A 115343-nucleotide genomic window follows, 5' to 3' on the forward strand; every position below is an offset into this window, starting at 1 on the left:
CTCGACCGTGACCTGCACGCTCTCACCCACCTTGCTCAGGCGAACCTGGTAGCGCTCGGCACGGGCTTCACGCTCTTCCTTGGTCGGTTCGCTGCCGAACATGCGGCCGAAGAAGCCAGGCTGGTTCTGCTTGTCTTCAGGCTTTTCAGACAGGTTGATGTAGTACAGGCCAAGGCTGCGGTTGATGTCCTCGACACGCCACTCGCCACCCTGCTCCAGGGCACGACCCACGCTGGACCAGGCGCGGTCCAGGTCGGCGCCCAGGTACAGCACCGGGTTGCCACTGCCGTCTTCGCTCAGGCTGACGCGGCTTGGCGCGTCGAAATCGCGCGCGGCCAGCAGCGATACCGAACCGCCCTTCTCGGCGCTGCGATTCATGCTGGCAAGCATTTCGTCGACCAGCAGGGCATCGGCACCGGTGTTGCTGGAGGTGGACGGGAAATCGGGCTCGGCAGTGCTGCCAGCCGGGCGCTCGACGCTGACCACATACACCTCGGAGGTGTTGCGCTGCACGCCAGGCTCCATGCGTACACGCACGCGCACTTCGCTGTCAGCGCTGCTGGCAGTGCTGGCCAGGCGCTGGCCGAGCGAAGCCGACAGTTCGTCGAAACGCTGCCAGGTGGTGTTGAATTCACCGGTCTGCGGGCGCTCTTCGGCGATGCGGAAGCCATTGTCCTCGAAGAACTGGCGAGCCACCGGCCATACCTCGGCCGGCGAATGCTGGGCCAGCACCCAACGGCTGCTGCCGCTGCGCTGCAGGCTGTAGTCGGTAACCTGGGCGGCGCCACCGGTCATCGGTTGCGGGCGAGGCACCTCGAATTCGCCGGTGGCGCTGTCGTCGGCGACGTTGCGTGGGATCGGCAGCAGCGGGTCAAGGCGCTTGACGTTGCTGGCGTCCGGCGGCAGCTGCATCGGCGCAGTCGGGCGCGCCTGCAGGTAATCGCTGCCGCGGTCGCGGAAATAGCCATCCTCGCCCCACAGCCAGCCACACCCACTGGTGCTGGAAATGATCAGGGCAAGGGCGGAAAGACCAGCCAGTCGCTTCATGCGGTGTACTTCCTCTTAAACCAGTACGCCGGACTGGCGCAAGGCAGTACGGACTTTTTCGTGGCAGCCTTCGCTCAGCCAGGTCAGCGGCAGGCGAATGCCTTTGTGCATCAGGCCCATTTCGACGAGCGCCCATTTCACCGGGATCGGGTTGGACTCGCAGAACAGGTCTTTGTGCAGCGGCATGAGTTTTTCGTTGATTGCGCGGGCCTTCTCGGCATTGCCCTCAAGGGCGGCCTCGCACAGGTCGGCCATTTCGCGCGGGGCGACGTTGGCGGTGACGGAGATGTTGCCCTTGCCGCCCATCAGGATCAGCTCGACGGCGGTCGGGTCGTCGCCGGACATGACGATGAAGTCTTTGTCGACGCCATCGAGGATGGCCTTGGCGCGTACCAGGTCGCCGGTGGCTTCCTTGATGCCGATGATGTTCTTGACCTTCGACAGGCGGATCACGGTATCGGCCTGCATGTCGCAGGAGGTGCGGCCGGGTACGTTGTAGAGAATCTGCGGGATGTCGACGGCTTCGGCGATGTGCTTGAAGTGCTGGTACAGGCCTTCTTGCGTCGGCTTGTTGTAGTACGGAACCACCAGCAGGCAGGCGTCGGCACCAGCGCTCTTGGCGTTCTGGGTCAGGTGCACGGCTTCGGCAGTGGAGTTGGCACCGGTGCCGGCGATGACCGGGATGCGGCGGCTGCTGCGCTTGACGCGCTCAACCACGTGCTTGATGACCAGGATATGTTCTTCGACATCCAGCGTGGCGGACTCACCGGTGGTGCCGACAGCGACGATCGCATGGGTGCCGTTTTCCAGGTGGAAGTCTACAAGTTTGTCGAGGCTGTCCCAGTCAAGACGCCCTTGTGCATCCATGGGAGTGACCAATGCCACCATACTGCCCGCAATCATGTAACTGCTCCTGCCGGAAAAAGAGAGCGGTAATGGTACTGGGGGCATCGGCCTTGCACAAGCGAAGCAGGCGGGCGGAGCATTCCCCTCGGCGCCTTATTTCGCTACCCTTGATGCTTTGATCGGTGCAGCGCGGCCCGCCGGGCCGTCGACCTTGCTCCCCGCCAGCGTCCACGACCTCGCATGCGAGCCCCGGGCCCTGCCGACAGGAGGCTTTCGCCCGTCCTGTGCCGACCGCTCATCGCTTTAGGAATGCTGCATGTCCACCCCCACCGTCCGCGAACAATTCCTTGTCATCAGTGCCCTGGGCCCGAACCCCATGGAACTGGCCAACGTCCTCAGCCGCGCTGCGTTCGAGAACCGCTGCGCGGTGGTCACCTCGCGCCTGAGCCGCCACGGCGAGACCAGCGCCCTGGTACTGCAGGTTGGTGGCAGCTGGGACGCCCTGGCACGCCTCGAAGCCATGCTGCCGGGCCTGGGCAAGAAGCACGGCCTGACCCTGGACGTGGTGCGCAGCGCCGACCAGGAAGTGCGCCCGCAGGCCCTGCCCTACGTCGCCTACGTCAGCGCCGCCTACCGGCCGGACATCATCAACGAGCTGTGCCAGTTCTTCCTCGACCACCGCGTCGAGCTGGAAGCCATGACCTGCGATACCTACCTGGCACCGCAGACCGGCAGCAGCATGCTCAACGCCCAGTTCACCGTGATTCTGCCGGCCGGCACCCAGATCAGCTGGCTGCGTGACCAGTTCCTGGACTTTGCCGATGCCCTGAACCTCGATGCGCTGATCGAGCCATGGCGTCCACAGAACCCAATGTAAGGAAACCGACCATGGCCGTAGCACTCGACCAACCCGTTGCCGACTTCCAGGCCCAGGCCACCAGCGGGCAAACCGTCAGCCTGGCCGAGCTCAAGGGCCGGCAGGTGGTGGTGTACTTCTACCCGAAGGACAGTACCCCGGGCTGCACCACCGAGGGCCAGGGTTTTCGTGACCAGCACGATGCCTTTGCCGCAGCCAACACCGTGGTGTTCGGCGTGTCGCGCGATGGCATCAAGTCGCACGAGAACTTCAAGGCCAAGCAAGGCTTCCCGTTCGAGCTGATCAGCGACAAGGACGAAGCCCTGTGCCAGCTGTTCGATGTGATCAAGCTGAAGAAGCTGTATGGCAAGGAATATATGGGCGTTGACCGCAGCACCTTCCTGATCGACAAGGACGGTGTGCTGCGCCACGAATGGCGCGGGGTGAAGGTGCCCGGGCATGTGGATGCAGTACTGGCTGCTGCCCAGGCCCTGAACAAGGCTTGAGATCGTTGGGGGCGCTTTGCGCCCCTTTCGCGACACAAGGCCGATCCTACAGGAAATCGCGTATCCCTGTAGGAGCGGCCTTGTGTCGCGATGGGCTGCAAAGCAGCCCCAAAATTACAGCATCGGTGACACACTAGGCTCCTGCCGCGGCCAGGCATCCAGCACGGCCTTGATCAAGGTCGCCAGCGGGATGGCAAAGAAAATCCCCCAGAACCCCCACAACCCGCCAAACAGCAACACCGCGCAGATGATCGCCACCGGGTGCAGGCTCACCGCCTCGGAGAACAGCAGCGGCACCAGCACGTTGCCGTCCAGCGCCTGGATGATCGCGTACACCGTCATCAGGTAGATGAACTGGTCACCCCAGCCCCACTGGAACAATGCGATCAACGTCACCGGCACGGTCACCACAACCGCGCCCACGTAAGGCACCACCACCGACAGCCCCACCAGCAGCGCCAGCAACGCGGCGTAGTTGAGCCCCAGGCTGATGAAGGCGATGTAGGTGGCAATGCCGCAGATCAGGATCTCGATGCCCTTGCCGCGGATGTAGTTGGCGATCTGCCGGTTCATCTCGCTGCCCACCCGGTTCAGCAGGCTGCGCTGACGCGGCAGGTAGCCGCTGACCCAACGGCCGATCAGTTCGCGGTCCTTGAGAAAGAAAAACACCAGGATCGGCACCAGCACCAGGTAGATCATGGCGTTGACCAGTAGCGGCAGACTCGATAGCGAGAAGGTCAGCGCCCACTGGCCGAACTTGCCGATTTCCCCGCGCACCGACTCGATGGCATGCAGCACCTGCTCGTCCGACACCAGGTGCGGGTAGCGCTCGGGCAACAGCAACAACAGCGACTGCCACTTGCCGAGCATGCCCGGCAGTTCGTTGAACAGGGTGATCAACTGGTGCCACAGCAGCGGCACCAGCACCAGCATGAACACCGCCAACGCGCCCATGAACAGGGCGAACACCAGCATCACCGCCAACCGGGTGGGTACCCGCAAGCGCTCCAGGGCATTGACCAGCCCCTGCATCAGAAACGCCAGCACCATGCCCGCCAGCACCGGCGCAAGCATGCCACCGAGGGTGAGTACCGCAGTAAAAGCCAGGAACAACAGGACCGCCAGCACCACCGCTTCCTCATCGGAGAAGTAGCGCTGCATCCAGTCGCGAAGCACTTTGAACATTGACGATCCTTGGAAAGACTCAGGCCTTGCGTAGCCAGTAAGTGTAGGTACCGGCCTCGGCCGTTTCCCGCAGCAGGGTATGACCGGCCAACTGGGCAAAAGTGCGGAAGTCGCGCTGGGAGCCGGCGTCGGTGGCGATTACCTTGAGCACCGCGCCGCTGGCCAGGCGGTTGAGTTCCATCTTGGCCTTCAGCAGCGGCAAAGGGCAATTCAGCCCGCTGGCGTCCAGTTCGGCGTCACAGGTCAGGGTTTCACTCATTGCGGGGCTCTCCAAAGGCATTGCCAGGCTGTATCTGGATTTGGCCGGCTAGGATAGCGCCACTGGTCGCCAACGTGTGAGCCCGCTACAGTAGGTATCTTTGACCGACGCGAGCTTCATGCATGAATCTACTGCGCCCTACCCTGCTGACGCTGGCCTGCCTGTTGGCCCTTCCTGGCCATGCTGACGACCTGCCATCACTGGGTGATGCCAGTTCCGCGATCGTCTCGCCGCAACAGGAGCACCAGCTCGGCCGTGCCTGGCTGAGCCTGCTGCGCGGCCAGGTCAACCAGCTCAACGACCCGCAGCTGAAGGACTACGTCGAGACCAGCGTGTATCGCCTGGCCGAAACCAGCCAGCTGCAGGACCGCCGCCTGGAATTCATCCTCATCGATAGCCGCGAGCTCAACGCCTTTGCCGCCCCGGGCGGCATCGTCGGGGTAAACGGCGGGCTGTTCCTCAACGCCCAGACGGAAGGCGAGTACGCCTCGGTACTGGCCCACGAACTGGCGCACTTGTCGCAGCGCCACTTCGCCCGCGGCGTCGAGGCCCAGCAGCGCATGCAACTGCCGATGATGGCGGCGCTGCTGGCCGGTATCGTGCTGGCGGCCGGTGGCGGCGGTGATGCCGGTATCGGTGTGATCGCCGGCACCCAGGCGGCGGCGATCCAGGAACAGCGGCGCTTCTCGCGGCAGAACGAACAGGAAGCCGACCGTATCGGCATCCAGAACTTGGAAAAGGCCGGCTACGACCCACGCAACATGCCGACCATGTTCGAGCGCCTGGCCCGGCAGTACCGCTACGACGCCAAGCCGCCGGAATTCCTGCTGACTCACCCGGTAACCGAGTCGCGTATCGCCGACACCCGCAACCGTGCCGAGCAGGCCCCCAAGGGCGGCGTCGAGGACAGCATGCGCTACCAGTTGATCCGTGCCCGGGTGGCGCTTACCTACGAAGGCACCCCGGGGCTGGCGGCCAAACGCTTCCGCGCCCAGCTGGACGAAGACCCCAAGCTGGACGCCGCGCGTTACGGCCTGGCCCTGGCGCAGATCAAAGGTGGCCAGCTGAACGAGGCGCGCGAGCTGCTAAAGCCGCTGCTGGCCAAGGCGCCCAACGACATTACCTACAACCTGGCGCAGATCGACCTGGACATCACCAACAACCGCCTGGCGGATGCGCAGCAGCGTGCTGAACGCATGCAGGGGCTGTACCCGGGCAACTACCCGCTGAAGCAGGTGCGTGCCGATCTGCTGGTGAAACTGAACAAGCCCGCCGAGGCGGAAAAGGTGCTGAACGAACTGGTGAAGAGCCGGCCGGATGACCCGGACGTGTGGTACGACATGGCCGAAGTGCGGGGCCTTTCGGGAAATACCATTGGCTTGCACCGGGCGCGGGCAGAGTACTTCACCCTGGTGGGCGATTTCGACCAGGCGATCCAGCAGCTGGATTACGCCAAGCGCAGGTCGGGCGCAAACTTCCCGCTGGCAGCACAGATTGACCAGCGCCAGCGCGAGATCATGGAGCAGCAGCGCATGGTTCAGGAAATGATGGGGCGCTGAATATTGAGGGAGCGCTTCGCGCTCCATTCGCAGCACAAGGCTGCTCCTACAAGGGAATGTGATCTCTTGTAGGAGCAGCCTTGTGCTGCGAATGGGCCGCAGAGCGGCCCCAGCAATCTCAGGCGTTACCGGACAACTTCAGGCGCGCTGCCTGGGTAAAGTCCAGCATCCGGTTCAACGGCTTGATCGCCTTCGGCACCAGCGCCGGGTCGACAAAGATCTCGTTCGTGCCATTACGCAGGCAATCCAGCACACGCTCCAGGGTGTTCATCGCCATCCACGGGCAGTGCGCGCAACTGCGGCATGCCGCGCCGTTACCGGCGGTGGGGGCTTCGACGAACTCCTTGTCCGGGCACAGCTGCTGCATCTTGTAGAAGATGCCGCGGTCGGTGGCGACGATGAAGGTCTTGTTCGGCAGGGTCTGGGCAGCCTTGATCAGCTGGCTGGTGGAGCCCACCGCGTCGGCCAGCTCGATCACCGCTTCAGGCGACTCGGGGTGCACCAGAATCGCCGCATCCGGATACAGCGCCTTCATGTCGGCCAACTGGCGCGACTTGAACTCTTCGTGAACGATGCAGGCACCGTCCCACAGCAGCATGTCGGCACCGGTTTGCTTCTGGATGTAGCGCCCCAGGTGCTGGTCCGGGCCCCAGATGATGGTTTCGCCGTTGTCCATCAGGCTTTCGACGATTTCCAGCGCGCAGCTCGAGGTCACCACCCAGTCGGCACGGGCCTTCACGGCTGCGGAAGTGTTGGCGTAAACCACCACGGTGCGCTCGGGGTGCTGGTCACAGAAGGCCGAGAACTCTTCCACCGGGCAGCCCAGATCGAGCGAACAGGTGGCCTCCAGGGTGGGCATCAGCACGCGCTTTTCCGGGGTTAGGATTTTCGCCGTCTCGCCCATGAAGCGCACACCGGCAACGATCACGGTTTCGGCCGGGTGGTTCTTGCCGAAACGGGCCATTTCCAGCGAGTCGGACACGCAGCCGCCGGTTTCTTCGGCCAGCGCCTGGATGACCGGGTCGCAGTAATAGTGGGCGACCAGCACGGCGTTCTGGGCCTTGAGCTCGGCAGCGATGGCCGCACGGTATTCGGCCTCCTGCTCGGCTGTCAGCGGGTTTGGCTGCTTGGCGTCGAGGTGGGCCTGAACCAACAGGCGTTCGGAAATCTGGGTCATGATCGCTGGACCTGCAGGCGCGTGCGCGCGTCAAATCGAGTGTATCACCCGGCCCTGACAGATCGGCTAAGGGTGCCGGACGGCACAAAGGCCGCCACGGCCCTCTGCGGGCGCGGATTATTATCGGAGGCCGAAGGCTACAGACAATCCAGCGAATTCTAAAGTGGTTTTTGTGTTGCCTGTGCTGGCCCTATCGCCGGCAAGCCAGCTCCCACAGGATCACTACTGCCAGCAACATTTGTGCAATCCCTGTGGGAGCCGGCTTGCCGGCGATAGGGCCGGTACAGGCCTAGCCGATCAGCCCTGCGGCGACAGGGCCGCCAGCTGCGCCGCCATGAGCATGGCAAACTCTTCCACGGTCATCTTCTTGCCGTTGAAGTCGACCATGCCGTCGGCATAGTGCAGGCTGCTCACCACATCATTGCCCTGCACGGTGGCCATGCCGCTCTGCAGCGCCATCATGCCGACCATTTCCCCGGCCTGGCTCGATTGCATGGCGATGGCCTGGGCGTCGGTCTGGCCATCCAGCAGTGCCTGCAAGGTTGCCAGGTCACCGATCATCGGCTTGGACAACGACAGCTTGCTCTTCACCTCGGTGATCAGTTGCTTGCTCAACTGGTCAGGCGGCAGGTCGAAGCTGGCCGGGGCGGCGAAGCCCATCGACAGGTCGAAGCGGCTTTCACCATTGGCAGTCCTGAACGACAGGTTTTCCACCGCCACCCGGGGCTTGGCAGCCAGCAGTTTCTGCAGCTCGCCCTGGAACCTTGCCTTCTCCTCATCGTCCATCTGGATTTCCGGCACCGGCTGGCCAGCGGCAGCTGCGGCCTCGAATTCCGGCAGATGCGCCTGGTACCACGTCGACAACGCCTGTAGCGCCGGCGCGTTGACCGACGTGATGCTCACCGCCATCTGCGCCTTGCCCACCGCACGGCCATCCCAGGTGATATCCCCGACCTTGTACTCCACGCGGCCACCCACGGTATCCGGGCCCTCAAGGGTTTGCAGGGCGTTCTGCTCCAGCCCCTTGACCACCAGCACCTGCTGTTTCGGCCCCAGGGTGACCTTGGTTTCCGCCAGTGCCAGGTCGACGTTGCCAACGTAGATGGCCTCGTGCGCGGTGGCCGCCAGTTGGCCGCCGACCTTCAGCCCATTGAGCTCGAAGGTGGCAGGCGGCTGGTCATCGCGTACCAGTTTCATCACGAACCGATCGGCCTGGCCGTGGAAGCTCGAAGCCTTGCCTTCCTGATCACCACTGACTTGCAGTTGCATGCCCGAGAAGTCGAGGCTGTTGCCATCCGCTTCGTCGAGCTTGACCGGAGCCAGGTGCACCTGGCTGACCACATTGCCGTCGTAGCCCAGGCTGGTCTGTGCGCTGACCGGGGCCTGCTCGCCCGCTGCGGCGAACCACGGCGCGGTGGCGTCGTCCTTCTGCAGCGTGCTGTTGCTGACTGCCAGCACCGGCATCAGCTTCAGTGCCTTTACCCGCGACCAGGGGAACGGGCCGTGCTCGATCTGGTCGGTCACGCCAACGTCGAAACTCACCACTTCGCCTTCGCCCAGGTTGATATCGCGGGCCTTGAGCCGGTACTGGGCGGTACTGCTGAAGAAATGCTGCTCCAGCGATACCCGTTCGATGCTCATGCTGCCACCGGTACTCACCAGGGCCTTCTTGAGTTCCGCGTTGCTGCGGACCAGGGCGTTGTCCAGCTCCGCAGGCAGCTGCTTGCCGGTGTACCAGGCGCCAGCGGTGGTTGCGACGGCGATGGCGATAGCCAGGCCGGAAAGGATGCCAACTGATTTCTTCATGAATAGAACCGATTGCTGTCCATATGGGCTTCGTAGGCGGCCAAGGGCCACACAGGACGCCAAGAGTACCACTGCCGCCCAGCCCTGGCGCTGGCCAGGCTCGAGAAATCCGGTTTTTGGGAAACGCCTGACAGACCTGCCAAGGGAGACGGGCATTCGTTAATTTTTGCGAACACCAAAATTGATCACAACCGCAAAAAAACGCGCAAAAACCGAACAAAACCCCACTTTAATCGATAAATATTTCAATCCAGCAACATCTTGTCATGTTTAACTTGACACTAAGCTACCCATCGTTTTTTATTTTCACCACTTTGCGCGCTCCCCCGCGCCCCCGCTGCTCCAACAATAAAGGTGAACAACATGGAGCCCACCCGCTCGCCCTTGCCGCATGCGCAGTACACCGTGCCCGCCGTTTACGCCCAGCCGCAGGAGCCATGCCAGCATGCAGCCTGACCACAGCGCTTCCGGCAACGGCCAACTCCGTAAAACCCTGCGTCTCTGGCACGTTATCATCATCGGTCTGGCCTACCTGACCCCGATGACCGTGTTCGACACCTTCGGCATCGTTTCCGGTATAACTGCCGGCCACGTACCCAGCGCCTACATCCTGGCACTGGCGGGGATCCTGTTCACCGCCGTGAGCTACGGCACCCTGGTAAGGCGCTTCCCGCAGTCGGGCTCGGCCTACACCTACACCCAGCGCGCGATCAACCCGCACGTCGGCTTTCTGGTCGGCTGGTCGTCGTTGCTGGACTACCTGCTGCTGCCAATGGTCAATGCGTTGCTGGCCAAGCTGTACCTTTCGGCCATGTTCCCGGAAGTACCGGAGTGGATGTGGGTGGCCGGCTTCGTAACCCTGATCAGCCTGATCAACATGCGCAGCGTTAACCTGGTGGCGCACTTCAACCTGCTGTTCGTGGCCGTGCAGGTGGCGATCATCGCCGTGTTCATCTACCTGTGCGTGCGCGGCCTGGACCAGGGTGAAGGGCTAGGTACCGCCTGGAGCCTGCTGCCGTTCGCCGACAATCAGACCCAGCTCAGCGCCCTGGCCGCCGGTGCGACCATCCTGTGCTTCTCGTTCCTCGGCTTCGACGCGGTGACCTGCCTGTCCGAAGAAACCCGCGACCCGGGCAAGACCATCCCTCGCGCGATCTTCCTCACCGCCCTGATTGGCGGCCTGGTGTTCATCACCGTGTCGTACTTCATCCAGGCCTACTTCCCGACCATGTCCCGTTTCCACGACCAGGAAGCAGCACTGCCGGAAATCGCCCTGTACGTCGGCGGCAAGCTGTTCCAGTCGATCTTCATCGCCTGCACCGTGATCAACACCATCGCCTCGGGCCTGGCCTCGCAGACCAGCGTGTCGCGCCTGCTGTACGTGATGGGCCGCGACAATGTGATCCCGGCCAGCCTGTTCGCCCGCCTGCACTCGCGTTACAAGACGCCAGTGCTGAATATTGCGGTGGTGGGGCTGATTTCACTGTCGGCGATCTTCTTCGACCTGGTTACCGCCACCTCGATCATCAACTTCGGTGCGCTGGTCGCGTTCAGCTTCGTCAACCTGTCGGTGATCAACCACTGCTACCTGCGCGAAGGCAAGCGCCAGGGCCTGGCCAACCAGCTGACATACCTGGTGGCACCCACCATCGGCTTCTGCATCATCGTCTCGCTGTGGCTGGACCTGAACGCACACTCGCTGCTGTTCGGTGGCGTCTGGGCACTGCTCGGCCTGCTGTACCTGGCCTGGCTGACCAAAGCCTTCAGGGACTCCCCACCCAACTACATCGCTGAATGACCCATGCTGCCGACAACGCCCGCGCCTGATCGCGGGCGTTGCATTTGCTCGAAAAGGAAAGCCCTCATGCCGCTGCGTCGCCTCTCCATCCAGTGGAAGATCACCCTGCTCGCCGGCCTCTGCCTGCTGGCCATCGTCGCCCTGCTGGTAACCACATCGCTGGCCCAGGCGCGGCGCAGCGCGGCTTTGGTCAACCAGGCCAATACCGAAATGCTCGACAGCAGCGCACGCCTGCGCCTGCAGGCCCATGCCGAAACCCAGGCCCTGCGCATCCAGCGCTATTTCATGGACGCCTACCAGTACGGCAATGGCTTTGCCCGCCTGGTGCAGGTGCTCAAGGCCCGTGGCGGCAACGACCTGCGCGCCGAACTGACGCGCCAGGCCCGTGCCAGCCTGGCGGGCAACCCGGATGTGATCGGCCTGTACCTGGTGTTCCAGCCCAACGCCCTGGACCCGGACAGCCAGTACCTCGGCCAGGATGCATTGGGCAGCAATGAGAGCGGGCGCTTCTCGCTGTACTGGTCACAACCCCGCCCCGGCACCCTGGAGCTTGAAGCCATGCCGGAGTCGATGCTCGGAGACGCCAGCATCGGCAGCAACGGCGTGGCGAAGAACCGCTGGCTGACCTGCCCGCAGGACACCGCCAGAACCTGCATGCTCGAGCCATATCTCGACGAGGTGAATGGCCGCCAGGTACTGATGACCAGCATCGCCCTGCCGCTGCAGGAGCACGGCAAGGTGGTCGGCGTGGTCGGTCTGGACATCGGCCTGGCCAACCTGCAGCAGTTGAGCGTGGATGGCCGCCGGGAGCTGTTCGACGGCCAGGGCCAGGTCAGTATCGCCAGCGCGGCCGGTTTGCTGGCCGGCAACAGCCGCGACGACAGCAAGCTCGGCGAGCCGATGGACAAGGCGGTAGCCGACGGCCTGCTGCGTGTTGCCCACCCGTTCACGCCAATCCCTGATGCAGCCCCTTGGCAGGTATTGCTGGAACTGCCGGAAAGCGTGCTGCAGGCGCCTGCCGTCGCCCTCAACCAGCGCCTGGATGCGCACAACCACAGCGCCAACCTCACCAGCCTGCTGGTTGGTCTGGGCGCTGCGGTAGTCGGTTTGCTGCTGGTGTGGCTGACCGCACGCGGGGTGACCCGGCCAATCCTGGCCGTGGCCGCGCGCCTGGAAGACATCGCCAGCGGCGAAGGCGACCTTACCCGCCGCCTGGAGTATGCCCGCCAGGACGAACTGGGCCAGCTTACCGGTTGGTTCAACCGCTTTCTCGACAAGCTGCAGCCAGTCATAGCCCAGGTCAAAGGCTCACTGCAGGAAGCCCGCGGAACCGCCGACCAGTCGGCAGCCATCGCCAGCCAGACCAGCACCGGCATGCAGCAACAGCACCGCGAAATCGAACAGGTGGCCACCGCCGCCAATGAAATGAGCGCCACCGCCCTGGATGTCGCCCATAACGCCTCGCAGGCGGCCCAGGCCGCACGCGCTGCCGACCAAGCCAGCCGCGAGGGCCTGCAGCTGATCGACAGCACCCGGCAGGGCATCGACCGCCTGGCCGCTGGCATGAACACCGCCATGGACGAGGCGCGCGCGCTGGAAGGCCGCAGCGGGCAGATCGGATCGGTGCTGGAAGTGATCCGCACCATTGCCGAGCAGACCAACCTGCTGGCGCTCAACGCCGCCATCGAAGCCGCCCGTGCAGGCGAAGCCGGGCGTGGTTTTGCCGTGGTGGCAGATGAAGTGCGTGGTCTGGCCCAGCGTACCCAGTTGTCGGTGGAGGAAATTCGCCAGGTCATCGAAGGCTTGCAGCAAGGCACCCAGGATGTGGTGGGCGCCATGCACGAAGGCCAGCGCCAGGCCCAGGACAGCGCCGCGCGGATGGAACAGGCGCTGCCGGCGCTACAACGTATTGGCGAGGCAGTGGCAGTGATCAGCGACATGAACCTGCAGATTGCCTCGGCGGCTGAAGAGCAGAGCGCAGTAGCCGAAGAGGTGAACCGCAATGTGGCTGGCATTCGCGATGTGACCGAATCGCTGGCAGGCCAGGCCGATGAGTCAGCGCGGATCAGCCAGGCCCTGAACCGGCTGGCCAACCAGCAGCAGGCGCTGATGGAGCAGTTCCGCGTCTAACCTGTCAGGGCCAGTGCGCCTTCTTCGCGGGCATGCCCGCTCCCACAGGAAATGCCCAGCCCTTCGGGGTGGCGCCATACCCTGTGGGATCGGGCGAGCCCGCGAAGAGGCCCCAACAGGCAATACAGCATTATTGATTTTATCGAGCACAACCTATGCAAAACCCGACTCGCCCCACCTTCTTCGACATCAGCAGCGAACAGGGCCTGTTACGCACCTCGATCGCCGTCACCCTGTTCATCGCCGTGATCGGCATCGCCTTCGGCCTGGCCTCCGGCTCGTTCTCCATCGTGTTCGACGGCGTCTATTCGCTGGTCGATGCCAGCATGAGCGGGCTGTCGCTGGTGGTGGTCAGGCTGATTACCGCGCATACCACCAGCGTGCAGATGTCACGCAAGTTGCGCGAGCGCTTCACCATGGGCTTCTGGCACCTGGAGCCGATGGTGCTGGCGCTCAACGGCATCCTGCTCAGCGGCGTGGCCATCTATGCGCTGATCAACGCCGTCAGCAGCCTGCTGCAAGGCGGGCGCCACCTGGAGTTCGGCATCGCCATGGTCTACGCGGTGCTGACCGTGATCGCCTGCGTGACCATCGCTGTTGTCGAGGCCCGCGCCAACCGCAAGCTGGGCTCGGACTTCGTGCGCATGGACGTCAAGGGCTGGGTGATGTCGGCCAGCATCACCGCCGCGCTGCTGATCGCCTTCTGCTTTGGCTATGCGGTGCAAGGCACATCGCTGGAGTGGGTGTCGCCGTATATCGACCCGGCGGTGCTGGCGCTGGTCTGCCTGGTGATCGTGCCGTTGCCGATGTCGGTGGTGCGCCAGGCCCTGTCGGAAATTTTCCTGGTGACCCCTGGCGACCTCAAGCTGCACGTGGATGAAGTCGCCAAGGCCTTCGTCGCACGCCATGGGTTGCAGTCGTACCGCGCCTATGTGGCCAAGGTCGGGCGCTCGCGGGAGATCGAACTGTATTTCATCGTGCCGAAGGCCATGGCCGCGAAAACCATCGATGAATGGGATGCGTGGCGCAACGAGATCGGTGATGCCGTGGGTGGTGAAGGGCCGGACCGCTGGCTGACGGTGGTGTTTACCGGGGATCCGGAGTGGGCAGAGTAAGACATCTGGAGTCTTCACAGCCCCCTGTAGGAGCGGCCTTGCGCCGCGATCGGGCTGCGCAGCAGCCCCAGGGCTTCAGCAAAAACGCACAAATTGCTGGGGCTGCTACGCAGCCCGATCGCGACGCAAGGCCGCTCCTACAAGCAATCGCGTAAACCGAGCAATAAAACTCGGCCAACGGAAAACGAAAAAGCCCGCCACCGTTGCCGGTAGCGGGCTTTGACGTACTGCATATGGTGGGTCGTGTAGGATTCGAACCTACGACCAATTGGTTAAAAGCCAACTGCTCTACCAACTGAGCTAACGACCCGTTGGATGGCGCGTATAATACTGATTTCTAACGGGAAATCAACACCCCATCAAACTTTTTTCAAAAGTACCGCGTCGGGTCTTCGACACCAGCTGCCTTGAAGCCGTCGGCACGCAGGCGGCAGCTGTCGCATTTGCCGCAGGCACGGCCGTCATCATCAGCCTGGTAGCAGGAAACGGTCAGGCTGTAATCCACACCGCGAGCAATGCCGGCCTGCACGATCTGCGCCTTGCTCAGGTTCTGCAGGGGCGCCTGGATACGGAAGCCCTGCCCTTCGACGCCGGCTTTGGTCGCCAGGTTGGCCATGCGTTCGAAGGCTTCGACGAACTCGGGGCGGCAATCGGGGTAGCCGGAGTAATCCACGGCGTTCACACCAATGAAGATGTCGCGGGCTTCCAGCACCTCTGCCCAGCCCAGGGCCAGGGACAGGAACACAGTGTTGCGCGCCGGCACGTAGGTGACCGGGATGCCTTCACCCGGGGTTTCCGGTACGTCGATGCTGCTGTCGGTCAATGCCGAGCCACCGATGCCGTCAAGGTTCAGGCCAATCACCTTGTGCTCGACCACGCCCAAGTCACGGGCAACGCGGGCGGCGGCGTTCAGTTCGGCGCGGTGGCGCTGGCCGTAGTCGAAACTCATGGTGTAGCAGCTGTAGCCTTCGGCCTTGGCCATGGCGACCACGGTGGCCGAGTCCAGGCCGCCGGACAGCAGGATTACTGCGCGTTTGTCGGTCATGTGTACTTGCTCCTCAATCAACGTCCGGGTTCGTCGTTCCACAGCAGCTTGTGCAGCTGCAGCTGGAAGCGTACGGGCAGGTTGTCGGCGACGATCCAGTCCGCCAGCTCGCTGGCGTTCACCTGGTGGTGGCTGGGCGAGAACAACACCTCGCCGGCACGCTCGGCCAGGTTGTACTGGATCAGCTTGGAGACCGCCCAGTCATAGTCCTCACGGGAACAGATGACGAACTTGACCTGGTCGTTGCGGGTCAGCTGCTCGATGTTCTCGTAGCGGTTACGGTGCGACTCTTCGGAGCCTGGGGTCTTCAGGTCGACCACGCGGCTGACGCGGGTGTCGGTGCCGGCAATATCCAGCGCGCCGCTGGTTTCCAGCGACACTTCGTAACCGGCGTCACACAGGCGCTGCAACAGCGGCAAGGCGTTGGGCTGGGCCAATGGCTCGCCGCCGGTGACGCAAACGTAGCGCGGCTTGAAGCCGGCGACCTGCTCAAGGATCGAATCGAGGGTGCGAACGGTGCCGCCACTGAAGGCATAGGCACTGTCACAGTACTGGCAGCGCAGGGGGCAACCGGTGAGGCGCACGAATACCGTGGGCAACCCAGCCGTTCGCGTTTCACCCTGCAAGGAGTAAAAGACTTCGGTGATGCGTAATGTGTCTTGCATGCTCGCCACGGGCGTGACAGCTAAACAGGCTGCCCGCCTCCGTCAGGCACTGTCGCGGACTCGACATAGCGTTATCCGCAGCAGCGTGTTTACGAAAAAAGGGCATTGATTCTAACGAAAAAACCCGCGACAAGCGCGGGTTTCTTTCAAACGTAACTGCCTAGAGCTTTTGCAGGTCACGCTGGGCCAGTTGCGCGGCCGAGGTGCCAGGGTACTGGGTAATGACCTGCTGCAGGATACCCTTGACCTTGTCGGTGTGGCCCATGCGGCGCTCGACGTCGGCCAGCTTGTACAGCGAATCCGGCACCTTGCTGTGCTTCGGATACTTCTGGCTGACTTGGGCGAAGGCCTGGCTGGCAGCCGGCAGGTCGCCCTTGGCCAGGTTCACTTCCCCCAACCAGTACTGGGCATTGCCGGCGTACTGGCTGTTGGGGTACTTGCGCAGGAAGGCGTTGAACGCCTGGCTGGCCTTGTCGAAGTCTTTCTGCTTGATCAGGTCGAAAGCGGCATCGTAGTAGAGCTTTTCTTTCGCCGGATCACCGGGCTCGCTACTGGCGGCCGGTTGTTGAGCAGCAGCACCTGCTGCTGCATCGGGGGAGGTACTGGATGCACCACCACCGGAGGAATTGTCAGGGGTCGCGGCAGGTGCGGCGCCACTGTTGATGCGACGGTCCAGGTCCTGGTAACGCTCCAGGTTTTCCTGCTTCATGCGCGACACATCGTTCTGCAGCTCTTCGATGATGCCTTGCTGGCGGGAAAGCTGATCCTGCATCTGTTGCAGCTGCATGAACAGCTGGCCCTGTGCAGAGGCAGGGGCCGAAGCCCCTGACCCGGCATAGGCGCCGCTCGTGCCATAACCCGCAGGCGGATAGCTGCCTGCGTTGTCATCAACTACAGGAACCTCAGCCCAGGCCGCGAGCGGCAGGCTGAGTGCGAGGACGGTTACTACACGACGGCACATACGCATGAGAACTTACTTACGCAGTTCTACGCGACGGTTCTGAGCCCAGGACTGCTCGTCGTTGCCAGTGGCAACCGGACGCTCTTCACCGTAGGAGACCAGTTCCAGCTGAGCAGGGGAAACGCCCTGCAGAACCAGGTAACGCTGAACGGCCTTGGCACGACGCTCACCCAGAGCCATGTTGTACTCGCGGGTGCCGCGCTCGTCGGTGTTGCCTTCCAGGACAACGCGGTTGCCGTTGGCTTTCAGGTCCTTGGCGTGAACGTCCAGGGCGCGCATGGCTTCTGGCTTCAGGTCCGAGCTGTCGTATTCGAAGTAGAAGGTGGTGATTGCGCGCAGGGCAGCTTCTTCGCTCAGGGAGCCGTCAACAGCGCCAGTGTTGGCACCGTAGCCAGCATTCGGATCTACAGCAGCGCCTTCGCCTGCGTTGTCACCGCCCTTCGAGGAGCAACCTACAGCTACGGCCATGGCCAGAGCCAGCGCAGCAAATTTACCAAACTTCAGCATTTCCATCGTGAAACTCCTAATGAAACCCCAGTGTGTTAAGCAAAAAATTATTACGCCGCAATCAGTTCAGGTAAGGGGACCAGGACGGTTCTCTGACTTCGCCTTGAGCGGTAGGAAGTGGGAGCCTCACGCGGCCATTAAGCGACACGAGCATCAAGACTCCCCGGCCCTGCTGGCGGGTGGCGTAGATTAGCATGGTGCCGTTTGGCGCAACAGTGGGAGACTCATCAAGACTCGTTTCCGAGAGAATCTTTACACTTCCGCGTTGCAAATCCTGGGCCGCAACTTTGAAGTTGGTGAAGCCCTGCTGGCGATGGATCATCACCAGGGTCTTTTCGTCCGCCGACAGTTTCGGGTTGGCGTTGTAGTTACCCACGAAAGTTACACGCTCGGCACCACCGCCACCGATCGACTGCTTGTAGATTTGCGGCTTGCCGCCACGGTCGGAGGTGAAGTAAAGGGTGTTGCCATCCTTGCCCCAGAACGGCTCGGTGTTGATGCCCGGGCCAGCGGTGACGCGGGTGATCTGGCGCGAAGCCACGTTCATCACGTAGATGTCCGGGTTGCCGTCCTTCGACAGCACGAACGCCAGGCGCGAGCCGTCCGGCGACCAGGCTGGCGCGCCGTTCAGGCCTTCGAAGTTGGTGACCTGCTCACGGCGACCGGTATCGATGTGCTGGACAAAGATGCGTGGGCGCTTCTGCTCGAAGGAGACATAGGCGATACGCTTGCCATCCGGCGCAAAGCGTGGCGACAGGATCGGTTCACGCGATTGCAGCAGGGTGACCGCACGTGCACCGTCGTAGTCCGAGCGCTGCAGGGTATAGCGGGTGTTGTTGGTAGAGAAGCGCTCGGCCGTCACGTACAGCATGCGGGTGGAGAACGCCCCCTTGATGCCGGTGAGCTTCTCGAACGACTGGTCGGAAATGTAGTGCGCCATGTCGCGCAGCTGATCGACGCTGCCCGCCACGCTGCCGGTCAGCACTTGCTGCTCGGTGGCGACGTTGAACAGTGCGTACTGCACCTGCAGGCGACCGCCCGACGGCACGATGCTGCCGACCATCACGTACTGCGCGCCCAGCGCTTTCCAGTCACGGAAGATCACTTCGCTGGCCTGCGACGGCTGGCTGATCATGTTCTGCCGCGGAATCGGCGAGTAGTAGCCGGAGTTGCGCAGGTCGTTGCCGATGATGTCGGCCATGTCTTCCGGCAGCACGCTGCCGCCCTGCAGACCGAACGGCACTACCGCGATGGGCGTGGCCCGGTCGCTGCCGCTGGTGACCAGGATGTTCTTTTCCTCTGCAACGGCCATGCCTGCCACGCAGCACAGCATGACCAGCAGTCCTCTCAGACGTTTAATCACAACGCTAGATCCTCAGGTGTAAATGTCATCTTGAACGAACGATATTGGTTGAAATCGCTCGGCTTCATACCCTGCATCTCGGTCAGACGACCGATGTTCTTCACTGCTGCCACCGCCGAGCTGTCGTACGGGCCGTCACCACTGGACCGGGCCACGCTGACGCTGGTGATGGTACCGTCCGGCAACATGTTGATCTGCAGGACCACCGTCATGCCCTTGCGCGCGGAAGGCGGACGAGCCCAGCCCTCGGCCGCGCGCATGCGGATCAGGTCGTCGAAGTCGCCGGCCACCTGGTCACCCTGCTCGTCGGCCAGCGCCTGCTGCCGTTCGGTGGTGTCGGACAACAGCTCGGCCAGGGCCTGGGCTTTCTTGTCTTCCGCCGCCTTGCGGGCCGCTTCCTGTGCCTTTTTCTTCTGGGCATCTGCAGCGGCCTTTTTCTTGGCCTCTTCAGCTGCCTTCTTCTTCGCTTCCTCGGCTACCGCTTTCTTCTTGGCGTCCTCGGCTGCTTTCTTCTTGGCCTCTTCGGCCGCCTTTTTCTTGGCGTCCTCGGCGGCTTGTTTCTTCGCCTCTTCAGCGGCCTCTTTCTTGGCCTCTTCTTCGGCTTTTTTCTTTTCTTCCTCGGCCTTCTTCTTGGCGATGTCGGCCTGCTGCTTCTCGGCAGCCTTCTTCGCCTCTTCGGCCTTCTTGGCTTCGGCGGCCTTCTTGGCCTCGGCGGCCTTGGCGGCCTCGGCAGCTGCCTCGGCTTTCTTGGCTTCGGCGGCCTCGCGGGCCTCCTCGGCCTTTTGAGCAGCGTCGGCTTTCTTTTGTTCCGCGGCCTTCACGGCCTCCTGCTCGACCTTCTTCTGTTCCAGCTGCTCGACTTCGGTCTGGCGCGAAGCGGTTTTCTTCGCTTCCCCGGCAATCTTCTGATTGGTCTGGGTGGTCGCCTGGCTCTTGGACTTGAGCTGGTACAGGGTAGCCTGGACGATCGGCTTGGATGGCGGCAGCTCAGGCGTCATGGCAAAACTGACGAACAGCAGGGCGAACACCAGCACATGCAGGCCGATGGCCCAGATACTGGGCCAGAAGTAGCTTTCCGAGGCGGATGGCTCTCGCTGTTGCATCAGGGCGCCTCGGTAATCAGGCCAACGTTACCGACACCGGCCTTCTGCAACCCGCCCATGGCACCCATGACCGCGCCATAGTCGACAGCCTTGTCGCCACGAATGAACACCTGGGTCTGCTTGCCCTGGTCACGGCCGGCGGCAATGATCTTGGTCACCGCGTCGGTCATGGCTGGCAAGGTCATGGCCTTGTCCATCTGCTTGTCGGTATCGACTTCGCTGCCGAGGTTCCAGTAGTAGGTCTTGTCGGCCTTGATGGAGATGGTGAGGATCTGGACGTTGTTGTCCTGCGGCAAGGCTTCACTGGAAACCTTGGGCAGGTCTACCTTGACGCCCTGGTTGAGCATGGGCGCCGTCACCATGAAGATGACCAGCAGTACCAGCATCACGTCGATGTAGGGCACCACGTTCATCTCGGCGACGGGCTTGCGTTTGTGGCGAACTCGGGCCATGGGCTTCTACCTGATTACTCTTCGCTGGTGTGCACTTTGCGGTGCAGGATCGCCTGGAACTCGTCGGCGAAGGTGTAGTAACGGCCGATCAGCACTTCGCTGCGCGCCGAGAAGCGGTTGTAGGCGATGACCGCCGGAATTGCCGCGAACAGGCCGATGGCGGTGGCGATCAGCGCTTCGGCAATACCCGGGGCGACCGTGGCCAGGGTGGCCTGCTGGGCGCTGGCCAGGCCGCGGAAGGAGTTCATGATGCCCCATACGGTACCGAACAGGCCGATGTACGGGCTGGTCGAACCGACGGTGGCCAGGAACGGCAGGCTCTGCTCGAGCTTTTCTTCCTCGCGCGAGATGGCTACGCGCATGGCACGGGCAACGCCCTCCATGACCGCGTCCGGGTCAACACCTGGCTGCTGGCGCAGGCGCGAGAATTCCTTGAAGCCGGCACGAAATACCTGCTCGACACCAGAATCCGGGTCTGGGTTACTGCCTGCCTGGCGGTACAGCTTGGACAGGTCGATGCCCGACCAGAAGCGCTCCTCGAAGGCATCCAGCGCACGACGACCGGCGCGCAGCATGGTGCTGCGCTGGAAGATCATGACCCATGAGGTGACCGAGGCGGCCACCAGGGTCAGCATTACCAGCTGTACCAACACGCTGGCATTGCTGACCAGACTCCACATGGAGGTATGGTCGACGACGTTAGCTTCCACGCTTATTCTCCTGCATTCGATTGAGTACCCGAGCCGTCCGCCGCAAAGGCGTCACGCAGCTCCGGGGGTATGGCTCGGGGTTTGAAAGTGTCGGCGCGCACGGCGGCCACCAGGAACTGCCCTTCACAGAGCAGCGTTTCATCCTTTTCCCGCCAGACCTGCTGCACGAAGCGCAGGCTGGCGCGATTGAGTTCAAGTACTTGCGCGGTGACCCGCAGCTCGTCGTCCAGCCGCGCCGGCGCGTGATAGCGCGCTTCGCTGGAGTGGACTACGAACAGCAGGTTGTCTTCGGCCAACTGCGCCTGGGAAAAGCCCAGGTGCCGCAGCCGCTCGGTACGCGCGCGCTCCATGAATTTCAGGTAATTGACGTAATACACCACGCCACCGGCATCGGTATCTTCGTAATAGACACGACAACGGTGTGCGAACGGTTCCAGGCCATTTTGCGCGCGCATACTCTAGTGCTTACTCCTCAGCTTGCCAATCCGCTATGGCAACTGTTTTTTCTTCATTAATGTCTTATTGCCAGCGCACCCTCGGCATGCCAGCGGTAGGACCACGAAAAGCCGTTTTCGATCTGTCACTCATCGCCCGTTTCGGAAAAATCACCACCCTCCCCCAGGCGCCCGGGCACGTTCAGGCCAAAGTGCAGGTAGGCATGCCGGGTGACCACGCGGCCGCGCGGCGTGCGCATGATGTAGCCTTGCTGGATGAGGTACGGCTCGAGCACGTCCTCGATGGTGTGGCGCTCTTCACTGATGGCTGCCGCCAGGTTGTCCACGCCGACCGGGCCACCGTCGAACTTCTCGATCATGGTCAGCAGCAGGCGGCGGTCGGAGTGGTCAAAGCCGCGCTCGTCCACGTCCAGCAGGTTGAGCGCCATGTCGGCCACGGCCTTGGTGATCTGGCCCTTGCCGCGCACTTCGGCGTAGTCGCGCACGCGGCGCAGCAGGCGGTTGGCAATACGTGGCGTGCCGCGGGCCCGGCGGGCGATCTCGTAGGCACCCTGGTCTTCGATGGCCAGGCCGAGGATGCCGGCCGAACGGCTGACGATGGTGGCCAGGTCCTTGTCGCTGTAGAACTCCAGGCGCTGGACGATACCGAAGCGGTCCCGCAGCGGGTTGGTGAGCATGCCGGCACGGGTGGTGGCACCGACCAGGGTAAACGGCGGCAGGTCCAGCTTGATCGAGCGGGCCGCAGGCCCTTCGCCGATCATGATGTCGAGCTGGAAATCCTCCATCGCCGGGTACAGCACCTCTTCGACGACCGGTGACAACCGGTGGATCTCGTCGATGAACAGCACGTCGTGCGGTTCGAGGTTGGTCAGCATGGCCGCGAGGTCGCCCGGGCGCTCGAGGATAGGCCCCGAAGTGCTCTTGACCGACACGCCCATTTCCTGGGCGATGATGTTGGCCAGGGTGGTCTTGCCCAGGCCGGGCGGGCCGAAGATCAGCGTGTGGTCGAGCGACTCGCTGCGGCCACGGGCGGCCTGGATGAACAGCGCCATCTGCTCGCGCACCACCGGCTGGCCGATGTACTCGTCCAGCCGCAGCGGGCGAATCGCACGGTCCTGGACTTCTTCACGGTCGCGGCCACTGGCGGCGATCAGGCGGTCGGCTTCGATCACTTGGTAATCATCCCTTTCAGGCTGCGACGAATCAGTTCCTCACTGCTCAGGCCGGCCTTGTCCTTGATCGCGGCGATTGCCTTGCTGGCTTCCTGCGGCTTGTAGCCCAGCGAAACCAGGGCGCTGACGGCATCGGCTTCGGCTGTGGATGCGCTGGCGACCGGCAGCGGCCCGTCGGAGACCAGGGTAAACATGGCCGGGGAGGTTTCCCAAGCCTTGAAGCGGTCCTTGAGCTCGACCAGCAGGCGTTCGGCGGTCTTCTTGCCGACACCGGGCACGCGCACCAGGGCCGAAGTATCCTGGGCCTGCACGCAGCGCACCAGCTCGTCCACTTCCAGCCCGGACATGAGCGCCAGGGCCAGCTTCGGCCCTACGCCGTTCAGGCGGATGAGCTCGCGGAACAGCTCGCGCTCACGCTTTTCGGCAAAACCGTAGAGCAGGTGAGCATCCTCGCGCACCACCAGGTGGGTGTGCACGGTTACGGGTTCGCCCACCTTGGGCAGACGGTACAGCGTGGTCATGGGAACTTCCAGTTCGTAACCTACGCCGTTGACGTCGATAATCAGGTGCGGCGGCTGTTTTTCCGCCAGGGTGCCGCGCAAACGTCCAATCACGTTCCGATCCTTCCTCTCGGGGAGCCGGTCAAAGACCGCTCAACCCTATCAGCAAATGCAGCGGGTGAACGCATCACCCGAACAAAATGTGTATCAGCGCATGAAGCGCCTACAGACGCAAGCGCCCGCCGCGCCGCCGTGCCGTGGCCAGGCCATGCGGCACCAGGCTGGAACGGGTGTGGGCGTGGCACAGGGCGATAGCCAGGGCGTCGGAAGCGTCGATCTGCGGCTTCTGCGTCAGTTTCAGCAGGTGCATGACCATCATCATCACCTGCTCCTTGTTCGCCCCACCGGTACCGGCTACCGCCTGCTTGACCTGGGTGGCGCTGTACTCGGCGATTTCCAGGCCGGCTTCGGCGGCTGCGACGATGGCCGCGCCACGGGCCTGGCCGAGTTTGAGCGCCGAGTCGGCGTTACGGGCCATGAACACCCGCTCGATGCCCATGGTTACCGGGCCGTGCTGGGCGATGATTTCACCCACGCCACGAAAAACGATCTGCAACCGTTCGTGCAGCTCGCCGCTGCCGGTGCGAATGCAGCCCGACGCCACGTACTCGCAACCACGGGCGGTCTGGCGTACCACGCCATAGCCGGTGATGCGCGAGCCGGGGTCGATACCAAGAATCAGAGTCATAGTGCCTGTCGAAAAATTGATGCATCTCTGCAAACTGTACCGGCCCTTTCGCGGGTAAACCCGCTCCCACAGGTACTGCACCGACTCTGAATGTGGTGCAGTACCTGTGGGAGCGGGTTTACCCGCGAAAGGGCCGGTACAGGCGCTGACAAACTTGAAGAACTGGCATGGATAGCCAGGACACCTTAGCCGAGGTTTTCCATGATCTCGTCGGAAATCTGGGCATTGGAGTAGACGTTCTGCACGTCATCCAGGTCTTCGAGCATGTCGATCAGCTTGAGTACTTTCTCGGCACCGTCCTGGTCGAGTTCGGCGCTGGTGGTCGGCTGCATGACGATTTCCGCGTCAGCGGCCTTGAAGCCAGCCTCTTCCAGGGCATTGCGCACGGCGTAGAAGCTGTTGAACGAGGTGAACACGTCGAACGAGCCGTCGTCGTTGGCCACCACGTCATCGGCATCGGCTTCCATCGCCGCTTCCATCAACGCGTCTTCTTCCACGCCCGGGGCAAAGCTGATCTGCCCCTTGCGCTCGAACAGGTAGGCCACCGAACCGTCGGTACCCAGGTTGCCACCACACTTGGTGAAGGCGTGACGCACCGCAGCGGCGGTACGGTTGCGATTGTCGGTCATGGCCTCGACCATGATCGCCACGCCACCCGGACCGTAACCTTCGTAGCTGAGCTCTTCGACGTTATCGCTTTCGTTGGTGCCGGCACCACGGGCCACGGCACGATCGATGATGTCGCGGCTCATGTTGGCGCCCAAGGCCTTGTCCAGCGCCAGGCGCAGGCGCGGGTTGGATGCCGGGTCAGCACCGCCCTGCTTGGCGGCGACCGTCAGCTCACGGATCCACTTGGTGAAGATCTTGCCTCTTTTGGCATCCTGGCGCTCTTTGCGGTGCTTGATGTTCGCCCACTTGGAATGACCAGCCATAACGACTCCGAATCCTTTGAATCACAAACAGCCCCGCCCCTGTACGGGGCGGGACGGGAAATTGCCTGCGCCGAAACGCAAAGGCGCATCCATGTGGATGCGCCCGGGGACTGCTTACTCGACCTTGGTCTGTTCGCGCAGTCGGATGTGCAGCTCGCGCAGGGCCTTGGCGTCGACCATGCCAGGAGCCTGGGTCATGACGCACGCGGCGCTCTGGGTTTTCGGGAAGGCGATCACTTCACGGATCGACTGGGCGCCGGTCATCAGCATGACCAGACGGTCCAGGCCGAAGGCCAGACCACCGTGAGGCGGTGCACCGAACTTCAGGGCGTCGAGCAGGAAGCCGAACTTCTCTTCCTGTTCTGCCGCTTCGATGCCCAGCAGGCGGAACACGGCCTGCTGCATCTCTTTACGGTGGATACGGATCGAACCGCCACCCAGCTCGGTACCGTTCAGAACCATGTCGTAGGCACGGGACAGGGCCGCGGCCGGGTTGGCCTCGAGCTCTTCCGGGGTGCACTTCGGCGCGGTGAACGGGTGGTGCAGCGCGGTGAAGCTGCCGTCCTCGTTCTCTTCGAACATCGGGAAGTCGACCACCCACATCGGTGCCCACTCGCAGGTCAGCAACTCGAAGTCATGGCCCAGGCGGATACGCAGCGCGCCCAAGGCTTCGCTGACCACCTTGAACTTGTCGGCACCGAAGAACACGATGTCACCGTCAACGGCGCCAACGCGGTCGAGGATGGTGTTGAGGTTGGCCTCGGGGATGTTCTTGACGATCGGCGACTGCAGGCCTTCGACGCCCTTGGCACGCTCGTTGACCTTGATGTAGGCCAGGCCCTTGGCACCGTAGATACCGACGAACTTGGTGTACTCGTCGATCTTGCTGCGCGGCATGCTGGCGCCGCCAGGCAGGCGCAGGGCGGTAACGCGGCACTTCGGATCGTTGGCCGGGCCGGCGAACACCTTGAAGTCGACATCCTTGAGCTGGTCGGCAACGTCGACCAGTTCCAGCGGGATACGCAGGTCCGGTTTGTCAGAGCCGTAGCGGCGCATGGCTTCTTCGAAGGTCATGTGCGGGAATTCGCCGAATTCCAGGTCCAGCACTTCCTTGAACAGCTTGCGGATCATGCTTTCGGTCAGGCCCATGATCTCGCTTTCATCGAGGAAGCTGGTCTCGATGTCGATCTGGGTGAATTCCGGCTGGCGGTCGGCACGCAGGTCTTCGTCACGGAAGCACTTGGCGATCTGGTAGTAGCGATCGAAGCCAGCGACCATCAGCAACTGCTTGAACAGCTGCGGCGACTGCGGCAGGGCAAAGAAGCTGCCGGCATGAGTACGGCTAGGCACCAGGTAGTCACGCGCGCCTTCCGGGGTGGCACGGGTCAGGATCGGCGTCTCGACGTCAAGGAAGCCGTTTTCGTCGAGGAAGCGACGGATGCTGCTGGTGATACGCGAACGCAGGCGCAGCTTGTCGGCCATTTCCGGGCGACGCAGGTCGATGAAACGGTAGCGCAGGCGGGTTTCTTCGCCGACGTCGGAGTATTCGTTCAGCGGGAACGGTGGGGTTTCCGCTTCGTTGAGCACGTTCAGCTGGTAGCCGAGGATCTCGATGGCACCGGAAGCCATGTTGGCATTCACCGCACCTTCAGGGCGCTTGCGGACCTTGCCGGTGATCTGCACGACGTATTCGCTGCGCACGCGGTCGGCAGCGGCGAAGGTTTCGGCGCGATCCGGGTCGAACACGACCTGGGCCATGCCTTCGCGGTCACGGATGTCGAGGAAGATCACCCCGCCGTGGTCGCGGCGACGATGGACCCAGCCGCAAAGGGTGACTTCCTGGCCGTCCAGGCTCTCGTTCAGTTGGCCGCAATAATGGCTGCGCATCATGATGGTGGTTTCGCTTCTCGTGATTCGTGTATTCGGTGGAGGCCTTGGCCGCCCGGAGAGGGCTAATACTGCAAGACCCGGTCACAGCATTCAACTCAGTCGGCCTTGTCGCCGCCTGCCAGATTCTTTTTCGCCCCGGTCTTGAAGTCGGTTTCGTACCAACCGTTACCGCTCAGGCGGAAGCCTGGCACCGACAGCAGCTTCTTCAGCGCCGGCGCCTGGCAGGCCGGGCAATCGGTCAGCGGCGCGGCGCTGATCTTCTGCAGCACTTCCATGCGGTGCTCGCAGGATGCACATTGATAGTCATAAAGGGGCATGGGTGTCTCTCGTCAACCACAACGCTGGCTGCCGGGGCAGCAAAAAGCGGGATTATATATGGTTAACAAGCACTGCGCAGCCCGCCAGGCGATCAGCGCACACTTGGCGGGTCCAGCAGCCAGGCGACGCAGATCACCCGGATCAGCCCGCTGAAGTTGCGCACCCCGCCTTGTCGCAGGTGCACCTCACGGTCCACATAGGACAGGACCGCACTGACCGAGCAGCGGTTGGCCGCGGCGATGCGCTCCAGGATACCCCAGTAGACGGCCTCCAGCCGCAGGCAGGTGGAAAAACCGTTGAGCCGCACCGAGCGTGACACGGGCTGGGTCTGCAACATGTCGAAATCCGCCTTGAACGGGTCGATGCACTGTTTACCCGGCCAACGCCCCTGGCCAGCCACACGCTTGCTTGCTTGCGTCATGCGCCACACTTCCTCGTCACAGGTACCAGGTGGCCTATGAAGCGCTGTTGGGCGAGCTTAAAGCAGCGGCAAAATCTTCCTGCACAAAATTGCGCAGGACCTGCAGGAGCGGCCTTGTGTCGCGATGGGCTGCGAAGCAGCCCCGGAAATTTGTGCAATGCGCTCAAACCGTGGGGCTGCTTCGCAGCCCATCGCGACACAAGGCCGCTCCTACAAGGGCCGGTACAGCGCTGGGTATCTACTTGCCGTCGAGCAGTACCCGCAGCATCCAGGCGGTCTTCTCGTGCACCTGCATGCGCTGGGTCAGCAGGTCGGCGGTCGGCTCGTCACTGACCTTGTCCACCACCGGGAAGATGCTGCGCGCGGTACGCACCACGGCTTCCTGGCCCTGCACCAGCTGGCGGATCATCTCGTCGGCATGCGGCACCCCTTCCTCCTCCTTGATCGAGGAGTGCCGCGCATAAAATGCATAGGACCCCGGTGCCGGGAAGCCCAGGGCGCGGATGCGCTCGGCAATCGAGTCGACCGCCAGCGCCAGTTCGTTGTACTGCTCTTCGAACATCAGGTGCAGGGTGCGGAACGACGGACCGGTGACGTTCCAGTGGAAGTTATGGGTTTTCAGATACAACACATAGGTATCCGACAACAGGCGGGACAGCCCATCGACGATGGACTTGCGATCTTCTTCACTGATACCGATATCAATTGCCATGAAGTTCCCCTTTCCATAAGGCGTGAGACCCAAGCGGGTGCCGACCACTGTAGCAACACTTGGTTTGCACCGCATGTGACATGGCGCAACACATCGCCCCTCGGGGACAGCGGTTTGAGTAGCCTGCGGCTTTACTGTTAAATAGGCATGGTGCCACCCGTGCGGATTGCCATTTGCCGGGTGCATAGGCTGGCCTGCCGCGTGTTCGCGCTCTACACCTCATGCGCACCGTGCTACCAGCTCTTCCTGTGATCGGCCTTATCAACTGTGAGCCAACCCCATGTTCAAAATCGTCCATCTGGTGACGGGCGTGGCAGCCTTGCTGCTATCGCTCATGCCCAGCCTGAAAACCGATGCGTTACCCTTCCTGCAACAACCCGACGCGGTCTACCTCGCCCTGCTCGGCCTGCTCAACCTCGTACTGGCCCCCGTCGTGCCACTGTACTACCGCGGCGCGCGGCAGCAACTGCAGCATCTGGCCTGCGCCCTGCTGGTGGTGGCTGTGGTGCTGCAGACCCTGACACTGCTGGCCCGCCCGGAAATGGGCAACCTGGCCGCACTGGTCTGCGCAGCGCTGGCCGTGGCCGTGCACCTGGCCGTGGGCTTTGCCCGCAGCCCCCGCAAGGCACGCACCAGCCAGCACGCGGCGCAGGATGCCGGCAATCGTGATACCGGCACCGTGAAATGGTTCAACACGTCCAAAGGCTTCGGCTTCATCTCCCGCGACTCGGGCGATGATATCTTCGTGCACTTTCGCGCCATTCGTGGCGAAGGCCACCGCATCCTGGTGGAAGGCCAGCGCGTGGAGTTTTCCGTGATGCACCGCGACAAGGGCCTGCAGGCCGAGGATGTGGTCGCGGTAACCCGCCGCTGATCCTGTTTGCAGAAACCATCCCTTGTGGGAGCGAGCATGCCGCGCCCACAAGGTTTGTGTGCATCCAGCGGAATATGTGTAGCAGGTTCAGGTATCAATAATGAGGCGGCGGCGCCTCGTCCCCTTCGCTGCCATACTGGCCAACCATCTCTTCGTAGCGTTTGATCAGCTCGGCCATCTGCAACTGCAGCCGCTCGATCACCCGGCCCTGCTCGACCACCACGTCATTCAATGCCTGGATGGTGTCATCCTGAAACGCCAGGCGGGTTTCCAGTTCGACCACTCGTGATTCAAGCGGCATATCAGGCCTCCTGGTAACCGGCGAGATGCAGCCCGCGCAGGCGCTGGCGGATGGCTTGCACCTGGTCGTCGGTGTAGGCCGCCACCGGGCACTTGCCCCACACCGGTGCCGGCCAGGCGGCGTCGTCGCGCTGGCGCACGATCACGTGCATGTGCAACTGGCTGACCACATTACCCAAGGTAGCCACGTTCATCTTGTCGGCGCTGTAGCTGGCTTTCAGCGCTTCGGCCAGGCCGATGGTTTCCTGCCACAACTGCTGCTGCTCTGCAGCATCGAGCTCGAACACTTCGCTGATGCCAGCGCGCTTGGGCACCAGGATGAACCATGGATAGTTGGCATCCTTGCTCAGCAGCAACTGGCACAGCGCAAACTCCCCCAGCACCAGCGAATCCTGCTGCAAACGCGAATCGAGGACGAACACGGCAAATCTCCTTCAGGCAGAACCAACCCGCTTCACGCGGAAAACAGGCCTGCAAGGATACCCTGCACGTTCCCGGTAACACAGCGCTACTTTTCGCACCAAAATGAGGCTACCGATACCCCTCGCACCACACTTGTCACCCCGCGGGTGACGCGGCATGAACAAGTTGCGGTAACACATTGACTTTCATGACAGCTTTTCAAATTTTAACGATTCTTGACTGCGCTACCGCATCAGGCGGCTCCCGCCCCGTGTTTACGGCACTTTCCGACCCCCGGTAGCAGGTTTTGTGAAAATTTCATGAAGCGTTGTGAATTTTGAGCACGCTTGTTGCATTCCTTTCACGCCAAGTCGGCACGACATCTGCATCGGCGGGTGAACGCGACAAATAACAACAGCGACAGTGGTTACCAGGGAGTTTCCCAACCGGAATCGGTAGTTACAGGTTCTTTACGGTGAAAGAAGCAGCGCTGGTGTTGACGACCCTTAAACCGGGGCGTGATTTGCGACATGGAACTACCTAAAAGCGACATGGAGAAAAAGTTCCGAAAAGGATGCTTATACCCATATCGCCAAGAACAGTCAGCGTGCTATACATTTTCGCCGACATAACAAGAAAGAGCTGCCCCATATAACTAGAACACTTGGACGCAGCGGTACTCTTCCTAAAAACCAAAGGAGCAAATCACGATGCGCGTGATGAAGTGGAGCATGATCGCCCTGGCCGTTGCGGCAGGGACCTCGCAGTTGGCATTGGCCTCTTCCCAGGACGAGTCCAAAGGTTTCATCGAAGACAGCAAGCTGAACGTCAAGACCCGCATGCTGTACTTCAGCCGTGACTTCCGTAACAACCCAGCCGGCACCCAGAGCCGTCGTGAAGAAACCGGCCTGGGCTTCCTCGGCACCTTCGAGTCCGGCTTCACCCAGGGCACCGTGGGTGTGGGTGTCGATGCCATCGGCATGCTCGGCCTGAAACTGGACAGCGGCAAGGGCCGCGCCGGTACCGGCCTGTTCCCTACCGGCTCTGACGGCCGTTCGCAAGATGACTACTCCAAGGCCGGCGGCGCGGTTAAATTCCGCATCTCCGACACCGTGCTGAAAGTGGGTGACCAGTTCACCGCTCTGCCGGTCTTCGCCACCGACGACAGCCGCCTGCTGCCTGAAATCGCCCAGGGCACCCTGATCACCAGCAACGAGATCGAGGGCCTGACCCTGCACGCTGGTCATTTCACCAGCCTGACCGCCCAGGAGCAGACCAACCGCGACAGCTTCGGCCTGAAGGAAGCCAACGTGGTAGGTGGTACCTACGCCTTCACCGACAACCTCAGCACCAGCCTGTACTACTCGAAGGTTGAAGACTACTGGCGCAAATACTACGCCAACGTCAACTGGGCTCTGCCGATCTCGGACAAACAAGGCCTGGTGTTCGACTTCAACATCTATGACACCAAGAGCGAAGGCTCGGCCGAGTACCGCGCATTCGATGGCGACAAGCTGGACAACCGCGCGTTCAGCCTGTCGGGCGCCTACAACATTGGCGCTCACACCTTCACACTGGCCTACCAGAAAGTCACCGGCGACGGCGACTACGGCTATGGCATCGACGGTGGCGGCACCATCTTCCTGGCCAACTCCGTGGCCCGTTCCGACTTCAACGCCGAAGACGAGAAGTCCTGGCAGGCTCGCTACGACCTGAACTTCGCCGAATACGGCATCCCGGGCCTGACCTTCATGACCCGTTATGTACGCGGTACCGACGCCAACGTCGCCGGCACCAGCAACGGCAAGGAATGGGAACGCGACGTCGACATCAAGTACGTGCTGCAGAGCGGCCCGGCAAAAGACCTGAGCTTCCGCGTGCGTCAAGCCACCTATCGCTCTTCCGATGGCGTCTACTACGATTCCCCATCGATCGACGAACTGCGCCTGATCGTAGAGTACCCGCTGAGCATCCTGTAAGCCTGGCTTGCAGTGCCCCGCACTTGAAAAAGCCCGGCGATCACGCCGGGCTTTTTCTTGGCTGACAAGCGTCACGCCCTGGGGCATCCTGTACGCCTTCGTTTCGCCCCCGTACAATGCGGGGTCATTTCAATGTCTTAGGCAATCGACACGGCTCACCATGCGCACCAGTCAATATTTGCTCGCCACCCAGAAAGAAACCCCTGCCGACGCAGTGGTCATCAGCCATCAGCTCATGCTGCGTGCCGGCATGATTCGCAAACTGGCCTCTGGCCTGTACACCTGGCTGCCGATGGGCTTGCGGGTTATGCGCAAGGTCGAGGCCGTGGTGCGTGAGGAAATGAACGCCGCCGGCGCCCTGGAAGTGCTGATGCCCAGCATCCAGCCCGCCGAACTGTGGCAGGAATCCGGCCGCTGGGAACAGTATGGCCCCGAGCTGCTGCGCCTGAAGGACCGGCACCAGCGCGACTTCTGCGTCGGCCCGACCCACGAGGAAGTGATCACCGACCTGGCCCGCAACGAGCTGTCCAGCTATAAACAGCTGCCGCTCAACATGTACCAGATCCAGACCAAGTTCCGTGACGAGATCCGCCCGCGCTTCGGCCTGATGCGCGGTCGCGAGTTCATCATGAAGGACGCCTACTCGTTCCATGCCGACCAGGCTTCCCTGCAGGAAACCTACGACCGCATGCACCAGGCGTATAGCAACGTGTTCACCCGCCTGGGCCTGGACTTCCGCCCGGTGCAGGCCGACACCGGCTCCATCGGTGGCAGCTATTCGCACGAGTTCCACGTACTGGCCGAGTCCGGCGAAGACGACGTGATCTTCAGCGACAGCTCCGACTACGCCGCCAACATCGAGAAGGCAGAGGCCATCCCGCGTGAAACCGTGCGCCCAGCCCCTACCGAGGAGCTGCGCCTGGTCGACACGCCAAACGCCAAGACCATCGCCCAGCTGGTGGAAAACTTCGGCCTGCCGATCGAGAAGACCGTCAAGACCCTGATCGTGCGCGGTGCCGAAGAAGGCAAGCTGGTAGCACTGATCGTGCGTGGCGACCATGAGCTCAACGAAATCAAGGCGGCCAAGCTGGAACAGGTTGCCGACCCGCTGGTCATGGCCACCGACGCCGAACTGCGCGAGGCCATTGGTGCCGGCGCCGGCTCGCTCGGCCCGCTGAACCTGCCGCTGGAAATCGTCATTGACCGCTCGGTTGCCCTGATGAGCGACTTCGGCATTGGCGCCAACATCGACGACAAGCACTACTTCGGCGTGAACTGGGAGCGTGACCTGCCGGTTCCACAGGTCGCCGACCTGCGTAACGTGGTCGAAGGCGACCCGAGCCCGGACGGCCAGGGTACCCTGGTGATCAAGCGCGGCATCGAAGTGGGCCACATCTTCCAGCTCGGCACCAAGTACAGCGAGGCGCTGAAGTGCCAGGTACTGGGCGAGAACGGCAAGCCGGTAACCCTGTCCATGGGCTGCTACGGCATCGGTGTGTCCCGCGTGGTCGCAGCTGCCATCGAGCAGAGCTACGACGAAAAGGGCATCATCTGGAACGACGCCCTGGCCCCGTTCCAGATCGCCCTGGTACCGCTGCGCTACGAAACCGAGGTGGTTCGCGAGGCGACCGACAAGCTGTACGCCGAGCTGACTGCTGCCGGTTACGAAGTGCTGCTGGACGACCGTGACAAGAAGACCAGCCCAGGCATCAAGTTTGCCGACATGGAGCTGATCGGCATCCCGCACCGCATCGTCGTCAGCGATCGCGGCCTGGCCGAAGGCAACCTGGAGTACAAGCACCGCACCGAGCAGGACGCCCAGGCGTTGCCGCTCAATGAAGTGCTGACCTTCCTGCAGGCCCGCGTTCGCCGCTGATAACCAATGCACGAGTGATCATGTTCAAGCGAAGTACCTTTCCCCTGGGGGGCGCCGCACTGTGCGGCGCTCTGCTCGTCAGCGGCTGCGCCAACCAGATGTCCCAGCGCAGCGACCATGAGGAGCGCGTCGAGCGCAAACTGCTCGAGCACACCCTGCAGATCGATGTCGGCGAGCCGAAGGTGATGGAGCTTCCGCAACGACGTGTGCGCGTGCATGAGCAGAAGCGCTTCGAAGTCACCGAATTCGAAGTCACCCGCAGCTATGACCGCTACACGCCTTACCAACCCTGGCGGGAGATCTACGAGATCCCGCTGGGTGCGGTGGCCGTGGTGGCAGGCGTGGGTGCCAACGTGGTCAATGTCTTCGCCCTGGGCAACCTCCCGGAAAGCATCACCCACGACTGGCTCAGCTACGGCGTGGACGGGCTCAACCCGTTCATGAACGTGCCGTCCAACGGCCGTGCCCAGCAGAACCTGGCCGGAATCAGCGAAGTGCAGAAAGGCAAGCGCGAGGAATCTACCAGCGTGCCCTGGAGCGAACGCCTGGTCGAGGTCAAAGCCGGCAAGATGACCCACGAGCTGACCACCGACAGGAACGGCGTGCTGCGCCTGAACCTGCTCGACAGCCCGTTCTCCGAGCAGAACCTCAACCACATCGGTACCCTGCACCTGCAGGTGCTGGATGAGGACAACGCGGTACGTGGCGATGCCAGCCTGCTGGTCAGCGCCACCCTGCGCAACAAACTGCTCGAAGCCCATGAACTGATCTTCGATGACCTCGAAGATGACGATGTCGGCCAATGGGTTCACCGGGTCAAGCGCTTGTCCGAACTCGGCCTGGAAGAAGAAGCCAGTGAAATGGAACAGAGCCTGATCGAACTGACCCGCAACGATCCGGAGTTGCAGCAGGAGTTTCTGCAGTCGCTGACCAAGGCCACTGGCCGGTTGGTGGCCGACCCGGGCGCGAAGTAACCCGCATCACGCAATACCTTGTAGGAGCGGCCTTGTGTCGCGATGGGCTGCGAAGCAGCCCCATGATTTCAGCCTTGATGCATGAATTGCCGGGGCTGCTTCGCAGCCCATCGCGACACAAGGCCGCTCCTACAGGGACCGCGTTAAATTGGCGGGCCATTTACTGAGGCGGGAACAGCTCCAGCTGCTCATGCGCCCCGCGCAAGTCGCGCAACCTCACGCCTACCCCAAGCAAGCGCACCGGCTTGCCACCACGGGCAAACGCCTGACCCAGCAACTGGCGATAACTCTCCAGGTCCCTGCCCGCCCCCGCCTGCTCCATGGTGGTCTGGCTGAAGTCATGGAACTTGACCTTGACGAAGGGTTTTTCCGGCCGGTAACTGCTGTCCATGCGGGCGATACGCTCGTTCAGGCTCTCCAGAAGTTCGGGCAGCCGTGCCAGGCAACTGGCCAGGTCCGGCAGGTCGGTGTCGTAGGTGTTTTCCACGCTGACCGACTGCCGGCGACTGTCATTGTGCACGGCACGCTCATCGACACCCCGTGCCAGCCCCCACAAACGCTCGCCAAAGCTGCCGAACTCGCGCACCAGCGCCAGACGCGACCATTCGCGCAGCTCCAGGCAGGTTTCGATACCCAACCGCGCCAGCTTGTCTGCCGTTACCTTGCCCACCCCGTGCAACCTGGCCACCGGCAGGGCGGCGACGAATGCCTCCACTTCGCCCGGGGTAATCACGAACAGGCCATTGGGCTTGCGCCAGTCACTGGCGATCTTGGCCAGGAACTTGTTTGGCGCCACACCGGCCGAGACAGTGATATGCAGGGTGCGGGCGACACGGCGGCGGATATCCTCGGCAATGCGCGTGGCGCTGCCCGAGTACCACTGGCTGTCACTTACATCCAGGTAGGCCTCGTCCAGCGACAGCGGCTCGATCAGTTCGGTGTAGTCACGGAAGATCGTGTGGATTTCCCGCGAGGCTTCACGGTAGGCCTCGAAGCGCGGCTTGACGATCAGCAGGTCCGGGCACAGCTTCAGCGCGTGCCGCGACGACATGGCCGAACGCACGCCGTAGGCACGCGCTTCATAGTTGCAGGTGGCGATCACCCCACGGCGGTCGGCCGAGCCCCCCACCGCCATGGGCCGCCCGGCCAGGCGCGGGTCGTCACGCATTTCGATCGCGGCATAGAAGCAATCGCAGTCGACGTGGATGATCTTGCGCAAGGACATGGATGACCGTCAGCACTGTAAATTCATACAGATAGTATCGCATGCGCCCTCGGGTATGCAGCCTGTGCGCGACATTGCTCGATAATCGGCCTGAAAGCCCCGTCGCGCCTGAGCTGCGGGCCATATACAGACGCTAAGAGTTTGAACAGGAAAGGTTTTTTCAGAAAAAAGCTTGACACCCACGGGTAAATCCGTAGAATTCGATCTCACAGGCGCGGGATGGAGCAGCCTGGTAGCTCGTCGGGCTCATAACCCGAAGGTCGTCGGTTCAAATCCGGCTCCCGCAACCAGATTCGAGAAAAGGCCACTGTTCACGCAGTGGCCTTTTTCTTTGCGTCAAATAATGCGCTGATAGAAATTTCAAAAAAATCAACGACTAGCGCTTGACACCCATTCTGAAAACTGTAGAATGCGCCCCACTGACGCGGGATGGAGCAGCCTGGTAGCTCGTCGGGCTCATAACCCGAAGGTCGTCGGTTCAAATCCGGCTCCCGCAACCATATTCGTCAGAACAAACCCCGCCTGTGTAACAGCAGCGCGGGGTTTGTTGTTTCTCCCCTCCTGCTTTTCGTCGCCCCCGATTCTCCCGTCCTCCAGCCAACCCGCAGGCTTGAGAGGTCGTGCCCAGGATGAACTATCTTTAACCCTGCAAGGCCGCTGAAAGCGCTCGAGGCCGGAGTAACATTGGATACGTTTTTCCTAAGGGACTTTCACTTGGCCACACTTTTCCCTCACCTCGCGCTGCATGCCCGGGGCAATCCATGACTTCGCACAACCCCGAATCCCCGGTGCCGCTTGCCACAACGCTGCCTGGCGCCGCGCAACGTTTGCCCTTGCTGGAGCGCATGAGCCGTTACCGCCAGCCCATCGGCCTGGTAGTGACACTGGTGTTGTTCACCATGGCCTTGGTCGCCTGTCGCCACCTGTTGAGCGAGTTGGACATCTATGCCTTGCACGATGCCATGCTCAGCGTGCCTACCCAGTCGTTACTTGGCGCCTTGCTGGCAACTGTGCTCGGTTTCGTGATCCTGCTTGGTTACGAGTGGTCGGCCAGCCGCTATGCCGGCGTGAAACTGCCCGCGAGCAGCCTGGTGCTGGGCGGCTTCAGCGCTTTTGCCATAGGTAACGCCATCGGCCTGTCGATGCTTTCGGGCGGTTCGGTGCGCTATCGCCTGTATGCGCGCCAAGGGGTTGGCGCAGGTGAAGTTGCACGGATGACCGTTTTTGCCAGCCTGTCACTGGGCTGCGCGCTACCGCCCCTGGCCGCCTTGGCGACCTTGAGCGACCTGCCGGCGGCCTCGGCCGCACTGGGTTTGGCGCCAGGCTTGCTGGCGGGTATCGCCATAGCGGTGTTGCTGGTGTGCAGCGTGCTGATGTTCGGCCTGTACCGCCGACGCCTGGCTGAACAACCACTGGCCAACAACCTGCTGGTACAACTGGGCCGCCGCACGCTGCGCCTGCCGGGCGCACGCCTGGCTGCCCTGCAATTGCTGATCACCGCACTGGATGTCGCCGCTGCCGCCACCGTGCTGTATCTGCTGCTGCCCGAAGCACCGCCGTTCGGTGCCTTTGTCCTGGTGTACCTGCTGGCCTTGGCCGCAGGTGTGCTCAGCCACGTCCCGGGCGGCGTCGGGGTATTCGAAGCCATACTACTGGCGGCTTTTGCCGACCAACTTGGCGCGGCGCCGCTGGCAGCGGCACTGCTGCTGTATCGGCTGATCTACGTGGTGCTGCCGCTGCTGCTGGCCTGCGCGCTGCTACTGGCCAACGAGGCCCGGCGCCTGCTGTTCGCGCAACAGGCTATCAAGGCCGCTTCCGGGCTGGCTGCACCGATCCTTTCGATCCTGGTATTCCTGTCCGGGGTGGTGCTGCTGTTCTCCGGTGCCACGCCCGAAATCGACACCCGCCTGGAGCACATGGGTTTCCTGGTTCCGCACCGCCTGATCGATGCTTCGCATTTTGGCGCCAGCCTGATCGGCGTGCTGTGCCTGCTGCTGGCCCAAGGCCTGCGCCGGCGCCTGTCCGCCGCCTGGCTGCTGACCACCGTGCTGTTGCTGGTCGGTGCCCTGCTGTCGCTGCTCAAGGGCTTCGATTGGGAAGAGGCCTGCTTGCTGACCCTCACTGCCGCCCTGCTCGCTCTGTTCCGCCGTTCCTTCTACCGTCCCAGCCGCCTGCTCGAGTTGCCGTTCTCGCCGGTGTTTCTGGTAGCCAGCGCCTGTGTGGTCGGCGCATCGGTTTGGTTGTTGCTGTTCGCCTACCAGGATGTTCCCTACAGCCATCAGTTGTGGTGGCAGTTCACCCTCGATGCCGATGCCCCGCGTGGCCTGCGCGCCGCCATGGGCAGCGCCTTGCTGCTGGCGGCCGTGGCCCTGACCTGGCTGCTGCGTACCGCACCACCGGTGATCCACTTGCCTGACGAAGAAGAGCTGCTGCGTGCCAACCGCATTCTGCTGGCATCCGACCAGCCAGATGGCGGCCTGGCGCTGACCGGTGACAAGGCGCTGCTGTTCCACCCTGGCAACAACGCCTTCCTCATGTACGCCCGTCGCGGTCGCAGCTTGGTGGCCCTGTACGACCCGATCGGCCCGGCCCAGGAGCGCGCCGAGATGATCTGGCAGTTCCGCGACCTGTGCGACCTGCACCATGCCCGTCCGGTGTTCTATCAGGTGCGCGCCGAGAACCTGCCGTTCTACATGGACATCGGCCTGACCGCGCTGAAGCTGGGTGAAGAAGCCCGGGTCGACTTGCGCCGCTTCGACCTCGAAGCCAAGGGCAAGGAGATGAAGGACCTGCGCTACACCTGGAACCGTGGCGGCCGTGACGGCCTGAGCCTGGAAATCCATGAACCCGGGCATGCCCCGCTGGCAGAGCTGAAGGAAATTTCCGACGCCTGGCTTGGCGGCAAGAACGTGCGCGAGAAAGGCTTCTCGCTGGGGCGCTTCAGCCCTGAATACCTGCAGCATTTTCGCATTGCCCTGATCCGCTTCCAAGGCCGCCCGGTGGCTTTCGCCAACCTGCTGGAAACCCATGGCAAGGAACTGGCCAGCCTCGACCTTATGCGTGCGCACCCCGAGGCCCCGAAGCTGACCATGGAATTCATGATGATCGGGCTGATCTTGCACTACAAAAGCCATGACTACGCTCGCTTCAGCCTGGGCATGGTGCCGCTTTCCGGCCTGCAGCCACGGCGTGGGGCGCCCTTGACCCAGCGCCTGGGCTCGATGGTGTTCCGCCGTGGCGAGCAGTTGTACAACTTCCAGGGGCTTCGACGCTTCAAGGACAAGTTCCAACCGGACTGGGAACCCCGTTACATGGCCGTGCCGGCCGGGCTCGACCCGCTGGTGGCACTGGCCGACACCGCCGCCCTGATCGCAGGCGGCCTGACTGGATTGGTGAAACGTTGATGACCCGACGCTTTTGGCTGTACCTGCTGGTTCCCCTGCTGTTGGCTGCCCTGGGAGGCGCGCTGGCATTCTGGTTATGGACGCGCCCGGCTCCCGAGGCACGCCTGGAACAACTGAGCATCAATGACACCCGCATCACCCGTGTGACCCCAGCCGTGCACCCCAAGGCCCGGGTGGCCATCGGCGTACCCCAGGACCAGGCGCTGACCGACAGGCAGCTGCTGGACCTGGCCCAGGCTGGCGAAGCGCAACTGGTGCAGGTGATCCTGCCGCCCAATGACTGCAGCAAACAACAACAGGCCCTGGACCAGGCCTTGGGCCAGTTACCGGAGAAGCCGACCCTGGTTGCCGGTATCGGCCCTGGCGCCGCCCAGGCCTGGCGCTGGCTGGCCAGCCAGAACAACGACAAGGCGCGGGCGATTTCCGTGGGCTTCAGCCTGGAACAGCCGGGCTGCCAGACAGCGCTGCCGAAGTCGGCCGCCCACGGCCACTGGAACGTCGCCTGGAACGACAACCCGGATGACGCCAGCGCCGCCTTCGTGCGCGACCAGGCCAATGCCGAAACCAGCATCAGTGACTACGACATCCACCTGCCACAAGTGCTCAAGGCCCAACTGACCCAGGCCCTGGTCGGCCACGACGGCAACGCCCTGGCCATTCCGGTAGTCGAGGTGCCAGCCGGGCAGACCACCGACACGGTCACCCTGTTCCTTTCCGGTGATGGCGGCTGGCGAGACCTGGACCGCGACGTGGCCGGGGAAATGGCCAAGCTTGGTTACCCGGTGGTCGGCATCGACACGCTGCGCTACTACTGGCAACACAAGACCCCGGAACAAAGCGCCGCCGACCTGTCCGAGCTGATGCAGCACTACAGACAGAAGTGGGGCACCAAGCGCTTCGTGCTGACCGGTTATTCGTTCGGTGCCGACGTCCTGCCGGCGATCTACAACCGCCTGCCGGCCGAGGACCAGCAGCGTATCGACGCGGTGATGCTGCTGGCCTTTGCCCGCAGCGGCAGCTTCGAGATCGAAGTCGAGGGCTGGCTGGGCAAGGAAGGCCAGGAAGCGCCAACCGGGCCGGAAATGGCCAAACTGCCGGCGTCCAAGGTGGTGTGTGTGTATGGCGTGGAAGAAACCGACGAGAGCGGTTGCACCGACAAGACTGCGGTGGGTGAACGCCTGAAGCTGCCGGGGGGGCACCACTTCGACGAAAACTACCCGGCACTGGCCAAGCGCCTGATCGGTGAGATCGAGACGCGCCAGGGCAAGTCGAGTGTGGCTGAGCAGAACTGATAAGGTTGCGGCCCATTCGCGGGTAAACCCGCTTCCACAGGTACAGCGCAAGCTTTGAAAGCTATGCGCATATGGGAGCGGGTACTGCCTTGAAATCTGTGTTGCCCCTCAGATCTCGACCTGGGTCCCCAGCTCGATCACCCGGTTCAGCGGCAGGTTGAAGAAGCGCAAGTTGCCGTTGGCATTCTTCAGCAGGAACGCGAACAGGTTGCCCCGCCAGCGCGACATCCCCTCCAGCCGTGAGGCGATCACGGTCTCGCGGCTGAGGAAGAAGGTGGTGCGCATCGGGCTGAAGTCCAGGTCTTCCAGGTGGCACAGCTTCAACGCCGCAGGCACGTCCGGTTCGTCCATGAAGCCGAAGTGCAGCAACACGCGGAAGAACCCATCGCCATAGGCCTCCACTTCAAAGCGCTCCTGTTCCGGCACGCGTGGCCGGTCCTCGCTGACCACCGTCAACAGCACCACCTGGCTGTGCAGCACCTGGTTATGCAGCATGTTGTGCAACAGCGCATGGGGCACCGCATCGGAGCGTGCCGTGAGGAACACCGCCGTGCCTTCGACCCGGTGCGGTGGCTGAATGCGGATACTGCTGATGAACAGCTGCAGCGGCAGCGCGCCTTCGTCGATGCGCTCCATCAGGATCTGCTTGCCACGCTTCCAGGTGCTCATCAACAGGAACAGCACAGCGCCGGCCAAGACCGGGAAGGCCCCGCCCTGGATGATCTTCGGCACGTTGGCGGCAAAGAACAGCCCATCCACCAACAGGAAACCCATCAGGATCGGCACCGCCAGCACCGGTGGCCACTTCCAAAGCAGCAGCATCACCGCCGAAACCAGGATGGTGGTCATCAGCATGGTACCAGTCACAGCCACGCCGTATGCCGCCGCCAGGGCACCGGATGACTCGAAACCGAGCACCAGCAGTACCACGCCGACCATCAGTGTCCAGTTGATCGCACCGATATAGATCTGCCCCTGTTCATCGCTGGAAGTGTGCTGGATCTGCATGCGTGGGATGTAGCCCAGCTGGATGGCCTGGCGGGTCAGGGAGAACGCCCCCGAGATCACCGCCTGCGAAGCGATCACCGTGGCCATGGTAGCCAGGCCGACCATCGGCAGCAGTGCCCAGCCCGGCGCCAGCAGGTAGAACGGGTTACGTGCAGCATCCGGGTCCTGCAGCAGCAACGCGCCCTGGCCAAAGTAGTTGAGCACCAGCGCCGGCAGCACCAGGGCAAACCAAGCCCGAGCGATCGGCTTGCGGCCAAAGTGGCCCATGTCGGCGTACAGCGCCTCGGCACCGGTCAGCGCCAGGACCACCGCACCGAGAATGGCAACGCCCATGCCGGGGTGAACCACGAAGAAGTTGACCGCCCAGGCCGGGTTGAAGGCCTTGAGCACTTCCGGGCTCTGCGATATGCCGTACACGCCCAGCGAGCCCAGCGCCAGGAACCAGGTGACCATGATCGGGCCGAACAGCTTGCCGATCTTCTCGGTGCCGTGCTTCTGCACCAGGAACAGCGCCACCAGGATCACCAGCGAAATCGGTACAACCCAGTGATCGATACCATCAAACGCCAGGCCCATGCCTTCCACCGCCGACAGCACCGACACCGCCGGCGTGATCATGCTGTCGCCATAGAACAGCGAAGCGCCGATCAACCCGCACACCACCATCAACGTACGCAACCTCGGGTAGGCCGCCGTGGCCCGCCGCGCCAGCGCGGTCAGCGCCATGGTGCCGCCCTCGCCCTGGTTGTCGGCGCGCAGGATGAACATCACGTACTTGAACGACACTACCCATAGCAGCGACCACAGGATCAGCGACAGGATCCCCAGCACGCCGTCATGGTTGACCGGCACTCCGTACCCGCCGCTGAAGACCTCCTTGAGGGTATACAACGGGCTGGTGCCGATATCGCCATAAACCACCCCGACCGCCGCCACGAGCAGGCTCAACGACCGCGTCGCCCCATGCTTCCCCTCGTGCCCGCCCTCGGCGTGACTGCTTGCCTGAACCATCGACCACTCCCGCAGACGGCCTTGCAAGGCCAGTAAAATTCCCGATGCGCCAGGTGATACTGATACCCCCGGCGCAATGGCGCGAAGCATAGCGCAGCGTTCGTCGCATTTCTGCTGGTCAAGCGACCCTGCGCTCGCTAGAATTGCGCACTTTTTGATCAGAGGCGCCAAAAGCGCCCGTCAAGATCGCCCCCGATTCCGGCCGGGCGACCTGCATTCAATACCGAGGTTAGTCATGTCCACCACGCCCGCCACCCCCAAGGTAGGTTTCGTAAGCCTGGGTTGCCCAAAAGCCCTGGTCGATTCCGAGCGCATCCTGACCCAGCTGCGCATGGAAGGCTATGAAGTCGTGCCCACCTACGAGGACGCCGACGTAGTGGTGGTCAACACCTGCGGCTTCATCGACAGCGCCAAGGCCGAGTCGTTGGAAGTGATCGGCGAAGCGATCAAGGAAAACGGCAAGGTCATCGTCACCGGCTGCATGGGTGTCGAGGAAGGCAGCATCCGTGACGTGCACCCCAGCGTGCTGTCGGTCACCGGCCCGCAGCAGTACGAGCAGGTGGTCAACGCCGTGCACGAAGTGGTGCCGCCACGCCAGGATCACAACCCGCTGATCGACCTGGTGCCGCCGCAGGGCGTCAAGCTGACCCCGCGCCATTATGCGTACCTGAAGATTTCCGAAGGCTGCAACCACAGCTGCAGTTTCTGCATCATCCCGTCGATGCGCGGCAAACTGGTCAGCCGCCCGGTCGGCGAAGTGCTGAGCGAGGCCGAGCGCCTGGTCAAGGCCGGGGTCAAGGAGATCCTGGTGATTTCCCAGGACACCAGCGCCTACGGCGTCGACGTCAAGTACAAGACCGACTTCTGGAACGGCCGCCCGGTCAAGACCCGCATGCTCGAGCTGTGCGAAGCCCTGAGCAGCCTGGGTGCCTGGGTACGTCTGCACTACGTGTACCCGTACCCGAACGTCGACGACGTGATCCCGCTGATGGCCGCCGGCAAGATCCTGCCGTACCTGGATATCCCGTTCCAGCACGCCAGCCCGAAAGTGCTCAAGGCCATGAAGCGCCCGGCCTTTGAAGACCGCACCCTGGCACGTATCAAGAACTGGCGCGAGCAGTGCCCGGAGCTGGTGATTCGCTCCACCTTCATCGTCGGCTTCCCGGGCGAGACCGAGGAAGACTTCCAGTACCTGCTGGACTGGCTGACCGAAGCCCAGCTGGACCGCGTGGGCTGCTTCCAGTACTCGCCGGTGGAAGGCGCCCCGGCCAACGACCTGGGCCTTGAAGAAGTGCCGGACGACGTCAAGCAGGACCGCTGGGACCGCTTCATGGCCCACCAGCAGGCCATCAGCGCCGCCCGCCTGCAACTGCGTATCGGCAAGGAAATCGACGTGTTGATCGATGAAGTGGAAGAGCAAGGTTCGGTTGGCCGCAGCTTCTTCGATGCCCCGGAAATCGACGGCAGCGTGTTCATCGATGGCGACCACGGCTTCAAGCCGGGTGACAAGGTACGTTGCCGCGTGGTGGATGCCGACGAATACGACATGTGGGCTGAACCCATCTAACGCAGCAGCAAACTGAAAAGCCCCTGCCCCGCCATTCCCCACAAGGAACTCCCGGGCCAGGGGCTTTTTCGTCAGAACGCGTGAAAAAGCATCAGGCCGCCCTCTGCATCCGGGCTGGCATCCGAGAAGCCTTTGACTGCATAGAGTTGCACTTTCCACTGCTGGTTGAGCTTGTGTGTCAGGAACAGGGTAAGTTCCTTGATCTGCGCCCCCGTCGAAACGACTTTCTGCCGCCAGTCGTAGGAGGCACCCGCCGAAGTACCTGCAGCCACGGGCATGGCAAAGCCGAGACTGGCAAATATCGGGTCGTCGAAATCACTGTCGGGCGGGTCGCCGAACTTCTTCCAGCCCAAGGTCGCGAAACCGGTCACCGGGCCAAAGGCCTTGGCGATGTCGACCTGGCCGGTGTAGTCGTATTCACCGGTGCCCAGGCACTGGTCTTCATCGGCAGTGGGGAATTTGACCTTGCCGATCAGGTCCAGCATCAGGCCACCGTCACTGCCGTCGAGCAGGGCGTAACCGGCGCTGGCAACCGTGTCTCCCAGCCCGCTTTCCACATCCCGGCAGCCACCGGGCAAGGGGTCACCATTCGGGCCCACTTCAGGGTTGGTGATGCGCAGCCAGGGCACAGTGACCTTGTAGGTCATTGGGCCGGTTTCATACTTGCCGACCACGGGGATGTACCAGATTTCCGAGGTTGTACCCGTGCCATAGTCGCCACTTGAATAGTCCATACCTATGGCGGCGCTGAAGGTATCGCCCAGGACCGACGCGCTGGCGCATGACAGCAAGCAGGCGAAAAGAGGGAGCGTGGGTCTCATCTGCACCTCGGTATCCCGGACGGGAAGGGTGATCGCACTTACCCAGCCTAGTTGCCTAATGCCTGGATCGCTCTGGATGCTCCACTTTTTCGGCTTTCTCTACTGTCTCGGGTCTTTCGACCTTTTCGACCTTCTCTACTTTCTCGACCTTCTCGACTTTCTCAGGCTTTTCGATCTTCTCGACCTTTTCGGGCTTCTCGGCTTTCTCGATCTTCTCTACTTTTTCTACTTTCTCTACCTTTTCAACCTTCTCTGCTTTTTCAATTTTTTCCACCTTTTCGAGCTCGACCTTCTCTACCCGGTCAGAGCTTCCGCTATTGCTGCTCTCGGGTCGCTCCATGGTGTCGACATGTTCCGACTTTCCGGACTTGTCCACGCGTTCAGTACCGTCCCGACCACTGGAATCGTCAACACCGCCGTGCCCGCTGTGGTCATCACTGCTTTCAATGCGATCACTGGTCGCATCTCGTCCGCCGTGCCCGCTATTGCTGGAACCTTCAGCGTCACGGGTGCCGTGCCCGCTGCCACGCCCCGAATGCCCCCTGTCCGAGTTGTCGGCACGGCCGTCATCGAACTCCACGCGGGTTGCCCGCAGCTCGTGCTTGCCATTGAAGACCCCGCTCACCCGCACACGTTGATCGAGCGCCAATGCCGCGGGCTGCTTGCCGACGATCACGGTACCCTGCCCCAGCGTCACCTTGATGCCTGCCACCACCAGTTGTTGAGCGTGGCTGCGCTGTACCAGCCCCTCGATCACCGCCGTCTGCACACGGCCAGCAAAAGGCAGGCTCGGGTCTGGGCGGGTTTGCGCCACTTCCAGCTGGCGTCCGGTCCACTGCCCACGTACCAGCACTTCCCTCGCAGGTGCCACACGGGTTCCCAGCTTCAGCCCCTGGAGGCTGCCGGCACGGTCTACCGCACCGATGGCACTGGCTTCCCTGAGCCCCGGCGCCCGTTCGATACGGCTGGCTACCACTTCGCCCCTAGCATCGCGCAGGCCACTGACCCTGACCGGATCGCCCGGGCGCAACCCTTCAGCCACCCGCGCCCCTGCAGCTAGCCGCACAGGTTGGCCCATGACCCGCAGGGGGGCCGATGCATTGGGCAGTGCCGTCAGCGGCCCTTCGTAAACGTTGAGGATCGAGATGCGCCCTGCTTGCAGGCCGCGTTTGCCGGCAAATGCCTCAACCGCGACAACCTGGCCGATTGCCAGGTGAGCGGTACTGGCAGGCGCACCGTTTTCACTCACCGGTACGTCCTTGCCAAAGTGCACTTCCAGGCCATTGACGCAGATCGAGGCGAACCCGGTAATGGTGCCGACGATGCCCGTGCCACCGGTACCACCCGGGCGCAGGATCGGTGCGCCGGTACCACCTGCCCCACCGTGATCGATGAAGGTACCGTCCACACCGTCGGCCACCGCACCGGTCCCGCCCGTGCCGCCGGGACGCTGCGGCAGCGGCGCACCGGTGCCACCCACTTCGCCGTTTTCGCTGCGTACACCGGTACCACCGACACCGCCCGTCCTGGCCCCGGTACCACCAATACCGCCGGGAAACTGCAAGCCCGCCGCCCCCGCCATACCCACTTCGTCACGGCTGACACATACCGGTGCTGCGGCCACTTCGGCAGGCGCCACCAGGTTCAGCCCGAAACCCAGGACCAGTGTGACCACACTGAGGCAGCGCGCGAGGGAAGTCATGGGTCGGATGTCTTCGACAAATCGGGGTCGGTAGCTTCAGTGTAGAAATAAAGCCCTACCGTGATGCGCTGACGTTGCTCGGCGCTGGGCACATTGGCATCTTCCAGGCCTGATGCGAGCCGGCTGAAGGCAAGCAGCATCTGCATGCCGTCCTTGTCCACCGCTGCACGCAAATGGTCGACGCTGGCCGGGCTCAAGGCGTCGTAGTGCACACTGCGTTCAAAGAACGGCTGGCCGTCCCCACTCAGGTTGTGCACTGCTGCGCAGGCATGGTCATGCAGGTTGTGGCCAAAGTACGCGGCCTTTTCGTCGAAGCCCTTCTGCGGCAAGAATGCCTGGGCTTCCAGGTGGACACAGTCCTGCTCGTCGAGCCGGACGATACCCAGGCGCAACCACTCATCCAGCACCACCCGCCCGCGGATGTCGGTGCTGATCTTCGCCACCAGCGCATCGAAGGAACGATCGCCGCCAACGCTCGCCAGACGCGGCAACGGCAGCGCCTGGCCAGGCTCCGAGCAGAACGGCTTGCCAGTGGTCCACATATTGACCAACTGTGCACCTAACGTAATGTTTGCCGGCAGCGCGGCGAGCGATGTGCCCCCCTCGCTACGCAAACGCCGGACATCCTTGCGATGCACGCCCGTGAGCAGGCTGATGCGGCTGTCGGTCGGCACTGTACCTTCCAGGCGAAACTCGCGATGGGCCACATCGACGAACACTTCCTTGAGCAGGTCGGCGAACATCGTGTAGGTGACCCCTTTGCGCAGCATCAGGCGCACCAGAGGACGCATGACACGCCGCAGTGCGCTTAACATCGAAGGGGGGATGGTAGGCGATTGCATTGAGCGCATTCCTTGACGGATGAACCCAGTATACGACGCGGGAAAAGATCCCACACCAACTGTGACCATATCCCTGACGAGATAAGGGATAGTCGTCGGCGCTCATTGCATTCGCGTTCAGTGGGGCTGCCGTGTATCCGAACCTGGCCTCATACAGGCCCGCCCCGTGGGCGCTGCATGAGACCGTTCAGAGCCAGTCAGCTCCTGCTGTTGTCATCACCCGGTTCGCCACCCAGATGGTCGCCACGATCATCACCAGGTTCACCACCAACGTGATTGCCGTGGTCATCGCCAGGCTCACCGCCAACATGATTGCCATGATCGTCCCCGGGCTCACCGCCAACGTGATTGCCATGATCGTCACCGGGCTCACCGCCAACGTGATTGCCGTGATCGTCCCCAGGCTCACCGCCAACGTGATTGCCATGATCGTCACCCGCTTCAGCGTGGTTGCCGCTGCGCCCAGAGTTCGAGGAGCCGTCATGGCCGCGCCCACTGTTGCCGGCATGGCCATCTCCATCCCCACCAGCGCCGTGGCCGCCGCCCTCACCGCCATGGCCGCCACCACCACCGCCGTGACCACCACCGCCACCGCCATGGCCGCCACCACCACCGCCGTGACCACCACCGCCACCACCGTGGCCTCCACCGCCGCCACCGTGACCACCGCCGCCGCCACCATGGCCACCACCACCACCATGGCCACCACCACCACCACCACCACCTCCGTGACCGCCTCCACCACCACCATCCTTGGCGTAGGCGCTGGAGCCATTGGAAATCGAGTCAGGGACCAGAACGATGGAAGTCGACAGCACGCCAGCAACGGCAGCCGCCAATATCGCTTTTTTGAACAGCACATGGATTTGCATATTTCGTCTCCAGGTCGTCGCCGTGAGAACGCCAAATCAAGCCGGGAATCCTGTGTCAGGTTCTTGCTTTTCATTTTGTGGGAATTTTTCCCACAGGAAATTAATAGACCGCCAAACCCCGAGATTCAAGCAGCGCACGGAGAAGCCGACCGGTGGTTGACCTGCTATGTTTGCCTTATCGTCATGGAGGAACACCGGCATGCATTCGGTACTGACGCTGCAAACCCCGCGCTTGAGTGACTACGGCGAACTGGTACAGGTGTGGGAAGAATCGGTACGCGCCACCCACGACTTCTTGCCGGATAGCTATATTGCCTTGCTGCGCGACCATGTGCTGCTTCGCTACCTCGACGCAGTGATGCTGATCTGCTGCAAGGACCGCCAACGCATCTGTGGTTTCGCCGGCGTTGCCAACGGGCGCGTGGACATGCTGTTCGTCGCACCGGACTACCGTGGCAAAGGGGTTGGCAAGCGCCTGCTGCACTATGCGATCGACGAACTGAATGCCGAGCGCCTGGACGTCAATGAACAAAACCCGCAAGCCCTGGGCTTCTACCTGCATGAGGGCTTCGAGGTGATCGGCCGTTCGGAAACCGACGGCCTGGGGCAACCCTACCCGCTGCTGCACATGCGCCTGCGCAAAACGGCGTAAATGACACAGATTCCCAGCCCCTCTGCCGCGCGGGCAGGTACAATGCAGGTCTTTCCCTGCCTTTGCGAATTACCGTCATGTCCGAACCCGTCCGCCTGTCCAAACGCCTTATCGAGCAGCTTGGCTGCTCCCGCCGCGAGGCCGAGTTGTATATCGAAGGCGGCTGGGTCACGGTCGATGGCGTGGTGGTCGAGCAACCGCAGTTCAAGGTCGAGCAGCAGCGCGTCGAACTGCTGCCGGGTGCCCGTGCCGAAACGCTGGAACCAGTAACCCTGCTGCTGAACCAGGCGGCCAACGTGGACAGCGAAACCGCCCGCGCCAGCATGAACATGGGCAACCTCAGCGAAACCCACCGCGAAGGCGTGCGCGCACTGCACGGGCATTTTGCCCGGCAGGCCTGCGTGGCGCCGCTGGAGCGCGGTGCCAGCGGCCTGCAGGTATTCACCCAGGACTGGCGGGTAACCCGCAAGATCGAAGCCGACCTGCGCCGCCTGGAACAGGAATTCATCGTTGAAGTGCGCGGCGAGACCACACCCCAGGCGCTGGAACGCCTGGCACGCGGTGCCACCCGCAATGACCGCGAGCTGCCTAAAGCCAAGGCCAGCTGGCAGAACGAGACCCACCTGCGCATGGCCCTGAAAAACCCGCAGCCCGGGCAGATCGCCGAGCTGTGCGCCTACCTGCGCCTGGAGCTGGTAGGCATGCGCCGCATTCGCCTGGGCGGCGTGTCTATGGGCAAGCTGCCCCTGGGCCAGTGGCGCTACCTGGCCACTACCGAACGTTTCTAAGCAATACGCCGCGCCACAGGTGCGGCACCTGAACAGGATTCTGCAACAATGAACCACAACGACGTCCTGCGCAGCCTGCGCTACATGCTCAAGGTGAATGACGCCAAGATGGCCGAAATCATCGGGCTATCCGGCCTCGACGTGCATCCCCTGGTGCTGGCCACCTACCTGAAGAAGGAAGACGAGGAAGGCTTCGTGCGTTGCCCGGAACGGGTCATGGCGCACTTTCTCGACGGCCTGGTGATCTACCGCCGCGGCAAGGATGACAGCCGCCCGCCGCAGCCGATCGAGCTGCCGGTGACCAACAACCTCATCCTCAAGAAGCTGCGGGTGGCCTTCGAGCTCAAGGAAGACGACCTGCATGCCATCCTCAAGTCGGTCAACTTCCCGGTCAGCAAGCCCGAGCTCAGCGCACTGTTCCGCAAGGCCGGCCATGACAACTACCGCCCGTGCGGCGACCAGTTGCTGCGCAACTTCCTCAAGGGCCTGACCCTGCGCGTGCGCGGCTGATTGGCCATGCAGCATTCGGTTACCCCGGTCGGCATCATCCGCTCCTGTTTCAAGGAGAAGTTCGCCATCCCGCGCCAGCCGCAACTGGCGCCCGCCGCACGCGGTGTGCTCGAGCTGCTGCCGCCGTTCGACCAGGGCGATGCGGTCGAGGGGCTGGAACAGGTCAGCCATGTCTGGCTGCTGTTCCTGTTCCACCAGGCACTGGAAGACAAACCTCGCCTGAAGGTGCGGCCACCGCGCCTGGGTGGCAACAAGAGCATGGGTGTGTTCGCCACCCGCGCCACTCACCGGCCCAATGGCATCGGCCAGTCGGTGGTGCGCCTGGAAGGCGTGGAGCCAGGGCGCCTGCTGCTGTCTGGTATCGACCTGCTCGACGGTACGCCGGTGCTGGACATCAAACCGTATGTGCCGTACGCCGATAGCATCCCTGGCGCCAGCAACCAGATGGCCAGCCAAGCGCCTGCCGCGATCGCCGTGCAGTGGGGCGACAACGCCCTGCCCCAGGCCCGCGAACATGCACTGCGCCTGGGTGAACCGCTAGTGGAGCTGATCGAGCAGTGCCTGGCGCAGGACCCACGGCCGGCCTACCAGGTGCCACCGGCCGAGCGGGTGTATGGGGTGAAGTTTTGGGATGTGCAAGTAAGGTGGCATTACCCGCAGCCGGACGTGATCCGGGTGCTGGAGGTGGTGAAAGATTGAAGATCACAGGCCCGGCCCTATCGCCGGCAAGCCAGCTCCCACAGGGACCTCACAATGCTCACGCCTGTGGTGGCCCTGTGGGAGCTGGCTTGCCGGCGATAGGGCCGGGCCTGAAAGCACAATAATCACCCACAAAAAAGGCGACCCTGAGGTCGCCTTTTTCTTTTCACCATCCCGCGATCAACGAGCCGGGCCTTCAGCCACGCCCAGGTCGTCGGTCGGACGGGTATCGACCAGCGGCGCACCACCGGAGGCCAGCTCCGATGCCAGCTTGTCGTCGTCCATTTCCTTCACCCACTTGGCCACGACCACGGTGGCAACGGCGTTGCCAACCAGGTTGGTCAGCGCGCGGGCTTCGGACATGAAGCGGTCGATGCCGAGGATCAGCGCCAGGCCGGCAACCGGCAGGTGGCCAACGGCCGACAGGGTGGCGGCCAGGACGATGAAGCCCGAACCGGTAACACCGGCAGCACCTTTGGAAGCCACCAACAGCACCAGCAGCAAGGTGATCTGGTGAGTGATGTCCATGGTGGTGTCAGTGGCCTGGGCGATGAACACCGCAGCCATGGTCAGGTAGATCGAGGTGCCATCGAGGTTGAACGAGTAACCGGTCGGGATCACCAGGCCAACCACCGACTTCTTCGCACCCAGGCGCTCCATCTTGGCTAGCATGCGTGGCAGGGCCGACTCCGAGGACGAAGTACCCAGCACGATCAGCAGTTCTTCACGGATGTAGCGGATCAGCTTGAGGACACTGAAGCCGTGGGCGCGGCAGATACCGCCCAGCACCACCAGCACGAACAGCAGGCAGGTGATGTAGAAGCAGGCCATCAGGTAGCCCAGTTGCACCAGCGAGCCAACGCCGTACTGGCCGATGGTGAAGGCCATTGCACCGAAGGCACCGACCGGGGCCAGTTTCATGATCATGTTGATGATGTTGAACATGACATGGGCGAAGCGGTCGATCATGTCCAGCACCGGCTTGCCATAGCTGCCCAGGCGGTGCAGGGCGAAGCCGAACAGCACGGAAAACATCAGCACTTGCAGGATGTCGCCGTTGGCGAAGGCGCCGACCACGGTGTTCGGGATGACGTTGAGCAGGAAGCCGACAGTGGTCTGCTGCGCGCCGGCGGCGGCGTAGGCAGCCACGCTGCTGGCGTTCAAGGTGCTGACATCGATGTGCATGCCAGCGCCCGGCTTGACCACGTTGACAACGACGAGGCCGATGATCAGGGCGACCGTGGAGACGATTTCGAAGTACAGCAGCGCGTAGCCGCCAGTCTTGCCGACCGACTTCATGCTCTGCATGCCGGCGATGCCGCTGACCACGGTGCAGAAGATGATCGGGGCGATGACCATCTTGATCAGTTTGACGAAGCCGTCCCCCAAGGGTTTGAGGGCGACGCCCGTCTCCGGATAGTAGTGGCCGAGCAGGATACCGATGGTGATGGCGACCAACACCTGGACATACAGGGATTTGTACAGCGGCTGACGTGTCGTCATGGCTAATTTTCCTCAAGTGTGCCGGTTCACCCTTCCCAGGGCGATGGGGCACCTGAATCGCTAACCCTCCTGCACCCGGAGGGATTTGTCGTTGTGTTCGAGCTGCCTGGGCAGGCCTCTGCGAGGATCAATAGCAAGGGTGGTGCCAAAATGCCCACGAAGGGTGCAAGTGCCGTATTTGCGAGGGATAAACGCCCAACGACGGGGCGAATTGCCTGAGGAAGGCTGGCGGATTTCCGCCCGGTGGCGGGATTTGTACATGGGCATTGGCGGGAATCCGCCCATTGTGGTTTGCCTGTTCCGGCGCGGGTAAACCCGCGAAGAGGCCGGCCAAGCCAGCAAATCACTCGAGGTTGAAGGTAATCCTGAACGCAGCGCCCCCCAGAGGAGAATCCCCCAGGCTCAGCTCGGCGTCATAGCTGTCGACGATATCCTTGACCACCGCCAGCCCGATCCCCTGCCCCGGGTGCTGGCTGTCCAGCCGCTCCCCACGCTCCAGAATCCGCTCACGCTGGTCCGCCGGCACCCCCGGCCCGTCGTCCTCGATGCACAAGGTCAACTGCCCAGGCGCCTGCTCCAGGCTCACGCGCACCTGGCGCAAGCTCAGGCGGTAGGCGTTCTCCAGCAGGTTGCCCAGCAGCTCCAGCAACGCGCCCTGCTCCATCGGCACCTGCGCCGCATCGGGCAGTTGCAGCGTCACCTCCACCCGCTTGTCCCGGTACACCTTGGCCAAGGTGCTGCACAGGCTTTCGAGCAACGGCCGCAGCAACACGCTGTGGCGTACCAGGCCGCTCTTGCGCAGACTGGCGCGTTGCAACTGGTAGTCGATCTGCTGGCTCATGCGCTCGATCTGGCTCTGCAGCACGCGCGCCTGCTCGCGCTCGCCGCTACGCTGCTGCAGGCTTTCGCCCACCCCTTGCAACACCGCCAGCGGCGTCTTCAGGCTGTGCGCCAGGTCATCGAGCGAATCACGGTAGCGCTGACGCTGCTCGCGCTCGCTGCGCAACAGGCGGTTCAGCGAGCCGGTCAGACGCAGCAGCTCCCGTGGGTGTTCGCCGCTCAGGCCATCCCGCACTCCCGACTCCACGTCGTCCAGCTCGCGACTGAGCCGGCGCAACGACCGCAAGCCCCAGGTCAAACCGGCCCACAGCAGCACCAGCAGCGCCAGCAAGGCCGCGCCAAAGCCCAGGTAGAGCTTTTCGCGCAGGCCATCAAGGGTGTGCTGGTACTCGCGCACAGGTTGCAAGGCAACGATGCTATAGGCGGCGCTCTGGCCACCTAGCAGCTTGATCTCGACGTCGTACACAAAGAACTCTTCGCCGTCGGCCTGGTGAATGCGGGCGAATTCGTTGCCGCGGCCGTCGTAGCGTGGGCGGTAGTTGATGTTTTGCGCGGCGGTTGCCCGCGACTGCCAGACCAGCTTGCCGTCGCGGTCGAAGATATAGCCGAGCAAGCCGGTGTACGGCAGGTTGTAGCGCTCGTCCGGCAGCAGCGTCGGCATCTGCAATTGGCCGTGTTCGATACGCGCTGCGGAAATTAGCGTGGTCACATCCGAGGCCAGGCGTTGTTCGATCGACTCCTGCAGGGCCAGGCTGAAGGCCTTCTGCAAGGCCGGCAGCAACGCCAGCATGAACAGCAGCGCCAGCACCGCGGCCGCCAGCATCAGGCGCACCCGCAGCGAACGGATCATCGGCAGCGCTCGGTGAACAGGTAGCCCAGGCCGCGCACAGTGTCGATCGGTTTGAAGCCGTGCTCGCCCTCGAGCTTGCGCCGCAAGCGGCCGACCAGCACTTCGATGACATTGGGGTCGCGTTCCTCGTCACCTGGGTACAGCTGCTCCATCAGGCGGTCCTTGGCCACCACCTGCTGGTGATGGCGCATGAGGTATTCGAGGATGCGGTATTCGTAGGCGGTCAGGGCCAGGGGCTGCTCGTCCAGCGTCGCCTGCTTGCGGTTGAGGTCGAGCACCAGCGGGCCGGCGGCAATGGTCGACTGGGTGAAGCCGCTGGAGCGGCGCAGCAGGGCGTTCAGGCGTGCCTCGAGTTCTTCGAACTGGAACGGCTTGACCAGGTAGTCGTCGGCACCGGCGGCCAGGCCCTCGACCTTGTCCTGCCAGTTGCCGCGGGCGGTGAGGATGAGAATGGGGAAGGTCTTGTCCTGGCTGCGCAGGCGCGTGATCAGTTCCAGCCCGCTGATGCCGGGCAGGCCCAGGTCGATGATGGCCAGGTCGAAGTGGTATTGCCCGGCCTGGTAAAGCGCCTCCTCGGCATCGGCGACCGCCTCGACCACATGGCCGCCTTCGCCCAGGCGGGTGTAGAGGTGATGGCGAAGCAGGGCTTCGTCCTCGACCACCAGCAGTTTCATGTGCAGCTCCTTGATATGTATTGCCTGTACCGGCCTCTTCGCGGGCACGCCCGCTCCCACAGGGATCGCACAGGCTCCAAGGCTCGTGCAGTACCTGTGGGAGCGGGCGTGCCCGCGAAAGGGCCGGTACAGGATAACCCGGCTCGCCCGTCAGAACTTGTAGCTTGCAGCCAGGTAGGTCTGCGCGCTGCTGGTCAGGCGCAGGGTGCCGTCCTTCGGCCCGCCGTGCGCACCCACTTCGGTAGCAGCATTGGTACGCAGGTAACGGTAGCCCAGTTCCACCGAAGCCTTGTCGGTGATGTCCTGGATCACGCCGGCCTGCAGGCCATAGGCGTAACCGTAGTCGGTATCCCGGCTGGCCCCCGGCGAGTCCTGGGTCAGCTTGGTCACGCCCAGGCTGCCGCCGCCGAACAGCTTGGTGGTATCTCCCACCGGCAGGAACAGGTCGTAGCTGCCCAGCAGGTTTTCCTGGCGCAGCTTCAGGCCGCTGTGGTCGCCCGAGACATTGTCGTAAGTCATGTAGTAGCGGCCCTGGTCATTGATCTTGCCCACTCGCACGCCCCAGGTGTCGTCCTTGCCGATGATGCCGTCGGCGTTGAGGTGGTCGGTGTTGCGCTGCAGCAGGCCGGACTTGCGAACCTTGTCGCTGGTCTGGCCGTAGGTCAGGCTGGCGAAGTTGTCGTCAGCGGCCTGTGCGGTGGTAATGCCAGCGGCGCAGACGGCCATGGCGGCAAGCAGGGTGTTGAAGGTTTTCATGGCTGGATACTCCAGTTGAGTGCGCTGTTTCGGTCTGGAAGCTAGAGTAAGCAGGGCACCCTGAACCGCGACTGAACCCTGGCTGAACCCCGGCTGAACGAACCGTTTGAAGAACAAGGAGTAGTGACCATGCGCGCCCTGCTGGCCTTGACCCTGATGTGCAGCGCCGCCCTCGCCCAAGCGGCGGTACAAACCCGCGAGATCCCCTACCAGGACGCCGACGGCAATCGCCTGGTCGGCTACTACGCCTATGACGACGCCATCGAAGGCAAGCGCCCCGGCATTGTCGTGGTGCATGAATGGTGGGGGCTGAACGACTATGCCAAGCGCCGCGCCCGCGACCTGGCAGCACTGGGCTACAACGCCCTGGCCATCGACATGTATGGCGACGGCAAGCAAACCGAGCACCCTGCCGACGCCAAGGCATTCATGACAGCAGCGATGAAAGACCCCAAGGCCGCGGAGCGGCGCTTCGATGCCGGCCTTGAACTACTGAAACTGCAGCCGAACACCAACAAGCACCAGTTGGGGGCGGTCGGTTATTGCTTCGGCGGCAAGGTGGTACTGGATGCCGCACGCCGCGGCGAAAAGCTGGACGGCGTGGTGAGCTTCCATGGCGCACTGGCCACCCAGACCCCGGCCAGGCCTGGGGTGGTACGCGCGGAGATCCTGGTCGAGCACGGCGCGGCAGACAGCATGGTTACTCAGCAGCAGGTGGAGGCATTCAAGGCCGAGATGGATGCAGCCAAGGTCAACTATGAGTTTGTCAGTATCGAAGGGGCCAAGCATGGGTTTACCAACCCGGATGCAGACCGGCTGAGCCATGGCGAGCATGGCGGGCCGGATATCGGCTACAACAAGGCGGCGGATGAAAGATCGTGGGCGGATATGCAGGCGTTCTTCAAGAAGGTGTTCAAGTAAACAACGCGAGGGGCCGCTTTGCGGCCCAATCGCCGGCAAGCCAGTTCCCACAGGGGCCGCGCAAAGCTTGGGCCGTGCCCTGTACCTGTGGGAGCTGGCTTGCCGGCGATTGGGCTGCAAAGCAGCCCCTGCGATCCGATCTCCCACACCGTCGCCTCGGCTGGCACAATACCCCCCCATGAACACACTCCCCGCCTGCTGCGCCCCGCTCCAGCACCACTGGCCCCTGCCCCGCCCCCTACCCGGCGCAGTGCTGGTCAGTTGCTACTTCGACCCCACCCGCCTGGCACCCGACGACTTCCAGCGCGCCGGCGTCGTGCCAGGCGCCAGCCTGCAGCGCTCGGTGGCCAAGCGTCAGGCCGAGTACCTGGCTGGCCGGGTATGTGCCCGCGCCGCGCTGCAGCGCCTGGACGGCCGTGACTACGTGCCCGGCACCCACGAGGACCGCTCACCCATCTGGCCCGCCGGCATCCACGGCTCGATCACCCACGGTAAAGGCTGGGCTGCTGCCGTGGTTGCTGCCGAGGGCAGTTGCCAGGGCCTGGGCCTGGATCAGGAAGCGTTGCTGGATGACCAGCGTGCCGAGCGACTGATGGGCGAAATCCTCACCCCGCCCGAGCTCGAACGCCTCGACCGCCGCCAGCCAGGCCTTGCAGTCACCCTGACCTTCTCGCTGAAGGAAAGCCTGTTCAAGACGCTCTATCCGCTGACCCGCCAGCGCTTCTACTTCGAGCATGCCGAAGTACTGGACTGGTCCGCCGAAGGCCTGGCCCGCCTGCGACTGCTCACCGACCTGTCGCCGCAGTGGCGGCATGGCGCCGAACTGCAGGGCCAGTTCTGCCTGCAGGACGGCCACCTGCTCAGCCTGGTCAGCGTCTGACCGTCACAGCGGTGCCTGCTGCCGTGGCCAGTTCAGGCTGAAGCAGGCGCCACCCAGCGCGGCGCTGCGCCCCACCGTGGCTCGGCCCGCGTGCCAGTAGATGATCCGCCGCACGATCGACAAGCCCAGGCCATGCCCGCCCGAAGCGCGGGTACGGCTGTCGTCGAGGCGGGTGAACGGTGTGAAGATACGGTCCCAGACGCCCTCGGGGATCCCCGGGCCGTCATCCTCCACATCGATGCGGCAGCGTTGCTGCCCCAACTGGTAGCTCAGGCGCACCTCGGCCTCGGCGTGACGCATGGCGTTGCCCACCAGGTTCTGCAGCGCCCGGTGCAGGTAGCGCGGTTCAGCTTCGACCCAGGCGCCTTCGCCAGCGGCGCCCTGGCACTCACCGCGCACCACCCTTACCTCGGCACGCAACGGCGCGAGTTCTTCGATCACCCGGTCGAGCAAGGCATCCAGGTCTACCCGCTCGAACTTCAGCGCCGGCGCGCCCTGCTCCAGGCGGGCGTAGGTGAGCATCTCGTCGACCAACTTGTCGAGGTCCTGGATATCGCCATCCATGCCCGCCAGGTGCTTGGCCCGGGCCTGCTCGGTGGTGGCACTTTCGATCATCTCCAGGCCAAAGCGCAGACGTGCCACTGGCGTGCGCAGCTCGTGGGAAACCGCCCGCACCAGTTCGCGCTGCATGGTCAGCGAGCGCTGCAGGTGCTCGGCCATGCCGTTGAAGGCCGCGGCCAGACGCCCCACCGAGTCGGCGCCGCCGGCCGGCACGCGGGTGTCCAGGCTGCCTTGGGCGATGCGCGTGGCGGCAATCTCCAGGCCCGACACGCGCCGCTCCAGTTGGCGTACCAGCAGGTAGACCACCAGGCCGATCAGGCACAGACCAAGAAAGGTTATCAGGATCAGCAACTGCGGCGGATAGGGGTTGAGCTGGTACAGCGGGCCGATTTCCAGCACCCAGGGCGAACCCGCCAGCCCGGCGAACACACGGATCGAGTCGCCATCCTTGCCTAGGGCCATGACCGTATCGCCCTCCTCGACCCGGCGCCGCTGGTCATCGTCCAGGCTCACCCGCTCGATGCGCTGCAAGGCCACGCCAAAGCCGAAGCCCTTTTCTTTCTTGATCTGTGCCAGGCGCTGCTGCTGTTCGGTCACCGGGTAGCGCACCAGTTCGTCGGCCAGCAGATAGAGGGTGGCCCGCGCCAGTTGCTCGCTGATCTGTTTGATCTGCGCCACAAGCATCAGGTCTTCCTGGCCGACCTTGCGTAGCACCTCGGCCGCATGCGGGCCGGTCTTCTCGACCACCACCAGCCCGCGGTACAGGCGCGCCCGCTGACCGCCATCGAGTGTGCGCGCGGTCATGGGCTGCAGCGCCAGTGGCACGCCGAGCAGGCGCTCCCAGATCAGCAGCGAGCGCTTGCGCTCGGTATCGTTCTGCAGCGCCAGGTTGTCGGCCATCAGGCTGAAGGTGCCCTGGGCCAGGCCTTCTCGGTGCTGGGCGGCACGCACTTCGTTGACCAGGTGCAGGCTGAGTACACCGAGCAGGGCCACCAGCACCAGCACGGCCAGCATGCCGCCATAGATACGCAGGAAGATCGAATTGTTCATGGGGCCTCGCCGACGAACAGGTAGCCCTTGCTGCGAAGTGTCTTGATCAGCCTTGGCTGGAGCGGGTCGTCGCCGATCTTTGGGCGGATCTTGGAAATGCGTATGTCGATGGAGCGGTCCTGCCCGTCGTAGCCGACCCCCCGTAGCGCGGTGAAGATCTGCTCGCGCGTCAGCACCCGGCCGGCATTGCTGGCCAGCAGCCAGAGCAGGTCGAATTCGGCGCCGGTCAGCTCTATCAGCTGTTCGCCCAGGCGCGCCTCGCGCAGGCGATTGTCGATGCGCAGCGCGCCGAAGGCCAGGTCCTGGCGCTTGCTGTCCGGTGCTTCGCTGCGGCGCAGCAGTGCCTGGATACGCGCAAGGAGGAGCCGTGGGCGTACGGGTTTGCAGACATAGTCATCGGCCCCAAGGTCCAGGCCCTGGACTTGGTCGAGTTCATCGCTGCGGGCGGTCAGCATGAGGATTGGGCCGGGGTACTGGCTGCGCACCCGGCGACAGATGCTCAGGCCGTCCTCGCCGGGCAGCATCAGGTCGAGAATGACCAGGTCGGGCTGGCTGTCGACGATGCGCCGCGCGGCGCGGGCGCCATCGCCCTCGACGCTGATTTCGTAGCCGTTGGCCTGCAGGTACTCGGCGGTGAGCTCGGCCAGGCGCTGGTCGTCTTCGACGATGAGGATGCGGGGTGCGGGGTGGTCCATGGCTTGTGCCTTATCTTGTTGTTCTTCTGTTGCCTGTACCGGCCCCTTCGCAGCACAAGGCTGCTCCTACAAGGTATGGCGCTCCCCGGTAGGAGCAGCCTTGTGCTGCGAAGGGGTCGGTGCAGGCAACATAACCCTTTAACCAAAAGGCAACATCTGCTTCGGATACTACGTCCCACCCCCGGCACTGCCAAGCCGCCTCGCAGCCCCTCGACTGAACCGTTTTTTGTGATAGGGTTCGCGCCCGAAAAATTCTGCCCCGGGGCTGCAAGACGCAGAAAAATACTGCAAACCACTTGGCACAAGGCCTACAGCGAATACCCACCATTCACTCACAAAGTACGCACAAGTTATCCACAGGCGCTCGCCTTGCAAAGCCCCCGATACCGCATTATCTTGTATCCCGATCGCAGCGAACCACTAGATATAGGGTTTCGTGCAAAATCACACACAAAAGTCAACCCGCAAAATCAAGCGATTTATCGGGTGAACTTCAAGTGATTCCAGCAGCCAAACCGCTCCTGCGGAGGCGACCGAGGCAAGCCCCTCCAGGGCCTTGTTCGGGTATGGGTGTTGCAGGCCAGGCCTGGCATCCATCAGCAACAGTTTTTGGGCCCGGCCCAGAACCTTTGACTTCGGCCAGGGAGCGGCGAGCCATTGCCCCTTTTTCCTGAGTCTGTCCCGAAGTTGGTACGCCCGCGCGGGCGGATGCGCATGCATTGCCCATCCCCGCCAGGCCATCGAGCAAGTGGACGGAACGGTGGGCGCCCAAAAGGCGCCTGAACAATATAGAAACTGTGGAGACACCCACCCATGCAAACCGACACAACTCGCGAGAACCCGCAGGCCAAGGTGCCGCAGGCCGCCGATTCCAACCAGGATCTGGCCGCCACCGCTCCCGGCCAACTGCGCGTGATCAAGCGTAACGGCACTGTCGTCCCCTACACCGACGACAAGATCACCGTGGCCATCACCAAGGCGTTCCTCGCAGTTGAAGGCGGCACCGCCGCCGCTTCGTCGCGCATCCACGACACCGTCGCGCGCCTGACCGAGCAGGTCACCGCCACGTTCAAGCGTCGCATGCCATCGGGTGGCACCATCCACATCGAAGAAATCCAGGACCAGGTCGAACTGGCCCTGATGCGCGCCGGCGAGCAGAAGGTCGCCCGTGACTACGTGATCTACCGTGAGCAGCGCGCCAAGGAGCGTGCCACCCGCGTGAACGCCGAGTCCGTGGTCGAGCCGCACCCGAGCATTCGCATCACCCTGGCCGACGGCAGCCTGGCGCCGCTCGACATGGCCCGCCTGAACACCATCATCAGCGAAGCCTGCGAAGGCCTGGCCGAAGTCGATGGCGACCTGATCCAGCGCGATACCCTGAAGAACCTGTACGACGGCGTGGCCATCAAGGACGTCAACACTGCCCTGGTGATGACCGCCCGTACCCTGGTAGAGCGCGAGCCGAACTACTCGTTCGTGACCGCCCGCCTGCTGATGGACACCCTGCGTGCCGAAGGCCTGGGCTTCCTGAACGTGGCCGAGAGCGCCACCCACCACGAAATGGCCGACCTGTACGCCAAGGCCCTGCCGGCCTATGTCGAGAAAGGCGTCGAGTTCGAGCTGCTGGACCCGGCCCTGAAAGGCTACGACCTGGAGCGCCTGGGCAAGGCCATCGACCACGAGCGTGACCAGCAATTCACCTACCTGGGCCTGCAGACTCTGTACGACCGCTACTTCATCCACAAGGATGGCGTGCGCTTCGAGCTGCCACAGGTGTTCTTCATGCGTGTGGCCATGGGCCTGGCGCTGGAAGAGAAAGACAAAGAAGCCCGTGCCATCGAGTTCTACAACCTGTTGTCGTCCTTCGACTACATGGCCTCGACCCCGACCCTGTTCAACGCCGGCACCCTGCGCCCGCAGCTGTCCAGCTGCTACCTGACCACCGTGCCGGACGACCTGTCGGGCATCTACCACGCGATCCACGACAACGCGATGCTGTCGAAATTCGCCGGTGGCCTGGGCAACGACTGGACCCCTGTGCGTGCACTGGGCTCCTACATCAAGGGCACCAACGGCAAATCCCAGGGCGTGGTTCCGTTCCTGAAAGTGGTCAACGACACCGCCGTTGCCGTCAACCAGGGTGGCAAGCGCAAGGGCGCCGTGTGTGCCTACCTGGAAACCTGGCACCTGGACATCGAAGAATTCATCGAGCTGCGCAAGAACACCGGTGATGACCGTCGTCGTACCCACGACATGAACACCGCCAACTGGATCCCTGACCTGTTCATGAAGCGTGTCTTCGATGACGGCAAGTGGACCCTGTTCTCGCCTTCGGAAGTGCCAGACCTGCACGACCTGACCGGCAAGGCCTTCGAAGAGCGCTACGAGTACTACGAAGCCCTGACCGAGTACAACAAGATCAAGGTGTTCAAGACCATCCAGGCCAAAGACCTGTGGCGCAAGATGCTGTCGATGCTGTTCGAGACCGGCCACCCGTGGCTGACCTTCAAGGACCCGTGCAACCTGCGTTCGCCGCAGCAGCACGTGGGCGTGGTCCACAGCTCGAACCTGTGCACCGAGATCACCCTGAACACCAACAAGGACGAGATCGCGGTCTGCAACCTGGGCTCGATCAACCTGCCGAACCACATCGTCGACGGCAAGCTGGATACCGCCAAGCTGCAACGCACCGTGAACACCGCCGTGCGCATGCTCGACAACGTGATCGACATCAACTACTACTCGGTGCCGCAAGCGCGTAACTCGAACTTCAAGCACCGCCCGGTCGGCCTGGGCATCATGGGCTTCCAGGATGCGCTGTACCTGCAGCACATTCCGTACGGCTCCGATGCTGCCGTCGAGTTCGCCGACAAGTCGATGGAAGCGGTCAGCTTCTACGCCATCCAGGCGTCCTGCGACCTGGCCGACGAGCGCGGTGCGTACGAGACCTTCCAGGGTTCGCTGTGGTCCAAGGGCATCCTGCCGCTGGATTCGCAACAGATCCTGATCGAGGCCCGTGGCGCCAAGTACATCGACGTCAACCTGGAAGAGTCCCTGGACTGGGCCCCGGTGCGCGAGCGCGTCAAGAAAGGTATTCGTAACTCGAACATCATGGCCATCGCGCCGACCGCGACCATCGCCAACATCACCGGCGTGTCGCAGTCCATCGAGCCGACCTACCAGAACCTGTACGTGAAATCGAACCTGTCGGGCGAGTTCACCGTGATCAACCCGTACCTGGTCCGCGACCTGAAGGCCCGTGGCCTGTGGGACTCGGTAATGATCAACGACCTGAAGTACTACGACGGTTCGGTGCAGCAGATCGAGCGTATTCCGCAAGAGCTGAAGGACCTGTACGCCACCGCGTTCGAAGTCGAGACCAAGTGGATCGTCGATGCCGCCTCGCGTCGCCAGAAGTGGATCGACCAGGCCCAGTCGCTGAACCTATACATCGCCGGCGCCTCGGGCAAGAAGCTGGACGTGACCTACCGCATGGCCTGGTACCGTGGTCTGAAGACCACCTACTACCTCCGTGCCCTGGCCGCGACCAGCACCGAGAAGTCGACCATCAACACCGGCAAGCTCAACGCCGTTTCCAGCGGTGGCGACAGCGCCCCGGTCCAGGCAGCCGGCCCTGCGCCAGTGCCGAAGGCCTGCGCGATCGACGAGCCGGATTGCGAAGCCTGCCAGTAAGGCCAGGCCGAGGCTTCCTGCGGGAAGCCTCAACGCGTTTTCCGCACCACTGCGGACCCTGTGGGAGCGGGTTCACCCGCGATGAGGCCGGCACTCCCGCCGCCTCTCCACAGCAAGACACAACAAGCCGTGGCTGCAAAGCCGCGGCCAGCCCTTTTCGGGCACCTCAGATTTGCGTGCACCGCACCGCAACCAAGATCCACCGGCCATACTTGATAGATGGCCCTCAAGCAGGAGCATCTCACCATGCTGAGTTGGGACGAATTCGATAAAGAAGACGGCGAAGTAGCCGCCAAAGGCAACACCCCTGCGCAGGCCGCTGCCGCCGCCACCCTCGACAAGCTCGACAGCGCCGGTGGTGCCGCCGCCCTGGAAGCCCGTGCCGCCACCGCCGACGACTCCGACGCCGTCAAGCGCGCCAAGGCTGCCCTGAACGACCTCGACATCGCCGAAGGCCTGGCCGAGCTGGAAGGCTCCAGCGCCCGCGTGCGTGTTGACGAAAAGCGCATGATCAACTGCCGCGCCGACCTCAACCAGCTGGTACCGTTCAAGTACGACTGGGCCTGGCAGAAGTACCTGGACGGCTGCGCCAACCACTGGATGCCGCAAGAGGTCAACATGACCGCCGACATCGCCCTGTGGAAGAGCATGGACGGCCTGACCGAAGACGAGCGTCGCATCGTCATGCGCAACCTCGGCTTCTTCTCCACTGCCGACTCGCTGGTAGCCAACAACCTGGCCCTGGCCGTGTACCGCCTGATCACCAACCCGGAGTGCCGCCAGTACATCCTGCGCCAGGCCTTCGAAGAGGCGATCCACACCCACGCCTACCAGTACTGCATCGAGTCGCTGGGCATGGATGAAGGCGAGATCTTCAACATGTACCACGAGATCCCGTCGGTAGCGAAGAAAGCCGCCTGGGGCCTGAAGTACACCCGCGCCATCTCCGACCCGGAATTCAACACCGGCACCGTCGAAACCGACAAAGAGCTGCTGCGCAACCTGATCGCCTACTACTGCGTACTGGAAGGCATCTTCTTCTACTGCGGCTTCACCCAGATCCTGTCCATGGGCCGCCGCAACAAGATGACCGGCGTGGCCGAGCAGTTCCAGTACATCCTGCGTGACGAGTCGATGCACCTGAACTTCGGTATCGACGTGATCAACCAGATCAAGATCGAGAACCCGCACCTGTGGGACGCGGCGATGAAGGAAGAAGCGACCCAGATGATCCTGCAAGGGACCCAGCTGGAGATCGAATACGCCCGTGACACCATGCCACGCGGCGTGCTGGGCATGAACGCAGCGATGATGGAAGACTACCTCAAGTTCATCGCCAACCGTCGCCTGACCCAGATTGGCCTGAAGGAAGAGTACCCAGGGACTACCAACCCGTTCCCGTGGATGAGCGAGATCATGGACTTGAAGAAAGAGAAGAACTTCTTTGAGACGCGTGTGATCGAGTATCAGACTGGCGGGGCGTTGAGCTGGGATTGAACCCACGCTTATAGAAAAGGCCGCCATTTGGTGGCCTTTTTTCTGCGGATGGTAGAACCCATAACACCAAATACTACCAAGGCCAAACAGTTAGGCACCACGCCTAAATCTAAACTAGAGATGCAGCTTCTCTAAAAATTAGAACTGCCACCTCATAAATTTCACCAAATCAATTTATCACCATGATTGGATGACTACGATGATAAGGCGACCCGGGGAATTTAGAATAACAAACCTTTTTATTGCCATTAGATGGTTTTTTAGCCCCATACACACTTTCCATACTAAAGAAAGTTTGAAGACCATCACTACCCATCAAAAATCCGCTATACCCATTTTGAATTAAATTAACAAGTTCACCCTCAAATCTATCGCCACAAATAAAGCACAAATCGGACAGTTCCGCCACGAGATCATCTGCGGTAGGACGTTTAGAAGCCTCATTACATAGACACTTCTCTACCAACCCCTGAAGTTGCTCAGCTAAGATTTTATATTGTGGATTACTTGTCATAAAGCTCGGCCACGCAGTGCGATTACCTGTTTTTACGTTCACCGCCGCCTCAAGGTAGACACCAAACGGATATAGCCCTGTTAAAACCCTAAACATTAAAGCCCCGAGCGACCAAATATCGACCTCTTTACCCGGATGATCGCCTGGTTTACGAAACATCATTTCAGGAGCCATGTAAGGTAAGGCCCCGCGAATAGTGCCTGATGTAGAGTTCGTTAGATCACCATCCTTTGCTGCCTCATCAAAAACTTCTTTAGTAAGCGTAGCAATTCCAAAGTCTGTAATTTTAAGCTGGTGCAAATTCACACCTGGCTCCACAATCACATTGCTAGGCTTCAAATCCCGATGAATTACTTCCACATGATGAGACGCTGCAACGCCCTTAGCCAAATGAAAGAATACTCGAGCTCCCAAATGTGGATCAATGACGCCAAACTCATTAAGAACTTGCTCAAGTGTTCGCCCAGGAACATACTCCTCAATTAGATAAAACTTCCCACCCTCCTCAATATAATCTAATGTCTTAGCTACATTATGGTGATTAACCTTTGCAGCAATCACTGCACTTTTGCTGAACCTCTTTACCGCCTGCCCTGCCTGAGGTGTTTTAAGAGCAACTTCACTATCAAGGACTTTATCCTTCGCCAAGAAAACGTCCTGCATCCCTCCCTTTCCGATCGCCCTAATAACTTCGTAGCGATCCGCTACTAACGATGTCATACAGATACCTCCGGATTCGAAACATCAAATGTGACAAATCTTCTATTTCCCGGCACACCAAAGGTAATAACACAACAGCCCGGAACCAAGCTCCCTTCTTTCACTGGAGTATTATTTAAGTATACAGCCCCACTACATGATAGAACCTTAAATTCGAAACCATCATATGCAATGGCAATACCGCCAATATCTTTTGCAGTAAGTTCTATCTTCGAGTTATTACTATCGAGGTGATGGACCTCGCGCCCCATTACGACCAAAGCCTTATGACGGTCCTTTAGTAAGTGCCGTGATAACACATTCACGACTTCCCTCATGCTAGGTCGATCTTCTGGCTTATCTTTGAGACATCTTACAAACACCTCTACGATTTCAGCATGAAGCCCTACAAGAAGCCCTTCAACTGTAGCCCGATCCGTTTTTCGGCCCCGGATTTTGGAAAAAGAAACGTAGTCTTTGTGAATCAAAGAAACGCACATGATACCAAAGGCATATACATCCACCGCGCTACTAAAGCTTATAGGTTTACTACCCCATAATTCTGGAGCCATATAAGCAAGAGTTCCAACAATACTATTCGTCTTCGCATCATCGTTAAACCTAGACAATCCGAAGTCAAATATTTTGAAAACACCCTCAGAGTCCAACCGAACATTTTCCGGCTTTATATCACGATGAATTATTCCAGCTTCGTGTATATCAGAAAGCCCTGATGCAATTTGCCAAAGCGCATAAATATACTCACGACCAATCGCAAACTCGCCGGCACATAGGTCTTCACCGGAAATATACTCGAGTACAATACCCGTTTCCGACATGCCGCGATCAGTCAAATTCACTACATCATACAATTGCACAACGTTTTTTGAACGCAACCCCACTAGCGCTCTTTGCTCATCCAGAATCCGTCTTGATTCTACTCCTGCCTGAAGCCGCTTTATCACCACAAGTCTTTGCAGGTGAGTATCGAGACAAGTAAATACCTCCCCCATGCCTCCAGCAGCAGAACTCGGTGAAACTTCATACCTATTGGCCACCAACATCTTTATCTCCCGAGACTGTGCCGGTCTTGATTTCAATATCGACCTTAGCTTCTGAGTTAGAATCCGTCTTCAAGTCCCTGATGCGACGAGGGCGCTTTGATTTTGCTGTACCTTGACTGCGCTCGCTTTCAACTCCCCTATTTTTTTCATAGGCTTTCAACTGTGTCTTTAGATTTGCAAGAGATCCTAAAGCAACTGAAGGATTATCGAAAAATGCCTGTCCGAATGCATCCCACACCTGAACACTGTCATCGGTAGGTTCGCAAACCTTAGACATAAGAGATAAAACGTCAATCATCGCTACTGACGCATTGTCAGGGCCACCACACCAGCGTGACAATGCAGACACTCGCTCAACCGCCGACTTAATATCAGGTGCAAAAAAAAGTACATCTTCAAATGTTTTAGAGTCAACATAATGCACGCCATCGCTAGTTATCGCCAAGCTGCGCACACTAGGAGAAACCTCAATTATATGCGGAGAAATACCCTCTCCCATCCCCATGAATTGGAGAAGATCTCGGCCATGCCCGCCAACAGCTTCTTCGAGGGAATCATCGACCGTGAGTCGTTTAGTTTTCTCTCCACCACCAAACTCATAGACTCTTGAGTCCCCCACATGCGCTATAATTGAGCGCCCCTCAGCATTTATTATAAATGCTGTAAAAGTTGCCCCACCACTTCCTTTCGCATAAGCATTAACGCGATCGTTAGCCTCGAGAAAAGACATCCTTATCCGTGAGCCGAAATTATATAAATTATATCTTACAAGCGAACTAAAAAACGTAGATACAGCGACATCAGCACACTTGTCACCATCTAACATACCACCCATACCGTCTGCAACTACGACAGCAACTAAAGCAGAATCAGGACTACCACTCGGAGCTCCGATCTTGAGCATTGCAACCCTGTCTTGATTTTGAGATCTTTTGAGCCCAATATCAGTACTCAAAACAACTGGATAATCAAAGCAATTCTGACTACCCCTCAAGGGAACTTTACGCGAAAGCCACTTTTCAATCGAATCATGTAGAAAGCCCGACATTGCCCTCTCCCAAAGAAAATACTAAAGATCTAATATATACCTCTCTCACATTCCCTCATACCCCTTTACCTATAAATCAAAGATCAACCTCATAATTTTAATTACTTTCATACCACAGCCATCACTATGCCATTAGGTTAATTTTTCATAGCGCTTGCTGTCTACCCCTCAAACCGCGAAGTTTCCGAAATTTCCTACCCTCCTTTTAGTTGACGGTCTGAAACGCTGCGCATAGATTTCCAATCTGGCGCCTAGGAAACGCCTCCACACAGCGGCGAACCCGCTCCCGACAGATGCGGCTTTTTCATGCCTGTGGTCTACTACTGCACGCACGAAACACTCTGTTACGTCGGGAGTGGGCTAATACAAGACCCGAAAGGGGAATACGTCCGGCCTGCTGTGTGAGGTTTCTTAGCTCCCGACACCCAGCCCTAAGAAAGCTGACAACAGATTGAGGTAACGGCTATGCCTGCTAAAGCATCTATTCAAAGAGCGCTCGCATTCACGCACTACCCGCTCATAGCGCTCAGGATCAAGGAGGCCAGTCATGACTGACCTTCAAACACCCACCCTCTTCACCCGCCACAACCGCCCCCTCCACACCCTCTGGCTCGAATCCCAAGCCTGGTTTTGCGCCCACGAACTCGGCCGGCTGAGTGGTCACTTCTACGACGAACACTGCATGCGCAAACTCGACCCGGATCAGTACCGCTCCGTGCAGTTGCTGCGCTATGGCAAGTACCAGGAAACCACGATGGTCAGCGAATCCGGGGCCTATACCTTGTTGGCGCATCACCATGTGCCGGAGAACCGGCATCTGCGTTGGTGGCTGACGCATGAGGTGGTGGCGGTGTTGCGTGATCGGCAGGAAGACGGGGTGGAAGATGTCCCGCGACTGGGGCAGATGTGCTGGCCTGGGGGACAGAGCGCGACGTTGTTGTATTGGCAGAGTGAGCCTTGGGTGAGGATGCGGGATATGCCGGTGGTGCTGGCTGGGGAAGTGCAACAGCTGCCGCCAGTAGAGCAGCCGAAGTTGAGTTGGCGGGAGTGTGCGCAGCGGGCGCTGCGATTGCATGGGGTTTAAGCGGCGGGTTTGCCTGGGCGGGCCTCTTCGCGGGTGAACCGCTCCCACAGGTACTGCGGTGGCTTCAGGTTAATGCTGTACCTGTGGGAGCGGCCGTGGCCGCGAACACCGGCACAGCCGGTGCCATCCACCGCGTCGCCTGTTTCGCGGGCTTGCCCGCTCCCACAGGTACTGCGCTGGCTTCAGGTTAATGCTGTACCTGTAGGAGCGGCCGGGTCCGCGAACACCGGCACAGCCGGTGCCATCCACCGCGTCGCCTGTTTCGCGGGCTTGCCCGCTCCCACAGGTACTGCGCTGGCTCCGGGCTTACGCTGTACCTGTGGGAGCGGCCGTGGCCGCGAACACCGGCGCAGCCGGTGCCATACACCGCGCGGCGCACATTCATACAGAAGCCTCGCTACACCAGCAAAAATGTTACTTGGCAGCTTTCGCCGCCTGCCGGTTGGCCCTGCGAATGTCCCGGTAGCCGACCAGGCGCACGCGCATTTCCCGGTAACGCTGGGTATTGATGACCAGCAAGGCCAGCAGCCCGAACAGCAAAACCGAGACGTAGCCGCCCATGTGCGGCCGGTAAGCGTAGCTCGGCAGCGCGGCCAACACGGCCAGCCCGTTCAGGCCGATCAGCCCCCGCAGGCCCCAGGCGTATCCACGCACCAGCGCGATATGCGAAGCGGCGCTCACCGTGCATGCCAGCGCCAGGGCCAGCACCGACAGCGACTGGTCCGGGCTGCGCAGCCAGGTGGAGAACACCAGTGAAACACTGCCACCAATGGCAAAGCAGGACAGCTGGAACTCGGCGATGAAAACGCCGAAATAGCGGGAAAGAAATCTTTGCAGTTCCTGACCCTTTTGAAACTTCGATCCATTCATATGAGTGAGCACTGTCGTCCTTGAAAACCGTAGAGCGCGGCTAGCTTACCTTGACAATTGCGAATGAATAAACCATAAAACCCGACTTCGAAGTGCCTGCCAGCGCGATATCACTTTGGCACTTTATGTAAGTTTCGCACCTGTGCACATTAACAACTCCGCACAGGCACACGCCCTCCCCAGGGCCGATAGGAGATCGAATTCTGGTGAATGAATCGCCGTTACTCTCACCGCTGTTCCCGCAGGCCGGTTCTGGGGAACTGAAATGAAGCGTGTGTCCAAAGCCCTGCCGACGCTGCTGGCTGCAATCGCCCTGAATGCATGCGCGCATGCGCCCGCCCCGTCATCGAATGCGGGGCCTGAAGTTATCCTTGCCGGGCACAAGCTTGCACTTGTGAACCACGAAGGTCGTTGCGCACTGCGCAGCTCCGATGCATCACTGCTAGAGCTGGACATGCCCTGGCCCTGCCAATTCAGCCCGGATAGGGATGGAGGCAAGCCTCGCGTGGAACAGTTCAATGGTGTGCAGATCATCATTGTCAGCCATGTGCAGCCAGCCCTGTCGCTGCCCGGACGTTGCGATAGCCAGTACCAGGCTGTTCGCCAGATGGGCAACCGCCTCGAGCCTTCCATCCTGGCACGTGGCGCCAGTTGCTCAAGCGGCCCTGTGGACCAGAAAAACTTCGTAGGGCTGTTCGAGTGGTAACCGAAATCGCGGACTACCAGTCGCTACGCCAAGTCGTCCGCAAGCGCAAAGGGTGTTACCAGCCATGAAGAAAATCCTCTTGTCCCAACAAGATCGCGGCTTCGGCCAGATCGGTGGCGCGGCTTTGCTCAAGGACCTCTCCTTGTGGCCGAAAAACCCGGAAACCGGCATGTTGATGACGCCCATCCTGACCCTGAGCGAGCGTTTCCAACCGGCCATGTTTGTCCCACCCGGCATGGCCATCACGGTTTTCCTCGCCGTCGAGCAACATCAGGATGGCAGTTTCAGCCGCCCTCTCCAGCGTCGCTATACGGTCAATCAACAAGCCGAACTGCTGAACGTCCTCAGTAGCGGCTTTGCCCGGGTCATCCTGCATGAACTCGCCAGCCAGCCACTGGAACCCGCCAATCCCCCTTTGCTGCTGGAGCGAGCGTTCATAGATTTCGAAGAAATGACTGACGAAGAGCATGACGAGGAACATCAGGATGAGGACAGCGGGATCGGCCTGAGCAAACCCAGCGGTAGGCCCTGCTGGCTGCAGGACCCGATCTACGAACCAACGCGCTACATGTTCATGATGCAACTGATAGATGCTGACGTGGCCGAAGCCAGCCCTCAGCATGCGGGGCTGTTCGGCGAAGGTAACGGCTATCTGTTCGTGGACATGCAGGCACGCCGTGGCAAGCAAGGCGACGACGCCGGTTTCTTCTTCATTCAGTTCGCCTGAATGACCAGCCAGGATCAAGGTCCGCCCATGAACATAGCTACGGCACGAACGGCAAGATCTCGGGGCCTGGTATGAATATCTACCATTTAGACAACGCGCCAACGCCTTGGGGAGACTGGGGCGCGGCACTGGTCCAGGGCATGATCGCCTGGGACGAAGATACCGATGTAGACAGCATCAAGCGCGCCGGCCCGTATACCCCGGCCGCCTACATACGTTCGGGTTCTCTGGTGCTCACCCAGCCGGTCAAGGAAGCCCTGGAAAAAAGCGGGCTGAAGGGGGTCGGGCGTTACGAGCACCTGGAGAAGACCCATATCGTGCACATCGACTGGCTGCACTGGGATACCAGCAAACCCATTACCGAATACCTCGATCTGGAAGGCGAGCCGACCTGGATCATCGATTCCCTGCCCCATGACCCTGAGCTTGCCGCACGTATGCCGGAGTACTGGCAGGCATTCGTGGTGGGCAAGCTCTACCTGCTCAAGGACCCGCAGCATGACCCTGCCGACCTCGGCCAGTATCTCAAGGTGCTCAAGGCCGACGAGCAAGCCGATTTATTCAAAGGGGATGTCTATCGTGGGTATTTCCTGAGCGAACGCGCCAAGGAGTGGCTGGAACAGCAGTGCCCAGGTTGCTTTACATTCACCCTGCTCGGTTGAATCAGTCCAGCTGCCGAGCCCTCAGCGCCTGCGCCAGCATGTCAATGAAGGCGCGGACCTTGGCCGAACCGTACTTGCTCTCCCGGTGCAGTATATGGATTGGCCACGGCGCCTCTTCGTATTCGGCAAGGATCACCTGCAACTGCCCACTGGCCACCTCATCCGCTACCTGATACGACAGCAGGCGGGCAATGCCCAACCCGCCGCTGGCGGCAGCGATTGCCCCGTCATTGCTGGTCACCGTCAAGCGAGGCTTCATGCGCACCAACGTTGGTTCATCGGTTACTCCGAAACGCCAGCCGGCTCGCGGCGACAGGTTGGTGGTGCCGATCACCGCATGCCCCGCCAGGTCGGACGGGTGCTTCGGCACGCCGTGGCGCGCCAGGTACTCGGGAGAGGCGCACAGCATGCGCCGTACCCTGCCCACCCGCAGTGCTTTGAGCCCGGAGTCGGGCAAGGGGCCGATACGAACGGCCACATCCATGCCCTCTTCGACCATGTTGACGATGCGGTCGAGGAAGTAGGCGGAAACGTCAACCTCGGGGTACTGCTGCAGGTAGTGGACGATGCACGGCATGACGAACTTCTTGCCGAACAGGATGGGCGCGGTGACGGCCAGGTCGCCCTTGGGCGTGGCGTTGATGCCGGCGGCGGCTTCGTTGGCCTCGTTGATGCTGGCGAGGATATGGCGGGTGTCTTCCAGATAGCGGCCACCGGCTTCGGTCAGGCGTACGCTGCGGGTGGTGCGCAGCAGCAGTTTGACCCCCAGCTGATCCTCCAGGGCGCTGACGGCGCGGGTGACTGCGGCAGGGGAGATGTCCAGACGGCGGGCAGCGGCGGCGAAGCTTTCCAGCTCGCCTACGGCGACGAACACCTTCATCAGGTGGATCTGGTCCATGCGGGTTCCTGGGAGGCTATGAAGTGCCGGGATTATCTTTCATCTGGGCGTTTTGTGTTGCCTGTTCTGACCTCATCGCCGGCAAGCCAGCTCTCACAGGTACTCCACAGGTTTCGGCAACGGTGGAGTACCTGTGGGAGATTGCCCAGCCCTTTGGGCTGCGCTTTCGCGCAGAGAACCAATATCGCTCGTCTGACGCGTCCTTTGTAGGAGCAGCCTTGTGCTGCGAAGAGGCCGGTACAGCCAGTAGACAGGCTTTGTCAGCCCCGGCCTCTTCGCAGCACAAGGCTGCTCCTACAGAACCTCGCCGAACCAATGAGTCATGTGTTGTTCTATGAGAGCTGGCTTGCCGGCGATGAGTCGGTAAAGGCATATCAGATATCCAGTACCAACGCCTGCCCTCCCTCCTCCACCCGCGCCGGTATCGCGCAACAGATTAGCGCAGTCCCACTTTCCGGCATTTCCGCCGGCGGATTCGGGTAATGCACCCGGCCACTGACCAACCGTGTCTTGCAGGTACCACACGACCCACCTCGGCAACTGAACTCCGGCGACAATCCGCGAGCCTCGGCCAGCTCCAGCAGCGTCCCGCTACCAGGCGCCCAGCGCGCCTCCTTGGCCGAAGCCGCAAAGTACACCGGCACCGGCTCGCTGGCCGCGGGCGGCTGTTGCAGGGTGGGCTGGTCATCGTCGGTGTGCCGCCGGAGCGTTGACGGGCCAAAGGCTTCGGCATGAATCCGCGCATCCGGCACATGCAGCCCACGCAGCCCTTCATACAGGTCCTGGGTAAAACTGCCTGGGCCGCACAGGTAGAAATCGTAGTCGTCCAGCGCCAGCGTCGCCTTGACCTGCTCGATACCCAGCCGACCGGCAAACTCGTAATCACGCCCCGCCAGCGCATGCTCTTCCGGCTGGCTCAGGGCGCAGTACACGTGCAGCAGGCCGCCGGCCTGTTGCCGCAAACTTGCCAGCTCCTCACGGAACGGCAGGTCGGCCAGGCTGCGCGCACCATGGAACAGATGAATGCGCCGTGCCTGCCCCTTGCTCAACTGCTCGCGCAGCATGGCCAGTAACGGCGTGATACCCACACCCGCGCCGATCAGCACCAGCGGCCGCGTACTCTGCTGGTCCAGCGTGAAGCTGCCCATCGGCGAGCGCACGTTCAGCACATCGCCTGCCACGACGTGCTCATGCAGGTGCCGCGAGGCCCGACCCTGGGCTTTGACGCTGATGCGCAGGTAACCGTCGGAAGGCGCGCTGGACAGGCTGTAGGTGCGGATCAGCGCCGCCTCACCGTCGAGCTGGACTTGCACCGGAACATGCTGCCCGGGCGCAAAGGCCATCGCACTGCCAGCAGGAGGCTCAAGGTAGAACGAGCGGATCTCACGGCTTTCCTGCTCCACCCGCAGCACACGCCAGGCCTGCCATTGGCGCTGCCGCTGGCGTTGCTGCAGACGTATGTCGGCCTCGGCCCAGGTGCCGGTCATCAGGCTGGTCGGGGCGTACTCCTTGAAGGCCCAACGCAGGGAAACGGCAGCCGGGCGCCGCACCACCTGCTCGACCTCCAGCGTCCACAAGCGCTCGGCGCCTTCGAACGCCTGGATGGCGGGGCTGTCCAGCAGCAACTCGACATGCCCGTATAGCTGCAACACGTTGCCGTTGCTGAAATCGATGAATAGCAACCCTGCTTGCGGGTTCACCAGCAGGTTGCCCAAGGTGTTGAAGTGCAGGTTGCCAGCATAGTCGGGGATGGTCAGGCGATTGCCTTCGACCTTGATGAACCCGGGCCGCCCGCCACGGTGAGAGACATCCACCGAACGCTGGCCGTCGACATGCTCGACATAGCTGGCGACAAAGAAGGTGTCGGCTGCCTGGATCATGCTGACAGCCGAGGCATCGAGTGTCGTCGCATCGACACGCCCTTGGGCGGGTTCCGCGACACGGGTGTAGTCACGCAGCTGGATGTACTGCGGGCAGTTGCCGAACGACTGCTCCACAGTCACCTGCAGTTGCCCGTCGCCGGCCTGGTGGATCTGGCCGTTGAGGCGGTTGCGCCGGCGGGTGTGCAATTCGATCCCCAGCAGGCCGACCGCCTGCCCGGCAGCCAGCCCCGGGGTGGCGGGATCGTCTGCTGGCAGTTGAGTGTCGATCGTCAGCTGGCGCGGGTCCGGCGAGCTGACGAAACCTTCCGGCCCTTCCAGCAGCGTTGCCCAGGGCCGCCCCAGTGCGTCCACGCTGGCGGCGACCATGAACGGCAACTGGTGATAGAAAATACGATGCTGGTCGGGCATGTAGTCACGAATGACCTTCTGCCCGAACGCCTCCATGCGCTCCGAGACACCGGCTTTTTCCTGCAGGGTCTTCTCCCCCGCATGCCAGGGCGAGGAGTGGTGGTCCGGGTTCTGTTGCATGGCGGCGTTCCTCGCAGTGGCGGGATATCAGGCGCTGGTCTGCAGGCCGATCACGGTGCGTGGCATGGGCACGAAGCGCGGCAGCGCCTCGATCCGCGCCAGCCAGCTGCGTACGTTGGCATAGGGCTCCAGCGACACATTGCCCTCCGGTGCGTGGGCGATGTAGGAGTAGTTGGCGATATCGGCGATGGTGGGTGTGCTACCGGCCAGGAAGGGCGTTTTGGCCAGCTCGGCGTCGATCACCTTCAGCAGGGTATGGGCGCGGGTAATCACTTCGTCGGTGTTGAACGAGGCTCCGAACACCGTGACCAGACGCGCAGCAGCAGGGCCGAAGGCCAACGGACCGGCAGCGACCGACAGCCAGCGCTGGACGCGGGCGGCGGCAGCGGGCTCCTCGGGGAGCCAAGTGCCGTTGTCGTACTTCTTGGCCAGGTACACCAGGATGGCATTGGAGTCGGCGATCACCGTGCCGTTGTCGTCTATGACCGGGACCTGGCCGAACGGGTTGAGGGCCAGGAAGTCCGGCTGCTTGTGCGCGCCTTTGGCCAGGTCGACGAACACCAGCTCGGTGGGCAGGTTCAGCAGCGAAAGCATCAGCTCGATGCGATGGGCGTGGCCGGACTTGGGGAAGTTGTAAAGCTTGATCGGGTTCGACATTGGCTTGGCTCCTGATCAGCACCGGGGTGGGCTGGTGGAGCACATGCTGCACCGGTTCGGCTGGCAGCAGAATCCGTGTGGCGGGGAAACCATAATTTCGCGGAGCGGAATAATGCACTCAGGCTTCTGGCCTCCTCGCGGGCAAGCCCGCTCCAAAAGCACTACACCCTCCCGTGGGAACGGCTTTAGCCGCGAAGAATCCAACGCGGTGCCTGGCACCGGCTGCGCCGGTGTTCGCGGCTAAAGTCGCTCCCACAGGTCCCTGCTAAATCAGAGAAATCAGCCCAATCGCTGCTGCCGTTGGTAGAGGTAAAGAACATGCACAGCATCTACCACCAACGGCACAGTGGCTTGGTGTTCTTCGAGGCTCATCTTGTCCAGGACGGAAAAATTTTCCTCCGAACCGTGCAAGGCAATAGCGTCGAGATATTTTTGAAGATGGGCAGGTAATTCTGTCCATCGTCCCAAACGAACACCCCGCATGTACCCGAAGCACCACTCTTCAAGCACTACAATTTCGCCCTGCGCAGTATCTCTGACCTCAAAGAACAGATTCAGCTCATCCGTGGCTTCGCTGAGCATGATCGCGACGGTGTTGTAAAACTTGATGATCAAATCCGTGTAGCGCTGAGCCTGGGCCTTGCTTTTGAACCGAGGCAATTTGCCGCCGGAAACCTCCGGCAGCCACTCACTTGGTGGCAGCATATGCGGCGAGCTGCATAGGGCATTCACAAAGCCATCGAGTTCACTGACATCAAGTATCGCGTCATCATTGCCATACTTGAAAAGCAGCTCTCCCAGCTCGTCCAACTCCTGGTCGGTGATGGGGTTACTCATAGAGGTCAATCCTGCAGCCGGTGGTAACGGTAAAGCCTGCGTGCTGCCTCGGTCACCTGAGGCACGCAGGACTGGATATCCGCTTCGCTCATCTGGTCCAGCAACTCGAAGTTGTCCTCCAGCCCATGCAGCGAAATGGCCTTGAGCAGTTGGTCCTGCTCCGGCGGCAGCTCGGCCCAGCCAGCGACCTGGGTGCCGCGCATATAGCCGAAGCACCATTCCTCCATCACGACCACCGTGCCTGCCTCGCCTTCACTTTCCTCGAACAGCGGCTCGAAGTGATCGACGTCGTCCCCCAACTCCTCCGCCACCTGGCTGGCATAGCGCAGCATCAATGCCGTATACGCCTCCTCATGCGCCGGCTTCTTGAATTTCGGCACCTTGCCACCAGCCACCGCGGGCAGCCACTGTTCCGGGGTGACAGTGGTCGGTGAGCTGGCCAGTGCAGTGAAAAAGCCATTGAGCTCGGCCAGGTTGAGTACCGAGTAGTCATTGCCGTAGGTGATCAGCAGGTCTTCGAGGCGGTCGAGTTCTTTTTCGCTGAGTGCGGGGAGCATGGGTGAACATCCTGGGAAGCAAAAGTGTGTGCACCCTAGCACAGCAACGCCCGAAGGGCTGCCCGCGCTTACAGCTTTGCGGGCAGATTGCTTAACGTGGCAACCAGCCATGCAGCAGCTGCTGCCTGCCAGTTCCGATCAACAGCCATAGCAGAATGCGACACTTGCGCGGACACAACTGCCCCGCCATATGTACCCCCTTGCTCTGCAGATCGATCTCGGCACCGGCAAAACCGTAAGAGGCCGTGGCTGTTGGGCCACTGCCTGTGCGGGTAGCAACAATCACTGGCAAGGTAGGCGCGAGATGGCCAAGCACTTCGGACCAGCTACTGGAAACGTGGCCGGCACCAAAACCGGCGATGACCAGCCCCTCGTAGCCCAGTGCCGCTGTAGCCTTCAACAACGCCGTATCTGCGTCCAGGCACGCTTCCAGCATTGCAACCCGGTGCTCGGTGCGATGCGGTAACGGCAGCACCTCTCGTGGGCCAGGTGGCTGACGATATACCACGGCACCTTCCACAACATCGCCCAGCGCTCCACACCCGGGCGATTCGAATGCAGCCATCGCGAGGCTTGCCGTCTTGCGAACCCTTGCAGCACAGTGGACCTGATCATTCATCAGTACCAGAACGCCGCGTCCACGGCTGCCCGGCGCCAGTGCAACCTGCGCCGCAGCCAGCAGGTTGGCCGGGCCGTCGTTGCCCGGCTGGCTGGCCGCGCGCATGGCACCGGTCATTACCAATGGCGCATCGAACGGCCAGAGCAGATCGAGGAAATACGCCGTTTCCTCGAGGCTGTCGGTACCTTGTGTCAGTATCACCGCGTGTGCTCCGCGAGCCACCTCGCCCCGGGCCCAGGCCAGCACCTCGAGCATCGCCGCAAAGCCCAGCGAGGCACTGGGGAGCAGACCCAGAGTGGCAGCTTCAAGCTGGGCCATCTCACGCAGTTGCGGCAACTTGGCCAGTTGTTCATCGCAGTCAAGCTTGGGCATCACCCCCCATTCGCTCGCACTTGCCCGCATGCTCACCGTCCCTCCAAGGCTGGCAATCGACAATTTGGGCAGTTTTGCATGCGCTTTCATACGCCACCTCCAGCAAGCAGCCCGACCAGCGGAACGATCGCCAGTGTGCTGATGGCCATCGACACTACATTGCCGATGTAACCATGCATGTAGGCCGGCAAGCGCTGACTGATGGCCACTGCCAACGGTGGCGCTACCAACGCGCCGAGCACTGCACTGGCTACGACCACTTGCCAGCCTCCTCCGTGGGTGAGCACAGCGGCAGGTACGATAGAGACGATGGGAATGTAAGTGGGGTACCAGCCTCGCGCCTGCCATTGGCGACGCCAGAACACGACTCCCACCAGTGATGCCAGCGTCTGCCCGGCAACCATCGGTATCAGCAGCAGCGAACCGTAGACTGGCGCAGCGGGGGCCAGCATGTATGCCAGGAATACCCCCAGCAGCAGCCCGAGGCTGGCCAGTTCATTACCAAAGAATGGCGCTTCGCTGAAATCGGCCAGTACACGCCGCAAGGTCCAGGCCACACCGTAATCGGGTTGGGCCGCAACGGGCTCAGGTGCGGCGGGCGGTTGACTGGGCCGTACCCATGATGGAAAGCGCCAGCACAGCATGAACGCCACCACGCTTGCCAGCGCCATGCCGCTTACGTTGCCGACTACCACCGGCAACTGCAGGGGGTAGCACAGGTAATTGACCATGAACAGGCTGGCTGGCGTTACCAACAGCGCTCCCAGCAGTGCGCCGGTGATGGTCACCTGCCAACCCGCACCAAACAACAGCACCATGGCTGCTGGCAACGATACGAAAGCAACGAAGGTTGGTTGCCAGGTGCCACTGGCCAAGGTCCATCCCCACAACGCGTGACTGAGCAACAAGCCCAGCAGCGAACTGGTGAACACCCACGGCCATAGTCCGCTGCCGTAGCAGATGGCAAAGCCGTGCCAGCGATACCCATGCACATGGGCCCAATGCGCCAGGCAAGCTCCGAGTAGCAAGCCCAGGGCGGGCAACTCGTGCTTATAGAAGGCCACTTCGCTGATATCACCAACTATCCAACGCAAGCGGCTTAGCGGCTGATCAAGCGTCGCTGCCAATTGCGTGTAGTCCGGCCATTGGCCCTGTACGAGGCTGGCGGCCAGCAGCACCACCAGGCAGGCAAGGATCAACACCGACGAACGCTGCCGGTTGGGGAAGAGTTGCGTTTTCATATGCAACTCCTCAGCGGGGCATAGGTGCATGAAGGCGATAGCCAAGCGTCGCATCGTAAAGGTCGGTACGCCTGTCTCGCGGCAGGTCGTTGAGGCTGTTCCAGATCGGCGCCGAGCGGGCGCTGCTGAGGTCGACATCGGCGTAGAGAATGCCCTCCTCCTCTGCACTGGCCACCTCGCCGATGGGCCAGCCATTGGTACCGGCAATCAGTGAACAGCCCAGGAAGCGACCGCCCCGCTCGCTACCTATGCGATTGGCGGCAGCGATGTAGACGTTGTTGGCGTGTGCCGCCGTCATGGTCAGGTAGGACGCCATGCAGCGCCCTGATTCATCGAACAGCGGTGGTGGCGTCCATACCCAGTTGTTCAGGCTGCAGATGATGTCGGCGCCTTGCGCGGCCATCAGCCGCGGCACTTCCGGGAACCAGATATCCCAGCAGATCAGCAGGCCGATACGGCCGATCGGTGTCTCGAACACTGGGAAGCCCAGGTCACCAGGGGTGAACCAGAGCTTTTCCTGGTTCCACAGGTGCGCCTTGCGGTAATGCCCGAGCAAGCCTTGCGGACCGAACAGTGCGGCACTGTCGAAAAGTTTCAGTCCCTCGCGTTCGGCAAAACCCGCAGCCAGATATACCTGGTACTCCTTGGCGAAATCCGCCCAGGCTTTCAGGCTGCGCCCCTCCTCCAGCGTTTCGGCATGGGCATAGGCCTCTGCACGCGTGTGGAAGGTGTAGCCGGTGTTGGCCAGCTCGGGTAGCACGATCAGGTTGGCGCCTTCACGCGCCGCGCACCGGGCCAATGCCAGGCCCTTGCTCAGGTTGCCATCGCAATGCTCCAGCCCGACCTGAGGGTCGTACTGGATGACAGCGATACGTACGGGGCTAACGGGCGTGCAGTGTTCAGACATGGCGGCTTCCTTTTATGGTTGTTTTGGAAGGGCGCCAGTAAAGCGGGGTTGGGCGGGGGAGTGACAGTCGGGGAGTTCCTATGGGATCGAAGGACAAGAGAAGTGTTCCAGTAGGAAATTCCCCACAAAAACTCCCGGATGCAGCTATTTCCCAGCTTGATAACGTGGGTAGTGGTTCAGGGTAAAGCCACCATTGAACGATGCCGATGTTCTGTTGCATAGGTTGATGACCACATCAAGCGCCGTGCGTAAACACGGCTCGGTCCAGCCGGCGTCAACAGAGAAGGACTCTCCAGCCAGATACAACCCTGAACTGGCACTCAGATCACGGTTGTACTTCATCAGGCTCACTGCATCGTAATAGGTCCCAGCCCGATACAACTTTGCGCAGCCAAGCGCGTTTCGATCAGTCATCCAACGCTGTATGCGAATGTTTCAGGTATCGATATAAGGCGATATGGGTTCAGCCACGTTGCTCCCCCATTTCAAAAGGGGTTACAGGTTGCTTGTGATTTCCTGCGTTATTCACCAGCGTAAGGTGACGCCCACCCACACGTCGGGACTGCTCGATCAAGGTGATACGGGTAAAGCCGCAACGTAGCAATTCTCGGGCTGCAGTTAGCCCGGTAACACCAGCACCGACAATACATATCCGGTGATCCGGCTGAGTGGCGTATGCAACTCCGCCCTCTTGTTCGAGTAGACGGCGATAATCAAAGCAAAGATCAGGAGGGTTAGGGTAACGCGCAGCCCACGGCTTTACGGACAGGGATGGCTCGATAGCCAGATCAGCAGGATGGTTGTGTGTTGAGCCGATGGTCATGGTCTCGTGTTCTCAATGAGTTGGGAACATGAGAATGATCAATCAAGAGATGCGTGAGGAGGTTGTTAATTAGCACCAACTGGCCACCACAGGATCGGGAGATATCTGTGGTGGCCGGGTTGATGTCAATAAAGCCGTTACACCTTACACCGCCAGCGCGCGCTCACGCAGCTCGCTATTGAGGATGCGGTCGTTCTCGCTGTAATCGACCGGGCAGTCGATCACGTGCACGCCAGGGGTCTTGATGCAGTGCTCCAGCAGCGGCAGCAGGCCTTCGGCGCTTTCCACGCGGTGGCCGTTGGCACCGTAGGCTTCGGCGTACTTGACGAAGTCCGGGTTGCCGTAGTCCAGGCCGAAATCGGTGAAGCCCATGTTGGCCTGCTTCCAGCGAATCATGCCGTAGCCGTCGTCACGCAGGATCACCACGGTGATGTGCATGCCCAGGCGTACCGCAGTTTCCAGCTCCTGGCTGTTCATCATGAAACCGCCGTCGCCGCAAACCGAGATCACCGGGCGGTCCGGGTGTACCAGATGCGCGGCCATGGCCGATGGAAGGCCGGCGCCCATGGTCGCCAGGGCGTTGTCCAGCAGTACGGTGTTTGGCTTGTGCGCCTTGTAGTTGCGGGCGAACCAGATCTTGTAGATGCCGTTGTCCAGGGCAACGATGCCTTCGGACGGGAGCACGCGACGGATGTCGGCCACAAGGCGCTGCGGATAGACCGGGAAACGGTTGTCGTCGGCACCTTCGGCGATCTGCGTTTCGTTCGCTTCACGGATCGCCATCAGGCGGGTGAAGTCCCAGTGTGTGGTTTCTGTCAGCGCTTCGCTGATCTGCCACACGGCGTTGGCGATGTCACCGATCACTTCCACCTGCGGGAAGTACACGGCATCAACTTCGGCGGAGCGGAAGTTGATGTGGATGACCTCGGTGCCGCCACGGACCATGAAGAACGGTGGCTTCTCGATCACGTCGTGGCCGATGTTGACGATCAGGTCGGCGGCTTCGACGGCGCGGTGCACGAAGTCGCCCGACGACAGTGCGGCGTTGCCCAGGAAGCGTGGGTGGCGCTCGTCGACCACACCTTTGCCCATCTGGGTGGTGATGAACGGGATGCCGGTCTTGTCGATCAGCTGCTTGAGGACCTTGGCGGTCATCTTGCGGTTGGCGCCGGCGCCGATCACCAGGATCGGGTTGCGAGCTTTCTGCAGTTTTTCCACGGCGGCTTCGATGGCCTTGTGCTCGGCCAGCGGGCGGCGGCTCAGGCTAGGCGGAATCGGCAGGCTTTCGGTCTGCTCGGCGGCGATGTCTTCCGGCAGCTCCAGGTGCACGGCACCCGGCTTCTCCTCTTCGGCCAGGCGGAAGGCTTCGCGCATACGGGCCGGGATGTTGTCGGCGGAGGCGAACTGGTGGGTGTACTTGGTGATGGGGTCCATCATGCCGCACACGTCGATGATCTGGAAACGGCCCTGCTTGGACTTCTTGATCGGCTTCTGGCCGGTGATCATCATCATCGGCATGCCGCCCAGGTAGGCGTAGGCGCTGGCGGTGACCAGGTTGGTGGCGCCAGGGCCGAGGGTCGACAGGCTGACGCCAGTCTTACCGGTCAGGCGACCATAGGTGGCAGCCATGAAGCCTGCGGACTGCTCGTGACGGGTAAGTACCAGCTTGATCTTCGACTTGCGCAGGGATTCCAGCAGATCGAGGTTTTCTTCACCGGGAATACCGAATACATACTCGACACCTTCGTTTTCCAGGCATTGCACAACGACATCGGCGGCCTTGGCCATCTTGCTTGCTACCTCAAGTGATGGGACGGTGGAAGTCCGGAAATGCGCAGCACGGTACGCTGGCATCGCTCAGCCCGGGGCCAAGAGTGCCCCGAACCAAAGTCTTGACGTAGGGTGGACGCGGGAAAGTCACGTGAATGTGACGGGAATATTTTCGCAGCTGGGTATTGCGCGCTCAGAGTAGGAGTTGTGGGTGCGGGCAAGTCGAGGCGTCGAACCGCGAACACCGGCGAAGCCGGTGCCGTACACCGCGTCGCCTGCTTCGCGGGCGCGCCCGCTCCCACAGAGGAAGGTTGTGCAGGTCTGGGACTTATTGGCCAGAAAGACAAAACCCCTACCTGCATGCGCAGATAGGGGTTTTGCGAAATGAATCTTGACGATGACCTACTCTCACATGGGGAAACCCCACACTACCATCGGCGATGCATCGTTTCACTGCTGAGTTCGGGATGGGATCAGGTGGTTCCAATGCTCTATGGTCGTCAAGAAATTCTGTTGCCAGAATGTCCAGATGGACAGCCCAGCGAATTCGGATATGCGATATTTGTGATGTTGCGAACTTTCGGTTGCTTCGTCTTCACCACCGCAATCTGCGCTAGCAAATTGCTTGGGTGTTATATGGTCAAGCCTCACGGGCAATTAGTATTGGTTAGCTCAACGCCTCACAGCGCTTACACACCCAACCTATCAACGTCGTAGTCTTCGACGGCCCTTCAGGGGATTCAAGATCCCAGTGAGATCTCATCTTGAGGCAAGTTTCCCGCTTAGATGCTTTCAGCGGTTATCTCTTCCGAACATAGCTACCCGGCAATGCCACTGGCGTGACAACCGGAACACCAGAGGTTCGTCCACTCCGGTCCTCTCGTACTAGGAGCAGCCCCTCTCAAATCTCAAACGTCCACGGCAGATAGGGACCGAACTGTCTCACGACGTTCTAAACCCAGCTCGCGTACCACTTTAAATGGCGAACAGCCATACCCTTGGGACCGGCTTCAGCCCCAGGATGTGATGAGCCGACATCGAGGTGCCAAACACCGCCGTCGATATGAACTCTTGGGCGGTATCAGCCTGTTATCCCCGGAGTACCTTTTATCCGTTGAGCGATGGCCCTTCCATACAGAACCACCGGATCACTAAGACCTACTTTCGTACCTGCTCGACGTGTTTGTCTCGCAGTCAAGCGCGCTTTTGCCTTTATACTCTACGACCGATTTCCGACCGGTCTGAGCGCACCTTCGTACTCCTCCGTTACTCTTTGGGAGGAGACCGCCCCAGTCAAACTACCCACCATACACTGTCCTCGATCCGGATAACGGACCTGAGTTAGAACCTCAAAGTTGCCAGGGTGGTATTTCAAGGATGGCTCCATGAGAACTGGCGTCCCCACTTCAAAGCCTCCCACCTATCCTACACAAGCAAATTCAAAGTCCAGTGCAAAGCTATAGTAAAGGTTCACGGGGTCTTTCCGTCTAGCCGCGGATACACTGCATCTTCACAGCGATTTCAATTTCACTGAGTCTCGGGTGGAGACAGCGCCGCCATCGTTACGCCATTCGTGCAGGTCGGAACTTACCCGACAAGGAATTTCGCTACCTTAGGACCGTTATAGTTACGGCCGCCGTTTACCGGGGCTTCGATCAAGAGCTTCGCTTGCGCTAACCCCATCAATTAACCTTCCGGCACCGGGCAGGCGTCACACCCTATACGTCCACTTTCGTGTTTGCAGAGTGCTGTGTTTTTAATAAACAGTCGCAGCGGCCTGGTATCTTCGACCGGCATGGGCTTACGGAGCAAGTCCTTCACCCTCGCCGGCGCACCTTCTCCCGAAGTTACGGTGCCATTTTGCCTAGTTCCTTCACCCGAGTTCTCTCAAGCGCCTTGGTATTCTCTACCTAACCACCTGTGTCGGTTTGGGGTACGGTTCCCAGTTATCTGAAGCTTAGGAGCTTTTCTTGGAAGCATGGTATCAACCACTTCGTCGCCTAGAGGCAACTCGTCATCAGCTCTCGGCCTTGAAATCCCGGATTTGCCTAAGATTTCAGCCTACCACCTTAAACCTGGACAACCAACGCCAGGCTGGCCTAACCTTCTCCGTCCCTCCATCGCAATAACTGGAAGTACAGGAATATTAACCTGTTTTCCATCGACTACGCTTTTCAGCCTCGCCTTAGGGACCGACTAACCCTGCGTCGATTAACGTTGCGCAGGAAACCTTGGTCTTTCGGCGTGCGAGTTTTTCACTCGCATTGTCGTTACTCATGTCAGCATTCGCACTTCTGATACCTCCAGCAAGCTTCTCAACTCACCTTCACAGGCTTACAGAACGCTCCTCTACCGCGTCATCAAAGATGACACCCGTAGCTTCGGTGCATGGTTTGAGCCCCGTTACATCTTCCGCGCAGGCCGACTCGACTAGTGAGCTATTACGCTTTCTTTAAAGGGTGGCTGCTTCTAAGCCAACCTCCTAGCTGTCTAAGCCTTCCCACATCGTTTCCCACTTAACCATGACTTTGGGACCTTAGCTGACGGTCTGGGTTGTTTCCCTTTTCACGACGGACGTTAGCACCCGCCGTGTGTCTCCCATGCTCGGCACTTCCAGGTATTCGGAGTTTGCATCGGTTTGGTAAGTCGGGATGACCCCCTAGCCGAAACAGTGCTCTACCCCCTGGAGTGATACATGAGGCGCTACCTAAATAGCTTTCGAGGAGAACCAGCTATCTCCGAGCTTGATTAGCCTTTCACTCCGATCCACAGGTCATCCGCTAACTTTTCAACGGTAGTCGGTTCGGTCCTCCAGTCAGTGTTACCTAACCTTCAACCTGCCCATGGATAGATCGCCCGGTTTCGGGTCTATACCCAGCGACTAAACGCCCTATTAAGACTCGCTTTCGCTACGCCTCCCCTATTCGGTTAAGCTCGCCACTGAATATAAGTCGCTGACCCATTATACAAAAGGTACGCAGTCACCTAACAAAGTAGGCTCCCACTGCTTGTACGCATACGGTTTCAGGTTCTATTTCACTCCCCTCTCCGGGGTTCTTTTCGCCTTTCCCTCACGGTACTGGTTCACTATCGGTCAGTCAGTAGTATTTAGCCTTGGAGGATGGTCCCCCCATATTCAGACAAAGTTTCTCGTGCTCCGTCCTACTCGATTTCATTGATAAGAGATTTTCGTGTACGGGGCTATCACCCACTATGGCCGCACTTTCCAGAGCGTTCCACTAATCTCAAATCAACTTAAGGGCTGGTCCCCGTTCGCTCGCCACTACTAAGGGAATCTCGGTTGATTTCTTTTCCTCAGGGTACTTAGATGTTTCAGTTCCCCTGGTTCGCCTCTTGCACCTATGTATTCAGTACAAGATACTCAGCTTATGCTGAGTGGGTTCCCCCATTCAGAGATCTCTGGATCACAGTCTGTTTGCCGACTCCCCAAAGCTTATCGCAGGCTACCACGTCTTTCATCGCCTCTGACTGCCAAGGCATCCACCGTATGCGCTTCTTCACTTGACCATATAACCCCAAGCAATCTGGTTATACTGTGAAGACGACATTCGCCGAAAATTCGCATGTTGCTCTTTCGAGCAGAACTCACAAATTTTACCTTAGCCTGATTAACCAGCAGTGAAACTGGTCATCAGTCTATATCTATCACATATCCGAATTTTTAAAGAACGATCTGACAAAAGTCAGAAATCAACATTCGAAACGAATGCTCATTTCCAAGTTCTGACCAGCAACAACACAAGATCCATACAGGATCTTGATCGTCTTCAACCATGAATCAAGCAATTCGTGTGGGAGCTCATCAGCAGGCTGATGTCGTCGATTAAGGAGGTGATCCAGCCGCAGGTTCCCCTACGGCTACCTTGTTACGACTTCACCCCAGTCATGAATCACACCGTGGTAACCGTCCTCCCGAAGGTTAGACTAGCTACTTCTGGTGCAACCCACTCCCATGGTGTGACGGGCGGTGTGTACAAGGCCCGGGAACGTATTCACCGCGACATTCTGATTCGCGATTACTAGCGATTCCGACTTCACGCAGTCGAGTTGCAGACTGCGATCCGGACTACGATCGGTTTTGTGAGATTAGCTCCACCTCGCGGCTTGGCAACCCTCTGTACCGACCATTGTAGCACGTGTGTAGCCCAGGCCGTAAGGGCCATGATGACTTGACGTCATCCCCACCTTCCTCCGGTTTGTCACCGGCAGTCTCCTTAGAGTGCCCACCATAACGTGCTGGTAACTAAGGACAAGGGTTGCGCTCGTTACGGGACTTAACCCAACATCTCACGACACGAGCTGACGACAGCCATGCAGCACCTGTGTCAGAGTTCCCGAAGGCACCAATCCATCTCTGGAAAGTTCTCTGCATGTCAAGGCCTGGTAAGGTTCTTCGCGTTGCTTCGAATTAAACCACATGCTCCACCGCTTGTGCGGGCCCCCGTCAATTCATTTGAGTTTTAACCTTGCGGCCGTACTCCCCAGGCGGTCAACTTAATGCGTTAGCTGCGCCACTAAAATCTCAAGGATTCCAACGGCTAGTTGACATCGTTTACGGCGTGGACTACCAGGGTATCTAATCCTGTTTGCTCCCCACGCTTTCGCACCTCAGTGTCAGTATCAGTCCAGGTGGTCGCCTTCGCCACTGGTGTTCCTTCCTATATCTACGCATTTCACCGCTACACAGGAAATTCCACCACCCTCTACCGTACTCTAGCTCGCCAGTTTTGGATGCAGTTCCCAGGTTGAGCCCGGGGCTTTCACATCCAACTTAACGAACCACCTACGCGCGCTTTACGCCCAGTAATTCCGATTAACGCTTGCACCCTCTGTATTACCGCGGCTGCTGGCACAGAGTTAGCCGGTGCTTATTCTGTCGGTAACGTCAAAACAGCAAGGTATTAGCTTACTGCCCTTCCTCCCAACTTAAAGTGCTTTACAATCCGAAGACCTTCTTCACACACGCGGCATGGCTGGATCAGGCTTTCGCCCATTGTCCAATATTCCCCACTGCTGCCTCCCGTAGGAGTCTGGACCGTGTCTCAGTTCCAGTGTGACTGATCATCCTCTCAGACCAGTTACGGATCGTCGCCTTGGTGAGCCATTACCTCACCAACTAGCTAATCCGACCTAGGCTCATCTGATAGCGCAAGGCCCGAAGGTCCCCTGCTTTCTCCCGTAGGACGTATGCGGTATTAGCGTTCCTTTCGAAACGTTGTCCCCCACTACCAGGCAGATTCCTAGGCATTACTCACCCGTCCGCCGCTGAATCAAGGAGCAAGCTCCCGTCATCCGCTCGACTTGCATGTGTTAGGCCTGCCGCCAGCGTTCAATCTGAGCCATGATCAAACTCTTCAGTTCAATGCTGCTTGGGTTTTTAAGAAACCCTAAACTTGGCTCAGCAATCTCAAATGACTATGTGATTTCTCGCATGGCCACTTGTGATGCTGATAATCTTTGTGACTATCAGTCCGTACTCACAAGCACCCACACGAATTGCTTGATTCGATTTGTTAAAGAGCGTTTGGTTAAGAGCCTTTCGTCTCAACCGAGGCGCGCATTTTACGCTTTCCTCATTTGCTGTCAAGCGTTTATTTTGAAGTTTTTTACAACCGATTTCTTTCGAAACCTTTCAACTTCAACAACTTACCGCTTGCCTCGAAGCGTTCAACGCTGCGAGGAGGCGAATAATACGCGCTTTGAGATCAGAGTCAACACCTTGATCTGAAAAAACTTTCTGCCAGCGTTTTACCTTCGTCGGCAACTAATGAAAGCGCCGCGAATCTGTAGAGAAACACCACCCAACGGAGCGTAGCGGCCATGAGCGATGCGCAAAGCGAGAAAACCCCGGGCCTGTCGGCGGACGAGGAGCAGGAAGTCAGCCTTAACCAACCGCCCCGCGCGGCAGTACTGCACGAGATCATTCGTTACCAGGGCGATCAGGAACTGGAACGAACACTCGCCGCACTGTGGTGGTCGGCACTGGCCGCAGGCTTGTCCATGGGGCTGTCGCTCATGGCCATGGGGCTGTTCTACGCACGCCTGCCGGAGGGGGACAGTGCCCAGGTTATCGCCAGCATCGGCTATAGCGCAGGCTTCCTTGCAGTGATACTGGCGCGTCAGCAGTTGTTCACCGAAAACACCCTGACCGCCGTGTTGCCGGTAATGACTGCCCCCACCCTGGCCAACTTCGGGCGCCTGCTGCGCCTTTGGAGCGTGGTACTGCTTGGCAACCTCGCCGGTACCCTGCTGGTGGCCTGGGTAATGCTGGAGCTGCCGATCTTCGACAGCAAGACCGACGTGGCCTTCCTGGAGGTTGGCCGCAAGGTCATGAAGAACGATGTCAGCCAGATGTTCGCCAAAGGCATCGTATCGGGGTGGATGATCGCCACAATGGTCTGGATGATCCCGTCGATGGAACATGCCAAGATCTGGATCATCCTGATGATCACCTATCTGATGGCCCTGGGCGACTTCACCCATATAGTGGTCGGCTCAGTCGAGGTGTCCTATCTGGTCTGGGCCGGCGATGAAACCTGGAGCAGTTTCTGGCTGGAGTTCGCCCTGCCGACACTGGCGGGCAACATCATCGGCGGCAGTTTCATCTTCGGATTGATCAGCCATGCACAGGTGCGCAGCGACAGCGGCAAACCGCCCTCGCGGCTACTGAAAGAGAACCGGCCACCCTCAGCGCGCCGCAAAAACGGCAACGAATGAACTTCAGCGTGCCGCAACCACGCGCTCGTTCGGTTGGCCCCGCTGACGCAAGGGCCGTGGCTGCCACCAGTTCTGCCCGGCGTGTGGAGAGTCAAGGCTGACCCGCTCCCCCATCTGCGGGGTGCTCAGGCGCACCTGTGCCTGGTTGGCCAGCGCCAGGATGCGTTCGAACGGTTCCTGCCAACCATGGATGGACAGGTCGAAAGTGCCGTTGTGAATCGGCAACAGCCAACGCCCGCGTAAATCCAGATGGGCCTGCAGGCTCTGCTCCGGCTGCATGTGCACATCGGGCCAGGCGACGTTGTAGGCCCCGGTCTCGATCAAGGTCAGGTCGAACGGCCCGAAGCGCTCGCCAATCTGCTTGAACCCATCGAAGTAGCCGGTATCGCCACTGAAGAATACCCGCACATCCTCGTCGACGATCACCCACGACGCCCACAAGGTCCGGTTGCTGTCCAGCAGCCCACGCCCGGAAAAGTGCTGAGCCGGGGTGGCGACAAAGCTTACGCCCTCGACCTCGCTTTCCTGCCACCAGTCCAGCTGCCGCACCTTCGCCGGTGCCACGCCCCAGGTAATCAGCAGGTTGCCTACGCCCAGCGGGGCCAGGAACACACTTGTTCGCGGTGCAAGTTGGCGAATCGCCTGTTCGTCCAGATGATCGAAGTGATCGTGGGACAGTACCACCGCAGCCAATGGCGGCAATTGGTCCAGTGCCAAGGGTGGCGCATGGAAACGCAGCGGGCCGGCCCACTGCACTGGCGAGGCGCGCTCGGCGAATACCGGGTCGGTAATAAAGAAGCGCCCACGCAGCTTGAGCAATACTGTGGAATGGCCCAGGCGCCACAGGCTGCGGTCGGGCGCATCGAGCACCTGCTGGCGGGTCATGGGCTGGAGGCTGACCGGTGTGGCCGGCCGGGTTTCCGGCGGTTTGCGCAGGAACAGGTATTTGAGCCCGATGCGCAGCTTCTTCAATACGCCATCCTGTGGCAACGACGCCTGGTTGTGAAAACGCCCTTCCCGCTGTGGCGCCGGCTCGCCGGCGGGGTTGGCCAAAGGGACCATCAGCAACACTCCGAGCAACAGGAAAGCCTTCATGCTACCCCACAGTGATCGGATCAACCATGAATTGGCTTGTAAGGTCATTTTTCGTCGATGAAACACTGTTCAACAATATTCATGCGAGTTATGCGATAAACGGTGCTTCAGCAGAAGAACGATGATCAAGATGGATAAACGCAGCGGCAAAGGACTTTCATTCGCCAAACGCATCTACCTGCCGCGGGTCATCGGCCTGGGAATCGGCCTGTTCAGTGTCATGGCCGCCATGGCGCCGCTGTCACCGCCCATCTGGGCATGGCTGCTGGTGCTGTTCAACGGCCTGTTGTGGCCACATGTGGCCTACCTGTGGGCAGCCCGTTCGGCCACGCCCTACCAGGCAGAACAGCGCAACCTGGTTCTGGACTCCCTGATGGGTGGGTTCTGGACCGCCGCCATGCATTTCAATCCATTGCCCAGTGTGACCGTGCTTTCGATGATGACCATGAACAACGTCGCCGCCGGCGGCAAACGCATGGTCGTTCGCGGGATGCTGGCCCAGTTGGCCGGCATGCTCATCGCCACATTGTTGCTGGGCCCCGGCCTGCAACTGAATGCCACACCCCTGCAGGTCTATGCCTGCCTGCCGATGCTGACGCTCTATCCACTGGCGCTAGGCTGGGTCTGCTACCAGCTGGCGATCAAGCTGGCCGACCACAAGCGCCGACTGAGCACCCTGAGCCTCACCGACAGCCTGACCGGCCTGCTCAACCACGGTGCCTGGAAAGACCTGCTGCTGCTGAAGTTCCAGGCCTGCCAGCAGCAAAAGGGGCACGCGGTGATTGCCCTGATCGACATCGACCACTTCAAGACCATCAACGACACGTTCGGTCACGTTGTCGGCGACTGTGTGCTGCGCCAACTCGGCGCCGAGCTGCGGCACAACCTACGCGAAGGCGACCAGGCCGGGCGCTACGGCGGTGACGAATTCTGCGTAATCTTGCCGGATACCAGCGAAGCCGAAGCGTGCCTGGCCATGGAGCGCCTGCGCGAGCGGGTCGCCAGCTACCGCAACCCGCAGTTGCCGCACCTGCGCATCAGCCTGAGCATCGGCCTTTCGGCATTCGAGGCCGACCTGGAGTCACCCGAGCACTGGCTCGAACAGGCGGACAAGGCGCTGTATACCGCCAAGCATGCCGGGCGCGACCAGGTCAATTTTGCCCGCAGCGACGCTGCAACGCTCAGGCTGGCCTATCCTGATTGAACCTCCTTCCTGACTAACTGGCGGGAGGCTGCCTGAAGGAGCCGCTCGCGCATGGCCAGGACCGCCAACCCTCCACCCGCCAGCCCCACCCCGCGCTTCCAGGTGCGTCGCTTGATTGCCGGCTTCAGCGCAGTTTTCGGCCTGGCTTGCCTGGTCATCGTCGGCGCCCTGTTCAATATCGCGGGTACTCTTGACCATCAGGAGCGCCAGCGCAGCGCCTCGCAGGCATCCAAGGCGCTGGAGCAACGGTTGCTCGCATCGCGCCAATTCCTGTCCAGCTACGCCGTATGGGATGCTGCCTTCGAACACCTGGCGGGGCAGGCCGACTGGAAATGGGCCTACGAAGAAAAGAACGTGGGCGAGTCGCTGTACAGCGCCAGCGGCTATGAGGGAGTGTTCGTGGTGGAGGACGCACGCACCACCTACGCCTTGTTCAGAGGCCAGCCTACCCAGGCGGCGGCCAATACCTATATCGATGCAGCGCTGCAGCCAATCATCGACCAGGCCCGGGCGGCGGCCATCCCACGTGAACAGATCACCCGTTTCGTCCTGTTCAACGGTTGGCCGGCCGTGCTCAGTGCTGCGGCGGTGCGCCCGGACCGGGATGTTACCGAGAGCGAGGTCAGCCAGGCGCCGGTAATGCTGTTTGTCGACCAGCTCACCGAGGACAAGCTGGCGCAACTGAGCAGCGGTGCCGGCCTGACCGGCATGCACGTGGAGAAAGATGATGTGGGCGAGCACGGCCACCTGCGCATCGACCTCGGCGATACCGGCTACCACCTGTCCTGGAGCAGCCCGCTGCCAGGGCACCAGTTGCTGCGTGCTGTGTTGCCCCCGCTGTCGGGAGCCTTGCTGATACTTGGCCTGGTCATGCTCTACCTGTTCCGTCATGCCTTGCGCAGTTCGCGCGCGATCGACCTCACGCTCGCCGATCTGCAGCAGAGCAACCAGGCCCTGGAGGCCAGCGAGCAGCGTTTTCGCGCGGTGGCCGAGTCGGCATCCGACTGGATCTGGGAAACTGATCGGCAGCAACGCCTCACCTATCTGTCACAACGTTTTGTCAACGTTACCGGTTACCCGGTGGACGACTGGCTCGGCCACCCGCTCAATCAGTTACTGGCCTGCGATACCACGCCGCTCTCGCCGTGGCTGGATGCCCTGGCCGCGGCCGACCCGCAACAACTGGCCAACCTGCGCTGCACCTACCGCGACCAGAATGGCCAGAACCGCTACTGCCGGATTTCGGCCCGCGCCATCTGGTACGACGACAAGCCCGTCGGTTTCCGTGGCACCGCCAGTGACATCACCGACGAAGTCGATGCCCATGCACGCATCCAGCACCTGTCGCTGCACGACCCGCTGACCGGCCTGGCCAACCGCAACAAGCTAGCCCGCCACCTGGAACAGGCGCTGTTACGTGGGAGCGACTCGCCACCACTGACCTTGCTGCTGCTGGACCTGGACAACTTCAAGCCGATCAACGACTCTCTCGGCCATGCCGCCGGTGACGCGGTGCTGCAGGAGGTAGCGAACCGCCTGCGCGACACTACCCGCGACGGCGACCTGGTCGCGCGTTTGGGCGGCGACGAGTTCCTCCTGGTGCTCGGCGGCATGGACAACCGCAGCGAGATCGACCGTTTCTGTGCGCGCCTGATCAGCCTGCTGCAACAACCGATCATCTTCGATAACCAGCCCCTGCACGTTGGCGCCAGCATCGGAGTCGCCCAGACCCGTACCCAGGGCTTCGATGCCGGCGAGCTGATCCGCTGCGCCGATATCGCCCTGTACCAGGCCAAGGCCGACGGCAAGAGCACCTGGCGCTATTTCGCTGCCGAAATGAACCAGCAGATCCAGTACCGCCGCCAACTGGAGAACGACATGCGGCGAGCCCTGCGCAACCAGGAATTCGAGCTGCACTACCAGCCGCGCTACCGCCTCAGCGACCTGCGCATCGTCGCAGTCGAGGCCTTGCTGCGCTGGCAGCATCCGCAGGAAGGGTTGCTGGGGCCGGACACCTTCATCCCCTTGGCCGAACAGAGTGACATCATTGTCGCGCTGGGCCGCTGGGTGTTGCGCGAAGCCTGCCGCACTGCCCATGACTGGCCCGCCGATGTTCTGGTGTCTGTGAACCTGTCACCTGCGCAGTTCCAGCGCAGCGATGTGGTGGCGGATGTACGCGAGATCCTGCTGGAAACCGCTTTCCCCGCACAGCGCCTGGAGCTGGAAATTACCGAGAACGTGATGCTCAATGACATCGAAGGCGCACTGGGCACAATGCTGTCGCTCAAGGAGCTCGGCGTTCGCCTGAACATGGACGACTTCGGCACCGGCTACTCGTCGCTGGGCTACTTGCGCACCTACCCGTTCGACAGCATCAAGATCGACAAACGCTTTATCGGCGGGCTGAACAACACCGCTGGCAGCGACCGCGCCGTGGTCCAGGCCATCATCAACCTGGGCGAAGCGATGGGGCTGACGGTGACGGCCGAAGGAGTGGAAAGCGAGCAGCAGCTCAGGGCACTGCAGAAGGACCGTTGCCATGAAGTGCAAGGCTATTACCTGAGCAGGCCTCTGAACAGTGCGGGGCTCGAGGCGTTGTTGCAGCAGGCATCCCAGCGCTCGGCGCCCTACCTGTAGCGTAAGTTTGAAAGCTTGCGCAGCCCGCTCCTACAGGGATTTTCAGCACAGCTGCCGCAAGCTGCGCTCAGCCACGATTTCCGGCAGGTCGCGCCGGCGCAGGTAGGTGCGCAGCGGTTCACCGATGTTCAAACGGTCATCCACATGCTGCTCCAGCAACAGCGCCAGCCGTTCGCGGCAAAGAGCCATGCGCTGCCCTTGCTCGGGCCGCCAGACAAACTCGCTGCAGGGCGTGATGCTGGCATCGGCCACGTCCATGCCGAAAGAGTCTTCGGAAAAACGCACGATATGCACGCCGCGCTTGCCATGAAAACCGACAAAGCCCTTGAGCTGGTCGGCAGCGTTGCAGATGTCCTGTGAAGTGATGGCCATGACGTAACCTCGCAATGAAATCGGAAGATACGCACGCCAGGCGGGAAAGGGTTGCCTCTGCCGGGCAACTCGTGACTGGCAGCCTAACGCAAGCCATCACACAGGCGCCACGGTTTTCATCGATCAGCGACCACCGTCAACCTGTGAATGCAGCACCTCGCCCAACCATTGCATGAAGGCCTGCACCCGGCGTGGCACGTGCCGTTGCCGGGCATAAAGCAGTGATACGGGCATGGCCGGCGCCTGCCAGCCTTCCAGTACCGAAACCAGCTCACCGCGCTGCAGGTGCTCGGCCACGCCCACCGCCGGTACCTGGATCAGCCCCAGCCCGGCCAGGCAGGCCGCCGAGTAGGCCTCGGCATTGTTCACTGTGACCACGCCGGCCATGGCCTGGAAATGCAGTTCACCGTCCTGCAGAAATTCGAAACCGGCACTACGCCCCCCCAGAGTGCGCACGTAATGCACCAAGTGATGCTCGGCCAGGTCCTGCAGCGTGCGCGGCACGCCGTAGCGTGCAAGGTAGGCAGGGCTGGCACAGTTGCGCATGCTCAGTTGGCCGACCGGGCGCGCCACCACATCCAGGTCATGCAGGGCACCAATGCGCATCACGCAATCGAAGCCTTCACGCAGCAGGTCGACCTGGCGGTCGGTACAACTGAGCTCCACCTCCAGGCGCGGGAAGCGCTGCAGAAACTGCGGCAACGCCGGGATGATGACCCGCCGGGCCATCATTGTCGGCAGATCGACGCGCAGGCGCCCGGCCAGCTCGGCATCGTCGGCGCGGAACAAGCCCTCGATTTCGTCCATGCCCGACAGCAGGTCCTTGCTGCGCTCGTACAGCAAGGCGCCATCCTGGGTCGCCTGTACCCGGCGGGTGGTGCGGTTGAACAGCTGCGTACCCAGCAAACGCTCGAGCGCCCTGACCTGCTCCGACACAGTCGAACGGGGCAGCCCCAAGCTCTCGGCAGCCAGGGTGAAACTGCTGACCTCGCAGACACGAACAAAGGTGCGCAACAACTCCAGCTTGTTCAATTCAGCCCTCGTCTATCCGGTTTTACCGAACAGTATTTCCATATTCGCTGGATTTAACAGCACCACACCGACCAATAACCTGTGCTCATCAGCCCACCATGAGGTTTTCACCATGACCCGCAAGATTGCCCTGATCACTGGCGCCAGCCGCGGCCTGGGCCGCAACACCGCAGAACACCTGGCCGCACGCGGCATCGATGTCATCGGCACTTACCACAGCAAGGCGGAGGAAGCCCATGCCGTCGCCGCCCGGCTGGAGCAGGCCGGGGTCAAGGCCATCATGCTGCAACTGGACGTCAGCGACAGCGCCAGCTTTGCCGGCTTCGCCGAATGCCTCGGCGCAACCCTGCAGCAACACTTTGGCCACGAGCGCTTCGACTTTCTGGTGAACAATGCCGGGATCGGATTGAACGTGCCATACACCGAAACCAGCGAGGCACAGTTCGACCAGTTGCTGAAAATCCAGCTGAAAGGTCCGTTCTTCCTTACCCAGCGCCTGCTGCCGTTGCTGGTCGACAATGGCCGCATCGTCAACATTTCCACTGGCCTGGCGCGCTTTGCGCTACCGGGGTATGCCGCCTATGCCGCGATGAAGGGGGCGATGGAGGTGCTGACCCGCTATCAGGCCAAGGAACTGGGAGCACGTGGGATCCGTGTGAACATTCTGGCGCCGGGGGCGATCGAGACCGATTTTGGCGGCGGCGTGGTGCGGGATAACCGACAGGTTAATGAATACATTGCCGGCAACACGGCGCTGGGGCGGGTGGGCTTGCCGGATGATATCGGGGCAGCGATTGCGCTGTTGCTGGAAGATGGCAACGGCTGGATCAACGGGCAACGGCTGGAGGTTTCGGGCGGGATGTTCCTCTGAAATCGAGGATCTGGGGCTGCTTAGCAGCCCCTTTGGCCCTCACGGCCGACTCTGCTCCTCATGCACCTGCACACTGGCCGTCATTCCCGCACTCAGGGTCACCCCCTCCGGCACCTGGTCCAGGCGAATCCTTACCGGTATCCGCTGCGCCAATCGCACCCAGTTGAAGGTCGGCTCGACCTCCGGCAGCAACTGGCTGTCGGGGTTGCTGTTGCGGTCGGTGATACCACGGCTGATGCTTTCCACATGCCCTTGCATCGGTTCGCCCGCGCCCATCAGCCAGACCTTCACCGCATCCCCCACACGAATGCGTGGCAGCTTGGTTTCCTCGAAATAGGCCTGGATATAGAAGGTTGAATCGTCCACCAGGGCCATCACCGCCTCCCCGGTGTTCACATAGTTGCCCTCGGCCAGGCGCAGGTTGGTGATATGCCCGCTGCGCGGCGCCCGCACTTCACTGCGCGCCAGGTTGATTTTGGCGACCTGCAATTGTGCCTCGGCCTCATGCAGCTCACCGCGGGCGATGGCCGCATTGATCTGGGCGTTTTCCCGCAATTCGGCACTGATCGCCTCCGGCCCAAGTGCGGTACGCCGGGCCGCTTCACGCTCGCGCAGGCGCAGTTGCTGGCTGCGGGTTTCGGTCACCGCGCTGGCTTGGTCGAAAGCAGCCTGGAAGCGTTCGCGGTCGATGCTCATCAGCAGGTCGCCGGCCTTGACCTGCTGATTGTCACGGGCCTTCAGCTCGCGCACCCAGCCGGACACATCGGGGGCGATCACCACCACATCGGCGCGCACACGGGCATCGCGGGTCCAGGGGGTGAGCATGTAGTACTGCCACAGCTGATAGCCGGCGAAGACGGCAAGGGCCACCACACACAAGGTGACCAGGGTACGTACGGCCGCACGCATCGAAACACTCCTTTATAAAGCTCCCAGCAGTCGCACTACCAGGAACAACACACAAACGAACAACGCCGCATCGAACAGCGCTTCATGCCAGATCCAGCGCCCCAACGGCGTGGCCTGCACCACCAGACGCAACACGCCGGTAAGCACCAGCGCCATCAACACATAAACCAGGAAAGGGCTGAACAGCACGCCGCCCAATTCCCACTCACGCAACCCCATGGGATTCCTCCTGCCAACGGCACCACTTGCCCCAGCTTTTTTGCAGTTGCAGCACCGCCCCTTCGGCCAACCGCAGCGGATCGCTGGAGGGTAGACGGCGCAAGGCGCCAATGAACTGTTCGCTTGCGGCATCCAGGCTCTGCCCACACCCTGGCGCCGGCCCTTTGGCCAGCACTGCCTCTACCTGCTGCAGGTATTCGCGCTCGGCCCGTCCCAACGGGGCCTGGGCGACCGCCAGGCACATGCGCAAATGCACCAGTTCGTCGCCGATATCCAGGCCGTGCAGGCCGTCGTCCCAGCGCTTGCGTTCGCTCTCGGGCAGGTCGCCGGCATGCCGCGCCAGTTGCATCAGGCGGTCGGCCATGCGCCCGCCAAACCAACTGTCGGCCCCGCGCAGGTCGCGCCGGGTCAGGCGCACCAGGTCATTCTGGGTCGCCGCGCGCAGGCGCTGGCCCAGCCAGGCCGGGTGGCGAAACACCAACAAGCGGAAGGCCATCACCGCCGCCGACACACCCACCAGCATGGCCAAGGCACTGTTGAGCATGGTGGCCACGCCGAACTGCATGGCGTTGAGCGGCGACACCAGCACGATGAAATGCAGGCAATAAGAAGTAGCCGTGGCCCCGGTCCGCGGGTGAGCCATGCCCAGCGCACCAAGAAACAGCGGCACCCCCATGCCCAGGCAGAGCATGGCGAAGCTGCTCCATTGCGGCAGCAGAATTTGCCCGACCAGAAACGCCGCCGGTATTGCCAGGAGGATCCCTCGTAAAAAGCTCAGGCCGATCTGCGCGCCATTCTCGCGGCTGGCGAACAGGCTGCAGACCACACAGGTCAGCACCAGGCCACCCGGTGCCGAAGGCCAGGCGGTGGCCAGCCAGAAACCACTCATCACCAGAAAGGCCAGCGCACTGCGTGAGCCGAACAGCAAGGCCAGCGACCAGTCGCGGTGCGCGGCCAGGCCCTGAGACACATCCTTGGGCGCCCTGCCCGCCTCCACATCCTCCAGCGCCTGGCTGGCAGCCATGGCGTAATCCAGCAGCAGTGCCATGCGTGCCAGGCAAAAGTGCTCCGCCGGGCTGATCTGATCATCGTGGGCAGCATCCCAGATACGCTGGCGCAGAAGCAAAAGGCTCGGCTGATCGGGCTTGCCCAACAGTGCGCGCACCTCCTCCAGCCAGGGCGCCAGGCGTTCGGCCTCGCCCTCATCAAGTTGCCGCCACTGGCGGCGCACCGAACGGGAAATGCGCAGCAGCACCATCAGTTTCTGGCTCAGGCCGCGAATGGCACGAGCGCGTTGGCGCCCGCGATTGCCTTCGAACCAGGCGTGTTCGCGTTGGCTGTCGATGGCAACGATACGCCCCAGGCTCTCCAGCAGGCCTTTGCGCGCCTCGTCTTCACCGCCCAGCATGGCACTGGCGGCCTGCAGGCCGTTCTGCCAGGCCTGACGGGCCTGCCCGCCCAGTTGCTGCTCTACCCGCATGGGCCAGAGCAAGGCGCTGCTGGCGGTGGCACAGAAGATACCCAGGCAGATCTCGGTGCAGCGCGCCACGGCCTGGTCGAACACCTGCAATGGGTGATCGATGGCCGGCAGGGCAATGATCGCCGCCGTGTAGCCTGCCAACACGAAGGCATAGGCCCAGGCGCTGCGCAACTGTGTGGAGGCGGCGGTACACAGGGCCAGCCACAGGGCCAAGGTGAGCAGGAACAGACCGGGGGTCTGGGCAAACAGACCGATGAACAGCACCGACATAAATGTGCCGACCAGGGTGCCGGCCAGCCGCGCCAGGCCCTTCTGCACCACCATGCCTGACAACGGCTGGGCGACGATGAAAGCGGTCATCAGGGCCCAGGACGGTTGCTCCAGGCCCCAGCGCATCGCCAGCCACAGGGCCAGGCCGCCACCGAGCAGGGTCTTGATGGCGAACTTGAGGGCGAGGCTGCTGGGAGCGAACAGGGCCTGGAAGGTGATGGGCACGAGACGGACCTTGAGGGGATGGTCTTGTAGAAAGATAGACAATGGTGGGAAGGATAAAGCGGAAACGATTAATTAGCTAGCTAATCATCTTTATAAGAGGTGCAGATGGTCCTGTCCCGGCCCTTTCGCAGCACAAGGCTGCTCCTACAGAAACTGTGTAGGAGCAGCCTTGTGCTGCGAAAGGGCCGGGACAGGCGACACAAAAATTGCAGGCAAAAAAATGGGCGACCGAAGTCGCCCTAAATGCCTTGCGTGCTCGTGTACCCGGAAGGTCAGCGCGGTTTGCGCTTGTTCGAGTCCTTCCAGATGAAAATGCCCAGACCGGCAAAGAATGCGACCATCAACCCGACCGTTACCACTCCGGCGATAACCACGTTGTCGAAGAACATGCTGGCCTCCCCATTCGTTTGCCGTTGTCCGATGGGTGCAAGTTAACCAATGTGGAGGCGGGGAAAATTGATCGGTGTCAATGGTGCCCGGGGCCGGGCACGCGAGGCGAGTGCAGGGTTGACCTGCGTCAAGTTTCAGCGCTTCTTCGGCTTGCCCTTGGGCTTCTTTTTCTTGGCACTGTTCAACGGCAGGGCCTGCTCGAACGCATTGCGCATTTCGTTCAGGCGCTTTTCCTTGAGGTCGTGGACGCGCTTGGCGCGTTCGGCATCGAAATCGATGAGGTTGTCTTGGCTCATGGGTGGGCTCGACGATCAACTGAGACTTGCATGATGAAGCCAGGCGCTGGCGCTGACCAGCCCCATGTCAGACTTCGATGTCCACCAGCAGCCCCTGGCGTACATGCTCGCCCATCAACGGCGCCACCGGCACGGTATTGTCGGCGTTGACCTCGTCACCCGGCATTGCACTGTAGCGTTCGTCCTCGCCCTTCTGCCGACGTTGCTGCTGGCGGCGCTGCTCGTCGCGCAGCAGCAGCGCCTGCTCCTGCGGGTCACGCTGCTGCTTGAGGTCGATGGCACTTTCACCGGATGCAGGCTGGGTCGGCACCACCGGCTTGATGTCGGGTGTCGGCTTGACCGGGTCCTGTTGCGAGGTCACCGGGGCGGCACTGAGCGGAATGATCGGTGGCAGCATGGACGTTCTCCTATGCCCCCTGTATCGGCAGGCGCGGGTTTACCTTGATGGCATGCACAACACTTATTCGGCTTCGTCGTCAGGGTTGTCGTCGCTTGGCGGGCTGGCCTCACTCCAGGGCCGCTTGTACACCTGCTGCCAGACCGCGTCCATGTGCTCGCGCAGCACCTGCGGCGCGCCCTTGAGCGAGGCGCTGTCCTCACGCTCACCGCCGATCGGCTCTTCACCTGCCGGGGTGATCAGCGACTGGCCGGTGATGCTGTAGCTGGCCTGCCCTTCGCGCATCTCGATGGCGATGTCGTGCGGGTCGATGCCACCGCCACAGAATGCGTGGCTGGCAACCGTCACCTCGGCGACGCCGTCCTTGTTCAGGTCGCCGACATCGCTGACGTCGTTATAGAAGTCCACATCCAGGTCCAGGCCCGGGCAGGTGGTTTCCTGTTCGATCTGCCAGCGCGCCTTGAAAGCGTCATTTTCGGCCTTGCGCCCGTACAGCGTGGCCTTGAGTACAACCTTGTCAACTTCCTGCTCGCTTTCCGGGTCGCTGGCCTGGCCATCGCTGCGGCTCAACACCAGCAGGCCTTCACCGTCGCGGTCAAGAAAGTGCACGCTCTTGATCGGCGTCTGCACGCCCAGCACCTCGAGCTGCTCGATCGGGATGGCGGGCAAGGTCTCGAAGTTTTTCTGCTCGCAGGCGGCCAGCAGCAACAGGCTGCCCACGGCCATCGAAGCGCTGATCCAGCGGTGCTTGGCAGACATGTTGATCCGGAGCCCTCGTCGGCAGCACGGTGGGGGACGATGAAGCGGCTAGACTGTTGCTACCTATCGCACTTCGGCACCTTTCGATGCGCTCGGCACTTTGGTCTGACCGGCCGATCCGTTAACATAACCGGCTTTTTCATCGCGGGAGTTCAGGCAGTATGGCGCAGCAGTATCAACCGGGGCAACGCTGGATCAGCGACAGCGAAGCCGAGCTCGGCCTGGGTACCATCCTGGCGCAGGATGGCCGCCTGTTGACCGTGCTCTACCCGGCCACTGGCGACACCCGCCAGTATTCCCTGCGCAATGCGCCGCTGACCCGCGTGCGCTTCTCGCCAGGTGACCAGATCACCCACTTCGAAGGCTGGAAGTTGACCGTGCGCGAGGTCGAGGACATCGACGGGCTGATGGTCTACCACGGCCTGGACGGGCAGAACCAGCCGCGCACCCTGCCAGAAACCCAGTTGTCGAACTTCATCCAGTTCCGCCTGGCCAGCGACCGCCTGTTCGCCGGGCAGATCGACCCGCTGTCGTGGTTCAGCCTGCGCTACAACACCCTGCAGCACACCAGCAAGCAGATGCAGTCGGCGCTGTGGGGCCTGGGCGGCTGCCGTGCCCAACCCATCGCCCACCAGTTGCACATCGCCCGCGAAGTCGCCGACCGCAGCGCGCCGCGCGTCTTGCTGGCCGACGAAGTAGGCCTGGGCAAAACCATCGAAGCCGGCCTGGTGATCCACCGCCAGCTGCTGTCTGGCCGCGCCAGCCGCGTACTGATCCTGGTACCGGAAAACCTCCAGCACCAGTGGCTGGTGGAAATGCGCCGCCGCTTCAACCTGCAGGTGGCCTTGTTCGACGCTGAGCGTTTCATCGAAAGCGATGCCAGCAACCCGTTCGAGGATGCCCAGCTGGCGCTGGTGGCCCTGGAGTGGCTGGTAGAAGACGAAAAGGCCCAGGACGCGCTGTTCGCCGCTGGCTGGGACCTGATGGTGGTGGACGAAGCCCACCACCTTGTCTGGCACGAAGACCAGGTAAGCGCCGAATACGGCCTGGTCGAACAGCTGGCCCAGGTGATCCCGGGCGTGCTGCTGCTCACCGCCACCCCCGAGCAGCTCGGCCAGGACAGTCACTTCGCCCGCCTGCGCCTGCTCGACCCCAACCGTTTCCACGACCTGGCCGCCTTCCGCGCCGAGAGCGAGCACTATCGCCCGGTGGCCGAAGCCGTACAGGAACTGCTCGACGAAGGCCGCCTGTCGCCCAAGGCCCACGCCACCATCCAGGGCTTCCTGGGTGCCGAAGGCGAAGCCTTGCTGGCTGCGGTCAGCGACGGCGATACCCAGGCCAGCGCGCGCCTGATCCGTGAGCTGCTCGACCGCCACGGCACCGGCCGCGTGCTATTCCGTAACACCCGCGCGGCGATCCAGGGCTTCCCTGAGCGCCAGCTGCACCCTTACCCACTGGCGACGCCCGAGCAGTACCGCGACCTGCCAGCCGGCGAACATGCCGAGCTGTACCCGGAAGTCGCCTTCCAGGCCCAGGGCGAGGTGGCCGATGACGAGCGCTGGTGGCGTTTCGACCCGCGCGTCGACTGGCTGATCGACACCCTGAAGATGCTCAAGCGTACCAAGGTGCTGGTGATCTGCGCCCATGCCGAAACCGCGATGGACCTGGAGGACGCCCTGCGCGTGCGCTCCGGCATCCCGGCCTCGGTGTTCCATGAGGGCATGAGCATCCTCGAACGCGACCGCGCCGCCGCCTACTTCGCTGACGAAGAGTTCGGCGCGCAGGTGCTGATCTGCTCCGAGATCGGCAGTGAAGGCCGCAACTTCCAGTTTGCCCACCATCTGGTGATGTTCGACCTGCCAGCGCACCCCGACCTGCTCGAACAGCGCATCGGCCGCCTCGACCGTATCGGCCAGAAGCACACCATCCAGCTGCATATCCCGTACCTGCAGGACAGCCCGCAAGAGCGCCTGTTCCAGTGGTACCACGAAGGCCTCAACGCCTTCCTCAACACCTGCCCTACCGGCAACGCCCTGCAACATCAGTTCGGCCCGCGCCTGCTGCCACTGCTTGAAGGTGGCGAAAGCAAGGCCTGGGAAGCCCTGGTGGCCGACGCCCGCAGCGAACGCGAACGCCTGGAAGCCGAACTGCATACCGGCCGTGACCGTCTGCTGGAGCTCAACTCCGGCGGTGCCGGCGAAGGCCAGGCGCTGGTCGAGGACATTCTCGAACAGGACGACCAGTTCGCCCTGCCGATCTACATGGAAACCCTGTTCGACGCCTTCGGCATCGACAGCGAAGACCATTCCGAGAACGCCCTGATCCTCAAGCCGAGCGAAAAGATGCTCGACGCCAGCTTCCCGCTGGGTGACGACGAAGGCGTGACCATCACCTACGACCGTGGCCAGGCGCTGTCGCGCGAGGACATGCAGTTCCTCACCTGGGAACACCCGATGGTACAAGGCGGCATGGATCTGGTGCTGTCCGGCTCGATGGGCAACACCGCTGTGGCGCTGATCAAGAACAAGGCGCTCAAACCCGGGACCGTGCTGCTTGAACTGCTGTTCGTCAGCGAGGTGGTGGCACCGCGCAGCCTGCAACTGGGGCGTTACCTGCCACCGGCGGCATTGCGCTGCCTGCTCGATGCCAACGGCAACGACCTGGCGTCCCGCGTGGCCTTCGAAACCCTCAACGACCAGCTGGAAAGCGTGCCACGCGCCAGCGCCAACAAGTTCGTCCAGGCCCAGCGTGATGTGCTGGCCCAGCGCATCGGCAGCGGCGAGGCCAAGGTCATGCCGGCCCACGTCGAGCGCGTGGCCGAGGCCCAGCGCCGCCTTAAGGCGGAGGCCGACGAAGAACTGGCCCGTCTGGTCGCCCTGCAAGCGGTCAACCCGAGCGTGCGCGACAGCGAGATCGAAGCGCTGCGCAAGCAGCGTGAAGAGGGCCTGGCGATGCTGGAAAAGGCCGCCTTGCGCCTGGAAGCCATTCGCGTGCTGGTGGCTGGCTAGTCTTTCCCCGCACCCGTGTAGGAGCGGCCTTGTGTCGCGATGGGCTGCGCAGCAGCCCCAGCATTTTTGCGGTAGTGCAGAAATCTGGGGCTGCTGCGCAGCCCATCGCGACACAAGGCCGCTCCTACAAATGCGAGCCAATATTCTTGGCGGCGATTGATTCCATAACCAAATCGTAGGAATCAATGTGCCATTAGTCAGGAAGGCTTAAACACCTCTTCCTATACTGCCTCTGGACAGTCTGCACAGGGTTTAGCGCAGACGAGTGAAAACTCGATCATGAGGCATTCCATGGAATGGCTGGGGCTGCAACTGTTCGCCGACCTGCCGGCAACCGGGCGCATCGTCATCGATTGCCGGCATGAACCGTTCCTGGTTCTGCTTGCCTACCTCGTCGCCTGTGCGGCCTGCTTCGCCACGCTGGACATGGCCGAGCGACAATCCCACAGCGAAGACCCCACCGCCCACCGACAATGGAACATGCTCGGTGCCTGCTGCCTGGCAGGTGGCATCTGGGCCATGCATTTCATCAGCATGCTGGCCTTCCGGGCACCAGTGGAAGTGCACTACGACGCGTCCCTGACCATCCTTTCGCTGCTCATCGCACTGGCCGTCGCCTGGCTGGCCATGCACAGCCTCGACCGCAGCCAGATGCGCGCAATCCATTACCTGCGAAGTGCGGTACTGATCGGCCTGGGCATCATCCTGATGCACTTCGTAGGCATGGCCGCCCTGGAAACCGGTGCCCGCCAGTACTACCAGACCGGCCTGCTGCTGGCCTCGGCCACCATTTCCCTGCTCACCAGCCTGACCGCGCTATACCTGGCCCGCTACTTCCGGCAGGGCAGCGGTACCTTGCACCAGGCCATGAAGTACGGCGCCAGCCTGCTGATGGCTGGTGGTATCGTTGCCACCCACTTTACCGCGATGTCGGCCATGACCCTGGTCATCCCGGCCGACACCGCCCTGCGCCTGCCCTCTGGCGACAACAGCCTGCAACTGGCACTGGGCATCGGCTTCATCACCATGCTGATCAGTGCTGCCAGCATCAGTACCGCACTGGCCGACAAGAAGCTGCAAAGCAAGGAGCACGACCTGCGCCGGGTCAGCGTGCTGCTCAGCCAACTGGACCAGGCCCGCGCTTCGCTGCAGCAGGCCGCGCACTACGACGCCCTGACCAACCTGGTCAACCGCCGCGGTTTCAACCAGGTGTTCGCCGAACGCCTGGCCGAGCACCAGGCCACGCAAAGCCACCTGGCGGTGATGTTCCTCGACATCGACCATTTCAAGCGCATAAACGACAGCCTCGGTCACGACGCCGGCGACGAACTGCTCAAAGTGATCGCCGGACACATCAAGGCCGCCACCCGAAACCGCGACCTGGTCGCACGCCTGGGCGGCGACGAGTTCTGCGTGGTCACCAGCCTCACAAACCGCGACGAAGCCCGCCACCTGGCCCAGCGCATCATGCAGAGGATGAAAGAGCCCATAAACCTGGGCGGCCGGCGCATGGTCATGACCACCAGCATCGGCATCAGCATCTTCCCCGACGACGGCACCACCGCCGAAGAGCTGCTCAAGCATGCAGACCTTGCCCTGTACCAGTCCAAGGGTAACGGGCGCAACAGCCTGAACTTCTTCAACGACAGCCTGAAGACCCAGGCCTCGATTGCTCTGCAACTGGAAGAGGAACTGCGGGTGGCGCTGCTCGAGGAACATGGGCTATGCGTGCACTACCAGCCGATCTTCGACCTGCGCAGCAGGCAAGTGGCCAAACTTGAGGCCCTGGTGCGCTGGCAACACCCGCAACACGGCCTGCTCGGGCCCGATCGTTTTGTCGCCATCGCCGAGGCCAACGGGCTGATCATCGACCTCGATCTGTGGGTGCTGCGCCACGCCTGCGCCGACCTGGCCTATCTGCAGCGCCACGGTCATGGAAACCTCAAGGTCACGGTCAATTGTTCGGCCGTCACCCTCAGTCACGACGAACTGCCCAACGAAGTGGAAAAGGCGCTGTTCCACGCCGGGCTCGCACCCCGACAGCTGGAACTGGAAGTGACCGAGAACGCCTTGATGGGTGACATCCAGCGCACGGTAAACCTGCTCACGCGCATACGCGCCCTGGGCGTGGCGCTGTCGATCGATGACTTCGGCACCGGCTACTCGTCGCTGGCCTACCTCAAGCGCCTGCCGCTGGACGTGCTTAAGGTCGACCGCAGCTTCCTGCAGGATGTGCCGGGCAGCCAGAAGGATCGCGAAATTGTCCAGGCGATCATCGTCATGGCGCATACCCTGCATCTGCAGGTGGTCAGCGAGGGCGTGGAAACCGCCGAACAGCTGGCGTTTCTCCAAGCCCACGGCTGCGACTACCTGCAGGGCTACCTGCTGGGCCGCCCGGAGCCGCTTGCCGAACTACGCTCGCTACTGGAGCGGGTTCGGCACAAGGGCGGCGTATTCAGCCCTTGCTGCGATACAGCTCAACCAGGGTCGCCGGATCCTTTTGCAGGTACCCCTGGCTTGCGTGCAGGCGCATCAATTGTGCGGCAAGGCCACTGAGCGGCGTCGCCGAGCCTTGCTCGCGGGAGAACTTGACCGCGCCATCGAGGTCCTTGAGCAGCGTGCGCACATGCCACTTGATCGGCTCGAAGCGGCTCTCGGCCATTTGCGGAGCGAGGATCTGCAACGGTCTGGAGTCGGCAAAACCGCCCGCCAGCGCTTCGGCGATCAGCGTCGCGTCGACACCGGACTGTTCAGCCAAGGCAACCACTTCGGCGATTACCAGAGCATTGCAGGCCACGATCATCTGGTTGCAGGCCTTGGTCACCTGGCCTGCGCCCACCGCGCCCATATGCGTCACGCGCTGGCCAAGTACCTGCAGTACCGGGCGCGCACGCGCCAGGTCGGCTGCCTCGCCACCGACCATGATCGCCAGGGTGCCGGCTTCGGCCCCGGGGGTGCCCCCGGACACTGGCGCGTCCAGCCAGGCCATGCCGCACAGCGCTGCCAGTTCAGCGGCCATTTCACGAGTGGCGGTTGGCTCCAGGCTGGAGAAATCGACCAGTAACTGGCCGCTGCGTCCGCCCTGGGCAATGCCTTGCTCGCCGAACACCACCTCGCGGACCACGGCCGTGTCGGCCAGGCACAGCAGCACCATGTCGCTGTCGCGGCACAGTTCGGCAGGGCTGCTGGCCAGGCGCGCGCCAGCCGCGACCAGTGCAGTGCACTTGTCCGGGCTGCGGTTCCATACCGTCAGCGGGTAACCCGCTGCCAGCAGGCGCCGACACATGGGCAGGCCCATCAGGCCGATGCCGGCGAATCCAAGCGAAGGTAGTGCAGTGCTCATCAATGACTCCTGACTGGTTCGAACTTTACCCATGCGGGCCAGGAACCTGTAGGAGCGGCCTTGTGTCGCGATGGGCTGCGCAGCAGCCCCAGATCTCCGCATCGATGCAAAAAATGCCGGGGCTGCTGCGCAGCCCATCGCGACACAAGGCCGCTCCTACAGGTTTCGCGTTGCCTGGCAGAACGGTGGGGCATTACGCATCCCGTAAACTGTTACCGCCACGCCGAATTGTTACTTCCCTCCACCCGCCTTGAGCGCCTTCAAGCACCAAAACGGGGCTGCTGCGCATTTTTGCGCACCAAAAGCGATCATGCCTCTGTCGGGCGCTTTGCCTGAATCACGATGAACGGCGAAACCACCACCGCCCAGATCTCTGGATCGCGGCTTTGCAGGTCCAGGGCCTGCTCGGCGGTTACCGGACCAACAGTGCCATCACTACGCCACTTGGCGAAGATCTCGCTGCGATTCTCGGCCATCGCCTCGGCAACGGCAATCAGGTCGAGGCTCGGGTCGACCCAAATCAGGTCACCCTTGGCCCAGAAACGCTCCAGCGCTTTCCACTCGATGATTGCCGTCTCGCCAAGCAATTTGGCATAGAGGGTGCTTGTTTGATCAGTCATGGGTGGTTTCCGCAAAAATCGGCCAATAAAAAAGGTCGGCATTTTTGCAGAAAAACCCGGTTTCAAATATGTAATTTGGTCGATTGATCCCGAACTTGTGGGGCGGGGTCGCAGATGCAGGCAGTTTGATGGCGCCTTTCTGTATCTTTGTGTCGACCATGCGACAACCCAGGAAGCAGGCACTTTTCGACCGCTTTTCAAGCGCTCGAACAGCGCTCTACACTGTACCGGTACAGTTCCGGGACATGTTCCGGGGGAAGGTGGGCTTGCGCGTTGGCATGGCCACGCCGCAAATCCCGCCCGGTCTGTAGCCCTGGCCGCCAGGACTATAAGAATTACAACAGAATGAGTGGAGCACTATGATCAAGATTTCCAAGCTGTTCGCCGCAATGGTTCTGGCAGGGGTAGCCAGCCATTCGTTTGCCGCCGATACCATCAAGATCGGGATTGCCGGCCCCAAGACCGGCCCTGTGACCCAGTACGGCGACATGCAGTTCATCGGCGCAAAGCAAGCCATCAAGGATATCAACGCCGCGGGCGGCGTGGATGGCAAGATGCTCGAAGCCAAGGAATACGACGACGCCTGCGATCCTAAACAGGCCGTGGCAGTCGCCAACAAAGTGGTCAACGACGGCGTCAAGTTCGTCATTGGTCACCTGTGCTCCAGCTCTACCCAGCCTGCGTCCGACATCTACGAAGACGAAGGCGTGATCATGATCACCCCGGCCGCGACCTCCCCGGAAATCACCGCACGTGGCTACAAGCTGATCTTCCGCACCATCGGTCTGGACAGCGCCCAGGGCCCGGCTGCCGGCAACTACATCGCCGACCACGTCAAGCCGAAGGTTGTCGCCGTTCTGCACGACAAGCAGCAGTACGGTGAAGGCATCGCCACCGCGGTCAAGCAGACCCTGGAAGGCAAAGGCACCAAGGTTGCCGTGTTCGAAGGCCTGAACGCCGGTGACAAGGACTTCTCCTCGATCATCCAGAAGCTCAAGCAGAACAACGTCGACTTCGTCTACTACGGCGGCTACCACCCAGAGCTGGGCCTGATCCTGCGCCAGGCTCAGGAAAAGGGCCTGAAAGCCAAGTTCATGGGCCCGGAAGGCGTGGGCAACGACTCCATCTCGCAGATCGCCCAGAACGCCTCCGAAGGCCTGCTGGTGACCCTGCCGAAGTCGTTCGATGCGGACCCTGCGAACAAGAAGATCGTCGACGCCATCAAGGCTGACGGCAAGGACCCAAGCGGCCCGTTCGTGTTCCCGGCCTACTCGGCTGTCGAGCTGATCGCCCAAGGCATCAAGAAAGCCAAGTCCGAAGATGCCGACAAGGTGGCAGCCGCCATCCACGAAGGTACCTTCAAGACCCCGACTGGTGACCTGTCGTTCGACGACAAAGGCGACCTGAAAGACTTCAAGTTCGTGGTCTACGAATGGCACTTCGGCAAGCCGAAGACCGAAGTCTCCCCTCAGTAACTGCGTGACTAATAGCTGACCGTAGAAGCCCACTGTGCGAGCAGTGGGCTTTGTTTTACGAGGTTCATGGGCCTGATCCCCGCGATCCGGGGGCGGGCTCACCTGAAAATCTTAAAACCGTCACCCGCGGTTTCCTGGCCTACCCCCGCCAGCGAAATGCAAATCAGGTTTTTAGGAGCGCTGTAATGCCTGAGATCTACCATTTCTTCCAACAACTGGTTAATGGATTGACCATCGGCAGCACCTATGCCTTGATCGCCATCGGCTACACGATGGTGTACGGCATCATTGGCATGATCAACTTCGCCCACGGCGAGGTGTACATGATCGGTTCCTACGTGGCCTTCATCGCCCTGGCGGGCCTGGCCATGATGGGTATCCATTCGCTGCCTGTCCTGATGACCGTCGCCTTTGTCGCGACGATCTTCGTCACCAGTGCCTATGGCTACAGCATCGAACGGGTTGCCTACCGCCCCCTGCGCAACAGCAACCGCCTGATCCCGCTGATTTCCGCCATCGGCATGTCGATCTTCCTGCAGAACACCGTCCTGCTGTCGCAAGATTCCAAGGACAAGTCCATCCCCAACCTGATCCCCGGAAGCTTCTCGTTCGGGCCAGGCGGCGCGGAGGAAGTACTGATCAGCTACATGCAGATCCTGGTGTTCGTGGTCACCCTGGTGGCCATGACCTGCCTCACCCTGTTCATCTCCCGTTCCCGCCTGGGCCGCGCCTGCCGCGCCTGCGCCGAGGACATCAAGATGGCCAACCTGCTGGGCATCAACACCAACAACATCATCGCCCTCACCTTCGTCATCGGTGCCGCCCTGGCGGCGGTGGCGGCCGTGCTGCTGAGCATGCAGTACGGGGTGATCAACCCCAACGCCGGTTTCCTGGTGGGCCTGAAGGCCTTCACCGCGGCGGTGCTGGGTGGCATTGGCAGCATTCCGGGCGCCATGCTCGGCGGGCTGGTGCTGGGCGTGGCCGAAGCGTTCGGTGCCGATATCTTCGGCGACCAGTACAAGGACGTTGTGGCATTCGGCTTGTTGGTTCTTGTCCTGCTATTCCGGCCGACCGGCATCCTGGGCCGCCCGGAGGTTGAAAAAGTATGAACAGAAATCTCAAACAGGCGTTCTTCAGCGCCTTGCTGGTATGGGCCGTGGCCTTCCCGGTACTGGGCCTGAAACTGAGCATCGATGGCATCAGCCTGGTGGTGCACAGCCAGGGCTCGTTCACCATCGGCATCATCGCCGTGTGTTCGGTGTTGATGTTCCTGCGCGTGCTGTTCGACAAGCAGTGGAGCTCGGTAATGGGCCGCCGCTCGGATCGCAAGCTGATCCCGCCAGCGGTCAGCAACTACCTGACCCTGCCGAAAACCCAGCGCTACGTGATCATGGGCCTGATCGTCGCGGCACTGGTGTGGCCGTTCTTCGGCTCGCGCGGCGCGGTCGACATTGCCACGCTGATCCTGATCTACGTGTTGCTGGGCCTGGGCCTGAACATCGTGGTCGGTTTGGCAGGCCTGCTCGACCTCGGTTACGTCGGCTTCTACGCCGTCGGTGCCTACAGCTACGCCATGCTCTCGCACTACCTGGGCTGGAGCTTCTGGGTATGCCTGCCGATCGCCGGCCTCATGGCCGCTACCTTCGGCTTCCTGCTCGGCTTCCCGGTGCTGCGCCTGCGCGGTGACTACCTGGCGATCGTGACCCTCGGCTTCGGCGAGATCATCCGCCTGTTCCTGCGTAACCTCACCGACTGGACCGGCGGCCCCAACGGCATCAGCAACATTCCCAAGCCGGAGTTCTTCGGCCTGACCTTCGAACGCCGTGCCGCCGAAGGCATGCAGACGTTCCATGAGTTCTTCGGGCTGGAATACAACTCGATCAACAAGGTCATCTTCCTCTATCTGGTGGCCCTGCTGCTGGCTCTGCTGGCGCTGTTCGTGATCAACCGCCTGCTGCGCATGCCGATCGGCCGCGCCTGGGAAGCCCTGCGCGAAGACGAGATCGCCTGCCGTGCTCTGGGCCTGAACCCGACCGTGATCAAGCTGTCGGCATTCACCCTGGGCGCCTGCTTCGCCGGTTTCGCCGGCAGCTTCTTCGCTGCGCGCCAAGGCCTGGTGACGCCGGAGTCGTTCACCTTCATCGAGTCGGCGATCATCCTCGCCATCGTCGTGCTCGGCGGCATGGGCTCACAACTGGGCGTGATCCTCGCGGCCATCGTGATGATCCTGCTGCCCGAGCTGATGCGTGAGTTCAGCGAATACCGGATGCTGATGTTCGGTGCGCTGATGGTGTTGATGATGATCTGGCGTCCGCAAGGCCTGCTGCCTATGCAACGTCCACACATGGAGCTGCGTCGATGAGCCGCGAAATTCTGCAAGTCAGCGGCCTGAGCATGCGCTTCGGCGGCTTGTTGGCGGTCAACGGCGTGGGCCTGACCGTCAAGGAAAAACAGGTGGTGGCACTGATCGGCCCGAACGGCGCCGGCAAGACCACCGTGTTCAACTGCCTGACCGGCTTCTACAAGCCCAGCGGCGGCACCATCCTGCTCGATGGCCAGCCGATCCAGGGCCTGGCCGGGCATCAGATCGCCCGCAAGGGCGTGGTGCGGACATTCCAGAACGTGCGCCTGTTCAAGGAAATGACCGCGCTGGAAAACCTGCTGATCGCCCAGCACCGCCACCTCAACACCAACTTCTTCGCCGGCCTGTTCAAGACCCCAAGCTTCCGCCGCAGCGAGAAGGAGGCCATGGAGCGCGCGCAGTACTGGCTGGAGAAGGTCAACCTGACCGAGTTCGCCAACCGTACCGCCGGCACCCTCGCCTACGGGCAGCAGCGCCGCCTGGAAATCGCCCGCTGCATGATGACCCAACCGCGCATCATCATGCTCGACGAACCGGCTGCGGGCCTGAACCCGAAGGAAACCGAAGACCTCAAGGCGCTGATCGCCTACCTGCGTGAGTCGCACAACGTCACCGTGCTGCTGATCGAGCACGACATGAAGCTGGTGATGAGCATTTCCGACCATATCGTGGTGATCAACCAGGGCACACCCCTGGCCCACGGCACACCGGAAGAGATCCGCGACAACCCTGATGTGATCAAAGCCTACCTGGGGGAAGCGTAAATGCTGAAGTTCGAGAACGTTTCCACCTTCTACGGCAAGATCCAGGCGCTGCACAGCGTCAATGTGGAGATCAACCAGGGTGAGATCGTCACCCTGATCGGCGCCAACGGCGCCGGCAAGTCGACCTTGCTGATGACCTTGTGCGGCTCGCCGCAGGCGCACAGCGGCAGCATCAAGTACCTGGGTGAAGAGCTGGTCGGCCAGCCGTCTTCGCACATCATGCGCAAGAGCATCGCGGTGGTACCGGAAGGCCGCCGCGTGTTCTCCCGCCTGACCGTCGAGGAAAACCTGGCAATGGGTGGTTTCTTCACCGACAAGGGCGATTACCAGGAGCAGCTGGACAAGGTGTTGCAGCTGTTCCCGCGCCTGAAGGAGCGTTATATCCAGCGTGGCGGCACCATGTCCGGTGGCGAGCAGCAGATGCTCGCCATTGGCCGGGCGCTGATGAGCAAGCCCAAGCTGCTGCTGCTCGACGAGCCATCGCTGGGCCTGGCGCCAATCATCATCCAGCAGATCTTCGACATCATCGAACAGCTGCGCCGTGATGGCGTGACGGTGTTCCTGGTGGAGCAGAACGCCAACCAGGCGCTGAAGATCGCTGACCGGGCGTATGTGCTGGAGAACGGCCGGGTGGTGATGCAGGGTACTGGGGAAGCACTGTTGACCGACCCGAAGGTGCGCGACGCGTACCTGGGGGGTTGACCGGGAAAAGGGCCATCTACTGGCCCTTTTTTCTACCTGTCAGAAATGTATTGCCTGTACTGGCCCTATCGCCGGCAAGCCAGCTCCCACAGGTACCCCCACAGTTCCTGAAAGTTGTGGGGGCCTGTGGGAGCTGGCTTGCCGGCGATAGGGCCAGCACAGGCAACCATTAACTTGTGATCCAGCGCCAGCCTGAGTAACGTGGCCGGCTTTCATGGCAAAGATTTCCCCGGAGCCCGCCCCATGCGCCTCACCCCCACCCTGCTGCTCACCGCCCTGCTGCCCTTGTTCGCAGGCTGCCAGCTCATGGCTGACACCCCCAGCGACCCGAACATCGGCACTACGCGCATGCAGGGCGAGCTGCGTGCCGGCGGTGGCCAGCTGCTGTTCAAGCCGTGCAGCGAAAACCGCACTTTCGTGATCAACGACGTCGCCGCAACCGGCATCCTGCAGGAAGCCGCCAACCTCGCCAAGGACGCCAACGACAAACTGTTCGCCGACGTCCGTGGCCGCCTCACCGGCAGCAGGCAGGCCAACAACGACGGCCAGCTTGAAGTTCGCCGCCTGTACCGCCTGGAACCTTCCACCCGCGCCTGTGAAGACCCCAACTTCAAGCAGCTGACCCTGCGCGCCAACGGCCATGAGCCGGAATGGGACATCAAGGCCAGCGGCAAAGGCATGGTGCTCAACCGCGTCGGCCAGGATCCCCTGCCCCTGCCCTTTCTGGAAGAAGAAGTGCCCGGCGGCGGCCTG

The 115343-nt window shown here is 61.6% G+C and carries 99 protein-coding genes, 3 tRNA genes, 3 rRNA genes and 2 pseudogenes (2 of these 107 only partly in view); 39 read left to right on the top strand and 68 right to left on the bottom strand.

Translation table 11 applies throughout. From position 1 onward, the window contains the following. Together bamC and dapA are read right to left on the bottom strand one after the other, a co-directional pair. Positions 1-1047, bottom strand: partial view of an outer membrane protein assembly factor BamC gene (bamC, locus tag ACK56M_RS22550; RefSeq protein ID WP_004375223.1) — the 5' portion only. 75 nt of this gene lie to the left of the window's left edge; 1047 of the gene's 1122 nt are visible here — the first part of the coding sequence; its start codon is at positions 1045-1047; the stop codon falls past the left edge of the window. 15 nt (positions 1048-1062) lie between these two features. Continuing rightward, positions 1063-1950 carry a 4-hydroxy-tetrahydrodipicolinate synthase gene (gene dapA, locus ACK56M_RS22555; RefSeq protein WP_015271460.1) on the bottom strand — a complete coding sequence of 296 codons (888 nt, stop codon included), beginning with the start codon at positions 1948-1950 and terminating at the stop codon, positions 1063-1065. 259 nt (positions 1951-2209) lie between these two features. On the opposite strand from dapA, the gene ACK56M_RS22560 reads away from it, so the two are divergent. After that, entirely contained in the window at positions 2210-2770 is a 561-nt protein-coding gene (locus ACK56M_RS22560) for a glycine cleavage system protein R (protein WP_013973793.1), read from the top strand. A gap of 11 nt (positions 2771-2781) precedes the next feature. Beyond that, on the top strand, positions 2782-3255 hold the full coding sequence (locus ACK56M_RS22565) for a peroxiredoxin (RefSeq protein WP_004375231.1): 474 nt from the start codon (positions 2782-2784) through the stop codon (positions 3253-3255). 114 nt (positions 3256-3369) lie between these two features. Here the strand turns inward: ACK56M_RS22565 and ACK56M_RS22570 are convergent, their stop codons facing one another. After that, positions 3370-4440: an AI-2E family transporter gene (locus ACK56M_RS22570; RefSeq protein WP_015271461.1), complete on the bottom strand. Its 1071-nt coding sequence runs from the start codon at positions 4438-4440 to the stop codon at positions 3370-3372. A 19-nt stretch (positions 4441-4459) separates the two neighbouring features. After that, positions 4460-4699, bottom strand: a complete 240-nt coding sequence (locus ACK56M_RS22575) for a sulfurtransferase TusA family protein (RefSeq protein ID WP_004375233.1) — start codon at positions 4697-4699, stop codon at positions 4460-4462. Positions 4700-4821: 122 nt separating this feature from the next. On the opposite strand from ACK56M_RS22575, the gene ACK56M_RS22580 reads away from it, so the two are divergent. Beyond that, positions 4822-6258 (top strand): M48 family metalloprotease, encoded by a 1437-nt coding sequence (locus tag ACK56M_RS22580; RefSeq protein WP_015271462.1) that lies wholly within the window; start codon positions 4822-4824, stop codon positions 6256-6258. 118 nt (positions 6259-6376) lie between these two features. Here the strand turns inward: ACK56M_RS22580 and nadA are convergent, their stop codons facing one another. Together nadA and ACK56M_RS22590 are read right to left on the bottom strand one after the other, a co-directional pair. Then, a complete protein-coding gene (nadA, locus tag ACK56M_RS22585) occupies positions 6377-7435 on the bottom strand; it encodes a quinolinate synthase NadA (protein WP_003254747.1) in 1059 nt (352 codons plus the stop codon). Positions 7436-7732: 297 nt separating this feature from the next. Then, the gene (locus ACK56M_RS22590) at positions 7733-9241 is read right to left on the bottom strand and encodes a YdgA family protein (protein WP_015271463.1); all 1509 of its coding nucleotides are present in this window, start codon (positions 9239-9241) and stop codon (positions 7733-7735) included. Positions 9242-9686: 445 nt separating this feature from the next. Here ACK56M_RS22590 and ACK56M_RS22595 point away from each other — a divergent pair, with 445 nt between their 5' ends. The 3 genes from ACK56M_RS22595 (at position 9687) to ACK56M_RS22605 (ending at position 14284) form a co-directional block, all read left to right on the top strand. Further along, positions 9687-11039 carry an APC family permease gene (locus ACK56M_RS22595; RefSeq protein WP_015271464.1) on the top strand — a complete coding sequence of 451 codons (1353 nt, stop codon included), beginning with the start codon at positions 9687-9689 and terminating at the stop codon, positions 11037-11039. A 66-nt stretch (positions 11040-11105) separates the two neighbouring features. Next, positions 11106-13169 carry a methyl-accepting chemotaxis protein McpU gene (gene mcpU, locus ACK56M_RS22600; RefSeq protein WP_102083956.1) on the top strand — a complete coding sequence of 688 codons (2064 nt, stop codon included), beginning with the start codon at positions 11106-11108 and terminating at the stop codon, positions 13167-13169. A 155-nt stretch (positions 13170-13324) separates the two neighbouring features. Then, the gene (locus ACK56M_RS22605) at positions 13325-14284 is read left to right on the top strand and encodes a cation diffusion facilitator family transporter (protein ID WP_015271466.1); all 960 of its coding nucleotides are present in this window, start codon (positions 13325-13327) and stop codon (positions 14282-14284) included. A gap of 234 nt (positions 14285-14518) precedes the next feature. Here ACK56M_RS22605 and ACK56M_RS22610 read toward each other — a convergent pair. The 18 genes from ACK56M_RS22610 to ACK56M_RS22695 form a co-directional block, all read right to left on the bottom strand. Continuing rightward, positions 14519-14594 (bottom strand) — tRNA-Lys (locus ACK56M_RS22610). Positions 14595-14654: 60 nt separating this feature from the next. Further along, the gene (gene queC, locus ACK56M_RS22615; protein ID WP_411959084.1) at positions 14655-15329 is read right to left on the bottom strand and encodes a 7-cyano-7-deazaguanine synthase QueC; all 675 of its coding nucleotides are present in this window, start codon (positions 15327-15329) and stop codon (positions 14655-14657) included. 17 nt (positions 15330-15346) lie between these two features. Beyond that, on the bottom strand, positions 15347-15994 hold the full coding sequence (queE, locus tag ACK56M_RS22620) for a 7-carboxy-7-deazaguanine synthase QueE (protein ID WP_015271468.1): 648 nt from the start codon (positions 15992-15994) through the stop codon (positions 15347-15349). Positions 15995-16154: 160 nt separating this feature from the next. Continuing rightward, positions 16155-16961: a tol-pal system protein YbgF gene (gene ybgF / locus ACK56M_RS22625; protein WP_061304911.1), complete on the bottom strand. Its 807-nt coding sequence runs from the start codon at positions 16959-16961 to the stop codon at positions 16155-16157. A gap of 6 nt (positions 16962-16967) precedes the next feature. Beyond that, positions 16968-17468 carry a peptidoglycan-associated lipoprotein Pal gene (pal, locus tag ACK56M_RS22630; protein ID WP_003254755.1) on the bottom strand — a complete coding sequence of 167 codons (501 nt, stop codon included), beginning with the start codon at positions 17466-17468 and terminating at the stop codon, positions 16968-16970. A 55-nt stretch (positions 17469-17523) separates the two neighbouring features. Then, complete coding sequence (gene tolB, locus ACK56M_RS22635; RefSeq protein ID WP_043935851.1) at positions 17524-18795, bottom strand: Tol-Pal system beta propeller repeat protein TolB; 1272 nt, start codon at positions 18793-18795, stop codon at positions 17524-17526. 26 nt (positions 18796-18821) lie between these two features. Beyond that, positions 18822-19928, bottom strand: coding sequence for a cell envelope integrity protein TolA (gene tolA, locus ACK56M_RS22640; protein ID WP_013973804.1), 1107 nt, complete (start codon positions 19926-19928; stop codon positions 18822-18824). Then, positions 19928-20380 (bottom strand): protein TolR, encoded by a 453-nt coding sequence (gene tolR / locus ACK56M_RS22645; protein ID WP_003254760.1) that lies wholly within the window; start codon positions 20378-20380, stop codon positions 19928-19930. The genes tolA and tolR overlap by 1 nt, the downstream gene beginning before the upstream one ends. A 14-nt stretch (positions 20381-20394) precedes the next feature. After that, complete coding sequence (gene tolQ / locus ACK56M_RS22650) at positions 20395-21090, bottom strand: protein TolQ (RefSeq protein WP_015271471.1); 696 nt, start codon at positions 21088-21090, stop codon at positions 20395-20397. Positions 21091-21092: 2 nt separating this feature from the next. Further along, entirely contained in the window at positions 21093-21545 is a 453-nt protein-coding gene (gene ybgC / locus ACK56M_RS22655) for a tol-pal system-associated acyl-CoA thioesterase (protein WP_015271472.1), read from the bottom strand. 125 nt (positions 21546-21670) lie between these two features. Beyond that, positions 21671-22717 (bottom strand): Holliday junction branch migration DNA helicase RuvB, encoded by a 1047-nt coding sequence (ruvB, locus tag ACK56M_RS22660; protein ID WP_004375289.1) that lies wholly within the window; start codon positions 22715-22717, stop codon positions 21671-21673. Continuing rightward, the gene (gene ruvA, locus ACK56M_RS22665; protein ID WP_015271473.1) at positions 22714-23331 is read right to left on the bottom strand and encodes a Holliday junction branch migration protein RuvA; all 618 of its coding nucleotides are present in this window, start codon (positions 23329-23331) and stop codon (positions 22714-22716) included. Before ruvA ends, ruvB begins: the two co-directional genes overlap by 4 nt. A gap of 109 nt (positions 23332-23440) precedes the next feature. After that, on the bottom strand, positions 23441-23965 hold the full coding sequence (gene ruvC, locus ACK56M_RS22670; protein WP_004375291.1) for a crossover junction endodeoxyribonuclease RuvC: 525 nt from the start codon (positions 23963-23965) through the stop codon (positions 23441-23443). Positions 23966-24150: 185 nt separating this feature from the next. Then, a complete protein-coding gene (locus ACK56M_RS22675) occupies positions 24151-24897 on the bottom strand; it encodes a YebC/PmpR family DNA-binding transcriptional regulator (protein WP_013973810.1) in 747 nt (248 codons plus the stop codon). A gap of 114 nt (positions 24898-25011) precedes the next feature. After that, positions 25012-26787: an aspartate--tRNA ligase gene (gene aspS / locus ACK56M_RS22680; RefSeq protein WP_015271474.1), complete on the bottom strand. Its 1776-nt coding sequence runs from the start codon at positions 26785-26787 to the stop codon at positions 25012-25014. A gap of 95 nt (positions 26788-26882) precedes the next feature. Continuing rightward, positions 26883-27104 carry an FmdB family zinc ribbon protein gene (locus tag ACK56M_RS22685; RefSeq protein WP_003254776.1) on the bottom strand — a complete coding sequence of 74 codons (222 nt, stop codon included), beginning with the start codon at positions 27102-27104 and terminating at the stop codon, positions 26883-26885. A 92-nt stretch (positions 27105-27196) separates the two neighbouring features. Beyond that, positions 27197-27526: a ribbon-helix-helix domain-containing protein gene (locus ACK56M_RS22690; protein ID WP_015271475.1), complete on the bottom strand. Its 330-nt coding sequence runs from the start codon at positions 27524-27526 to the stop codon at positions 27197-27199. Between the two features lie 238 nt (positions 27527-27764). Beyond that, a complete protein-coding gene (locus ACK56M_RS22695) occupies positions 27765-28238 on the bottom strand; it encodes a Dps family protein (protein WP_013973814.1) in 474 nt (157 codons plus the stop codon). Between the two features lie 280 nt (positions 28239-28518). Here ACK56M_RS22695 and ACK56M_RS22700 point away from each other — a divergent pair, with 280 nt between their 5' ends. Further along, the gene (locus ACK56M_RS22700; protein ID WP_015271476.1) at positions 28519-29112 is read left to right on the top strand and encodes a cold-shock protein; all 594 of its coding nucleotides are present in this window, start codon (positions 28519-28521) and stop codon (positions 29110-29112) included. Between the two features lie 94 nt (positions 29113-29206). Here ACK56M_RS22700 and ACK56M_RS22705 read toward each other — a convergent pair whose 3' ends face one another. Next, complete coding sequence (locus ACK56M_RS22705) at positions 29207-29413, bottom strand: SlyX family protein (protein WP_015271477.1); 207 nt, start codon at positions 29411-29413, stop codon at positions 29207-29209. Position 29414: 1 nt separating this feature from the next. Then, the gene (locus ACK56M_RS22710; RefSeq protein ID WP_054571827.1) at positions 29415-29834 is read right to left on the bottom strand and encodes an HIT family protein; all 420 of its coding nucleotides are present in this window, start codon (positions 29832-29834) and stop codon (positions 29415-29417) included. 690 nt (positions 29835-30524) lie between these two features. Here ACK56M_RS22710 and ACK56M_RS22715 point away from each other — a divergent pair. From ACK56M_RS22715 to ACK56M_RS22725, 3 genes are all read left to right on the top strand, one after another. Beyond that, a complete protein-coding gene (locus ACK56M_RS22715; RefSeq protein WP_013973818.1) occupies positions 30525-31793 on the top strand; it encodes an OprD family porin in 1269 nt (422 codons plus the stop codon). A 160-nt stretch (positions 31794-31953) separates the two neighbouring features. Next, positions 31954-33669, top strand: a complete 1716-nt coding sequence (locus ACK56M_RS22720; RefSeq protein WP_015271479.1) for a proline--tRNA ligase — start codon at positions 31954-31956, stop codon at positions 33667-33669. Positions 33670-33689: 20 nt separating this feature from the next. Then, on the top strand, positions 33690-34643 hold the full coding sequence (locus tag ACK56M_RS22725) for a lipoprotein (protein WP_015271480.1): 954 nt from the start codon (positions 33690-33692) through the stop codon (positions 34641-34643). 160 nt (positions 34644-34803) lie between these two features. Here the strand turns inward: ACK56M_RS22725 and dinB are convergent, their stop codons facing one another. After that, on the bottom strand, positions 34804-35862 hold the full coding sequence (dinB, locus tag ACK56M_RS22730) for a DNA polymerase IV (protein ID WP_161551482.1): 1059 nt from the start codon (positions 35860-35862) through the stop codon (positions 34804-34806). A 219-nt stretch (positions 35863-36081) separates the two neighbouring features. Here dinB and ACK56M_RS22735 point away from each other — a divergent pair. From ACK56M_RS22735 to ACK56M_RS22750, 4 genes are all read left to right on the top strand, one after another. Beyond that, positions 36082-36158: transfer RNA gene (locus ACK56M_RS22735), tRNA-Met, on the top strand. Positions 36159-36291: 133 nt separating this feature from the next. Continuing rightward, positions 36292-36368: transfer RNA gene (locus ACK56M_RS22740), tRNA-Met, on the top strand. A gap of 261 nt (positions 36369-36629) precedes the next feature. Beyond that, complete coding sequence (gene mprF, locus ACK56M_RS22745; protein ID WP_015271482.1) at positions 36630-39272, top strand: bifunctional lysylphosphatidylglycerol flippase/synthetase MprF; 2643 nt, start codon at positions 36630-36632, stop codon at positions 39270-39272. Then, a complete protein-coding gene (locus ACK56M_RS22750) occupies positions 39272-40564 on the top strand; it encodes a virulence factor family protein (RefSeq protein WP_015271483.1) in 1293 nt (430 codons plus the stop codon). The genes mprF and ACK56M_RS22750 overlap by 1 nt, the downstream gene beginning before the upstream one ends. A 108-nt stretch (positions 40565-40672) precedes the next feature. Here ACK56M_RS22750 and ACK56M_RS22755 read toward each other — a convergent pair whose 3' ends face one another. Then, positions 40673-42583, bottom strand: a complete 1911-nt coding sequence (locus ACK56M_RS22755) for a potassium transporter Kup (RefSeq protein WP_100413315.1) — start codon at positions 42581-42583, stop codon at positions 40673-40675. 235 nt (positions 42584-42818) lie between these two features. On the opposite strand from ACK56M_RS22755, the gene rimO reads away from it, so the two are divergent. Then, positions 42819-44150 carry a 30S ribosomal protein S12 methylthiotransferase RimO gene (gene rimO, locus ACK56M_RS22760; RefSeq protein ID WP_013973825.1) on the top strand — a complete coding sequence of 444 codons (1332 nt, stop codon included), beginning with the start codon at positions 42819-42821 and terminating at the stop codon, positions 44148-44150. Positions 44151-44221: 71 nt separating this feature from the next. Here rimO and ACK56M_RS22765 read toward each other — a convergent pair whose 3' ends face one another. The 4 genes from ACK56M_RS22765 to ACK56M_RS22780 all read right to left on the bottom strand — a co-directional run bounded on the left by ACK56M_RS22765 (position 44222) and on the right by ACK56M_RS22780 (position 48387). After that, a complete protein-coding gene (locus tag ACK56M_RS22765; RefSeq protein ID WP_039613960.1) occupies positions 44222-44971 on the bottom strand; it encodes a hypothetical protein in 750 nt (249 codons plus the stop codon). A gap of 55 nt (positions 44972-45026) precedes the next feature. After that, positions 45027-46673, bottom strand: coding sequence for a DUF5666 domain-containing protein (locus ACK56M_RS22770; protein WP_411959085.1), 1647 nt, complete (start codon positions 46671-46673; stop codon positions 45027-45029). Further along, positions 46670-47515: a DUF6502 family protein gene (locus tag ACK56M_RS22775; RefSeq protein ID WP_100413313.1), complete on the bottom strand. Its 846-nt coding sequence runs from the start codon at positions 47513-47515 to the stop codon at positions 46670-46672. The genes ACK56M_RS22770 and ACK56M_RS22775 overlap by 4 nt, the downstream gene beginning before the upstream one ends. 197 nt (positions 47516-47712) lie before the next feature. Further along, positions 47713-48387: a hypothetical protein gene (locus ACK56M_RS22780; protein WP_254436679.1), complete on the bottom strand. Its 675-nt coding sequence runs from the start codon at positions 48385-48387 to the stop codon at positions 47713-47715. Positions 48388-48586: 199 nt separating this feature from the next. Here ACK56M_RS22780 and ACK56M_RS22785 point away from each other — a divergent pair, with 199 nt between their 5' ends. The 4 genes from ACK56M_RS22785 to tsaA all read left to right on the top strand — a co-directional run bounded on the left by ACK56M_RS22785 (position 48587) and on the right by tsaA (position 51036). Beyond that, entirely contained in the window at positions 48587-49039 is a 453-nt protein-coding gene (locus ACK56M_RS22785) for a GNAT family N-acetyltransferase (RefSeq protein ID WP_015271489.1), read from the top strand. 77 nt (positions 49040-49116) lie between these two features. After that, positions 49117-49827 (top strand): rRNA pseudouridine synthase, encoded by a 711-nt coding sequence (locus ACK56M_RS22790; RefSeq protein WP_015271490.1) that lies wholly within the window; start codon positions 49117-49119, stop codon positions 49825-49827. A gap of 48 nt (positions 49828-49875) precedes the next feature. Then, complete coding sequence (locus tag ACK56M_RS22795; protein ID WP_015271491.1) at positions 49876-50337, top strand: DUF1456 family protein; 462 nt, start codon at positions 49876-49878, stop codon at positions 50335-50337. A gap of 6 nt (positions 50338-50343) precedes the next feature. After that, positions 50344-51036 carry a tRNA (N6-threonylcarbamoyladenosine(37)-N6)-methyltransferase TrmO gene (tsaA, locus tag ACK56M_RS22800; RefSeq protein ID WP_054571834.1) on the top strand — a complete coding sequence of 231 codons (693 nt, stop codon included), beginning with the start codon at positions 50344-50346 and terminating at the stop codon, positions 51034-51036. A 180-nt stretch (positions 51037-51216) separates the two neighbouring features. Here tsaA and ACK56M_RS22805 read toward each other — a convergent pair whose 3' ends face one another. From ACK56M_RS22805 to ACK56M_RS22820, 4 genes are all read right to left on the bottom strand, one after another. Next, positions 51217-52539 carry a dicarboxylate/amino acid:cation symporter gene (locus ACK56M_RS22805; protein WP_015271493.1) on the bottom strand — a complete coding sequence of 441 codons (1323 nt, stop codon included), beginning with the start codon at positions 52537-52539 and terminating at the stop codon, positions 51217-51219. Positions 52540-52882: 343 nt separating this feature from the next. Further along, positions 52883-54229 carry an ATP-binding protein gene (locus tag ACK56M_RS22810; RefSeq protein ID WP_102085100.1) on the bottom strand — a complete coding sequence of 449 codons (1347 nt, stop codon included), beginning with the start codon at positions 54227-54229 and terminating at the stop codon, positions 52883-52885. Further along, entirely contained in the window at positions 54226-54903 is a 678-nt protein-coding gene (locus ACK56M_RS22815) for a response regulator (protein WP_004375868.1), read from the bottom strand. Before ACK56M_RS22815 ends, ACK56M_RS22810 begins: the two co-directional genes overlap by 4 nt. A 150-nt stretch (positions 54904-55053) precedes the next feature. Continuing rightward, the gene (locus tag ACK56M_RS22820; RefSeq protein ID WP_013973837.1) at positions 55054-55659 is read right to left on the bottom strand and encodes an outer membrane beta-barrel protein; all 606 of its coding nucleotides are present in this window, start codon (positions 55657-55659) and stop codon (positions 55054-55056) included. Between the two features lie 129 nt (positions 55660-55788). Here ACK56M_RS22820 and ACK56M_RS22825 point away from each other — a divergent pair, with 129 nt between their 5' ends. Together ACK56M_RS22825 and ACK56M_RS22830 are read left to right on the top strand one after the other, a co-directional pair. Beyond that, positions 55789-56580, top strand: a complete 792-nt coding sequence (locus tag ACK56M_RS22825) for a dienelactone hydrolase family protein (RefSeq protein WP_015271495.1) — start codon at positions 55789-55791, stop codon at positions 56578-56580. 178 nt (positions 56581-56758) lie between these two features. Beyond that, positions 56759-57460, top strand: coding sequence for a 4'-phosphopantetheinyl transferase family protein (locus tag ACK56M_RS22830; RefSeq protein ID WP_015271496.1), 702 nt, complete (start codon positions 56759-56761; stop codon positions 57458-57460). A 3-nt stretch (positions 57461-57463) separates the two neighbouring features. Here the strand turns inward: ACK56M_RS22830 and ACK56M_RS22835 are convergent, their stop codons facing one another. Further along, positions 57464-59071 (bottom strand): ATP-binding protein, encoded by a 1608-nt coding sequence (locus tag ACK56M_RS22835; protein ID WP_411959086.1) that lies wholly within the window; start codon positions 59069-59071, stop codon positions 57464-57466. Beyond that, the gene (locus tag ACK56M_RS22840; protein ID WP_015271498.1) at positions 59068-59766 is read right to left on the bottom strand and encodes a response regulator transcription factor; all 699 of its coding nucleotides are present in this window, start codon (positions 59764-59766) and stop codon (positions 59068-59070) included. Before ACK56M_RS22840 ends, ACK56M_RS22835 begins: the two co-directional genes overlap by 4 nt. Positions 59767-60579: 813 nt before the next feature. Between ACK56M_RS22840 and ACK56M_RS22845 the strand changes: the two genes are divergently transcribed. After that, positions 60580-63459 carry a ribonucleoside-diphosphate reductase subunit alpha gene (locus tag ACK56M_RS22845; protein WP_102084091.1) on the top strand — a complete coding sequence of 960 codons (2880 nt, stop codon included), beginning with the start codon at positions 60580-60582 and terminating at the stop codon, positions 63457-63459. A 246-nt stretch (positions 63460-63705) separates the two neighbouring features. Continuing rightward, positions 63706-64956 carry a ribonucleotide-diphosphate reductase subunit beta gene (locus tag ACK56M_RS22850; protein ID WP_015271500.1) on the top strand — a complete coding sequence of 417 codons (1251 nt, stop codon included), beginning with the start codon at positions 63706-63708 and terminating at the stop codon, positions 64954-64956. A 169-nt stretch (positions 64957-65125) separates the two neighbouring features. Here ACK56M_RS22850 and ACK56M_RS22855 read toward each other — a convergent pair whose 3' ends face one another. The 3 genes from ACK56M_RS22855 to ACK56M_RS22865 are packed head-to-tail and all read right to left on the bottom strand — an operon-like array spanning position 65126 to position 68281. Beyond that, on the bottom strand, positions 65126-66190 hold the full coding sequence (locus ACK56M_RS22855) for a serine/threonine protein kinase (RefSeq protein WP_411959087.1): 1065 nt from the start codon (positions 66188-66190) through the stop codon (positions 65126-65128). Continuing rightward, a complete protein-coding gene (locus ACK56M_RS22860) occupies positions 66187-67233 on the bottom strand; it encodes a serine/threonine protein kinase (protein WP_411959088.1) in 1047 nt (348 codons plus the stop codon). Before ACK56M_RS22860 ends, ACK56M_RS22855 begins: the two co-directional genes overlap by 4 nt. Next, complete coding sequence (locus tag ACK56M_RS22865) at positions 67217-68281, bottom strand: PP2C family protein-serine/threonine phosphatase (RefSeq protein WP_411959089.1); 1065 nt, start codon at positions 68279-68281, stop codon at positions 67217-67219. Before ACK56M_RS22865 ends, ACK56M_RS22860 begins: the two co-directional genes overlap by 17 nt. Positions 68282-68828: 547 nt before the next feature. Here ACK56M_RS22865 and ACK56M_RS22870 point away from each other — a divergent pair. Further along, entirely contained in the window at positions 68829-69365 is a 537-nt protein-coding gene (locus ACK56M_RS22870) for a Bro-N domain-containing protein (protein ID WP_411959090.1), read from the top strand. A gap of 414 nt (positions 69366-69779) precedes the next feature. Here ACK56M_RS22870 and ACK56M_RS22875 read toward each other — a convergent pair whose 3' ends face one another. After that, entirely contained in the window at positions 69780-70235 is a 456-nt protein-coding gene (locus tag ACK56M_RS22875) for a hypothetical protein (protein WP_015271502.1), read from the bottom strand. A gap of 505 nt (positions 70236-70740) precedes the next feature. Here ACK56M_RS22875 and ACK56M_RS22880 point away from each other — a divergent pair. From ACK56M_RS22880 to ACK56M_RS22890, 3 genes are all read left to right on the top strand, one after another. Then, entirely contained in the window at positions 70741-70941 is a 201-nt protein-coding gene (locus ACK56M_RS22880) for a hypothetical protein (RefSeq protein ID WP_052329232.1), read from the top strand. A gap of 79 nt (positions 70942-71020) precedes the next feature. After that, entirely contained in the window at positions 71021-71668 is a 648-nt protein-coding gene (locus ACK56M_RS22885; RefSeq protein WP_223997998.1) for a hypothetical protein, read from the top strand. A 71-nt stretch (positions 71669-71739) separates the two neighbouring features. Then, entirely contained in the window at positions 71740-72330 is a 591-nt protein-coding gene (locus tag ACK56M_RS22890; RefSeq protein ID WP_170304005.1) for a hypothetical protein, read from the top strand. A 1-nt stretch (position 72331) separates the two neighbouring features. Here ACK56M_RS22890 and ACK56M_RS22895 read toward each other — a convergent pair whose 3' ends face one another. The 14 genes and pseudogenes from ACK56M_RS22895 to ACK56M_RS22960 form a co-directional block, all read right to left on the bottom strand. Continuing rightward, on the bottom strand, positions 72332-73228 hold the full coding sequence (locus ACK56M_RS22895; protein WP_015271506.1) for a LysR family transcriptional regulator: 897 nt from the start codon (positions 73226-73228) through the stop codon (positions 72332-72334). A gap of 374 nt (positions 73229-73602) precedes the next feature. Continuing rightward, positions 73603-75639 (bottom strand): pyridoxamine 5'-phosphate oxidase family protein, encoded by a 2037-nt coding sequence (locus ACK56M_RS22900; RefSeq protein ID WP_137137669.1) that lies wholly within the window; start codon positions 75637-75639, stop codon positions 73603-73605. 27 nt (positions 75640-75666) lie between these two features. Beyond that, complete coding sequence (locus ACK56M_RS22905; RefSeq protein ID WP_015271508.1) at positions 75667-76296, bottom strand: glutathione S-transferase family protein; 630 nt, start codon at positions 76294-76296, stop codon at positions 75667-75669. A 279-nt stretch (positions 76297-76575) separates the two neighbouring features. After that, entirely contained in the window at positions 76576-77133 is a 558-nt protein-coding gene (locus ACK56M_RS22910) for a UPF0149 family protein (RefSeq protein ID WP_085721556.1), read from the bottom strand. 5 nt (positions 77134-77138) lie between these two features. Continuing rightward, entirely contained in the window at positions 77139-77690 is a 552-nt protein-coding gene (locus tag ACK56M_RS22915; RefSeq protein WP_100413306.1) for a UPF0149 family protein, read from the bottom strand. Positions 77691-77781: 91 nt separating this feature from the next. Further along, entirely contained in the window at positions 77782-78771 is a 990-nt protein-coding gene (locus tag ACK56M_RS22920) for an asparaginase (RefSeq protein ID WP_061304872.1), read from the bottom strand. Next, positions 78768-79922 carry a hypothetical protein gene (locus tag ACK56M_RS22925; RefSeq protein WP_085721559.1) on the bottom strand — a complete coding sequence of 385 codons (1155 nt, stop codon included), beginning with the start codon at positions 79920-79922 and terminating at the stop codon, positions 78768-78770. Before ACK56M_RS22925 ends, ACK56M_RS22920 begins: the two co-directional genes overlap by 4 nt. Positions 79923-79932: 10 nt before the next feature. Continuing rightward, complete coding sequence (locus ACK56M_RS22930) at positions 79933-80829, bottom strand: nitrilase family protein (RefSeq protein WP_054571840.1); 897 nt, start codon at positions 80827-80829, stop codon at positions 79933-79935. A 144-nt stretch (positions 80830-80973) separates the two neighbouring features. Next, positions 80974-81306: pseudogene (locus tag ACK56M_RS22935) on the bottom strand (amine oxidase); the annotation flags it as partial. Further along, positions 81299-81652 (bottom strand): annotated as a pseudogene (locus ACK56M_RS22940) (FAD-dependent oxidoreductase); the annotation flags it as partial. The pseudogenes ACK56M_RS22935 and ACK56M_RS22940, both read right to left, overlap by 8 nt. A 144-nt stretch (positions 81653-81796) precedes the next feature. Then, on the bottom strand, positions 81797-83440 hold the full coding sequence (locus tag ACK56M_RS22945; protein ID WP_015271514.1) for an acetolactate synthase large subunit: 1644 nt from the start codon (positions 83438-83440) through the stop codon (positions 81797-81799). 371 nt (positions 83441-83811) lie between these two features. Beyond that, a 5S ribosomal RNA gene (gene rrf, locus ACK56M_RS22950) occupies positions 83812-83927 on the bottom strand. Positions 83928-84058: 131 nt separating this feature from the next. Beyond that, a 23S ribosomal RNA gene (locus ACK56M_RS22955) occupies positions 84059-86950 on the bottom strand. A gap of 317 nt (positions 86951-87267) precedes the next feature. Continuing rightward, positions 87268-88804, bottom strand: a 16S ribosomal RNA gene (locus ACK56M_RS22960). The 16S, 23S and 5S rRNA genes sit together here, the layout of an rRNA operon. Before the next feature lie 459 nt (positions 88805-89263). On the opposite strand from ACK56M_RS22960, the gene ACK56M_RS22965 reads away from it, so the two are divergent. Then, positions 89264-90160: a formate/nitrite transporter family protein gene (locus ACK56M_RS22965; RefSeq protein ID WP_015271515.1), complete on the top strand. Its 897-nt coding sequence runs from the start codon at positions 89264-89266 to the stop codon at positions 90158-90160. A gap of 3 nt (positions 90161-90163) precedes the next feature. Here the strand turns inward: ACK56M_RS22965 and ACK56M_RS22970 are convergent, their stop codons facing one another. Next, positions 90164-91255 (bottom strand): MBL fold metallo-hydrolase, encoded by a 1092-nt coding sequence (locus tag ACK56M_RS22970; RefSeq protein WP_411959091.1) that lies wholly within the window; start codon positions 91253-91255, stop codon positions 90164-90166. A 130-nt stretch (positions 91256-91385) separates the two neighbouring features. On the opposite strand from ACK56M_RS22970, the gene ACK56M_RS22975 reads away from it, so the two are divergent. Both ACK56M_RS22975 and ACK56M_RS22980 read left to right on the top strand, forming a co-directional pair. Beyond that, complete coding sequence (locus tag ACK56M_RS22975; RefSeq protein ID WP_043936262.1) at positions 91386-92459, top strand: diguanylate cyclase; 1074 nt, start codon at positions 91386-91388, stop codon at positions 92457-92459. A 51-nt stretch (positions 92460-92510) separates the two neighbouring features. After that, positions 92511-95096 (top strand): EAL domain-containing protein, encoded by a 2586-nt coding sequence (locus ACK56M_RS22980; protein ID WP_015271518.1) that lies wholly within the window; start codon positions 92511-92513, stop codon positions 95094-95096. A 42-nt stretch (positions 95097-95138) separates the two neighbouring features. Here ACK56M_RS22980 and ACK56M_RS22985 read toward each other — a convergent pair whose 3' ends face one another. Then, on the bottom strand, positions 95139-95468 hold the full coding sequence (locus ACK56M_RS22985) for a DUF2025 family protein (RefSeq protein WP_015271519.1): 330 nt from the start codon (positions 95466-95468) through the stop codon (positions 95139-95141). Positions 95469-95591: 123 nt separating this feature from the next. Continuing rightward, complete coding sequence (locus ACK56M_RS22990) at positions 95592-96500, bottom strand: LysR family transcriptional regulator (RefSeq protein ID WP_015271520.1); 909 nt, start codon at positions 96498-96500, stop codon at positions 95592-95594. 112 nt (positions 96501-96612) lie between these two features. Between ACK56M_RS22990 and ACK56M_RS22995 the strand changes: the two genes are divergently transcribed. Beyond that, on the top strand, positions 96613-97371 hold the full coding sequence (locus ACK56M_RS22995; protein WP_015271521.1) for an SDR family NAD(P)-dependent oxidoreductase: 759 nt from the start codon (positions 96613-96615) through the stop codon (positions 97369-97371). 39 nt (positions 97372-97410) lie between these two features. Here the strand turns inward: ACK56M_RS22995 and ACK56M_RS23000 are convergent, their stop codons facing one another. From ACK56M_RS23000 to ACK56M_RS23030, 7 genes are all read right to left on the bottom strand, one after another. Next, positions 97411-98280: an HlyD family secretion protein gene (locus ACK56M_RS23000; RefSeq protein WP_015271522.1), complete on the bottom strand. Its 870-nt coding sequence runs from the start codon at positions 98278-98280 to the stop codon at positions 97411-97413. A gap of 12 nt (positions 98281-98292) precedes the next feature. Continuing rightward, positions 98293-98499, bottom strand: a complete 207-nt coding sequence (locus tag ACK56M_RS23005; RefSeq protein ID WP_013973910.1) for a DUF1656 domain-containing protein — start codon at positions 98497-98499, stop codon at positions 98293-98295. Then, a complete protein-coding gene (locus tag ACK56M_RS23010) occupies positions 98486-100474 on the bottom strand; it encodes an FUSC family protein (RefSeq protein WP_054573717.1) in 1989 nt (662 codons plus the stop codon). The genes ACK56M_RS23005 and ACK56M_RS23010 overlap by 14 nt, the downstream gene beginning before the upstream one ends. 272 nt (positions 100475-100746) lie before the next feature. Beyond that, complete coding sequence (gene ccoM, locus ACK56M_RS23015) at positions 100747-100863, bottom strand: cytochrome c oxidase subunit CcoM (protein ID WP_003254862.1); 117 nt, start codon at positions 100861-100863, stop codon at positions 100747-100749. A 135-nt stretch (positions 100864-100998) separates the two neighbouring features. Further along, positions 100999-101160, bottom strand: coding sequence for a hypothetical protein (locus tag ACK56M_RS23020; RefSeq protein ID WP_003258944.1), 162 nt, complete (start codon positions 101158-101160; stop codon positions 100999-101001). Positions 101161-101227: 67 nt separating this feature from the next. Continuing rightward, positions 101228-101557, bottom strand: coding sequence for a hypothetical protein (locus tag ACK56M_RS23025; protein ID WP_015271524.1), 330 nt, complete (start codon positions 101555-101557; stop codon positions 101228-101230). A 63-nt stretch (positions 101558-101620) separates the two neighbouring features. Beyond that, positions 101621-102316: a M949_RS01915 family surface polysaccharide biosynthesis protein gene (locus ACK56M_RS23030; RefSeq protein ID WP_015271525.1), complete on the bottom strand. Its 696-nt coding sequence runs from the start codon at positions 102314-102316 to the stop codon at positions 101621-101623. A 161-nt stretch (positions 102317-102477) separates the two neighbouring features. On the opposite strand from ACK56M_RS23030, the gene rapA reads away from it, so the two are divergent. Together rapA and ACK56M_RS23040 are read left to right on the top strand one after the other, a co-directional pair. Further along, positions 102478-105324, top strand: coding sequence for an RNA polymerase-associated protein RapA (gene rapA, locus ACK56M_RS23035; protein ID WP_041505639.1), 2847 nt, complete (start codon positions 102478-102480; stop codon positions 105322-105324). Between the two features lie 291 nt (positions 105325-105615). After that, positions 105616-107880, top strand: coding sequence for a putative bifunctional diguanylate cyclase/phosphodiesterase (locus ACK56M_RS23040; RefSeq protein ID WP_411959638.1), 2265 nt, complete (start codon positions 105616-105618; stop codon positions 107878-107880). Here ACK56M_RS23040 and ACK56M_RS23045 read toward each other — a convergent pair. Both ACK56M_RS23045 and ACK56M_RS23050 read right to left on the bottom strand, forming a co-directional pair. Further along, positions 107780-108667 carry an NAD(P)-dependent oxidoreductase gene (locus ACK56M_RS23045; protein ID WP_015271527.1) on the bottom strand — a complete coding sequence of 296 codons (888 nt, stop codon included), beginning with the start codon at positions 108665-108667 and terminating at the stop codon, positions 107780-107782. The genes ACK56M_RS23040 and ACK56M_RS23045 overlap by 101 nt on opposite strands. Before the next feature lie 308 nt (positions 108668-108975). Next, complete coding sequence (locus ACK56M_RS23050) at positions 108976-109287, bottom strand: DUF2288 domain-containing protein (RefSeq protein WP_003258939.1); 312 nt, start codon at positions 109285-109287, stop codon at positions 108976-108978. A gap of 359 nt (positions 109288-109646) precedes the next feature. Here ACK56M_RS23050 and ACK56M_RS23055 point away from each other — a divergent pair, with 359 nt between their 5' ends. From ACK56M_RS23055 to ACK56M_RS23080, 6 genes are all read left to right on the top strand, one after another. Continuing rightward, positions 109647-110762, top strand: a complete 1116-nt coding sequence (locus ACK56M_RS23055; protein ID WP_015271528.1) for a branched-chain amino acid ABC transporter substrate-binding protein — start codon at positions 109647-109649, stop codon at positions 110760-110762. A gap of 185 nt (positions 110763-110947) precedes the next feature. Further along, entirely contained in the window at positions 110948-111871 is a 924-nt protein-coding gene (gene livH / locus ACK56M_RS23060) for a high-affinity branched-chain amino acid ABC transporter permease LivH (RefSeq protein WP_013973918.1), read from the top strand. Further along, positions 111868-113124 (top strand): high-affinity branched-chain amino acid ABC transporter permease LivM, encoded by a 1257-nt coding sequence (locus ACK56M_RS23065; protein ID WP_015271529.1) that lies wholly within the window; start codon positions 111868-111870, stop codon positions 113122-113124. The genes livH and ACK56M_RS23065 overlap by 4 nt, the downstream gene beginning before the upstream one ends. Further along, a complete protein-coding gene (livG, locus tag ACK56M_RS23070) occupies positions 113121-113888 on the top strand; it encodes a high-affinity branched-chain amino acid ABC transporter ATP-binding protein LivG (protein ID WP_013973920.1) in 768 nt (255 codons plus the stop codon). The genes ACK56M_RS23065 and livG overlap by 4 nt, the downstream gene beginning before the upstream one ends. Continuing rightward, positions 113889-114590, top strand: coding sequence for an ABC transporter ATP-binding protein (locus ACK56M_RS23075; protein WP_013973921.1), 702 nt, complete (start codon positions 113889-113891; stop codon positions 114588-114590). It abuts the gene before it with no gap. Positions 114591-114833: 243 nt separating this feature from the next. Further along, positions 114834-115343, top strand: the 5' portion of a protein-coding gene (locus tag ACK56M_RS23080; protein WP_015271530.1) for a COG3650 family protein. It continues 165 nt past the right edge of the window; only the first 510 of its 675 coding nucleotides appear in the window; the start codon lies at positions 114834-114836; the stop codon falls past the right edge of the window.

Origin of the sequence: Pseudomonas sp. s4 (assembly GCF_046764235.1) — a bacterium.
In the GTDB taxonomy this organism is placed as follows: Bacteria; Pseudomonadota; Gammaproteobacteria; order Pseudomonadales; family Pseudomonadaceae; genus Aquipseudomonas; species Aquipseudomonas asiatica.

What these genes read in the sequence shown, in the direction of transcription:
- dapA (WP_015271460.1), bottom strand. Translation starts at nt 1,950, where the DNA reads ATGATTGCGGGCAGTATGGTGGCATTGGTCACTCCCATGGATGCACAA.
- ACK56M_RS22560 (WP_013973793.1), top strand. Translation starts at nt 2,210, where the DNA reads ATGTCCACCCCCACCGTCCGCGAACAATTCCTTGTCATCAGTGCCCTG.
- ACK56M_RS22565 (WP_004375231.1), top strand. Translation starts at nt 2,782, where the DNA reads ATGGCCGTAGCACTCGACCAACCCGTTGCCGACTTCCAGGCCCAGGCC.
- ACK56M_RS22570 (WP_015271461.1), bottom strand. Translation starts at nt 4,440, where the DNA reads ATGTTCAAAGTGCTTCGCGACTGGATGCAGCGCTACTTCTCCGATGAG.
- ACK56M_RS22575 (WP_004375233.1), bottom strand. Translation starts at nt 4,699, where the DNA reads ATGAGTGAAACCCTGACCTGTGACGCCGAACTGGACGCCAGCGGGCTG.
- ACK56M_RS22580 (WP_015271462.1), top strand. Translation starts at nt 4,822, where the DNA reads ATGAATCTACTGCGCCCTACCCTGCTGACGCTGGCCTGCCTGTTGGCC.
- nadA (WP_003254747.1), bottom strand. Translation starts at nt 7,435, where the DNA reads ATGACCCAGATTTCCGAACGCCTGTTGGTTCAGGCCCACCTCGACGCC.
- ACK56M_RS22590 (WP_015271463.1), bottom strand. Translation starts at nt 9,241, where the DNA reads ATGAAGAAATCAGTTGGCATCCTTTCCGGCCTGGCTATCGCCATCGCC.
- ACK56M_RS22595 (WP_015271464.1), top strand. Translation starts at nt 9,687, where the DNA reads ATGCAGCCTGACCACAGCGCTTCCGGCAACGGCCAACTCCGTAAAACC.
- mcpU (WP_102083956.1), top strand. Translation starts at nt 11,106, where the DNA reads ATGCCGCTGCGTCGCCTCTCCATCCAGTGGAAGATCACCCTGCTCGCC.
- ACK56M_RS22605 (WP_015271466.1), top strand. Translation starts at nt 13,325, where the DNA reads ATGCAAAACCCGACTCGCCCCACCTTCTTCGACATCAGCAGCGAACAG.
- queC (WP_411959084.1), bottom strand. Translation starts at nt 15,329, where the DNA reads ATGACCGACAAACGCGCAGTAATCCTGCTGTCCGGCGGCCTGGACTCG.
- queE (WP_015271468.1), bottom strand. Translation starts at nt 15,994, where the DNA reads ATGCAAGACACATTACGCATCACCGAAGTCTTTTACTCCTTGCAGGGT.
- ybgF (WP_061304911.1), bottom strand. Translation starts at nt 16,961, where the DNA reads ATGCGTATGTGCCGTCGTGTAGTAACCGTCCTCGCACTCAGCCTGCCG.
- pal (WP_003254755.1), bottom strand. Translation starts at nt 17,468, where the DNA reads ATGGAAATGCTGAAGTTTGGTAAATTTGCTGCGCTGGCTCTGGCCATG.
- tolB (WP_043935851.1), bottom strand. Translation starts at nt 18,795, where the DNA reads ATGCTGTGCTGCGTGGCAGGCATGGCCGTTGCAGAGGAAAAGAACATC.
- tolA (WP_013973804.1), bottom strand. Translation starts at nt 19,928, where the DNA reads ATGCAACAGCGAGAGCCATCCGCCTCGGAAAGCTACTTCTGGCCCAGT.
- tolR (WP_003254760.1), bottom strand. Translation starts at nt 20,380, where the DNA reads ATGGCCCGAGTTCGCCACAAACGCAAGCCCGTCGCCGAGATGAACGTG.
- ybgC (WP_015271472.1), bottom strand. Translation starts at nt 21,545, where the DNA reads ATGCGCGCGCAAAATGGCCTGGAACCGTTCGCACACCGTTGTCGTGTC.
- ruvC (WP_004375291.1), bottom strand. Translation starts at nt 23,965, where the DNA reads ATGACTCTGATTCTTGGTATCGACCCCGGCTCGCGCATCACCGGCTAT.
- ACK56M_RS22675 (WP_013973810.1), bottom strand. Translation starts at nt 24,897, where the DNA reads ATGGCTGGTCATTCCAAGTGGGCGAACATCAAGCACCGCAAAGAGCGC.
- aspS (WP_015271474.1), bottom strand. Translation starts at nt 26,787, where the DNA reads ATGATGCGCAGCCATTATTGCGGCCAACTGAACGAGAGCCTGGACGGC.
- ACK56M_RS22685 (WP_003254776.1), bottom strand. Translation starts at nt 27,104, where the DNA reads ATGCCCCTTTATGACTATCAATGTGCATCCTGCGAGCACCGCATGGAA.
- ACK56M_RS22690 (WP_015271475.1), bottom strand. Translation starts at nt 27,526, where the DNA reads ATGACGCAAGCAAGCAAGCGTGTGGCTGGCCAGGGGCGTTGGCCGGGT.
- ACK56M_RS22695 (WP_013973814.1), bottom strand. Translation starts at nt 28,238, where the DNA reads ATGGCAATTGATATCGGTATCAGTGAAGAAGATCGCAAGTCCATCGTC.
- ACK56M_RS22700 (WP_015271476.1), top strand. Translation starts at nt 28,519, where the DNA reads ATGTTCAAAATCGTCCATCTGGTGACGGGCGTGGCAGCCTTGCTGCTA.
- ACK56M_RS22705 (WP_015271477.1), bottom strand. Translation starts at nt 29,413, where the DNA reads ATGCCGCTTGAATCACGAGTGGTCGAACTGGAAACCCGCCTGGCGTTT.
- ACK56M_RS22715 (WP_013973818.1), top strand. Translation starts at nt 30,525, where the DNA reads ATGCGCGTGATGAAGTGGAGCATGATCGCCCTGGCCGTTGCGGCAGGG.
- ACK56M_RS22720 (WP_015271479.1), top strand. Translation starts at nt 31,954, where the DNA reads ATGCGCACCAGTCAATATTTGCTCGCCACCCAGAAAGAAACCCCTGCC.
- ACK56M_RS22725 (WP_015271480.1), top strand. Translation starts at nt 33,690, where the DNA reads ATGTTCAAGCGAAGTACCTTTCCCCTGGGGGGCGCCGCACTGTGCGGC.
- mprF (WP_015271482.1), top strand. Translation starts at nt 36,630, where the DNA reads ATGACTTCGCACAACCCCGAATCCCCGGTGCCGCTTGCCACAACGCTG.
- ACK56M_RS22750 (WP_015271483.1), top strand. Translation starts at nt 39,272, where the DNA reads ATGACCCGACGCTTTTGGCTGTACCTGCTGGTTCCCCTGCTGTTGGCT.
- ACK56M_RS22755 (WP_100413315.1), bottom strand. Translation starts at nt 42,583, where the DNA reads ATGGTTCAGGCAAGCAGTCACGCCGAGGGCGGGCACGAGGGGAAGCAT.
- rimO (WP_013973825.1), top strand. Translation starts at nt 42,819, where the DNA reads ATGTCCACCACGCCCGCCACCCCCAAGGTAGGTTTCGTAAGCCTGGGT.
- ACK56M_RS22765 (WP_039613960.1), bottom strand. Translation starts at nt 44,971, where the DNA reads ATGAGACCCACGCTCCCTCTTTTCGCCTGCTTGCTGTCATGCGCCAGC.
- ACK56M_RS22770 (WP_411959085.1), bottom strand. Translation starts at nt 46,673, where the DNA reads ATGACTTCCCTCGCGCGCTGCCTCAGTGTGGTCACACTGGTCCTGGGT.
- ACK56M_RS22775 (WP_100413313.1), bottom strand. Translation starts at nt 47,515, where the DNA reads ATGCAATCGCCTACCATCCCCCCTTCGATGTTAAGCGCACTGCGGCGT.
- ACK56M_RS22780 (WP_254436679.1), bottom strand. Translation starts at nt 48,387, where the DNA reads ATGCAAATCCATGTGCTGTTCAAAAAAGCGATATTGGCGGCTGCCGTT.
- ACK56M_RS22785 (WP_015271489.1), top strand. Translation starts at nt 48,587, where the DNA reads ATGCATTCGGTACTGACGCTGCAAACCCCGCGCTTGAGTGACTACGGC.
- ACK56M_RS22790 (WP_015271490.1), top strand. Translation starts at nt 49,117, where the DNA reads ATGTCCGAACCCGTCCGCCTGTCCAAACGCCTTATCGAGCAGCTTGGC.
- ACK56M_RS22795 (WP_015271491.1), top strand. Translation starts at nt 49,876, where the DNA reads ATGAACCACAACGACGTCCTGCGCAGCCTGCGCTACATGCTCAAGGTG.
- tsaA (WP_054571834.1), top strand. Translation starts at nt 50,344, where the DNA reads ATGCAGCATTCGGTTACCCCGGTCGGCATCATCCGCTCCTGTTTCAAG.
- ACK56M_RS22805 (WP_015271493.1), bottom strand. Translation starts at nt 52,539, where the DNA reads ATGACGACACGTCAGCCGCTGTACAAATCCCTGTATGTCCAGGTGTTG.
- ACK56M_RS22810 (WP_102085100.1), bottom strand. Translation starts at nt 54,229, where the DNA reads ATGATCCGTTCGCTGCGGGTGCGCCTGATGCTGGCGGCCGCGGTGCTG.
- ACK56M_RS22815 (WP_004375868.1), bottom strand. Translation starts at nt 54,903, where the DNA reads ATGAAACTGCTGGTGGTCGAGGACGAAGCCCTGCTTCGCCATCACCTC.
- ACK56M_RS22820 (WP_013973837.1), bottom strand. Translation starts at nt 55,659, where the DNA reads ATGAAAACCTTCAACACCCTGCTTGCCGCCATGGCCGTCTGCGCCGCT.
- ACK56M_RS22825 (WP_015271495.1), top strand. Translation starts at nt 55,789, where the DNA reads ATGCGCGCCCTGCTGGCCTTGACCCTGATGTGCAGCGCCGCCCTCGCC.
- ACK56M_RS22830 (WP_015271496.1), top strand. Translation starts at nt 56,759, where the DNA reads ATGAACACACTCCCCGCCTGCTGCGCCCCGCTCCAGCACCACTGGCCC.
- ACK56M_RS22835 (WP_411959086.1), bottom strand. Translation starts at nt 59,071, where the DNA reads ATGAACAATTCGATCTTCCTGCGTATCTATGGCGGCATGCTGGCCGTG.
- ACK56M_RS22840 (WP_015271498.1), bottom strand. Translation starts at nt 59,766, where the DNA reads ATGGACCACCCCGCACCCCGCATCCTCATCGTCGAAGACGACCAGCGC.
- ACK56M_RS22845 (WP_102084091.1), top strand. Translation starts at nt 60,580, where the DNA reads ATGCAAACCGACACAACTCGCGAGAACCCGCAGGCCAAGGTGCCGCAG.
- ACK56M_RS22850 (WP_015271500.1), top strand. Translation starts at nt 63,706, where the DNA reads ATGCTGAGTTGGGACGAATTCGATAAAGAAGACGGCGAAGTAGCCGCC.
- ACK56M_RS22855 (WP_411959087.1), bottom strand. Translation starts at nt 66,190, where the DNA reads ATGACATCGTTAGTAGCGGATCGCTACGAAGTTATTAGGGCGATCGGA.
- ACK56M_RS22860 (WP_411959088.1), bottom strand. Translation starts at nt 67,233, where the DNA reads ATGTTGGTGGCCAATAGGTATGAAGTTTCACCGAGTTCTGCTGCTGGA.
- ACK56M_RS22865 (WP_411959089.1), bottom strand. Translation starts at nt 68,281, where the DNA reads ATGTCGGGCTTTCTACATGATTCGATTGAAAAGTGGCTTTCGCGTAAA.
- ACK56M_RS22870 (WP_411959090.1), top strand. Translation starts at nt 68,829, where the DNA reads ATGACTGACCTTCAAACACCCACCCTCTTCACCCGCCACAACCGCCCC.
- ACK56M_RS22875 (WP_015271502.1), bottom strand. Translation starts at nt 70,235, where the DNA reads ATGAATGGATCGAAGTTTCAAAAGGGTCAGGAACTGCAAAGATTTCTT.
- ACK56M_RS22890 (WP_170304005.1), top strand. Translation starts at nt 71,740, where the DNA reads ATGAATATCTACCATTTAGACAACGCGCCAACGCCTTGGGGAGACTGG.
- ACK56M_RS22895 (WP_015271506.1), bottom strand. Translation starts at nt 73,228, where the DNA reads ATGGACCAGATCCACCTGATGAAGGTGTTCGTCGCCGTAGGCGAGCTG.
- ACK56M_RS22900 (WP_137137669.1), bottom strand. Translation starts at nt 75,639, where the DNA reads ATGCAACAGAACCCGGACCACCACTCCTCGCCCTGGCATGCGGGGGAG.
- ACK56M_RS22905 (WP_015271508.1), bottom strand. Translation starts at nt 76,296, where the DNA reads ATGTCGAACCCGATCAAGCTTTACAACTTCCCCAAGTCCGGCCACGCC.
- ACK56M_RS22910 (WP_085721556.1), bottom strand. Translation starts at nt 77,133, where the DNA reads ATGAGTAACCCCATCACCGACCAGGAGTTGGACGAGCTGGGAGAGCTG.
- ACK56M_RS22915 (WP_100413306.1), bottom strand. Translation starts at nt 77,690, where the DNA reads ATGCTCCCCGCACTCAGCGAAAAAGAACTCGACCGCCTCGAAGACCTG.
- ACK56M_RS22920 (WP_061304872.1), bottom strand. Translation starts at nt 78,771, where the DNA reads ATGAAAGCGCATGCAAAACTGCCCAAATTGTCGATTGCCAGCCTTGGA.
- ACK56M_RS22925 (WP_085721559.1), bottom strand. Translation starts at nt 79,922, where the DNA reads ATGAAAACGCAACTCTTCCCCAACCGGCAGCGTTCGTCGGTGTTGATC.
- ACK56M_RS22930 (WP_054571840.1), bottom strand. Translation starts at nt 80,829, where the DNA reads ATGTCTGAACACTGCACGCCCGTTAGCCCCGTACGTATCGCTGTCATC.
- ACK56M_RS22945 (WP_015271514.1), bottom strand. Translation starts at nt 83,440, where the DNA reads ATGGCCAAGGCCGCCGATGTCGTTGTGCAATGCCTGGAAAACGAAGGT.
- ACK56M_RS22965 (WP_015271515.1), top strand. Translation starts at nt 89,264, where the DNA reads ATGAGCGATGCGCAAAGCGAGAAAACCCCGGGCCTGTCGGCGGACGAG.
- ACK56M_RS22970 (WP_411959091.1), bottom strand. Translation starts at nt 91,255, where the DNA reads ATGAAGGCTTTCCTGTTGCTCGGAGTGTTGCTGATGGTCCCTTTGGCC.
- ACK56M_RS22975 (WP_043936262.1), top strand. Translation starts at nt 91,386, where the DNA reads ATGGATAAACGCAGCGGCAAAGGACTTTCATTCGCCAAACGCATCTAC.
- ACK56M_RS22980 (WP_015271518.1), top strand. Translation starts at nt 92,511, where the DNA reads ATGGCCAGGACCGCCAACCCTCCACCCGCCAGCCCCACCCCGCGCTTC.
- ACK56M_RS22985 (WP_015271519.1), bottom strand. Translation starts at nt 95,468, where the DNA reads ATGGCCATCACTTCACAGGACATCTGCAACGCTGCCGACCAGCTCAAG.
- ACK56M_RS22995 (WP_015271521.1), top strand. Translation starts at nt 96,613, where the DNA reads ATGACCCGCAAGATTGCCCTGATCACTGGCGCCAGCCGCGGCCTGGGC.
- ACK56M_RS23000 (WP_015271522.1), bottom strand. Translation starts at nt 98,280, where the DNA reads ATGCGTGCGGCCGTACGTACCCTGGTCACCTTGTGTGTGGTGGCCCTT.
- ACK56M_RS23005 (WP_013973910.1), bottom strand. Translation starts at nt 98,499, where the DNA reads ATGGGGTTGCGTGAGTGGGAATTGGGCGGCGTGCTGTTCAGCCCTTTC.
- ccoM (WP_003254862.1), bottom strand. Translation starts at nt 100,863, where the DNA reads ATGTTCTTCGACAACGTGGTTATCGCCGGAGTGGTAACGGTCGGGTTG.
- ACK56M_RS23020 (WP_003258944.1), bottom strand. Translation starts at nt 101,160, where the DNA reads ATGAGCCAAGACAACCTCATCGATTTCGATGCCGAACGCGCCAAGCGC.
- ACK56M_RS23025 (WP_015271524.1), bottom strand. Translation starts at nt 101,557, where the DNA reads ATGCTGCCACCGATCATTCCGCTCAGTGCCGCCCCGGTGACCTCGCAA.
- ACK56M_RS23030 (WP_015271525.1), bottom strand. Translation starts at nt 102,316, where the DNA reads ATGTCTGCCAAGCACCGCTGGATCAGCGCTTCGATGGCCGTGGGCAGC.
- rapA (WP_041505639.1), top strand. Translation starts at nt 102,478, where the DNA reads ATGGCGCAGCAGTATCAACCGGGGCAACGCTGGATCAGCGACAGCGAA.
- ACK56M_RS23040 (WP_411959638.1), top strand. Translation starts at nt 105,616, where the DNA reads ATGGAATGGCTGGGGCTGCAACTGTTCGCCGACCTGCCGGCAACCGGG.
- ACK56M_RS23045 (WP_015271527.1), bottom strand. Translation starts at nt 108,667, where the DNA reads ATGAGCACTGCACTACCTTCGCTTGGATTCGCCGGCATCGGCCTGATG.
- ACK56M_RS23050 (WP_003258939.1), bottom strand. Translation starts at nt 109,287, where the DNA reads ATGACTGATCAAACAAGCACCCTCTATGCCAAATTGCTTGGCGAGACG.
- ACK56M_RS23055 (WP_015271528.1), top strand. Translation starts at nt 109,647, where the DNA reads ATGATCAAGATTTCCAAGCTGTTCGCCGCAATGGTTCTGGCAGGGGTA.
- livH (WP_013973918.1), top strand. Translation starts at nt 110,948, where the DNA reads ATGCCTGAGATCTACCATTTCTTCCAACAACTGGTTAATGGATTGACC.
- ACK56M_RS23065 (WP_015271529.1), top strand. Translation starts at nt 111,868, where the DNA reads ATGAACAGAAATCTCAAACAGGCGTTCTTCAGCGCCTTGCTGGTATGG.
- livG (WP_013973920.1), top strand. Translation starts at nt 113,121, where the DNA reads ATGAGCCGCGAAATTCTGCAAGTCAGCGGCCTGAGCATGCGCTTCGGC.
- ACK56M_RS23075 (WP_013973921.1), top strand. Translation starts at nt 113,889, where the DNA reads ATGCTGAAGTTCGAGAACGTTTCCACCTTCTACGGCAAGATCCAGGCG.